We start from the raw sequence: 110,984 nt of genomic DNA on the forward strand, positions 1-110,984 counted from the left end.
AACTCGACAGCTGCCACACCGCGCCGCTCCTTGATGAAACGCGCCAGCTTTAAGCGCAGCGTCCGGAGCGTTGACGTCTTCAGTGACGGAGACAGCATCTTTTCCCCTTTGCCGAGCGCGGCTTCCGGTCAACTGCCATAGGGTTCGTTGGCCCATGTGTTGGTTGCGAAATGCAGCGTTGCATTGGCCTTGCCGTCGAAATTCACGGTAGCCATCCACTGAGCCATAAAGTCGGTGATGACCGGCCATCTGTAGAAAACGCGCAGCATGTTGATCGAGTCAGACCCACCGGGTTCTGCGACGAACTGCTTTGGATCCACCGTCGCGCCTTTCATCAGCACGACTTCATTTTTGTCGATTTTGTAGCTGTGGCTCGCTGCTTCGAGATATGTCGAATAGTTGCGCAGATCGACTTGCAGGCGCTCGATGCAACGGTTCGCCATCAGGATTTCGAGCCGGTCGCAGATCTTTTGCTTTAAAGAATCCACGGTGACCGCGCCGGCTCTAATCTGGCCGGTCCGCAATTGACGGGCAATGTCGTCGGTGGCGTTTGTCAAAACCTCTCGGCCGGCGAACGAAAGGCAACTCTCAAGGATCGCGAAAACAAGCATCGAAAAGGGTATCGCCAGAGCTGCGAACTCGATCGCGGTGCTGCCGCGGCGGTCACGTCTGAAACGGGCAACGATACCGCGACGCGCCGCCACGCGGGCAGTGCTCTCGCATTTGCCTCCTTGCCCCATTCCCTAGGATCCCCAAGCCGAACTCGCCGGAAACTTAGACCAAACCCGTTGAAGGCTCGTTCCGTTGAGCCCTTAAATTATGGATGAAGTCTTTACCTGAGCTTAACCGCGAGGCCTGTCTCGTAGAACTGGCTCAGGGCTGCCCTGCGTTCATTTCGGTTTCGGAGAGCTTCTCAGCCTCCGTCTTTGTCGCGCTTTCGCAATAAGGGGTACAGGACATCGTCTGCACCTGCGAGCGCCGGTAGATCCGCACCGATGTGACGGCTTGCCGGACCACCGTGATCTGTTCGTCGAGAACCGGGCTGCCCTGATGGTCGAGCACGACCAGATTGGTGACACCAAATCCCTTGCCGGTGAGCACGATCGTTGAGGCATCCTGTACGGCTGCATCGGCAATTGCCGAGTTACCGACGACCACCGTATCGGCCGCTCGCGGCAATTTCACGATCTTGGCCTGGTTCATGATGACTTCGATGCCCACGCCTGCCTTGCTGGGCAACGCAAAGATCGCAGCGGCAAGAGCCGCGGCTACGATCAGCGGTTTTGACACGGACATCTCGATCTCCGGCACGGCAAAAGTCAAAACGGAAGATGAACGAGATTGGTGAACCAAGAGTTAAGTACGTTCAGCTGTGGACCGCGAGGGTTAACTCTTGGATGGGGCGAGGAGGTTCTCGAACAAGAAATGCGGCATTTTCTGGATACGACTCATCGATCCTTAATGCAGTTAGCGTAGTTTTTGCCGCATCGAAGTTGCTTTCCGTGACAGGCCATGCTCGTAGCGCTGATCTTTGTCGTCTTCCCGTTCTGCATGTTGTTTGCAGCTATCTCGGACATGCTGTCGATGACGATCGCCAACCGTGTCTCGGCCTTGCTGGTAGCGACCTTTGTTCTGGTCGCCCCGCTGACTGGCATGGATTGGACGAGTTTCGGCCTGCATCTGGGGGCTGGTTTTCTTGTTCTGTGTGTAACGTTCACGCTTTTTGCAATTGGTGGAATGGGTGGTGGTGATGCCAAACTGCTCGCGGCCACGTCGGTGTGGATGGGGTTCAGTCTAGTCCTTCTCCAATACTTGGTGCTCGCCTCCATCATTGGTGGCGTGTTGACGGTAGCGATTGTTGTTTATCGGAAGTCGCCGCTCGCGCTGATCACCAGCCAGAATGTATTCCTGCGTCATTTCGCCGACGAAAAAGTCGGTGTGCCATACGGTATCGCGTTGGGTCTCGGCGGTTTGCTCACATTCCCGGAAACGCCACTTGCAATTTGGGCACTGGAGCGGCTGTCGTCATAGCGTAGGAAGTTATTTCGGCGATCTGGCAAGAAAGCTGCTGATTAACGCCGAACCAAGAGATTAGAACTCCATTAACCATAATTTGACGATTTCCGACGCACAGTCCGACGTGGCTAGGTGGTTTGTCAGGATGGTATGGGGCGATGCCGGCATCCCGGGTAATTATTTTGAGTGTGGCTGTCGCCGCTGCTGGCGGCGCGGGCTATGTCGCCAAGAACATGGCTGTTCCGGCGGCGCCGCAAATCATTGAAAGTGCGCCTCAGCAGCCGGCGATCGCACTGGAAGACGTGCTGGTTCTCAGTGGCGATGTTGCCATGGGCAACCCGCTGGAAGCCAATATCAAGTGGGAAGCCTGGCCAGCCGATGGTGTAAATCCCAACTTCATCACCCGCGCTGCCGATCCGGAAGCCGCTGAGAAGCTGAAAAGTTCGGTCGCTCGCGTCGCCTTGTATACTGGTGAGCCTCTCCGTCGTTCCAAGTTGATCGGGGAGGGACAGAGCTTCATGTCATCCATTCTGCCGTCGGGAACACGGGCTGTCGCGACGGCGATCGCCGCCGATACATCCGCCGGCGGTTTCATCCTCCCGAACGATTATGTCGACGTGATCATGACACGCAAGGCTGATCCGTCGAATGGCGCTGGCGGCTTTACAACCGAGACCATCCTGAAAAACATCCGCGTGCTGGCGATCGACCAGACCATCCAGGAGGATGAGGAGGGCAAGAAGACCCGTGTCGGTCAGACCGCTACGCTCGAACTCACCCCTCAACAGGCCGAAATCATCACCGTGGCACAACAAATGGCGGATCGGCTCACGCTTGCATTGCGCTCGATCAAGGACACCCAGGAAAAGACGGCAGGCGAAGCCGACTACCTGGTCTCGGGCAATGGTCGGCGTGGCACGGTGCGACTCATCAAATCCGGTGAGGTTTCCGAGGTGGGAGCAAGAAAATGAGAGCGATCGCCAAATCCCGGTTTGCTACCATCCTTGCTGTCGGCCTTCTGTTTACTGGGGCCTATGCCGCAGGTCCGATCGAGGCGCAGGCTGCAGGCGCCAAGGCACGCGTCGGCAACACAGCTGCCACCCAGCGTGTCAAGCTCGGCCTCAATAAATCGATCGTCATCGACCTGCCGAACGATGCCTATGACATCCTGGTCGCCAATCCGGCTGTTGCCGACGCCGTGACACGCACGTCGCGCCGTATCTACCTGTTCGGCAAGGCTGTTGGCGAAACCAACATCTTCGTCTTCGGCCCGAATGGTGAGCAGATCGTCAGTCTAGACCTTGCCGTGGAGCGCGACGTTGCGGGTCTGGAGGACTATCTCAAGCGCTTCATTCCGAATTCCGCAATCAAGGTGGAATTGCTCAACGACAACGTCGTTCTGACCGGCACGGTTGATACGCCACTCGATGCCAAGCGCGCCGTCGATCTCGCCACCATCTTTGTGTCGGGTGGTGAGGCGACGACGGGGCAATATTCACAAACTGCGGTCGGTGGCTCCCGTGACGGCGGAGTGGACATAAACAATCCTGATCAGACCCGCCAGAAGAGCCAGATCGTCAATCTCATCCAGATCATCGGCGATGACCAGGTGACGTTGAAGGTCACGGTTGCCGAAGTCAGCCGAACGGTCATGAAGCAGCTGGGCGTCAACATGATGGGCAGCGGCGGCAGCGGCGGCATCAGTTGGAGCGCGATCAGCGACCCGGTCTTCGGCCTTGGCAAACCCGCAGGTAGCTCCGGTCTGTCGATAGGCTCTTCGTCGATGCAAGCCTACATCAACGCGATGGAACAAGCAGGCGTTATGAAGACGCTGGCGGAGCCGACGCTGACGGCTGTTTCTGGCGAGAAAGCCACATTCAAAGTGGGCGGCGAATTCAATCTTTTGACGAAACAGGACGTCAAGGACGTCAACAACGAAGAACGGGCCAAAGGCGAAAGGCCTGAGATTACGCATACGTTCGAACGGCTCGAGTACGGCATTGGACTGGAGTTTCAACCGGTCGTTCTTTCGCCTGGACGCATCAGCCTGAAAGTCAGGACCGCGGTTTCAGAGCCTACCACTGAAGGATCAATCGGCTTTCCAACCGGCCTGAACATGCCGGGATCCAACATGCTTTCCATTCGCAAGCGCCTCGCCGACACCACTGTGGAATTGCCGTCCGGCGGTTCGATGATGATCGCCGGCTTGGTGCGCGATGACATACGCCAAGCCATCAACGGACTGCCGGGGCTTTCGAAAATCCCGGTGCTCGGCGCGCTGTTCCGCAGCCGGGATTTTGTCCGCAACGAGACGGAACTCGTCATCATCATCACGCCCTATCTGGCTCGGCCGGTGGCTCGCAACGAACTCGCCAAGCCTGATGACAATTTCAATGCCGCCAGCGACGGCGCTGGTATGTTCCTTGGCCGCGTCAACCGCGTCTACGGCACCATGAAGACCGACAAACCCGCCGGCAGATACCACGGCGTCGTTGGTTTCATCTACAAGTAAGCGGGGGAACGGCTATGTCTCACTCGGCAATCATCGACGTTCTGCAGGCAGCGCCTAGAAGCAAGGCAGCCAGGCTGGCAATGCCGGCCGTGCTGCTTGCAGCCGTGCTGCTCGGCGGCTGCGCCAATCGCGACAGCGTTACCGTGGGCGCGATCCCGGACGACTATCGCACCAATCACCCGATCATGATCTCGCAGCAGGACAAGACGCTGGACATTCCGGTCGGCGCCAGTGACCGCGGCATCACCCGGGCGCAGAGCCAGTCACTGCTCGGCTTCCTTGACGGTTATGATCGCAGCGCCGCGTCGGTGCTGACCATTTCGGTGCCGTCGGGATCGGCCAACGAGATCGCAGCACAATCGGCAGCGCAAAGCTTTGCCAAGGTCGCAGCGACCAGCGGCGTTCGTCGCGATCGTATCGCCTTCATCTCTTATGATGCCAGCGCAGCCGATGTCGCCGCACCGGTGCGGCTGACCTATTCCGCCATGCGCGCGCATACCGATAAATGCGGTCGCTGGTCGGCAGATATCGCAGATACGTCCGACAACAAGCACGCCACCAATTTCGGCTGTTCCTATCAAAATAACCTGGCTGCCCAGATCGCCAATCCAACCGATCTCTTGGGACCCCGCCAGCAAACGCCGGTCGACGCGACGCGGCGCGGAGTGGTTATCGACGGTTACCGCAAGGTCCCGTTCTATTCGCCGACGCCGCGCACGGAAGTAAACTACTGACGATCGAAGATCGCAGAGGGCAATAGCATGAACAACCTGGCCTACGATCCTTCGGTGGAAGACGGCGATGCCTCGCACCAGGACATCGCTGCCATGCAAACGCTGCGGCCTGTTCCGCGCATCTCGATTCAGGCTTTCTGCGAGACTGAAGGTGTCGCCAATCCGATCGAACGCGCCGGTCAGGACCGGCGCATGGCCAAAACCCACCTGAAGGTTCACATGGGGGGTATTACAACGGCGGTCGACTTCTACCATTCCGCACCGACTCCCAACTTGATCGTGCTGGAAACCCGGGCCGAGCCGAAGGAGATGCTTGAGCAGCTCGGTCAACTGGCGGAATATTGCGATCCCTCGTCCAAGGTGGTGGTGATCGGACACTACAATGACGTCGGCCTATATCGAGAGCTGATCCGATCCGGCATTTCCGAGTACATTGTCGCTCCGATTTCGATGGCCGATATCATTGCCGTTATCGCTTCGATTTTCGTCGATCCAGAAGCCGAGCCGATCGGTCGTTCTATTGCCTTTGTCGGTGCCAAGGGTGGCGTTGGCTCGTCGACCATTGCCCACAACGTTGCCTGGGCCGTGTCATCGCTGTTCAAATCGGAGGTCGTCGTCGCCGATTTGGACCTCGCCTTCGGCACGGCGAACATCAACTTCGACCAGGACCCCGCCCAGGGCATTGCCGAGGCGGTGTTTTCGCCGGAGCGGATCGACGAGGTCTATCTGGATCGCCTTCTTGCCCAGTGTGCGGAGCATCTGTCCCTGTTGGCTGCGCCTTCGACGCTGGATCGTGTCTATGATTTCGATCCTGAAGCGTTCACCCAGATCATCGACACCGCCCAGCGCACCGCGCCGCTGTTGGTTCTCGACGTGCCTCACATCTGGAGCGGCTGGAGCAAGAACACGCTCATCAAGGCTGACGAGATCGTCATCACCGCGACACCGGAGTTGGCCAATCTGCGCAACGCCAAGAACTTGGTGGATATGCTGAAACGGCTAAGGCCGAACGATCCGGCGCCAAAGCTGATCCTCAACCAGGCAGGGGTTCCCAAGCGCCCCGAAATCTCGGCCAATGATTTCGCCGAGCCGCTTGGCATTACTCCGATGGCCGTGATCCCGTTCGAGCCTTTGCTGTTTGGCAATGCCGCCAACAACGGCCGTATGCTGGGCGAAATGGACGCCAAGAATCCGGTTGTCGCGACCATCAAAGAAATCGCTCATGTGCTGACGGGGCGCAGCGAGCTCAAAGCGAAGAAAAAGGCCAGCCTTGGCGGCATCCTCGGCAAACTCAGGCGCAACAAGAAGTAGCCGCCATCGGCGGAATGGGTAATGAATCATGTTTGGTAAGAGAGGCAGTGACGACGGTAGCCGGGCAATGCCGGAATTCCGGCAGCTCGCGCCAGCGCCGTCAGAGGTAGCGGTGGCACCGCGACCCTCTGCGCCCATCGCGCCGCAGCAGACGCCGTCGCCTGCAGCCGCGCCCGCGCGCCGCATGGTTGAAGCTCCTGCCATGACCGCTGAAGCCAAACGGGCACCGCGCGAGCGTAGTGAGAACTACTACGACACCAAGAGCCAGGTTTTCTCGGCCCTTATCGATACGATCGATCTGTCACAGCTTGCCAAGCTCGATCCCGAAACAGCGCGCGAAGAAATCCGTGACATTGTCAACGACATCATTGCGATCAAGAATTTCGCGATGTCGATTGCCGAGCAGGAAGACCTGCTCGAAGACATATGCAACGACGTTCTGGGCTACGGTCCGCTCGAGCCGCTGCTGGCGCGCGATGATATCGCCGACATCATGGTGAATGGTTCTCGCAACGTTTACATCGAAGTCAACGGACGTGTAGAGACGACCGGTATTCGTTTTCGTGACAACCAGCAGCTGCTCAACATCTGCCAGCGGATCGTCTCCCAGGTCGGTCGACGCGTCGATGAATCTTCGCCGATCTGCGACGCTCGCCTGCCCGACGGTTCGCGCGTCAACGTCATAGCGCCACCGCTGGCGATCGACGGGGCCGCGCTGACAATTCGCAAATTCAAGAAAGACAAGCTTACTCTGGATCAGCTCGTGCGCTTTGGCGCAATCTCCCCAGAGGGAGCGGAGGTGCTCAAGATCATCGGGCGTGTTCGCTGCAACGTCGTCATCTCTGGCTCGACAGGTTCAGGCAAGACGACGCTGCTGAACTGCATGACCAACTATGTCGACCGCGATGAGCGTGTGATCACCTGCGAGGATTCCGCGGAACTGCAACTCCAACAGCCGCATGTGGTGCGGTTGGAAACCCGACCGCCCAACCTGGAAGGCGAGGGCGAAGTGACCATGCGCGATCTGGTCAAGAACTGCCTGCGCATGCGGCCAGACCGGATCATCGTCGGCGAAGTGCGCGGGCCTGAGGTTTTTGACCTTTTGCAGGCCATGAACACCGGCCATGACGGTTCGATGGGCACGATCCACTCCAACAGTCCACGCGAATGCCTGAACCGAATAGAATCCATGGTTGCCATGGGCGGCTACACGCTGCCGCAGAAGACGGTGCGTGAGATCATCGTTGGTTCGGTCGATATCATCATCCAGGCTGCCCGCCTGCGCGACGGCTCGCGCCGTATCACCCACATCACCGAGGTGATCGGTATGGAGGGTGACGTGATCATCACCCAGGATGTCGTCCTCTACAATATCAAGGGAGAGGACATGAACGGCAGGCTCATTGGCGAGCATGTATCCACTGGTATCGGCCGTCCGCATTTTTGGGAACGGGCCCGCTACTATGGTGAGGAGCAGCGCCTGGCCGCTGCGCTCGAGGCGATGGAGAAACGAGCGGAGTAGCGTTTCAAGCGCGAGGAACCTTGCCGATGTTCGGTATCGAAAACACCGCCCTGATCTTCATCCTCCTGGCTGGCACCAGCGCCGGTGCGATCGCTTATGCATTGATGTACAATCGCATGAGCGCCGAAAAGCAGGTCGGCAAACGCCTGGAAATCATCAAAGCAGCCGAGAGCGATCGCGCGGTCGTAAAGGCCGCGCGTGAGAAAATGAATGAGGCAGCCAAACGTCGTAAGTCCTTGCAGGATACGCTGAAAGACCTCGACAGCAAGCAGAAGACAAACGCCCGCAACATCAAGAGCCCGCCGCTGAAGGTCCAGATCCGCCAGGCAGGCCTTTCGATGACGATCGAACGCTTCTACATATACTCAGCGGTTTGTGGTGTGGTGCTTGGCCTGTTGACCTTCATCGCTGGGGCACCACTCTTTGCTGTGCCGGCCGCGTTGTTGGTCGGCGCTCTTGGTCTGCCTCGCTGGTTCGTTTCTCACTGGCGCAAGCGTCGCGTCAAAGCCTTTCTCAACGAATTCCCGAATGCGCTGGATGTTATCGTGCGCGCCGTCAAATCCGGCTTGCCGCTCAACGATGGTATTCGCCTGATCGCCAACGAAGCCGCCGAACCTGTGAAAAGCGAATTCCGGCGCATTGTCGATGCCCAGCAGATGGGACTGTCGATCCCGGACGCCGCCTTGCGCATGCCGGAAACCATGCCATGCGCCGAAGCCGGCTTCTTCGGCATCGTCATCCAGATTCAATCGCAAGCTGGCGGCAACCTTTCGGAAGCACTGGGCAATCTGTCGCGGGTCTTGCGCGATCGCAAGAAGATGAAAGCCAAGATCCAGGCGCTGTCGATGGAAGCCAAGGCTTCCGCCGCGATTATCGGCGCGTTGCCTTTTATCGTCGCGGTTCTGGTCTATCTCACCAGTCCAAACTACCTGATGCCCCTGTTCACCACCAGCACCGGCCATATGATCCTGGGCATTTCTGCCATCTGGATGTCGCTTGGCATTTTTGTCATGCGGCGCATGATGAACATCGAGGTCTAAAAGCATGACCGGTGAAACAATCAGAACCCTGACTGATCCGGCTTTTCTGATCGCCATTCTGGTTGCGATCGCCGTTTTTGCCACCGTGTTCACGCTTCTGCCTGCCTTCGCGCGCGATCCTCTCAAGGTGCGGATGAAATCGGTAGCTCTGGAGCGCGACGAATTGCGCGCCAAGCAGCGCGCGCGGCTCGCGGCTGAAGCGGACAGGCGCCGCAAGGGACTTCGCGAAGAGAAGTCCGTCGGCATGCACAACATTGTCGAACGACTCGACCTGAGGCGTGCTCTGGCGGACGAAAGCACGCTGCAGAAACTCAAGATGGCTGGCTTTCGCGGGCAAAACCCGCTGACGAAATTCCTGTTTTTTCGCCTTGTACTGCCATTCGCCGGTCTGACACTGGCTGTCTTTTACGTTTTCGTTCTTGGCTATCTTGGAGAGCAGCCATTCTTCGTGAGGCTGTTTGCTTGCGTCGCCGGTGCTTATGTAGGGTTCTATCTTCCTATTCTCTACGTCTCCAACCGTGCTGCCAAGCGCAAGCAATCCATCCAGAAAGCTTGGCCCGATGCGCTCGACTTGATGCTGATCTGCGTGGAATCAGGCATGTCCGTTGAATCTGCGATGCATAAGGTCGCGGACGAGATCGGTACGCAGTCGGCCGAATTGGCCGAAGAACTGGTGCTCACCAACGCCGAACTCTCTTATCTTCAGGAACGTCGCCAGGCCTATGAGAACCTGGCCGGTCGTACCGGGTTGGACTCGGTCAAGTCGGTCTCCCAGGCCCTTATCCAGGCTGAGCGCTACGGCACTCCGGTTGCTCACGCGCTGCGCGTGCTGGCGGCTGAAAGCCGCGACATGCGTATGAACGAAGCGGAGAAGAGGGCCGCGGCACTGCCACCGAAATTGACCGTTCCGATGATCCTGTTCTTTCTGCCAGTGCTCTTTGCAATCATCCTGGGCCCAGCCGGTATCACCGTCAGCCAGCAGGGTATGTTTGGCGAAAAACGACAGTCGACAGAACAGCAGTAACGCAGTCGTTGCCGATCATCTCGCAAAATGCGTAAAGCCGCGCGGCCTGGGCTGCGCGGCTTTGCCATTCACGCATGCGAGTGATCAGTTGGCGGCAGCTGCCGCAGGTTTCTTGCCTTTGTCCTGAGCCTTCAACTGGCTCCAGGCATTTTGCTGGGACAGCATCTGACGCAGATAAGCGACATTGGCCTGTGCCTGTTCGGGCGCCAATTCCTGTGATGCGATCTTTTCCGCTTCGTCGAAACGGCCCTGCAAACCGACGGCCAGTGCCAGGTTCTGGCGCACGCGGCTATCGGCGTTGGGCTGAGATGCTGCGGAGCGCAGATAGGTTTCTGCCGTGCGAAGATCGCCTTCCAGCATATAGGACATGCCGAGGTTGGACAGGATCGTCGGTTCGTTCGGCTTGAGATCCTGCGCCTTGCGATAGAGTTGCCGCGCTTCGTCGCGTTGACCGAGTTGATCGAGGATGGCGCCTTCGGCGGAAACGAGTCTCCAGTCCGGATACTCGGGCGTCTGCGCGCGGCGCACAGCATCGAGCGCTGGCTCGAGCTGGCCGTTTGCCGCAAGCGCCTTGCCATAGGCGGCAAGGACGTCACGCTCTTTTGGATAGGCAATGGCGAGCTTGCGCATGACAGCCAGCGACTGGTCGGCATCGCCGTTCATCTGCAGGACGATGGCATATTTCAGCGCAATGTTCTTGTCATTGGGGTTGCGTGCGTAGGACTCGCCAAGCCGGCCGGTCGCATCGCGCAGTTCGCTGGATGACATCAGCTCCACCGGTTTGCCGCTGCCACGCCCGATCGAGCCTGTCGACATGCGATCCGTAGTGCCGCAGCCTGCAACACCCGCCGCGAGCACGGCCAGAAACGCCGCGGTCATCAACCGCTTGCCTGTCCTGGGGGCGGGGAGGGTGATGGGCATTGGGTGGGCTCCATTCTTCCGGGGGCCGTGCGCCGGCTGTCTTCCCTAGCCGAGAAATATTCTGTTAACCCTAACGGATGGTTAAGAGCGCCGAGTCGCAGGCGCCTTCGGAGCTTGCAAATGCCGGTCGAACTCGTCGCAAAGAAATCCCGTAAAGCGCTACCTGTGTATCTCGTTCGCAAGGATGGGCTGGATGCGGCTCGGTTGCCGCCCGAGGCATTGGCCTGGGCCAGGGCCAACGGATTTTCAGGCGAAGTCGGACGCACACTCGTGCTGCCCGGAAAGGATGGCGAAATCACTGGCGCTCTGTTCGGTGCGGGCGAGGGCGCACTGCAGGCAGGTTCACTGGCAAGAGCGCTACCCGCAGGTGACTGGCACTTTGCGGAAACACCGGCAGAGCCGGAACTATCCGCTCTGGCGCTGATGCTTGGCGGCTATGCCTTTACGCGCTACGGCAAGAAACCCAGCAAAGCGTTGCGTTTCGCCTTGCCTGCCGGTGTCGACGTGGAGCGTGTCGGCCACCTTGGTGAGGGCATTTTCCTGGTCCGCGACCTCGTCAACACGCCGACCAGCGACATGGGACCGGAAGCGCTGGAAAACGCTGTACGTGCGCTTGCCAGCCGACACAAGGCGATCGTCGCCGTCACCAAGGGCGACGATCTCATCGCGAAGAACTTTCCGATGATCCATGCGGTTGGCCGGGCCTCGGCCGAAGCGCCGCGCCTCATTGATCTGACCTGGGGGCCGAAGGGAGCGCCGAAAGTAACGCTGGTGGGAAAAGGCGTGTGTTTCGACACCGGCGGGCTCGACATCAAGCCGTCCGCTTCGATGCTCCTCATGAAGAAGGACATGGGCGGTGCGGCCAATGTGCTTGGCCTGGCTGCCATGATCATGGCAGCCAGGCTGAAGGTCAGGCTGCGCGTGCTGATCCCCGCGGTGGAGAACTCCATTTCCGCCAACGCCTTTCGACCGGGGGACGTGTTGACCAGCCGTAAGGGTATAACCGTCGAGATTGGCAATACCGATGCCGAAGGTCGCCTGGTGCTGGCCGATGCACTGGCTTTGGCGGACGATGAGCAGCCTCAGCTTTTGCTGGACATGGCGACGCTTACCGGCGCCGCGCGTGTCGCGCTGGGGCCGGATCTGCCACCATTCTACACCGATGATGACACTCTCGCCGCCGAGATCTCCGCGGCCGCAGTCGCGGTCGAGGATCCATTGTGGCGCATGCCGCTCTGGAAACCCTACGATGCCAAGCTGTCGTCCAAGATCGCCGACATGAACAACGTCACGGCAGACAGCTTTGCCGGTTCGATCACGGCTGCTCTGTTCCTCAAGCGGTTTGTCGAGAAGAGCGCAAGCTGGGCGCATTTCGACATCTTCGCGTGGAATCCTGCCGAGCGTCCCCATGGTCCGGCAGGTGGTGAGGCGCAGGGCATTCGCGCACTGGAGCGGGTGATTTCCAGCCGCTTCGGCTAGAGCATTTTGTAGCCAAAGGGAATCACTTGGCGTTACAAAAATGCGGCGAAAATAAAACTTAGAGCGTTTTCGCGTTTCCGTAGGAACGGAAACGCTCTAATATCGCAACTGAAACGGACGCGAAACGATTTTCCGTCATGCTGAACGGATGTCGATAGCTCTGCGTCCCAGCCAGGCCTTGCGACTGTGGCAGCAGGTCATGCTCTCGCAGGTGCGCGGGGATGCCCCTGATCTTACGGCGCGACAGCTGGCGATCCTGCTCACCATCTATCTCGATCCGCCGCCGCACACAGTCCGTGGCCTCGCCAACCGGCTCGACGTCACCAAGCCGGTCATCACCCGCGCGCTGGACACGATGGGCGCACTCAAGCTCGTCTCGCGTCATCGCGACGAACTCGACAAGCGCAACGTCCTGGTCAAACGCACCGTCGAGGGCGCACTCTATGTCGAGCGCCTTGGCGATGATATCATCGCCAAGGCGCATGATTTACCGATCTGATTTTCAAACAGCCGAGTTGATGTCTTGACCGCTCACGATGCCCGCCTGCACGCTTTTCGCACCGACCTCGCCGATGCCCGGCTGAAGGGGGAGGTGGCAGCCGAGCGTTTCGTCACAGGGCGGCCTGCACAGATAGCGACTTCAGTCGCCGACCTGCGCCGCGCACCACGCCTCGATTCCGGCATCGACACACAGTTCTTGTCGGGCGACGACGTCCTGGTGTTCGACGAAGCCAACGGCTGGGCCTGGGTTCAGGGTGAGCGCGACGGCTATGTTGGCTACATCCTGCTCGAGCAACTGAAGACGCGCGCCGCCGCCGCGACCCATATCGTCTCGGCAGGGCGTACGTTCCTGTATCCGGGGCCGGACCTGCGTTTTCCGCGCAGCGGCCAATTGTCGATGGGGTCGACTGTCACAGTCACCGGTGCCGCTGAGACGCGCGGCACGCACTACGCGGTGCTGTCGTCCGGCGAGACGATCATCGCTGGCCATCTGCGGCCGATCGGTGAACAGGCGACAGACTATGTCTCGATCGCCGAAACGTTCCTCGGCACACCCTATCTGTGGGGGGGGGCCTCGGCTTTCGGCATTGACTGCTCCGGGCTGGTGCAGCTTTCCATGCGCATGGCCGGTCGCGATGTGCTCCGCGACACCGATATGCAGGAGACATCGCTGGGTAGGCCTCTCGACACGACCACCGACTATTCCGGCCTGCGGCGCGGCGACTTGGTGTTCTGGAAAGGCCATGTCGCAATCATGACCGACGGCGAAATGATGATCCACGCCAATGGTCACACCATGACTGTGGCTCTGGAGGGGCTGAAGGACGCGATCGCCCGTATCGGCTATCTTTATGGTGGCCCGACGAGCTTCCGCCGGCCTTAGAGCGTTCCGTTTTTCACGGAAACGCTGAAACGCTCTAACTCTTTGTGCTTATGCAATTCCTGCGGAAAACCGCTGCGCGCTTTTCCTGGAATTGCCTTCGTCTCATATCTTCAGAATTCGCCGGACCATTTCACAGGCATCCATCGGGTGCTGCGCCGGGTGATGCGCTGGTCGCGCGTTTCCTTGTCATAGACGGTGGGGGAAGGTTCGCGGTCGAATTGTTCGCGCTCATCCAGCGCGTTGACGATAACGATTGCCCGTCGCTCGACAGCATCGATCGTCACGGCGGCGACGTAGACGCCGCAATCGCGGCAGACAAGATATTCGGCCGTTCTCAGGCCGAAAGCATAGCGCGACAGCCGCGCTTCGTTCTGTACGTCGATGGTCAAGATACCGTTGGGGTCGGCAGCCGCCAGCGAATTGTGCCTCCGGCAGAATGAGCATTGGCAGGCCCGGATCTCCAGGTCGTGCGGGGCGATAGCTGTCTGGAACGACAGTCGGATGTTGCCGCAATGGCATCCGCCTTCGTAAACGGTCATCGCTGCCTCCCTTTCGGAAAGGAAGGATAGCGCTTTTGCCACCGTCTCGAAATGTCGGTTCAGAGGCCGGATGCTGCGCGCGGCTTCGAAATCAAGGGAAAAGGCTGCAATGCTTTGTGTTACTTGCCGCCGCGCCGCAGGTGTTCGTCCAGCCTCGGCATGATCTCCACGAAATTGCAGGGCATATGCCGGTAGTCGAATTGGGCCTTGAGGATGCCGTCCCAGGCATCCTTGCACGCGCCGGGCGATCCCGGCAGCACGAAGACGAAGGTTGCGTTGATGACACCGCCGGTTGCCCGGCTCTGGATGGTCGAAGTGCCGATCTTGTCATAGGAGATGCGGTGGAAAACCTCCGAGAAGCCGTCCATGCGCTTCTCGAAGATCGGTTCCAATGCATCCGGCGTCACGTCGCGGCCGGTAAAGCCGGTGCCGCCGGTGGTGATGATGGCATCGACGCTTTCATCCTTCGACCAGGTCAATACCTTGTCACGGATCTTGTCGCGGTCGTCCGGAACAATGGCGCGAGCGGCCATGATATGCCCGGCATCCTCGATGCGGTCGGCCAATGTTTGGCCAGATTTGTCGTCGGCGAGGCTGCGCGTATCGGAAACGGTCAGCACTGCGAAGCGAACAGCGACAAAGGGACGGCCCGTATCAGGCATGTTGATCTTCCAACGCCTCGGATGGCAGGGAGCGTGTCGCGGCAACAAACCAGTCCGGATGGCGCGAGCGGATGCTTGCGGCAGCGCGTTTGGCGACGTTGCCGGTTTCAAACAGGCCGAAACAGGTGGCGCCCGAGCCCGACATGCGGGCAAAGGCAGCATCGGCTCGCAGCAGCGAAGCCTTGGCCTTGCCGATCAGGGGGGCGATCGTCTCGGCCGCGGTTTCGAGGTCGTTGCGAGTGGTCTCCAGCCAACTGAGCAGGCTGTGGAAGTCGAGGGTCTTCGGCAGCGGCGGTAGCGCTTCGTTGTCGCAGCGGGCGAGTGCTCGGAACACGTCTGGAGTGGCGACTGCAATGCCCGGATTGACCATGACCAGGCCGAGCGCAGGAAATTTCGATACCGTCGAAACCGTTTCGCCGGCGCCATAGGCAAGAAGCGGCTGCGCCTTGAGGCACATGGGCAGATCGGCGCCGAGCGAAAAACCGATCCGCGCCAACTGCGCCTCGTCGATGCCGGGGTTCCATGTCGAGACGAGCGCGCGCAACGCGGCTGCCGCATCGCTTGATCCGCCGCCGATGCCGGAAGCCACCGGAAGGTTCTTTTCGAGCGAGATCGCCACCGGTGGAGCGTTGCCCGGGCCGACATGGTGGCGCAGCGCATCGCGCGCCTTGAGGATCAGATTGGTTTCATCCGCTGGAACCAGCCCGGCGAAACGGCCCGAAACGCTGAAGCGATCCTCATCTGCCCTTTGCACTTCGACCCGATCTCCGAAGCGGGTGAACACGGCGAGGCTCTCGATGGTGTGATAACCATCGGCGCGTCGACCGGTGACATGGAGAGCAAGATTGACCTTCGCGGGCGCCAGTCGGGCATCCACGGCATGGTCTTCAGATTCAATGGCAAGTGTCGCGGTGCTCAATCCTTGGCCAGCCGGTATTCGCCGGTCTTGGGGTCCTTCACCAGCGTCCCCGTTGTACCGTTGGTCCGTTGCTGTTCGGTGCGTCGCACCTTGGCGGTCACACGTTCAGCTTCCTTGGTGAAAGAACGGTACCCGACATAGGCAACGACGCCGATGACGATGAAGAAGATGATCTGCGGCATCTCGAAACTCCTTCCTCAATGATCCTCGGACGTTCGGGTCGGGCAAGCAATCATCGTAGACCGTTCCCGTGGCTTTTCAAAGGCCGAAACGGCTCCACAGCGCGCGTTCTTCCGCCGCATCGAAAAGCGCGTCAACGCCTGCGGCGGCCAGCGCCGGAGCGCTGAAGCCGCCGGACGAGCCGAAAAGGCCGAAGCGGCTGAACAGCCCTCGCGGCTGGCTGACCAGTTTCAACTGGGTTTTCGGACCGAAGCGGTCCTTGAGCGTGCTGCGCATGTCGCCCAGCCCGTCGACCAGGCCGAGTTCCAGTCCTTTCTTCCCGGTCCAGAACAGGCCGGTGAACAGGTCCGGATCGTCCTTCAATCTGCTGCCGCGCCGCTCCTTGACCAGATCGATGAAGGTCTCGTGCAGCTCCAGCATCAGCGTTTTCAGTCGCTCGACGTCTTCCTTCTTTTCAGGCTGGAACGGGTCCATCGAGGATTTGTTTTTGCCGGCGGTGTGCACACGGCGTTCGACGCCGATCTTCTTGATCAGGTCGGTGAAGCCGAACGTCCCGGAAATGACGCCGATCGATCCGACGATGGATGACGGGTCGGCGATGATCTCGTCGGCGGCAACGGCGATCATGTAGCCGCCGGAAGCCGCCACGTCCTCGACGAAGACAAATACTTTCTTGTTTTTCTCTGCAGCCAGGTCGCGGATGCGCTTGTAGATCAGCCGCGACTGAACTGGGGAGCCGCCGGGCGAGTTGATCGAGATTGCGACTGCCGGTCCGGGAAAGGAGAACGCTTTTTCGATCAAGCCGACCGTCGAAGCCAGCGAGAGGTTCTGCCGGAATTGGCTGCCGCCCGCCATGATCGTGCCGTGCAGCCGGATGACAGGCACGACGACATCGGTGGAGCGCCACGATTTAGGCAGGATGCGGTTGAAAAGGCGACGCACGGGATGTGGTTCTCCAGTTTGGCTAGCGCATGACCCCGAAAACCAGAATCGATTTTCGGAAAGGATCATGCGCCAAATCAAAGTGTTAGAGCGACCTGTGCGCGTCCAAAAGGACGCGCGGCGCTCTAGAGGCATGTAGGCATTTGCTACCGGACAGCAATGGTGAAGGACGGTCAATCTCCGAAAAGCGTGGCCGTTCCGTTGCTGATGGCGTCGGCCAGCGGCAAAAGTCCCTTCGCCGTGGCATCGTGCAGCACGAGCGGAGGCTTGAGCGCCAGCTTGCCACGTGCACCGAGCATTCCACGGACAACGATACGGATCGCCGGTCGATCGGCACGTGGGTGCACCGGCACGATCTCGGCGTTGCCGAAACGACCGGCCAGCGCGTCGAGGATGGCGGCCAGGGATTCCGGTCGCGCGATGATCGCGACGCCGCCGCGCGGTTTGACCACGGCGGCGGCACTGCGCACCCAGGTCTCGAACAGCCCATCTGTCATGACATGCGCTTCGCGCCGCAGCGCGTCGGGCGTGGCGCGGTCCACGCCGTCGTTGAAGGGTGGATTCATGATGACGAAGTCGAACCGGTTGTCGGGGAGCCCTGCGGTGCCTCGCGCCTTCCCAGTCAGTGTGACGTCGGCGCGTAGCACCGTTACCCGGTCGCTGAGATGCTGATTGGCCGGGTGCGCCAGCGACGCTTCGGCGAAAGCCGCCATTTCAGGAGATCGTTCGACCAGTGTCGCCCGCGCACGATCGCAGCGCGAGACGACCGCGAGCCCTGCAGCGCCGGCACCAGCGCCGAAATCAACCACTTGCCCGGCAAAATCGGTTGGTACGGCGGAGGCCAGCGTCATGGCGTCCATACCGGCACGATGTCCGCCCTCAGCCGGTTGCACCAGCCAGAAACGGCCGCGATGGAAGGCATCCACCGTGTGCCTTGGCACGACGGCCGGTTCGGCCATTGTCATGGCCGGCGGATTTCGTTGGCAATGCCCGCGTCGGTGAGAATACGACGGGCTTCCTCGATGCGGTCGTCCTCGACGAGGATCCGGCGCGGCAGGATGCCGATCGAACCGTCCAGCACGCTCATGTTCTGATCGGCGGTCAGGTAGCCTATCTCGGCATCGCGCATCAGCGATTCGACAAAGGAGATGACAACGGCGTCGTTGGTGCGAATGAGCTCGATCATGCCGGCAAAATCGCAGCTTGTCCCCGCGATGTAAACGGTTCGCTCCAATACCCTCTTGCGCAATCCGCGCCAATTCGCCACTTGCCGTATGCGCTCCGGCCGCTAGAGTCCAATCAAGCAGCGTGCGGTGGCGCGGCGTACGGGAGTTTTGGCGTGGGTGTTGTTCTCAACCTCGAAGACGGAAAGCGGGAAGCTGCGTCGATCAAGGACCTGATCGACCTGACGGCGTCGGATATGGGACGGGTCAACGAACTGATCCTGTCCAAGGCCGGTTCCGACGTGCAGATGATCCCCGAGGTTGCAAACCATCTGATCTCTTCGGGCGGCAAGCGGTTGCGCCCGATGCTGACGCTCGCTGCAGCGCAGATGTTCGGATATTCCGGCGAAGGCCACGTCAAGCTCGCGACGAGCGTCGAATTCATGCACACAGCGACCCTTCTGCACGACGATGTGGTCGACGAAAGCGGCATGCGACGCGGCAAGAAAACGGCGCGCATGATCTGGGGCAACCAGGCAAGCGTGCTGGTTGGCGATTTTCTGCTCGGTCAGGCGTTCCGCATGATGGTCGACGTCGGCTCGTTGGACGCTCTCGACATCCTCTCCTCCGCCGCCTCGATCATCGCCGAGGGCGAAGTCATGCAACTTGCCGCGGCGAAAAATCTCGACACCACCGAGGATGAGCATTTTTCGGTCATCAAGGCCAAGACCGCGGCGTTGTTCGCGGCCGCCGCTGAAGTTGGCCCGGTGATCGCCGGGGCCTCGCGCACTGATCGCGCGGCACTGCGGTCCTATGGCATGAATCTCGGCCTTGCCTTCCAGCTCATCGACGATGCGCTCGACTATGGCGGCTCGTCCAAGGACCTCGGCAAGAATGTCGGTGACGACTTCCGCGAGGGCAAGGTCACGCTGCCGGTGATCCTTGCCTATCGGCGCGGTACAGCGGCCGAGCGCGCTTTCTGGAAGCAGGCCATCGAGCAAAACGTGGCGGACGATGCCGGTCTCGAGAAAGCGATCGGCCTGATGACAAAGCACGCCGCCATCTCGGACACGATCGGCCGTGCCCGTCATTTCGGCGAAATCGCGCGTGATGCGCTGGCGCCGCTCGAGGCAACCCCTCAGAAGATGGCGCTGATCGATGTCATCGATTTCTGCATCAGCCGCGTGAACTGAGACACTGGGATTGGCGGCGGCGCTGAGGCGCAGCGCCCCCTCATTTGTTCGCCCAGAGCGCGTCCAGCACCTTCGGCAATTCCTGCAGGAAAGCTTCCCGGGCGCGGGGGCCGGCAGGCTCTGCTTCGCGTTTGCTGTCCTGGATCAGGCGTGCGAACACGATTGTGCGATCATCCTTGGTTGCCCAGCCGACGAACCAGCCGTACGACCGGCTCCAATCCTCCTTGCCGTCCACCTTGCGCGGGAAGCCGGTCCCTGTCTTGCCGTGCACTTCCCAACCGTTCGACAATTTTCCGACGGTGGTGATCTTGGCCGTCATGTCGAAAGCCCTGGCGTTGACCGGCAGTTTGCGGGTGACGATTTTTTCGAGGAAGCTGAGCTGTTCCAGCGGCGATATCTTGAGAGAAGAAGACAGCCAGGATCGCGTCAGGCCGTCGTTCTTGCCTGCATTGCCTGAAATATCCCTGTTGCCGTAGTCGAACGCTTCGACGTACCGCTTGAATTTTGCCTCACCCAGCGACTGTGTGATCTGCCATGAGTACCAGACCACGGAATTCCGGATCCAGCTTGTCGGGTCGGTGTCGGTGCGCCAGCTTTTGATCCAGCCGGCATAGCCTTTTTTGAAAGGCAGTTTCGGGTCGTGAGTGTCTTTCAGAAATCCGGAATCGTAACCCATCAGGGCGAGGGCGATCTTGAAGGTGGATACGGCTGTAACCCGTTGGTCGCAAATGCCTTCCTGCTTCAATATTTTGCCGGTGTCGGCTTCGGCGAACGCGGTGCAGATCGTCTCTGCCTGTGCGCCGGTGGCGGACAGAAAGAGCCCCGCTGCCGCGAGGACCCAGTTCCTGGAATTCATTGAAGAACCTCATGTGACGTATTTCATGGGGAGCACGGCAATTGTCCGCCACGATCGTCACGGGGGCAACAGCCATTCCCCAGTGCAGGCGGCGTCACCGGGAGCCATGCTTTGTTAAGACGATGTCCGCATTGTGACCGCGAGCCGGATTGAAGCGCGACCCCAAAAAGGCCATGCTTTGCCGGAATGAAGGATTCTTGGCGATCCCTGCCCAAGCCGGGAGACGCCGCCAGAAAGGGATACGATGCGGCAAAGACGTGCTCGCTGGCTTTCGAGCCTGGCCATCCTCGCGGGCCTTGCGGCCCAGACGCAGTCCGGTTTCGCTGCGCCGGCATCGGCACCTGTCGAAATCAACTCATTCTCCGGCGCTTACCTGTCGGCGAGGATCGCTGAGAACGACAACGATCTCGACAACGCCATCAACTATTACAAGCAGGCGCTGGCCTTCGCGCCCGAGGATACGCAGCTCCAGCAGAGCCTGATGCTTTCGCTCATCGCACAGGGCCGCTTCGAGGAATCGCTGCCTTACGCCGACAAGCTCAAGGAAGTGCCGGATATCGAGCGCTTCTCGCGTCTGGCGCTGGCGGTGGACAGTTTCAAGAAGAAGGATTTCACCAAGGCGCAGTACTGGCTGAAGCTGTCGCTTGGCGCGGACCTCGACAAGCTGATCAGCGGTGTCATGACCGGCTGGGCCAAGCAGGGTGCCGGCCAGGGCACCGACGGGATGGATTATGTCGGCAAGCTGGAAGGGCCCGAATGGTTCGACCTGTTCAAGGCTTACCATCGCGCGCTGATCGCCGATGCCGCCGGAAAGACCGACAAGGCCGACGCTGCTTATGCAGAGGCCATCGGCAACACCTCCGCAGGAGGGGCCGCGCCCGAGACGTGGATGCGCGCGGCACAGGCCTATGCGATCTTCCTGGCCCGCAAGGGCGACAAGGAAAAGGCTCTTTCAGTCCTCAAGCAGGCAGAGGAGTTCGGCCCGGGCAAGATCGAGATCGTCTCCCTGCGCGAGAAGATCGGCAAGGGCGAGAAGCCGGATCCGCTGGTCGCGAACCCTTCGGAAGGTGCATCCGAAATTCTGCTCAATCTTGCCACCGCGCTCAATCGTGGCGGTGGTGAGCCTTTCGTGCGCCTCTATCTCGAATATGCTTTGGCGCTGAAGCCCGACAGCGATGTCGTTCTGGTGCAGCTTGCCGCCGTTGCCGAGCAGCTCAAGGATGGCGAGCGCGCCATCGACTTCTACCGCCGTATTCCGGCATCGTCGTCGCTGAAGGAGGTCTCGGAGCTTCAGACTGGTCTGAACCTCGCGGATCTCGGTCGCAATGACGAAGCGATCAAGCAACTGAAAGTTCTTGTGGAAGCCAGTCCACAGGACATGCGCGGTTATCTGGCTCTGGGTGGCGTTTATGCTTCCAAGCAGGATTTCCGTTCCGCCGCTGAACTGTTCGACAAGGCGGTTGCCGTGTTGAAGACGCCGACCAAGGCCGATTGGAACATCTTCTACCAGCGCGGTATCGCCTATGAGCGCGTCAAGGAATGGCCGAAAGCCGAGCCGAACTTCCGCAAGGCGCTGGAGCTCTATCCGAACCAGCCCCAGGTGCTGAACTACCTGGGCTATTCCTGGGTCGACATGGGCACCAACCTCAAGGAAGCGCTGGATATGATCAAGAAGGCCGCCGAATTGCGGCCGAGCGATGGCTACATCGTCGATTCCCTGGGTTGGGCCTACTACAAGCTTGGTCGCTACGACGACGCGGTGCGCGAGATGGAGCGTGCCGTGCAGTTGAAGCCGGAAGATCCGGTGCTGAACGATCATCTGGGCGACGTCTATTGGCGTGTCGGCCGCAAGCTGGAGGCCACTTTCCAGTGGCGCCATGCTCGCGATCTGAAGCCCGAGCCGGACGTGCTGGCCTCTGTCGAGCAGAAACTGCTCAAGGGCCTGCCGCCGCTCGAGAACAAGACGGCACAGGAAGCGCCAAAGCCGAAGCCGACCGCTCCGAAAGGGTGAGTTGAAAGGGGTTCGTAACGGCCCCTCAAAGCGGCATGCTGTTCCGTTTTCAGCATCTCGTTGACTTCCAGACCCGCAGCCAGCCATGATCGCAGTGGTAAGTTTGGGGGTATGGCGATGCTGCGCGTGTGCCTGTCTTTGGCGATCTTGCTGCCTTCTGCGGCCATGGCGGACGAAATCAGGATCTACGGCCGCTGGAATACGGCCAACGGTCCATTGACCATCAGCCGGCTCGACACGGGCGAGTACGCGATCGTTTTTGACAGATATGCGGGCAGAACCGTCGGCAAACTGGCCGACAATGTCCTCAGCGGAACCTGGCAGGATGTGGTGAAAACACAGCCATGTTCAGCCGAACAGGACGGATCGACCTACTGGGGTACGTTCAGCATCAGTTTTTATGGCCCACCGGCGATCAAGAAACCAGCATTCCAGGGAATTCTGGCCTTTTGCGAGAACCCGAACGAGGGCACCAATTTTTCGGGAGAGTTGGCAGACTGATCGGCACCTGCCTGCTGTTATCGTCTCGTCGCCTTGACGCCTTTCCCCCTCGGCACTAGGGAGTGGCGCATCCTGCAGCTCCCCCCATCGAGGCCGCCGTGACCGCCGAACTTCCCGCCAATCTGGACCCCAAGCGCTCGTTCCAGGGCCTTATCCTGACGCTGCACAATTATTGGGCTGCGCATGGTTGTGTCATCCTGCAGCCATACGACATGGAAGTGGGGGCCGGTACGTTTCATCCGGCGACGACGCTGCGCGCGCTCGGCCCTCGTCGATGGAACGCTGCCTATGTGCAGCCGTCACGCCGCCCGAAGGACGGTCGCTACGGCGAGAACCCGAACCGGCTGCAGCATTATTATCAGTATCAGGTCATCCTGAAGCCGAACCCGTCGAACCTGCAGGAGCTTTATCTCGGCTCGCTGAAGGCGATCGGCATCGATCCGCTGCTGCATGACATCCGTTTCGTCGAGGACGACTGGGAAAGCCCGACGCTCGGCGCCTGGGGGCTCGGCTGGGAATGCTGGTGCGACGGCATGGAAGTGTCGCAGTTCACCTATTTCCAGCAGGTCTGCGGTATCGAATGCGCTCCGGTGGCGGGTGAGCTGACCTACGGGCTGGAGCGGCTCGCCATGTATGTGCAGGGCGTCGACAATGTCTACGACCTGAACTTCAACGGCATGGAAGGGCCGGATCGCGTTTCTTACGGCGAGGTCTTCCTGCAGGCAGAGCAGGAGTATTCGCGGCACAATTTCGAGCATGCCAACACGGCCATGCTGCTGCGTCATTTCGAGGATGCGGAAGCCGAGTGCAAGGCGTTGCTGGAGGCTGGCGCGCCTGATGCGAACGCCAATGTCGCCATGCACAAGATGGTGTTCCCAGCTTACGATCAATGCATCAAGGCCAGCCATGTCTTCAACCTGCTCGACGCGCGCGGCGTGATCTCGGTCACCGAGCGACAGAGCTACATCCTGCGTGTGCGCAATTTGGCCAAGGCTTGTGGCGAAGCTTTCCTGCTGACCGAGGCTGGTGGAATGGCTGCCTGAGCTTAACCTTCGTCGGCCAATTCGGCGTCGATGATAGCAGCAGGAAGGGACTGGCGATCGGGTCCAGCGATCGTCTTCAAGGCTTGTCGCACGCCTGGCATCCTGAATTCGGCAGGCGCCTCGACCTGATTGACGAAGCAGGCGCTCAGCGCGATGACCTGAAGCAGTGTCGATGCTGTTTTCATGGTGTCGGCCAATGGTTTCCCGTCTGAGCGTTGACCGCTTCAGCGCTGAGTTTCAGTGATGTCGTTGTGTCCCTAGGACGGGTCACGCAGCTGCTTCCCGACACGCCGGTCTAAATTTTCATCGACCGGTTCGCTCGCACGAAGGGTGACAGGGCGCGGACGACTTGCTATTGCCGCCGCAGCTTTCCCGTTTGAGACCGACCATGCCCGATCTGCTTCTTGAACTACGTTCCGAGGAAATCCCTGCTCGCATGCAGAGGAAGGCCGCCGGTGATCTGAAGAAGATGCTGACCGACGGTCTTGTCGAGGCGGGTCTTACCTATGAGGCGGCGCGCGAATATTGGACGCCACGCCGTCTGACGCTCGATGTTCGTGGTCTCACCGCACGCTCCAAGGATGTGCGCGAGGAGATCAAGGGGCCGTCGACCAAGGCGCCTGAGCAGGCGATCGAAGGGTTCCTGCGCAAGGCGGGCCTGGCATCGATTGCAGATGCCCATGTTCATTCCGATCCGAAGAAGGGCGATTTCTACGTTGCCCATATCTCCAAGCCTGGCCGCGCCGCTGAAGACGTGATCGCCGAACTGGTTCCGACCATCATTCGCAGCTTCCCCTGGCCCAAGTCGATGCGCTGGGGGCCTGCGTCGGCCAAACCCGGCTCCTTGCGCTGGGTGCGTCCGCTGCAGTCCATCGTCTGTACCTTCGGCCCGGAAACCGAGGAGCCGGTGGTCGTCGATTTCGAGATCGACGGTATCCGCGCCGGCAACGTCACCTATGGCCACCGTTTCCATGCGCCTGGGGCCATCACGGTCAAGCGATTCGACGATTATGCCGCGAAGCTTGAGGCAGCCAAGGTCGTTATCGACGCCGAGCGGCGCAAGGAGATCATCCTGGCCGATGCCCGCAACCTGACCTTCGCTAATGGGCTGGACCTGGTCGAGGACGATGGGCTGCTCGAAGAGGTCTCCGGCCTGGTCGAATGGCCGGTGGTTCTGATGGGCGAGTTCGAGCAGGCTTTCCTGGCGATCCCGCCGGAAGTGATCCGCCTGACCATCCGCGCCAACCAGAAGTGTTTCGTCACCCGCCCGCAAGGCGAGGCGGAAGAGCTCTCCAACCGCTTCATCCTTACCGCCAACATCGAAGCCAAGGACGGCGGCGCCGAGATCGCTCATGGCAACGGCAAGGTCGTGCGTGCGCGCTTGTCGGATGCACTCTACTTCTGGAACACCGATCAGGGTGACCTGCCGGACCTCGGCGCGCTGGAAAACTCTGCTGCAAAGTTCGATCTTGATCTTGCCAAACCGCTCGACCAGCGCATGGCCAGGCTCGACCATCTCAATGTCACCTTCCATGCCAAGCTGGGCACGCAGGGCGCGCGCGTCGAGCGCATCCGCACACTCGCCCGTAAAATTGCCCTGATCGTCGGTGCGGATCCGGTTTCGGCCGAACGCGCCGCGGTTTTGGCCAAGGCCGATCTGCAGACCGAAGTGGTGGGTGAATTCCCGGAGCTGCAGGGCGCCATGGGTCGCAAATATGCACTCCTCCAGGGTGAAGACGCTTCCGTGGCGGCAGCGATCGAGGAACATTACAAACCGCAGGGACCGTCAGACCGTGTGCCGACCGATCCAGTGTCGGTTTCGGTGGCGCTGGCCGACAAACTCGACACGCTGGTCGGGTTCTGGGTGATCGACGAGAAGCCGACCGGTTCGAAGGATCCCTACGCCTTGCGCCGCGCTGCGCTGGGCGTGATCAGAATCTTGATCGAGAACGGGGCACGGTTGGGCCTGCGCAAAGTCTTTGACGAGGCCAACAAGGCCAGAACAACGGCGGTGGTGTCGGACCAGGCCGGTGATTGGGCTGCCGACCTTCTCTCTTTCTTCCACGACCGCCTGAAGGTTTATCTGCGCGATCAGGGCGCACGCCACGATCTGATCGATGCCGTCATCACGCCGGACGCCGATGACCTGTTGACTGTCGCGCGTCGGGTCGAGGCGCTCGGCAAGCTGCTTGAAGCCGAAGACGGCAAAAACCTTCTGGCCGGCACCAAGCGCGCGGCCAACATCCTCGCGGCCGAGGAGAAGAAGGGCACGGCAGTGGCTGCTGCTGTCGATCCGGCACTGTTCCGCGACGACGCGGAGAAAAGTCTGTTCGGCGCGATCGATCAGGTGGAAGCCCAGGCAGGCGAAGCCATTGGCCGGGAAGATTTTTCCGGCGCCATGGTGGCGCTGAGCACACTGCGCGAGCCGGTCGACACGTTCTTCGACAAGGTTCTCGTCAACGACGACGACACCGCTGTGCGGGCGAACCGTCTGGCGCTGTTGTCGCGAATCCGAAGCGCAACCGATCGTGTCGCCGATTTCTCGAAGATCGCCGGCTGATCGTCGAAATCGGGGCGCCGGCAGGCGCTCTGATCAGCTATTTCAGAGACTTGTGAAATAGCCGGCCGAGCCGGCTTACAGTCATATGGCGATGATGTCGGCGTGGGACAAATCGGGTGTCAACTCGAACCCACGGAGGCTTTCATGACATTCGTTGCCGAACCAGAAATGATTGAAGACACCCTGGCCTCTGACGAGGCGCTGCTCGAAGCTACCCCCGAATACGAACTCGAAGCTCGTGACGACGACGAGGTCGTGCTCTCGGACGATGAGGATGAGCAGGACGACGACGGCGAGGAATCCGAAGACGAGTCCGACGATGAAGATGAGTCCGAGGATGGCGAAGAAGCCGCCGAAGACGAGGACGAGTCTGAAGACGGCGAAGAGACCGCCGAGGACGACGGCGAGGAAGACGAAGCCAAGGCCGCTGCCTAAACCTGGTTGCGAACGGGCGGATGGCGTTACGCCGTCTCGGTCCTTTCTATGCATCCACGACCGAATTCGCTGGGCGGGCAGGGCGACGATAGGCGCTTTGCCCGCTTGGACGGTGATTTCCTAACGCGCTGCTTCGGACTTGGGCCTCCCAGCCAAGCCATCCTTCCCGGCTTTTGCGGATATCTCGGTTGCCGGTTGTTTGCTGTTTGCCGCAGCCTTGGCGACATGACGGGGCAAGGCGCTGCCCACGACACCATTGCGGATCACCATCGTTGCAGTTGCTGGCCGGCCGCGGTCGGGAATGGCCGAAACCTTCTCATGTGTCACCGCCGGCATAGCGCCTTCGCCGGCCTGCACCATCGACGTGCCCGGTTCTTCGGCCGGAAAAACCACCGAAGGTGTTGCCGCTGGCGCGGCATCGCTGAAATAGACCAGCGAGGACGCCTGTGCTGTACCCGCCATGCACAGGCCGAAAAATGCGGTTGCCATGCCACGCATGAAGCTATCCCCTTGCCCAAACTCCCGTCCTGCACCCTAACGTAACCCTATTGATATCGGCTTACGGTGGTCCGACGCATTTTAGTGATAGGCGCGTCAGGCTTGCTCATGGTCGCGCCGCGTATTACGCAGCCGCCTCAAACAAGGTTGTGATCGTGGCCGACATCATATCTGCCCTCGAGGCTCTGGAACCTGCGCTGGCTCTGCTCGAAGCCGGCGAGGTTGTCGCCATTCCGACCGAGACCGTTTACGGCCTTGCCGGTGACGCCACCAACGGCCAGGCGGTTGCCCGTATCTTCGAAGCCAAGGGCCGGCCACGGTTCAACCCGCTGATTGCCCATGTTGCGGACATGGCGATGGCCGAGCGCTTGGCGGTATTCGATCCACTGTCGTGCAAGCTGGCGCAAGCTTTCTGGCCAGGACCTTTGACACTGGTGTTGCCGTTGAGGCAGGAAGCTGGGATCCATCCGCTGGTGAGTGCGGGCCTGGACACGGTTGCGCTGCGTATGCCCAAGGGCTTCGGCGGCGAGCTCATCCGCCGCCTTGGCCGTCCGCTGGCGGCACCCTCGGCCAATTCGTCAGGCAAGATCAGCGCCACGACCGCACATGCTGTGGCCGATGATCTCGGCAGTCGCATCAAGCTCGTCGTCGATGGCGGCGCAACGCCGGTCGGACTGGAATCGACCATCGTCAAGGTAGAACACGAAGGTTTGCGCCTTCTGCGCCCGGGCGGCGTCGCTGCTGCCGAAATCGAGGCGGTGGCGGGCGTGCAGCTCCTGCGCGGCGCCAGCGGCATCCAGGCACCGGGAATGCTGGCTTCGCACTACGCGCCAGGCGCTGCGATGCGGCTGGGTGTTGAAAAGGTGGCATCCGGAGAGGCCCTGCTGGCCTTCGGTCCCAGGAGGGCTGCCGGCTGGCAGGCGGCCGTCGCTGTGAAGAACCTGTCCGAGCGTGGCGACCTTACCGAAGCGGCTGCCAATCTGTTCGCTTTCATGCAGGATCTCGACCGTGTCGGTGTAGCGGTCATCGCCGTCGAACCGGTGCCTCGCGACGGTCTTGGTGAAGCGATCAACGACCGGCTCGCCCGTGCTGCCGCGCCGCGTGACAAACCGCTTCTGGAGCCCTAGTTCTTGGGCATGACCGACACCGATCTCTCCTCCAGCCTTCTCCAGCGTTTCGCAGATATCGTCGGCGCCAAATACGCTTTGCGCGACCAGACCGACATCGCTCCCTATCTGATCGAGCGTCGGGGGCTCTGGCATGGCCGTACACCGTTGGTACTACGCCCTGGCAGTGTCGAGGAAGTGAGCCGCATCATGCGGCTGGCCACCGAGACGCGCACGCCGGTCGTGCCGCAAAGCGGCAATACCGGACTGGTGGGGGGCCAGGTGCCGGATGCGTCCGGCCATCAGATCGTGCTCTCGTTGTCGAGGTTGAACCGCATTCGTGAAATCGACCCGCAGTCGAACACTGCGACCGTTGAGGCTGGCGTCATCCTGCAGTCATTGCAGGAGGCCGCAGACGTTGCCGACCGACTGTTTCCATTGTCGCTGGCTGCGCAGGGTTCGTGCCAGATCGGCGGCAATCTTTCTTCCAATGCTGGTGGCACGGGTGTCCTTGCTTATGGCAATGCACGCGAACTTTGCCTCGGTGTTGAAGTGGTCTTGCCGACAGGAGAGGTTTTCGACGATCTGCGCAAATTGAAGAAGGACAACACCGGCTACGATCTGAAGAACCTGTTCGTCGGTGCTGAGGGAACGCTGGGCATCATCACGGCCGCCGTCATGAAGCTCTTTCCGAAGCCGAAAGGGCGCGAGGTCGCCTTTGTCGGCCTGCCGTCGCCGCAGGCTGCCCTCGGTCTTTTCAACCTGGCCGAAGACCGTGCGGGGCCGGCGTTGACCGCTTTCGAGCTGATCGCCAAAACACCCTACGATTTCACGCTGCGCCATGGTGCCGGCGTCATCCGTCCTTTGGCCGAGGATTGGCCCTGGTATGTGCTGATGCAGGTATCGTCGGGTCGTTCGGCCGAGGACGCCAGGGCGTTGATCGAGGACATCCTGTCGGAAGGCCTGGAGAAGGGGCTGGCGCAGGATGCGGTGATTGCCGCGAGCCTTGCGCAGGCCGATGCCTTCTGGAACTTCCGCGAAACGCTGCCGGAAACGCAGAAGGCAGAGGGCGCTTCGATCAAACATGACATTTCCGTGCCGATCGCCTCGATCCCGTCATTCATAGAGCGGGGCGCCAAGGCCGTCGCTTCGGTCGATCCCGGTGCGCGCGTCGTCTGCTTCGGCCACATGGGCGACGGCAACCTTCACTACAACATTTCAAGGCCCGTCGACGGCGACGACAAGGCCTTCCTCGATCTCTATCGGCCGATGAACAAGGCCGTGCATGATGTCGTGCGTTCGCTGAACGGCTCCATCTCGGCCGAGCACGGCATTGGCCAACTGAAACGCGACGAGCTGATTGCGACTGCGCCGCCCATGGCGATCGAGCTGATGCGCCGGGTGAAGGCGTCCTTCGACCCTGCCGGCATCATGAATCCCGATAAGGTTATCTGATCGTTTCGAAAGTCTCCGTTGGTGGGATTCCAATAACCATCTGGAAGATCAGCAAAATTTAACCGACTTTTTTAAGCCGGCCGGTAAGGAGCCGCCGCTAGTCTCTCCCCATAACGAGGCGGGAAAACCCGCACGGAGATGACCGGGATACCCGGCTCTCAGGAGAGACAGGAAGGCATCCATGAACACCGGACTGAAGCCAGTCTGGGCTGGGCGCAATATGCGCCTCGACCCTTTTCGCCTGCCGCAGGTGGTGAGCTACGCCGCCCGCGACGACGCCGGCGACATCACGCTCACCATTGATCGGCGAGGGGCCATCATGCGGCGCAAGCTGCAGATGAGCGGCATGCCCGTCGTGATCGCCCTGCCGGCCAAGGCTTTTCGTGGCGTTGCCGCGCGCGCCATGGAAGATGAGGACGGCAATGTCACGGTGACGCTGGAACTGCTGCATACGGACGCGCTGCTCTCGGTGCCGCTGCTGGTTGCCGACGATCTCGATGATATCGCTGCCGACTGGCGCGCCTGGGCCGAAGCTTTCGGCCTGCCGATGCTGCTGATCGAGGCAGACGGTGTTGCACGCACGCTTGAGGAGTCGCTGGGCGCCGCAATCAAGACGCAGCCGCCACGGGCGCGCCGCAAGGGCCGCATCTCCACGACCCGCCGTCCGCGCTTCCTGGCACGCCGCCGTACCGGCAATCTGGGCCTTCGGCTGGTCATCGGCGGTGAGGAGATCATCGCGCGCGAATAGCGCATTGTTCGGAATACATTATCGAAACAAAGGTCAGCGGCACGATGGTTGCTGACCTTTTGCAGTTGCAGCGGAATACCTTTGTCGGATCCGCTCTGGCTCTTTGTTTTTACGCAATTCCGGACGGAAAACCGCTGCGCACTTTTCCTGGAATTGCTCTAGAGCATAGGCTTCACCGCCACCCATACCGCTCCGCCGATCAAGCCGATGAAGATCAGCCAGCCGACCTGGTTGTTCGAGCGGAACAGCTTGAGACACTGCTCCGGATTGTCGATGTCCAGCGTTACGATCTGCCTTGCCATATGCGCGCCGGCAGCAATCAGGCCGGCCAGCGCCACGACCGGCACTTGAGCCGAGGCGAACGCTACGGCGAAACACATCAATGCACCGGCATAGAGCCCGGCCAGCCACGACTTGGTGTTTTCACCGAACAGGCGCGCGGTCGAGCGCACGCCGACGATGGCGTCGTCTTCCTTGTCCTGGTGGGCGTAGATGGTGTCATAGCCGATCACCCATAGGATCGAGCCGATGTAGAGCAGGAAGGCCGGGGCATCGAGATCGGCGAACTCGCTTGCCCAGCCCATCAATGCCCCCCATGAAAAGGCAAGGCCGAGCCCGAACTGCGGCCAGTTGGTAAAGCGCTTCAGGAACGGATAGATCGCCACCACGGCCAGCGAGCAGATGCCGAGCAGGATGGCGAAGCCGTTGAACTGGACGAGCACCAGCAGTCCGACGAGTGCCTGCAGGATCAGGAAAGTCCAGGCCTGTTTGCGGCTGACCTTGCCGGACGGCAGCGGCCGCGAACGGGTGCGCTCCACCTGGTTGTCGATGTCCTGGTCGACGAGGTCGTTATAGGTGCAGCCGGCGCCACGCATGGCGACGGCGCCGAGCAGGAACAGGATCAGCGTCGACGGCAGCGGAAGCAGCGAAAGCATGCTGTCTTCCGGCCGCGCATAGGCGCTGGCGGCAAGTGCCGCCGACCACCAGCAGGGCCACAGCAGCAACTGCCAGCCGATCGGCCGGTCCCAGCGCGCAAGCTGCGCGTAGGGCCACAGCCAGCGCGGTAGCACGCGATAGACCCAGTGCCCGCTCGGCGCGTCGGCGACACGTCCCTGGGCCGATTTCGACTGTATGGTTTCCATCGCCGTGGAGTGGCAGGCCACGGCGCGGGCGTCAAGCAGACATGATGTCTCGAAGACCTGTATCGCTAGGGTTGGCGCTCGAACGGCAGATACCAAAACAGCGCAATCTCGCGGGTGCCGGGGTGGAGTCCGCGATAGAAAAACCGGTCGATCCCACCGAGCTGAAAGCCCTGCCTCTCGTAGAAACGGCATGCGGTCAGGTTGTTGTTCTGCGTTTCCAGCGAAAGCCCTGGCAAACGCTGCTCCCGCGCCCAGCTTTTGGCATGGTCGAACAGGCGGATACCGATGCCGCCGGCGCGATGCGGGCGGTCCACGCCGAAATGGTCGAGCAGGCCGTAACCGTTCCAGTTACGGGTGGCGGAAAGCCGGCCGATAGGCGCGCCATCCAGCAAGGCGACAAACAGTGCGCTGTTGTCGTCCCATTCCTCGTCGCCTTCATCCGACTTGTTGTAGCTCTTCACGTAGGGTTCGGTGGCGATCCGCTGCCATTCGGCGACCGGTGTGCCGAAGGCCGGTTCGAGATAGGCATCAACCTCGAAGCTGAAGTCGGCTTGGCCAGCGGCGTCGAAGAGGAGGGGATCGGCACGTTCGATGGTGACGGGCATGAACAAATCCTTCTGTGCATGGCTCCTCCGGGAATTGAAAGATCATGCAGCAAAACGAAGGGGCTTTGGGGGCAGATAGTCAGCCAGCCGCCGGCCTACAATGCCGTAGCGGTTGATATGGATGATCGCGCCTTGACCTGCCGCGTCATCGCCAATAGCCAGAGCGGGCTACACGGATGGGCGAGGTTGCCGACATGAACGTTCTTCTCCTCGGTTCCGGCGGACGCGAACACGCGCTGGCCTGGAAACTCGCCGCCTCGCCGCTGCTGACCAGGCTCTACGCCGCGCCCGGCAATCCGGGCATTGCCGAACAGGCCGAGCTGGTTGCGCTCGATGTCGGCAATCACGAAGCCGTGGCTGCCTTTTGCCGTGACATGAAGATCGATCTCGTCGTCGTCGGTCCGGAAGCGCCGCTGGTGGCCGGAATCGCCGACGATTTGCGTGCTGCGGGCATCCGTGTCTTCGGACCCTCCAAGGCGGCGGCGCGTTTGGAGGGCTCAAAAGGCTTCACCAAGGATCTGTGCGCCCGCTTCAACATCCCGACCGCCGCTTACGGGCGCTTCGACAATCTGGCGGCTGCGCGCGCCTATGTTGAAAAGGTCGGTGCGCCGATCGTCATCAAGGCCGACGGGCTTGCGGCCGGCAAGGGTGTCACGGTCGCCATGACTTTGCCCGAGGCGCTGGATGCGCTGAATGCCTGTTTCGATGGTTCGTTCGGCAGCGCCGGCGCTGAAGTCGTGGTCGAGGAATTCATGACTGGCGAGGAGGCGAGCTTCTTCTGCCTGTGTGATGGCACGACGGCGCTGCCTTTCGGCACGGCACAGGATCACAAGCGTGTCGGCGATGGGGACGTCGGTCCCAACACCGGTGGCATGGGCGCTTATTCGCCGGCGCCGGTGATGACACCCGATATGGTCGAACGTACCATGCGCGAGATCATCGAGCCGACCATGCGCGGCATGGCCGAACTCGGGTCGCCCTTCGCCGGTGTGCTGTTTGCAGGGCTGATGATCACCGACCAGGGGCCGCGGCTGATCGAGTACAACACCCGCTTCGGCGATCCGGAATGCCAGGTGCTGATGATGCGGTTGAAAGACGACCTGCTCGTCCTGCTGAATGCCGCCGCCGATGGCCAGCTTGCGCATATGTCGGTGCGTTGGCGGGATGAGGTGGCGCTTACGGTGGTTATGGCTGCCTCGGGCTATCCCGGCACGCCCGAAAAGGGTTCGGTGATCCGCGGCATCGATGCGGCGCGGGCCGAAGGTGCGGAAGTCTTCCATGCCGGCACCGCGGTCAACGCCGGCGCTTTGGTTGCCAATGGCGGCCGTGTGCTCAACGTCTCGGCCACCGGCCGTACCGTCGCCGAGGCGCAGCAGCGCGCCTATGCCGCCGTCGATCGCATTGACTGGCCGCAGGGGTTCTGCCGCCGTGACATCGGCTGGCGCGCTGTCGAGCGCGAAGTGGGACGATGAGCGTCACCATCTACCACAATCCGGCCTGCGGCACTTCGCGCAACGCACTGGCCATGATCCGTGCTTCCGGCGAGGAGCCCGAGATCATTGAATATCTGAAGACACCGCCGTCGCGCGCCAGACTGGTGGAACTGTTGCGCCTGATGGGCATGACGCCGAAACAGCTGTTGCGCCAGAAGGACACGCCCTATGCGGAACTGCGGCTCTATGATCCGCATTTCAGCGAGGAAGACATCCTCAATTTCATGATGGACTATCCGATCCTCATCAACCGGCCGATCGTGGTGACGGAAAAGGGTGCGGTGTTGGCCCGGCCTTCTGAGCGGGTTCTCGAAATCCTCGCCAATCCCGACATTGGCGATTTCGTCAAGGAAGACGGCGAGGTGGTGCACACTTCCGCTCGCCGTTGACGCTTCGAAGATCAGCGCTCCGCAGGAGTGGTCGCGGCCTTGGCCGGCTTGATCGAGCCTGTCGCGATCGGATCGACGCCGGTCGGTGGCGTATCTTGCGATACCAGCACAGCCTGGGTTCTATGCCTGACAGCGGCGACGTACGCGGCGATGCCGCGCATCTGTTTCGCCACCAGCAGCGGTGGGCGACGGAATGCATTGCGCAGCGCGACCAGGCGCGCCCGCAGCGCCGCGCCGAGCTCATCCAGTGTCGGCGGCGCTGCTACGGCCGCATAGGTGAGACGTTCCCCACGCATGCCGGCCTCTCGCGACAGCGGCACTGGCACGCTTGCCAGATAGTCGGCCGGCACGTCGATCAGGGCGCCGAATGGCCATTGGTTGCGTAATTCGGCCGCGTCCATCGGCGCGACATTGACGTCGATGTCGTTGGGTGTGCCGGCCGCGCGATAGGGGCAGGAGAGGCGCCCGCAATTGGCCTGCGCGGCGAACTGCCAAAGCGCATAGCCGTTCCAGTGACCTTTCGGGAAACTGGCGCCGACCTCCGGCTTGTAGCGCGCATACCAGAGTGGCAGCCGGGAGAGCAGGCGGTAGCGATAGCGGTTGGTGGCGATGTGGCTGGCGGTGACCTCATTGGTGTAGAGGATAGGAAAACGGCCGACGCGGCGGTGGACTTGCCGCACGAACTCTTCGGCGTCCTCCAGCGACATCCATTTGTCGGGGTCGTTGTCCTCGATGTCCAGGGCGAGTAGGTCATCGGGGCCGGGTTCGGCGAAATCGATAAAATTGTCGGCCTGTTCGACCGGGTTGCCCGGGCGGGCGAGGTGATAGGCGCCCCACTCCAGCCCCAGTGCCTTTGCCACCACCTTGCGTGTCTGGAACAGTTCGCGCGCCACGGCATGCCGGCGCCAGAGCGCTTTGCACAACCGCTGCTCGGTCTCGGTGCCGGTACAGGAGTAGGGCGGCGGCATGCCGTCCGAAGCCTTGTTGATGAAGCCGACGATGCGCTTGTCGGAGGCCAGCGCGTTCCAGTCGATGGGGTTGTATTCATAAGCGTCGATGACCAGTGCACGGTCTTCCTTTTTCCAAGGTTCGGAAAAGTCGGAAGCCATGACCGCGCCCGTCGCCATCGCCAGGCCTGCTGCCAGCGTCGCCATGCGGAAGAATTGTCGCGTGCGGCCAGTCAAGGGCGTACTCCGCTCACTGACCGTCGATCCTGAACGGCCATGGTTAATGAACGGTTTTCGCACGGTGTATTGGCTAACGAGTTGCGCTCTCAACCTGCAATGAACGCGCGGATTTCAGCGGCCAGACCGTCCGCGACCTTCGTCATCGGGCCGAGATGCGGCGAGCACACCATCAGCACGTCAAGTTTCAGTCCGCCAACTGCGACATCGACCTGTTCGACGCCTTGCGGTTTTGTCTGGTCGAGCAGGCGCTTCGGAAAAAGCCCCAGCCCAAATCCCTGCCGCACCAGTCCCATCTGCAGGCCGGCATCCTCGATCTCTGCGGTGAGGAGCAGGGGACGGTTCTGTTCGGCAAGGCGGCTGGCAAGGCGCCGACGTGCGTCGCAGGGTTCGGGGCTCAGTATCCAGCCGTTTTGCTGAATTCCTCTCGCGATCAGTTCGCGCGAGCCAATCGTGACCAGTTCTTCCTCACCGATGGGCTCCGCCTGATAGAAAAGCGATTTGTCGGACAGCAGGATTGCCGCGTCGAGCAGGCCGAGGCGATGCTGCTCGGCGAGGTCGGCGCTCCAGCCCGATTTGAGACGCAGCGACACATGCGGAAAGCGGGCAATGACGGTTGCGACGCGTTCCGCCAGGCTGTGATGGGCGAGACCGTTGACGAGGCCGAGGCGGAACACCCCATCCGGTTCCGGCGTGGCCGCGATGGCTTTCAGTCTGGTGAAGCCGTCCAGGATCTCACGGCTTCGCGCCAGCACATCCTGGCCTGTTGGCGTCAGTGTCGGCGGTTTCTGCCTGCGGTCGAGAAGCTGGACACCCAGCGCCTGCTCCAGCCGCTGGATCTGGCGGCTGACAGCGGGCTGTGTCAGCGGCAGCCGCCGCGCGACCTTCTGGATCGAGCCTTCCTCGGCAAACAGCACGAAGGTGCGCAGTTCTTCAATCATGCAGCATGAACATAATCATTCTGCTTATTATGAATTTGAAGGCGATCCGGCGCAAGGTCATTCTGGCGGTGTCAAAACTGGAGATACCGCTCATGAAAGCGATTGTGTTGCAGGACAGGCCAGGCGTGGAAAACCTTCGTATCGTCGATCGCGCGGTGCCGGTGCCACGCCGCCAGGAAATCCTGATCAGTGTGCGTGCCATGGCTCTCAACTATCGCGATGTCGAGATCGTCAACGGCAGCTATCATACCGACTTTACCTTGCCGCTTGTGCCGCTGTCGGATGGCGTCGGCGAGGTGGTCGCGATCGGCGATGAGGTAACGCGTTTCAAGATCGGGGACCGCGTCTGCTCGACCTTCTGGCAGCGCTGGGCTGGCGGCTCCTTCCGAATGGCCGAGCCGGCCTATCAGCGGGGCGGCCCGATCGACGGCTTGCTGGCGGACTATGCGGTGCTCGACGAACAGGCTGCGGTGCTGGCGCCGAAGAACCTCAGCGATGTCGAAGCCGCGACCTTGCCTTGCGCGGCGGTGACCGCATGGCATGCGCTTGTCACGCTGGGGACCGTGAAGGCCGGTGACACGGTCCTGATTCAGGGCACCGGCGGCGTTTCACTCTTTGCCTTGCTGTTCGCCAAGGCGAATGGAGCACGGGTCATTGTCACGTCCAGCAGCGACGAAAAACTGCAGCGTGCGCTGGCGATGGGTGCCTTTGCCGGCGTCAACTACCGGCAAAATCCCGAATGGGCCGACGTTGTCCTGAAACTGACGGACGGGCGCGGCATCGACCATGTCATCGAGGTTGGAGGGCCGGGTAGCTTCGAACAGTCGCTGAAAGCATCAGCGCGCTGCGGGCAGATCAACGTGATCGGCTATCTTGGCGGTACCGTTGGAACGATCAACCCGCTCGATATATTCAGGAAGCAGGTCCAGGTCCGCGGCATTCCGGTCGGATCGCGTGAATCCTTTGAGGCGATGGTTCGCGCCATCGAGGCCCTTGACCTGAAACCTGTGATCGACAGGACGTTCATGTGGACCGAGGTTGCTGCCGCGATTCGCTACCTGGAAAGCGGATCTCATTTCGGCAAGGTCGCCCTGCTGCACGAATGAGATCCGCGCATGGTGCGATTGGCTCCAGATCCAGGGCCGCCACCATCGATCTTTGCAGCTATAGGTGGCCATTGAAACCTTCACAGAATCCGCGTGACAAAATTTGACGTTTACGTAAAAGTATGTCGGTGGGCGGCATTGCACCATAGCACTGTTGCGTCGCAACGTAGGCGCGCGGCAGGATCGCGCGCCATCAGAGGAGGAGACGGCATGTATCGGGCACCGGTCGCGGATATCGCCTTTACCTTGAAACATGTCGCAGGGTTGAAACCCGCTCTCGATGCCGGGTCGTTTGGCGAACTTGGTGAGGATCTGGTCGATGCCGTGCTGGAAGAAGCGGGCCGTTTCGCCACCGACGAAGTGGCACCGCTCTACAAGATCGGCGACGAGACTGGCGCGATCCTGAAAGACGCCGCCGTGACCATGCCGGCGGGGTGGAAGGATGTTTACCGTCGCTGGATCGAAGGCGGCTGGAACGGTCTGTCCGCACCCGAGGAGTTTGGCGGCCAGGCGCTGCCAACCATGCTGGGTGTCGCGGCACTTGAGATGTGGAACTCGGCCGCCATGGCCTTCGGCATTGGCCCGACGCTCACCATGGGGGCGGTCGAAGCGTTGCACAAGCACGCCTCAGACGAGCTCAAGGCAAAATACCTGGCCAAGCTGGTATCGGGCGAATGGATGGGCACCATGAACCTGACCGAGCCGCAGGCTGGGTCTGATCTCGCGGCCCTGCGCACGCGCGCCGAACCAGCCGGGGATGGCACCTATCGCCTGTTCGGCCAGAAGATCTTCATCACCTATGGCGAGCATGATTTCACCGACAACATCGTGCATCTGGTGCTGGCGCGCCTGCCTGACGCTCCAGCCGGCACGCGCGGCATCTCGCTGTTCCTGGTGCCCAAATTCCTGGTCAATGAAGACGGGTCGCTCGGCGCCCGCAACGACGTGTTTTGTTCCGGCATCGAGCACAAGCTCGGCATTCACGCCTCCCCGACATGTACGATGATCTATGGTGACGGTTTCGGTGGCGTCGCGCCTGGTGCGATCGGCTGGCTGATCGGCGAGGAAAACAAGGGCCTCACCTGCATGTTCACGATGATGAACAACGCCCGTCTGGCCGTCGGCATGCAGGGGGTGGCGGTGGCAGAGGCGGCCTATCAGAAGGCGCTGGCCTATGCGAACGAACGCCGGCAGGGCAAGGCAGCTAGCTATGCCGGCAACGGCATGGCGCCCATCGTTCACCATGCCGATGTGCAACGCAACCTCCTCACCATGAAGGCGCTGACCGAGATCGCGCGTTCGATCAGCTATTCCTGCGCACATGCACTCGACATGGCGCATATTTCAGAGGGCGACGCCGCTGGCCACTGGCGCGACCGTGCCAATCTGCTGACCCCGCTGGCCAAGGCTTTCTCGACGGATGCCGGCGTCGATGTGGCGTCGCTTGGCGTGCAGATCCATGGTGGCATGGGTTTTATCGAAGAGACAGGCGCGGCCGCCTATTATCGCGACGCGCGCATTGCGCCGATCTACGAGGGCACCAACGGCATCCAGGCAATCGACCTGGTGACGCGAAAGCTGCCGCTGGGCGGCGGCCAGCATGTGTACGGCTATATCGATGAGCTGAAGGCGGTGGCTGCCGATGTTCGCGCTTCGAACCGTCCTGGTTTTGGCCGCACGGCGGACTTGCTTGACCGCGCGCTGGCTGACCTCGTGGAAGTCACGCAGTTCCTGCAGGCACGCTTGGCGGACGGCAGCCAGGAGACCGCCCTTGCCGGGGCAACGCCATATCTCAGGCTGATTTCGCTCGCCGCGGGCGGTGCCTATCTGGCACGTGGCGCGCTGGCCGCCGAGCAGCGTCAATCGCTGTGCCGTTTCTATGCCGAAAACATGCTGGGCGAGACCACAACGCTGAAGGAACGCGTGCTTGGCGGCGCCGAAAGCCTGGTGGAAGCCGGCAAGGCGTTGATCTCGGCCTGACCATTTCACAACAAGGAAGACAATCGTGACGCATCACATCGTAGTCGAGCGCCAGGGCGCGGTTCAGATCATCCGCATGAACCGGGCCGACAAGAAGAATGCGCTGACCCGCGCCATGTATGCGGCGATGGCTGCGGCGCTGGGCGAAGCGGATGCCGATCCGCAAGTGCGCGCGACCGTCTTCTTTGGCCTGCCGGGCGCATTCTCGTCCGGCAATGACCTGGCCGATTTCCTGGCTGTCGCTACCGGCGGAGAGGGTGGCCGCGAGGTGTGGGATTTTCTGCTGGCGCTGGCACGGTCGCAAAAGCCGCTGCTGTCGGGTGTCGACGGCATCGCCGTCGGCATCGGCACCACGCTCAATCTGCACTGTGACCTGACCTTCGCCACGCCAAGGACCATCTTCCGCACGCCGTTTGTCGATCTCGGCCTTGTGCCCGAGGCGGCATCCAGCCTGCTCGTGCCACGCATTATCGGGCGCCAGGATGCATTCGCTCTGCTTGGGCTGGGGGAAGGCTTCTCAGCGGAGCGCGCCAAGGCGGCTGGGCTGATCTATGCCATCGTCGGTGAAGATACGCTGGAAGCGGCCGTGCTTGCCAAGGCCGAAGAGATCGCGGCCAAGCCGCCGCAGGCGCTGAAGATCGCCCGGGACCTGATGCTGGGTTCGCGCGAGGAAGTCGTCGCACGCATTGAGGAAGAGGGCCGGCACTTCGGCGAGCGCCTGAAGTCGGACGAGGCTCGCGCCGCCTTTGTGGCCTTCATGAACCGCAAGAAGGCGGGTTAGCTGCAACAACGCGCCGGCCCGCAATCCAGTCGGATTTCGGGCCGACGCGTTTACATCAGGTCATATCCCTCACCGATAGGGCGAGATGCACTGCTGGCGCGGCCCGTAGTTGGGCTGGAAGGTATTGTCCGACACGCGATAGGAGCGATAGCGGTCGTAGCACCAGCGCACATGCGCGTTGCTCAACCGTGCCGGATAGGCCGGACGATAGGCGGGGCGCCCCTGGTTGGCGATCGCACCGCCGATGATGGCGCCGGCGATGAAAGCCGCCGGCGGGAACCACATGCCGTTGTGGCGTTTCCAGCCTGGCCGTGCATCACGATAGCCGCGATGGCCGTTGTAATAGTAGCGGTCGCCGTCGCGATAGAAGCCGCGCCGGTTCTGCACCTGCAGGATGTCGCTGTTCGTTTCGACGGTAGGCCTTTGCATCGGAGCCGCCTGGCCAGGCGTTGCCGAAGTGGCAAAAGCGGTGAACACGGTCGCAACCGCGCAAAGGGTGGAAATCAGCTTTTTCATCACATTCCTCGTTCGGTTAGAAACTTCGGATGCGAGAAGCTTCGCAGCCGAGGTGTGAACCGAACCTGAACGGCTGCATTAAATATTTGTAATGTCTGGATAAACGGCGTTTTGCTTGTCTGAGGGGATTAGCGCTGCTCCACGGCTATGCGGATACCCAGCCCGATCAACAACGTTCCGGTCAGGCCTTCGACCGTTCGCCGTATCTGGGGTCGGCGCAGGAAGTCGCCTGCTTTGGCAATGAACGCCGCATAGAGGGCGAGCCAGGCAAAGGTCATGACCGAGAAGACGATGCCCAGGGAGAGCAGGGCGGCGAACGTGGCGCCGGCGGTAGGTACGAATTGCGGCAACAGGCTGGCGAAGAACACCGCCATCTTCGGATTGCCGAGATCGCTGATGATGCCTTGCCGGAAAGCGGAAAGCCCGGACAGCCGCAACTGGGGCTGATGCAAGGTATCGACGAGGTTGTCGGCGGTCGGCCACAGCGCCTCGCGCAATGCCTGGATGCCGAGAAAAACCAGATATGCCGCGCCTGCATATTTCACGGCCATGAAGATAGGCTCGGAGGCCGTCAGCAGGGTGACTGCACCGGCGCTTGTCGCAAGCGCCCAGATCGCCTGTCCACAGGCGATGCCCAGCGCTGTCATGAGCCCGGCGGCACGGCCGCCGAGCAAGCTGTTGCGGATTGTGATCGCGGTATCCGGCCCGGGCGTGGCGATGACGATGAACGACACGCCCAGGAATGCCAGGAACAAGATCATTGCCGGTCTTCCTTTGAGGATGTGACCGGCAAATCCTACACGATCCGTGTTGTGCGAACAGGACCTATTCGATCCGCTCTGCCGGCATATCGGCGCCGTTCTGGTGCAAAGTCAGGCGTTTGGCCTTGCCGTCGCTGCCCGCCTCGAAGCTTATCTGGGCGTCGACAACCTTGTAGAAGAACGCACGTTCGCTTTCAGGAAAGACCTCGATCTCGGGCTGGCCGGTCGCTTGCACCATCAACCGGTCACCGTCACGCCTGATCGTCAGGATGAAATTCGGCGCCAGTTGATAGCGCCCGATGTAACGATCGTAGACGGCGGGATCGACGGTCACGGCCAGCCTGACCTTAGGCGCCTCCGCGAGCTTGGCGGTCGGGTCGAGCAGATGGCGGCCGATATCGTCGACGCCAATTTCAGTCGATGTATTGGACAATGCCACGACGCCGACTTTCGCCTTGACCAGGAAGCCGATGAAGGAGCGATGGCCACCGGTGCCGCCATTGTGCCAGATCATCTCGTCGTCGCCGACCTTGGTGATCATCCAGCCGAGGCCCATTTGGGCAGCACCTTCGCCGCCAAGGTTGCGTCGTGTCGTCTCGCTCAGCGCAAATGCGGCTTGCAGCGGCGTTTCCCGCTTGCCCATCGCCGCTTCCAGGAAGATCAGCATGTCGTTTGTGCTGGAGCGCAGGGCGCCGGCGCCGCCGAGTGTCGGCAATTGCCAGGCCGGAACGCTTTGCAGGGACTGGTCATGGCCGGGCGTGAGCCGTGCCTGCAGAGCCGACGGAAGCGTGACCGCCGTGCTGTCCATGCCGAGAGGCTTGCTGATCCGGTCTGCTATCAGCCCCGCATAGTCGGTGCCGGCGCGCAAGGCCAGCGTATGGCCAAGCAGGCCGAAGCCTAGGTTGGAATATTCGAATTCGCTGCCGATATCGCGCGGCAGCTTGTACCCCGACAGGAAAGCATAGAGCTGTTCGACCGTGTAATCCGCATAGGGGTCGTCCTGGTCTTTCGGCGCGAGATTGTCCGGCAGCCGCGGCAGGCCGGACAGGTGTGTTGCAAGGTCCTGGAAAGTGATCCTCTTGCCGCCTCGCTCCGGCATCGTCACGCCGGTAGGCAGGTACTTCGCCACCGGATCATCGAGCGAGACTTCGCCTTTCTTGACCATGTCGGCCAAAGCCAATGCCGTGAAGACCTTGGAAATGGAACCGATCTCGAAAATCGTATTGCCGTCGACCGTGCGGGCATCGCTGGCGCCGAAACGGCCATGGGCGATTGTCCGGCGGCCGTTGCCGTCAACAACGCCAATGACGATGCCCAGGCTCTGTTTTTCAACATCGATGCGTTGTTCAAGGATACGGCGGATTTCAGGGTCTGGTGGGATGGGGGACTTTTCTTGTGCCTTGGCTCCAAATTGTGTGGTGATCACGAGCAGCCCTCCGAGCAGCAAACGCAGCATTCGTTTCTCCTGACACCCCAGTCCGTGCGGATGTGGTGGCAGGCGGCTGCATGCGCAATGGGCTGCCGTCGATTAGATCACGGATAGAGGCGGCTCTTGTCCCAGCCGCCGTGGGCATTGCGGCTGAACACGATGCGGTCGTGCAGCCGGAACGGGCGATCATGCCAGAACTCGATCGTCTGCGGCAGGATGCGGAACCCGGACCAGTGCTTGGGGCGCGGAATGTCTCCTATGGCATAGCGGGCCGTGTACTCAGCGACCGCCTTCTCCAGTGCGAATCGGCTTTCCAGGGGGCGTGACTGCTTCGAAGCCCAGGCGCCAATCCGGCTGCCGCGCGGACGCGACGCATAGTAGGCATCAGCCTCCGCGTCGGAAACGATTTCGACCGGCCCGCGCACGCGCACCTGGCGGCGCAACGACTTCCAGTGGAAGCACATCGCTGCCTTCATGCTGCCCAGGATCTCACGGCCCTTGGCGCTTTCGAAGTTGGTGTAGAAAACAAATCCATGATCGTCGAACCCCTTGAGCAGCACCATGCGCACGTCCGGCATGCCGTCGGCGTCGACGGTTGCCAATGCCACGCCGTTGGGGTCGTTGGGCTCGGATTTGGAAGCATCGTCCAGCCAGGCAGCGAACAGCCGGAAAGGCTCCGCGCTCTCCGTAAAGTCACTTGTTGTTAAGACTGTCTCGTTCATAGTTTTTCCGATGTGAACTGGCCGAGGATTTGCCGATTGTCGCGCATCGCGCACATTTTTGACAGCCGGCCAGTGGGCACTTTCCTTTCGTCCTGTCTCAGGGCGGCGGCACCTTGCGCGCTGCTTCTCCTCGCCGGCTGCGGCGCCGGTGGCTTCAGCCTGGAAAAGGCCGAGGTCGATCGTTCCATCGTCACCGGTTCGATTTCACCGAGCGCAACCACTCCTGGCGATGCCGGCATGGCTTCCGACGAGGCGACGATCCGCAATGCCGCGTCTTCCGCCGATCTGCAGGGATTGGCGAACCAGGCTGTTCCCTGGGCCAACTCCGCAACCGGCTCGCGCGGCACCATCACCGCGCTGGCCGAGACCGGCGACGCCACCAGGGGACGCTGCCGCCAGTTCGACGTCTCACGCGAGAGCTATGACGGCGTCACCATGTACAAGGGGGCCATCTGCATGACGCCAGCCGGCGCTTGGCAAACCCAGGATTTCAAGGCGCTTTGATTTTCCGGGTCACTACTGGAATTTCTTCCTATCAAGGCGCATATAGGACATAACTCTGAATTCACCCCGTTCAATGAGCAGGATTGATGCGCGACCCCTATGAGGTGCTGGGAGTTGCCAGGAACGCTTCGTCCAAGGACATCAAGTCGGCGTTTCGGAAACTCGCCAAGAAGCACCACCCGGACCAGAACCCGAACGACCCCAAGGCCAAGGATCGCTTCTCTGCAGCCAACCAGGCCTATGAGATTCTTGGTGACGAGAAGGCCCGCGCGGCCTTCGATCGAGGCGAGATCGGTGCCGACGGCAAGCCGCGGTTCCAGGGCTTCGAGAATGCCGCAGGTGGCGATCCTTTCGCTGGCTTCCGCCGCCAGCAAGGACCTGGCGCATCGAATTTCGAATTCCGCTCCGGCGGCGGCAGTCCCTTTGGTGAAGGGGCTGGCGATATCTTCAGCCAGATTTTTGGCGATGCCTTCAGCCAGCAGCGTGCTGGTGCCGGTGGTGGCGACCGCCGCAGGCAGGCGCCGGCCGGGGGCGACATCAACGTGACGCTGGATGTCACGATCGAGGAAGCCGCGAGCGCCGAAAAGGTGACCGCGATGTTCCCGGACGGTCGCAAGGTGGCGGTGAAACTGCCGGCCTATGTCGAGGACGGCCAGACCATCCGTCTCAAGGGGCAGGGCGAACAGGGTTATGGCCAGCCCGGTGATGTGCTGGTCAAGATCAGGTTCCGCCGCCATGCCCGCTACCGCATCGAGGGCCGCGATCTGCACGTCGATCTGCCGGTATCGCTGCATGATGCGGTGACCGGCGCCAAGGTGGCGGTCGAGACCCCGACTGGCCGCATCGCGCTTGCGGTACCGGCCTGGTCGAGCTCCGACAAGGTGCTGCGCGTCAAGGGACGCGGGCTGCCCGAAAAGGCCGGCGGTCATGCCGACCTTTATGCCCATGTCCGTATCATGCTGCCGGAAGGTGGCGATCCGGAACTGGAAGCGCTGGTCAGGAAGCAGGGCTGAGCAGCCCGAACGCCTTCGCCTGGCCCAAAAGATTGGGTCAGGCGATCCATTGCCGCAGCCGTTTCGTCCGATAGCAATGCCGCTGTCATTCACACCAGCGGCTGCCTCCATGTCTTCTGAAATCATCGTTCGCCCGGTCATTCGTCAGGACTTCGACCGTTGGTTGCCACTTTGGCAGGGCTACAACGCCTTCTACGGCCGGTCCGGGCCCACCGCGCTTGCCGACGCTATTACCCAAATGACCTGGTCACGGTTTTTCGACGCCTACGAGCCGGTGCACGCGCTGGTCGCTGAAAGCGGTGACCGCTTGCTCGGCCTGACTCACTATCTTTTCCATCGCTCGACCACGGCCATCGAACCGAACTGCTACCTGCAGGATTTGTTCACGTCGCAGGAAGCGCGCGGCAAGGGGATCGGCAAGGCACTGATCGAAGGCGTCTACGACCGTGCCCGCGAGGCGGGCTCGCAGCGGGTATACTGGCAGACCCACGAAACCAATCTGACGGCGATGCGGCTTTACGACCATGTCGCGGAGCGTTCCGGCTTCCTGGTCTACCGCCGGCTTTTCTGAAACCCGCAGCCGTGGCTGCGGCGAGGGGCGGCCGGTTGGGCACCGCGCCGTCTGTCTATCATCGCTTGAAGGCATCAAGCGCCTGTGCGATAGGGCAGTTCAAAGCGGATCAGTATGCGGAGAGCGCTCATATGGTGGGTGGACAGGGCCTGATGGCCGGCAAGCGCGGGCTTATTCTCGGCGTCGCCAACAACCGTTCGATTGCCTATGGCATTGCCAAGGCTTGTGTGGACCATGGCGCCGAGATTGCGCTGACCTATCAGGGCGAGGCGTTCAAGAAGCGCGTCGAGCCTCTGGCAGAAGAACTTGGCGCTCATGTCGTCGGCCATTGCGACGTCACCGACCCGGAGAGCCTGGACACGGTGTTCGAAAACGTCAGCAAGCTGTGGGACCGGCTTGATTTCGTGGTTCACGCCATCGCCTTCTCCGACAAGGAAGAGTTGACCGGTCGTTATGTCGAGACCACGCGCGACAACTTCCTGCGCACCATGGACATCTCGGTGTTCTCCTTCACCACCATCGCCAAGCGTGCCGAGCCAATGATGACCAATGGTGGTTCGATGCTGACGCTGACCTACTATGGCGCCGAAAAGGTGATGCCGCACTACAATGTCATGGGTGTCGCCAAGGCAGCGCTTGAAGCCTCAGTGCGTTATCTGGCCGTCGACCTCGGTGCCAAGGGTATCCGCGTCAACGCCATTTCGGCCGGCCCGATCAAGACGCTCGCTGCTTCCGGCATCGGCGACTTCCGCTACATCCTGAAGTGGAACGAGTACAATGCGCCGCTGAAGCGCACGGTGACGCCGGAAGAAGTCGGCGATTCGGGTCTCTACTTCCTGTCGGACCTGTCGCGCGGCGTTACTGGCGAAATTCATCATGTCGATTCGGGTTACCACGTCGTCGGCATGAAGGCCGTCGACGCGCCGGATATCTCGGTTGTCAAAGACTGAGGCTCCTGCCCGGCATTCCAGCATCGTACCGGAGGTCGTTCGCGCACCATGTCTGCGCTTATCTATGTCGTGCGCCACGGCCAGACCGACTGGAATGCCGAGCATCGCTTGCAAGGGCAGGCGGATACGGATCTCAACGAGCTCGGCCGTCGCCAGGCATCGGAGAACGGGTGCAGGCTCGCCGGCTTGATCGGTGCTGCCAAGGCCGATTTCGACTACGTCTCCAGCCCGATGCTGCGTACGCGCGAGACGATGGAGTTGCTGCGCTCGGCCATGGAACTGGATCCCGCCGGCTATCGGACCGACGAGCGGCTTGTCGAGCTCAACTTCGGTGACTGGCAGGGCTTTACCTATCCCGAACTCGAAACCCGCTACCCGGGTGCGAGCCGCGCGCGTGGCGAGGACAAATGGGACTTCACTCCGCCGGGTTTGGGCGCTGAGAGCTATCAGGCGCTGCTGTCCCGTATCCAGCCGGTGTTCCAGGCGATGCAGCGTGATACCGTCTGCGTCACGCATGGCGGCGTCATACGCTGCCTGTTCCGCATGGTTGCGGGAGCATCGAAGGACGAAGCGGCCTCGTTGGAGATCCCGCAGGACCGCGTTCTGAAGATGCAGGGCCGTCGTCTGGAATGGCTTTAGGCGGGAAAGCGCCGACATCGCCTGCGGTTCGATTGCGTTGCGACGCAAAATGACGGCTTCTCCTTAATCGTCCTTCAAAGGCGGCTGGCAGAGTAAGCGGATGAGAATCACCTCCATTACGAACTGGGCGTACGGCATCACCGTTGCCCTGACGGCGTTTTCGGGCGCTGCGTTCATCATGTCTTCGCGCAGCGCGCTCGATGAGCGCGTCGCCGTCGAGGAACATCTGACGCTCGATACGCTCGCCGAGGAACTGGCGCTCGGCGCCGAAGCTGGAAGCGACGATGTGCGTCTCTACGTTATGCGCGGGGACGGGCGCTTCCTGGAGGCCTTCCGCGCCCAGGAGAAATTGGAACGCGACGAGGAGGCCGTGGCAACCAGGCTGGCTGCCAAGGGGCTTGCGTCGGGTGAGGCGGAAGCGCTGAAGGCGGTCATTCGGGATGCGGAGGCACTGGACAAGATTGAATTGGCCGCGATCGAGGCTTTTCAACGCGGAGACAAGGTCGCTGCCCAGGAAGGCTTGTTCGGTGCAGACTACGAACGGGTGCAGAAGGCGCTTCTCCAGACTGTTGCCCATTTTCGCGACCTGACGGCGGCGCGTACGGGAGCTCAGCTCGAAGCGGCTCGCGACCGGAGCGACTGGTGGAGCCTTGTCGCCAAGATCATGCTCGCGGCCACCGGCGCATTGTTTGTTGCCGTGCTCTACTTCGTCCTGAGGCGCAGGGTGGTGAAGCCACTGATGCAGATGACCGGGATCGTCAGTCGGCTCGCCAAACAGGACTATACGGTCGAGGTGCCGGTCGACCGCCGCGCCGACGAGATCGGTGAGATGAATGAGGCGATCGAGATATTCCGCACGAATCTGATCGAGCGGGAGCGGCTGGATGCCGAGCGAAGAGCCGATCAGCGCACCAAGGACATGATCCTGCAGATGATGCACCGGGTGCAGGCATGCCAGAACCAGGCAGAGCTTGCCGAGGTCGTGGTTCGCTTCACGCCTGAGATATTCCCCGATCTCGCCGGTGGCTTGTACATCCTGAACGACAGCAAGACGTCCCTCGCACGCGCCGGAGTATGGCTCGAGCCCCAACGTTCGTTGGTGGCGTTCCCTGCCTCAGCCTGCTGGGGGCTTCGCCGTGGCCGCGCCCACGAAAGCGGCGCGAATGGTTCTGACGTTCCCTGCCGGCATCTCGACGTGTCAGGCCCGACGGCACTCTGTATGCCGTTGACGGCCCAGGGGGATATGATCGGCCTTCTCTACACGGAAGAGCGTGGAGAGAAAGCGCTCGGGCTGGGCGGCGCCAGGCTTTATCTTGAACTGATCGCGGAAAATGTCGGCCTGGCGATCGCAAATCTGCAATTGCGGGAGAAGCTGATCGAGCTTGCCGTGCGCGACCCGCTCACCGGTCTGTTTAACCGTCGTTTCCTCGACGAGACGCTGCAGCAGCACCGGCAGGAGCGCAAGGGCGAGCAACTGGCTTGCCTGATGGTCGATATCGATCATTTCAAGCGCTTCAATGACGAGTTCGGGCACGATGCCGGAGACCTGGTCATGCAGCATGTCGGGCAGACCTTGCGGGAAACGGTGGGAGCGGCCGGCAACGCCTACCGTTTCGGCGGTGAGGAGTTCACCGTGCTCTTGCCCGGGCTCGACGAACAGCGGGCCGCAGAGCTTGCGGATGTGCTGCGGCACAAGATCGGCGGCGCCACGCTCTCCCATACCGGTCGGGTCCTTGGCACGGTGTCGACGTCCATCGGTGTTGCGGCAGCTCCGCAAAGTGGCTCGATCGAAACGCTTGTTACACGCGCGGATGCGGCTTTGCTTCAGGCAAAAGCCGCAGGTCGCAACAGGACGGTGGTGGCAAGCCAGATCAAGAGCACGGATCCGCTGTAATGGCCGGTGCCGCAGGTTTGCCCTACTGCGGCAGTTCCATATCGGTGATGACGTTTTCGCCATTGGTGACGTCATAGGCGATGACGACATCGGTGCCGGGCTTCAGCGCTTCGAGGTCCATTTCGGCATTCAGCTTGTAGGCCTTGCCGTCATCCAGCGTCAGCGTCAGCGTCTCCCGGTCGACCTTCTTGATTTTGCCTTCGGCTTGGCCAGCAAATGCGGCTGTCACGACAAGCACGGTGGCGGCAAGGGCGCCGAACAGGGTACGCATTGATGGTCCTCATTGTTTGTTGTTGTGCGCCGTTCCCGTGCGGCGGCCGCGTGCGGCGACGGAAGCAAACAAAAACCAGTCGAATGTGTCAAACCTAAGTCACCAGCGGTGGACAACAAGCTGTGACCTTTCTGTGAAGACAGCTCCTTGATCAGTTTGGTTCGCGCTGCAGGACGGCGACATGCATCTCCGAGCGCACTGAAAATCCAATGGATTCATAGAGCGCGATCGCGACCGTGTTCGTTGCATAGGCGTGTAGGAAAGGCTCTTCGCCGCGTTCGATGATGCGGCTGGCCACCACCATCGACAGTCGTTTGGCAAGGCCGCGGCCGCGGGCATCCGGATGTGAGCACACGCCGCTGATCTCGGTGAAGCCTTGCGGTTTCATGCGCTCGCCAGCCATGGCGAGCAACCGGCCATTCTCCTTCACACCCCAGAATGCCCCCAGTTCGAGCGCACGTGCCGTGAAGGGGCCGGGTTTGGTAAGCTCCGCCAGTGCCTGCATCGCAGGGATGTCGAACTCGCCGAGAGGTTCGATCCGGTCACCCTGTTCGATCTGCAGCGGCCGGTTGGCGGTCATCTGCACCGCGACCGCGCTGGACACGGCCACCATGCCGCGCGGTACGACGACGGCATCGGCTTGAAGAAAAAGCAGGCTCCGTCCATCAAAAGACAGATCTGCGAGTGCCCGCAGGGCGGTGGGAGAGTCATCATGTGTCGCGGCAAAGGTGGCGACGGATGGCTGATAGCATTTTGCCTGCGGGCCACCCTCCGACAGGTGGGCATGGCGCGTGGTGAGGGCGTTCCAGATCGGGCGATCAAGCGGATGGCTGGTCATGAAGTTGCCTTGCGACACGGTGGTGAAGTGGGGTTGCCTCGAGATCGCACTCGATGGCGGTCAGTTGCTCGAGCAGTGGGCCGGTCAGATCGGCACAGATTTCCGCCACGGCGGCATCGATGCGGGGCCAGAGATCGCGTTTCGAGGTTTCAACAAGCTGACGTCCCTTGTCCGTCAGGCTGATGAGCCGGCGCCGCTGGTCTTCTGAGGACTGCCGGACATCGAGCAGTCCGCTTTCGCTCAACTGTGTCACGATGCGTGTGACGCCGGGCTGGGTGATGCCGATGGCCTCAGCCAGGTCGCCGACAGTCAGAGGACCAAGCCGGTCGACGGCGGCAAGGGCAGGGAATTGGCTGCTCTGTATCGGCAGCTCCATCTCATCCAGCACCCGTTGCACTTCCGACTGGAGACGCTCGCCAATCCGCCTGAAGCGGCTGCCGAGCGTGAGGTAGCCCAATTCTCGAACGACATCGTCAACCATCGCACGGCTCCAATCTTTTTGTATAACAATTTATATAACTAGTTATTCATTTATATCCAGTCGGTGGCGCAGCTGTGGAAAGTTGCGCAAATCGAGCCTGCGCCCCGCCGTTTGACCACCGTGAAAAACGCTAATAGAAGGCAGGCCATGCCGGGGTCAGGCCCGCGCGAGGGCTGCTACCGATGTCGCACAACACCTTCGGCCATCTTTTCCGGGTCACCACCTGGGGTGAAAGCCACGGGCCCGCGCTGGGCTGCGTGGTTGATGGCTGCCCGCCAGGCATCCGCTTCACCCGCGAAGACATCCAGGCCGAACTCGACCGCCGTCGTCCGGGCCAGTCGCGCTTCGTGACCCAGCGCCGCGAACCGGATGAGGTCAAGGTGCTGTCCGGCTTTGTCCTCGAAGAGGACGGCGTCACCATGATCACCACCGGCACGCCGGTGTCGATGCTGATCGAGAATGTCGACCAGCGCTCTAAGGACTATGGCGAGATCGCCCGCCAGTATCGGCCGGGGCATGCGGACTATGCCTATGAGGTCAAATATGGCATTCGTGACCATCGTGGCGGTGGCCGATCCTCGGCACGCGAAACCGCGGCCCGCGTCGCTGCCGGTGCGCTTGCCCGCAAGGTGGTGCCAGGCCTCGCCGTGCGTGGCGCGCTGATTTCGATGGGCGAGAAGGAAATCGACCGCGCCAACTGGAACTGGAATTTCATCGGCGATGCCGAAAATCCGTTCTTCACGCCGGACCCGCAATCGGTCCCTGTGTTCGCGGCCTATCTCGACGGCATTCGCAAGGCAGGCTCATCCGCTGGTGCGGTGATCGAGATCGTCGCCGACGGTGTGCCGGCAGGGTTGGGCGCGCCCATCTATGCCAAGCTCGACCAGGACATCGCGTCGAACCTGATGTCGATCAATGCCGTCAAGGGCGTCGAGATCGGCAACGGTTTCGAAGCTGCGCGCATCACCGGCGAGCAGAATGCTGACGAAATGCGCATGGGCAATGACGGCAAGCCGGTTTTCCTCTCCAACAATGCCGGCGGCATCCTTGGCGGCATTTCGACCGGTCAGCCGATCGTCGCGCGCTTTGCCGTCAAGCCGACTTCCTCGATCCTCAATCCGCGAAAGTCCATCGACCGGGATGGCAAGCACGTTGACGTCGTCACCAAGGGGCGGCACGACCCTTGCGTCGGTATCCGCGCCGTTCCGATCGGCGAAGCGATGGTCGCCTGCGCCATTGCCGACCATTACCTGCGCCATCGAGGGCAGGTCGGTAGTAGGCAATAGGCAATCGGCAGTCGGGACACGCCATCGGAACCCGACTTGCTGTTGTTCCTGTTTCACACCATCTTCGCCTACTGCCTACTGCCTACTGCCTACTGCCTACTGCCTACTGCCTACTGCCTACCGCCGCGAACGAAGTGAGCTCCATGCCTTACGATCAGAAGAAAATTGTCGAAGCCCTGCGCGCTTTCGAGCGCGGCGAGATCGTTGTCGTCATGGACGACGACGGGCGTGAGAATGAGGGCGACCTGATCGTCGCGGCCGTGCATTGCACGCCGGAAAAAATGGCCTTCATCGTGCGTCACACGTCCGGTATCGTTTGCACGCCAATGCCGCGCGAAGAGGCCAAGCGGCTGAATCTGGCGCCGATGGTGGCCGACAACGACTCCGCCCACACCACCGCCTTCACGGTCAGTGTCGACTTCAAACACGGAACCACCACCGGCATCTCCGCCGAAGACCGGACCTTGACCGTACGCAATCTTGCCAATGGCAATGTCGCGGGCAGCGACTTCGTGCGTCCCGGCCATATCTTCCCGCTGATCGCGCGCGAAGGCGGTGTGCTGATGCGCTCCGGTCATACGGAAGCTGCCGTCGACCTGTGCAGGCTGGCGGGTCTTCCCCCTGTCGGTGTCATTTCAGAGCTGGTCAACGACGACGGCACGGTCAAGCGAGGCCCCGAAGTGGCGGCCTTTGCCGAGGAACACGGCCTGAAGCAGGTTTCGGTGGCAGACCTCATCGCCTACCGCCAGCGCAAGGAAACGCTGGTCGAACGCGTCGCTTGCTCCGACATCGACACGCCGGGCGGCAAGGCGACTGCAATCGCCTATTCGCTGCCCTGGGAAGCGATGCATCATCTTGCGATCGTCTACGGCGATATCCGCGACGGTGAGGAAGTGCCGGTGCGGCTGCATCTGGAAGACGTCACGACGGATGTGTTTGGCACCCGTACCGTTCTCGACGGCATCATGAAGACGCTCGGAGAGCGCAAGCGTGGTGTCATCGTCTATCTGCGCGAAGGGTCCACGGGCGTCGGCAGCCATGGCGGTCGCAACCGGCAGGCCGGCGGCGAGGATCACGAGGAAGCGCGCAGGCGCGAGAATGAATGGCGCGAGATCGGCCTTGGCGCCCAGATACTCAAGGATCTCGGTATTTCCTCGATCAATCTGATCGCCTCGCGCGAGCGGCATTATGTCGGCCTGGAAGGTTTCGGCATCCGCATCGCCAAAACCGAAATTCTCTAGGCTTCAACACGTGCTGCTGCAAAAGAAAGGGCGCCCATGGCGCCCTTTCTTGCCCTGCCGGAACCGTTCAGGCGATGGCCGGAGCGGTCGCCCTGCGCACGGATCGCTGCAGGTTGCCCTGGCCGGCCAGGGCGATGATGAAAGCGACAATGCCGGCGGTGATCGAAACCAGGAAGCCGCTGGTTGGTCCGTAGGTGTCGATCACCCAGCCGGCGGCAGACGAGCCGGCCGCCAGGCCGATGCCGATGCTGGTAATTGCCCAGGTCATGCCTTCGGTGAGCTTGGAGGAGGGCACCAGCTTTTCGACCAGCGCCATCGCGGTGATGATGGTCGGCGAAACAGCAACCCCGGCGACGAACAACACCAGACAAAGCATCGGAATGCTGCCGACGATCAGCAGCGGCAAGGTGGTGAGTGCGGCCAGTGCGATCATGATGAGCAATTGCCGGGCCAGCGGCAGCTTAAGTTTCAGCATGCCGAAGGCAAGGCCGGCGACGAGCGAACCCGCCGCATAGGCTGACAGCGCAAAGCTGGCCGCGGCTTTGTTGCCTTGCGCCTCTGCGAAGGCGACGGCCGCCACCTCGGCCGTGCCGAAGATCGCGCCGATGGATGCCAGTGTCAGCGCGATGATCTGCAGCGAGCCGAGGCGGATGACGGAATGACCGCCGCTGCGCTCCTGTGCGTGGACCGGCGGCTCGGTTGATTTCTGTGCGGCAAACAGCAGGCTGCCGACGATGAGAAAGACGGTGGCGGCCAGCGGACCTGCTTCCGGGAACACGGTAACGCTCAATCCGACCGCCAGGATCGGGCCAATCATGAAGACGGCTTCGTCGACGACGGATTCGAAGGCAAAGGCGGTGTGCAGCTTGGCGGTGCCGCGATAGAGCTCGGTCCAGCGTGCCCGCACGAACGAACTGAAGCTCGGCATCGCGCCGCTTAGCACGGCAAAGGCGAACAGCGTCCAGTTCGGCGCCCTCAAATGGGTTGCCAGCAACAGGCAGATCAGGGCCGACACGGCGACGACCGTTGCCGGCACAAGCACGCGGCGCTGGCCGTGGCGGTCGACGAGCCGCGATACCTGCGGTGCGATCAGGCCGCTCGCCAGCGCGAACGTGGCCGCAACGGCGCCCGCAAGCCAGTACTCGCCATGCGTCTCGGACAGCATCGTCACGATGCCGAGCGTGATCATCGAAAGCGGCATGCGGGCCAGGAAGCCGGCCGCGGAAAACGCCTTGGCGCCGGGCGCCTGGAAAATTTCACTGTATGGATTGCGCATGTAAGCCCCCCGGGGCACGGAGATAGAGCATTTTGTAGCCAAGTGGAATCATTTGGCGTTACAAAAATGCTGCGAAAACAAAAACTTAGAGCGTTTCCGCGTTTCCGTGAAAAACGGAAACGCTCTAGTTGAAATTTCGAAGACAGTCGAGCCGCCTGGGCGGGCGGCTCGTTGGTCCTGTCCGGGCTTGGGCAGGGAAGTGGCGAACGTTACTTGGCGGCTTGCGGGGCAGTCTGCGATAACTCGCCTTCGGTCTCGCCGGCGAGCGTCTTCTGGCCGAGAAGCACGATCACGAAGGCGATCGTTCCCGCCGCGACGGAAACCCAGAAACCGTTCTGCGCACCGTAGTTGTCGACCACCCAGCCTGCGATGAAGGCACCCAGGGCCATGCCGATGCCGATGCCGGTCATCACCCAGGTGATGCCTTCGGTCAGCATGGCTTCGGGCACCCGGCGTTCGATCAGGCCGAAGGCCATGATGAAGGTGGGCGAGATCGCAACGCCGCTGACGAAGACGGCGAGCGCCAGCAAGGGGACGGTGTTGGCGACGAGCAGTGGCAAGGTGGTCAAGGCAACCACGGCGATCGAAAGAGCCAGCAGGCGCTGTTTCGGAGCCTGCAGGTTCAGCGCGCCGATAATGAGGCCAATTATGAAGGAACCAGCGGCGTAGACGCCGATGACGAGGCTGGCTGCGGTAGGCTGGCCAAGTTCCTTGGTGATGGCCACGGAGCTTACCTCCGCCGTGGCAAAGATCGAGCCGACGAAGATGAGCGCCAGGGTGATGATCTGGACGGGACGCAGCATGATCGCCGAGCCGCTGCTGCCATGCGCCTGCGGTCGGACCTTGGGTTCGCTGGACCGCTGCAGGATGAATGCCGTCATGCCGAAGGCAAGAAGGAGCGTGCTGGCCAGCATGCCTGCCTCGGGGAACAGTGCTACGCTGAGACCCACCGAAAGCGAGGCGCCGGCAATGTAGACCAGTTCGTCGGCGACCGATTCGAAGGCGAAGGCTGTGTTGAGTTCCGGCTGGTCGCGGAACTTTTCGGTCCAGCGCGCACGCACCATGGCTGGCACCGAAGGCATTGCGGCTGCCAGGAATGCCGAGGCAAACAGCGTCCAGCTCGGCCAGTCGTAGTGGGTTGCCGCGAGCAGGGTGACGAAAGCGATGACGGAGACGATCGTGGTCGGCGTTGCGACGCTTGTCTGGCCGAGCCGGTCGATCCATCGCGAGATCTGCGGGGCAGCAAAAGCGTTGGTCAGGGCAAAGGTGGCCGATACCGCGCCGGCCAGCCAGTATTCGCCGCGCGCCTGCGACAGCATTGCGACAATGCCGATGGGGGCCATGGCAATGGGCAGCCGGGCAATGAAGGCGGCGGCTGCGAAGCCTTTGGCTCCGGGGACTCTGAAGATTTCACCATAAGGATTGCGCATGGGAGCACTCCTGGAATTTTGAGGGTGCGCCACTTACATACGTGGCGTATGCGAATGAGATAATTGCATACGTCGCGTATGTCAATTAATATACGGCTCGTATGTAAAAAAATATACGCAGCGTATGTAAAGACGACGCAACAAGGGAAACAAAGCAATGCGGCCGGCTCATAAACCCCGTAGCGAAATGATCGCCGAAACCCGTGCGAAGCTGATTGCATCGGCGCGCCGGGCCTTCGCGACAGTTGGTTACGCGAACGCGTCCATGGACGATTTCACCGCCCAAGCGGGGCTGACGCGCGGCGCGCTCTATCATCATTTCGGTGACAAGAAGGGGTTGTTCGAAGCCGTCATCGCACAGATCGACCGCGAAATGGCTGCACGTCTCAGTGCGGTCTCTGCGAAGGCCAAGACACGCTGGCAGGGGTTCATCGACGAGAACATCGGCTATGTCGAAATGGCGTTGGATCCGGAAGTCCAGCGCATTGTCCTGTGCGACGGTCCGGCGGTTCTGGGGGACCCGGCGCAATGGCCGAACGCCAATGCCTGTATCCAGTCGGTGACCAAGAATCTTGCGGCGCTGAAGGAAGAGGGCGTTATCCGCGATATCGATCCGGAGGCGATGGCGCGGCTGATCAGCGGCGCTTCGCTTTATGCCGCGCAGTGGATTGCCAATTCCGATGACCCTGCCGCGACATCGTTGAAAGCGGTCAAAGCCTTCCGCGCATTGATGGAAGGTTTGCTGGTGGAAGGCAAAGCCGCTGCCTGAGTTGACCCAGACTAATTCCGGCCTGTGACGGCGTCGGCCGCTTTTTTCAGGCCGTCTTCGCCGGCGCCGCCGAAGGTCTCGCTCATGACAAGCCTGGAGAGCGGCAGACGCGAGGCCCAGCCATTGCGTTCGAGGTCGGGCCTTGCAGCAAATTCCGAGACGTGGCCGACGCAAAGATAAGCGACGGGCACGACGTGGTCGGGAATGCCCAGCAATTGCTTCAGCGCCTCCGTGTCGAGGATGCTCACCCAGCCGACGCCGATCCCTTCCGCCCGCGCCGCCAACCAGAAATTCTGGACCGCGCATACCGTGCTGAAGAGATCCATCTGCGGATTGTGCCAGCGGCCGAGCGGCGAGCCTTCACTGCGTCGCCGATCGCAGGTGATGCACAGGTTGAGCGCGCTTTCGCAGATACCTTCGAGTTTGAGCTTGCTGTAGAGCGCCTGTCGCTCCTCCGCTATCCGGGGCAATTCCTGCGACCGGGCCGCCAGGAAAAGGTCGCGCACCGCCTCCCGTCGTTCACGATCACGGATTACGATGAAGTCCCAGGGTTGCATGAAGCCGACCGACGGCGCGTGATGCGCGGCTGCGAGCAGGCGGGCGAGCACGGCGTCGTCAATCGGATCCTGTCGGAAATGGCTGCGCACATCGCGGCGCGTGAAAATGGCGCGATAGATGGCCTCGCGTTCAAAGTCCCCGAAGGCCAAATCCCCGGATAAATGGCAGGCATGGTTGCGGACGGTGTCCATCGCTTTTCCCTTGCGATCGAAACAACGTCATCCGCCCGTCCATGCGCATGACCATTCCTGTCCGGCCGGTCTTCTGGCTTGGGTTCGTCCCGCTTGTCGGCGCCTTCCCGTCCGTTTCACGGACAGTGGCTTTTGCCGAGCGATCCCCCATACAGCGTTGGGCACGCCACGGATTTTCACCGTGTTCCCGATTCTCCCACCTCGCGGCAGGCACCTGACAGTGGAGCGAATCTATCCGAGTTGAGGCGCGAATACAGCCTTGATCTCGACGTCGCGTGACGCCTTTTCCCCAACAGGCTGGAGCAATTTCAGCAATAGAAAGTTGGAGCGTTTCCGCATTTCCGTGAAAAACGGAAATGCTCTACGCCTGTCGCGTGGCCATCATCTCCATTGCTGATAAGGTGCCCCCATGACGACCCGTCTCTACACACATCCGATTTTCCTGGAACACATCACTCCCACCGGTCATCCGGAGCGGCCGGACCGGCTGCGTGCGATCGAACGGATACTGGATGACGAGGCCTTTGCCGCGCTCGACCGGCAGGAAGCGCCGATGGGCGACGAGGCAACTGTCCTCTATTGTCATCCGAAGGATTTCGTCGAGCGTGTGCGCAAGGCGATCCCGTCGGACGGCATCGCCGTCATCGATTCCGATACGGTGGCGAGCCCGAAAACCTGGCAGGCGGCGCTGACGGCGATCGGCGCGGCCAATGCTGCCGTGGACGATGTCTTCGCCGGCAAGGCCGACAACGTCTTCGTGGCGGCGCGTCCGCCAGGCCACCATGCCGAGAAAACCACGGCCATGGGATTTTGCCTGTTCAACACCGCGGCGATCGCTGCCCGCTACGCTCAGGAGAAACACGGCGTCGAACGTGTCGCCATCGTCGACTGGGACGTGCATCACGGCAATGGCACCCAGGACATCTTCTGGGATGATCCGTCGGTGCTCTATTGTTCGACCCACCAGATGCCGCTTTATCCCGGAACGGGCGCGAAAAGCGAAACGGGCGCCGGCAACATCGTCAACGCGCCTTTGGCGCCGGCGACCGGCAGCGATATCTTCCGGGAGGCATTCAACACGCGTGTCCTGCCCGCGATCGATTCCTTCGCGCCGGACCTCGTCATCATCTCGGCAGGTTTCGACGCGCACCATCGCGATCCGCTGGCGGAGATCAATCTTGTCGAGGATGATTTCGACTGGGCAACCGGGCAGTTGATGGATCGCGCCCGCCGTCATAGTTCAAACAGGCTGGTCAGCGTGCTGGAAGGCGGCTACGACCTGCACGGATTGGCATTTTCGGTCGCAGCGCATGTCGGCCGCCTGATGAAAGGATGAGCCGTGGCTGAAGAAGCGAACCAGGATGTGAAGGCGATGAGCTTCGAGCAGGCACTCGATGCGCTGGAGAAGATCGTCGACGATCTCGAACGCGGCGACGTGCCGCTGGATCAGTCGATCCGCATCTATGAACGCGGCGAGGCGCTGAAGGCGCATTGCGATCGTCTTCTCAAGGCCGCCGAGGACAAGGTGGAAAAGATCAGGCTCGCGCGCGACGGCAAGCCGGTCGGTACCGAACCGCTGGATGGCGAACAATAGTTAGAGCGGAATACGGATGGCATTTCGCTCTAACGAGGGCAGGGGACAACACCGGGCATATCAAAGGGAGATATCCATGTGTCGTAACATCAAGCCGCTCTTCAATTTCGAACCGCCGGCGACGGATACCGAAATTCATGAGGCGGCGCTGCAGTTCGTGCGCAAGATCAGTGGCGCCAACAAGCCGTCCATGCGCAACAAGGAAGCCTTCGATCACGCGGTGCGGACCATCGCCAACGCCGCGCATGAGCTGCTTGTTGTGCTTGAGACGACCCAGCCGCCGCGTAACCGCGATGAGGTGGCGGCAAAAGCCCGGGCCAAGTCGGCCTTGCGGTTTGCTCCCAAGCCGGTGACAGCCTAGCAGGTTTGTTGTCGCGCGGATCGGACGGGCCCAGCAAAGTCGGTGGGCACGACAAAGTGGCCGTCGGTTAAAGTCTGCAAGCTCGGAATTCACCGGATCGGTGAACGCATCGTCGTCGCATCGCCGGTTTGCCAGGGCGGGGCAGGCGTATAAGTTCGCTGCTGCAAGTCATCAGCAGACGGAGCAGGACCGATGAGCTTCTTCCCTGGAAACGATCCCGAACCTGGCGATGCCTTCTCCTGCGATGCCATCGAACTGATGGTGGTGCCCAATGCCAAGGACATAGGCGGTTTCGAGGTGCGCCGTGCCTTGCCGACCGCAAGGCGCCGGCTCGTCGGCCCTTTCATCTTCTTCGATCGCATGGGCCCGGCCATCCTGCGTGCCGGCAAGGCGTTGGACGTGCGCCCGCATCCACATATCGGACTGTCCACTGTCACCTATCTGTTCGACGGCAAGATCAGGCACCGCGATTCGCTCGGCACCGAAATGGTGATTTCTCCCGGCGACGTGAATTTGATGACCGCCGGGCGCGGCATTGTCCACTCCGAACGCACGCCGGAAGAGCTGCGTGGTGCGCCGATGTCGATGTCGGGGCTGCAGACGTGGATAGCGCTGCCCGACAGGCACGAGGAAATGGCACCTGTGTTCGAGAACACGGCCGGCGCCGAGCTGCCTGAGTTCAGTGCCGAAGGTGTGTCGGGCCGTCTCATCATCGGTGAACTGGAAGGCCGCCGTGCCCCGGTGACCACCTATCACGACACGCTGTATGCCGACATCCGGCTGGAACCCGGCGCAAGGTACCGCATCGCGGCCGATGCCGAGGAGCGCGCGATCTACGTGCTCGACGGCTTCGTCTCCATTTCCGGCGACAGTTTCCCCGAAAACCGGCTTCTGGTGTTTCGTCCCGGCGACGAGATCATCGTTTCGTCGGAATCAGGTGCGCATTTCATGCTGTTCGGAGGCGCTTCGCTGGGATCTCCGCGCTACATCTGGTGGAACTTCGTTTCCTCATCGAAAGAACGCATCGAACAGGCCAAGCAGGAGTGGAAGAGCGGTCGCTTCGACATCGTTCCCGGCGACGAAAAGGAATTCATTCCGCTGCCCGACAAGTGAACGTGTCATTGCGGCACATTTACTTTCCCTGGTCGGAGGCCTATTCGACTTTTGAATACTGTTGAACGTGAGCTCGAACGGGCCAGCCATTGATCGCCAGACCCCAGACGCCGCTTCTCGACAAGGTTCGCATTCCCGCGGATCTGAAGAAGCTTTCCGAAAGTGACCTGCCGCAGCTCGCAGAAGAGTTGCGCGCCGAACTGGTCGATGCCGTGTCGCAGACCGGCGGGCATCTCGGCGCAGGTCTCGGGGTGGTCGAGCTTACCGTGGCGCTGCACTATGTTTTCGACACGCCCGATGACAGGATCATCTGGGACGTGGGACACCAGGCCTATCCACACAAGATCCTGACCGGCAGGCGGGACCGCATCCGCACGCTGCGTCAGGAGAACGGGCTTTCCGGCTTCACCAGGCGCGCGGAGAGCGAATACGATCCGTTCGGTGCCGCTCATTCGTCCACCTCGATCTCGGCCGGTCTCGGCATGGCCGTGGCGCGCGATCTGTCTGGCGGCAAGAACAATGTCATCGCTGTCATCGGCGATGGCGCGATGTCGGCCGGCATGGCCTTCGAGGCGCTGAACAATGCCGGCGCGCTCGATGCGCGCCTTATCGTCATCCTGAACGACAACGACATGTCGATCGCCCCGCCGACGGGAGCGATGAGTGCCTATCTGGCCCGCCTCGGTTCGGGCAGGACCTATCTTGGCCTGCGCGATTTCGGCAAGAAGCTGACGTCCTATCTCGGCAAGCGCGCCGACCGTGCCATCACCCGCGCCGTCGAGCATGCGCGCGGCTATGTTACCGGCGGCACCTTGTTCGAGGAACTCGGCTTCTTCCACATCGGCCCGATCGACGGCCACAATCTCGAGCACCTGATCCCGGTGCTGAAGAATGTGCGCGACAACGGCAAGGGCCCTGTCCTGATCCACGTCGTGACGCAGAAGGGCAAGGGCTACGCGCCTGCTGAAGCGGCTGCCGACAAGTACCATGGCGTCAACCGCTTCGATGTCATCACCGGTGCGCAGGCGAAGGCCCCGGCGAATGCGCCGACCTACACCAATGTCTTTGCCGAAAGCCTGATCCGTGAAGCCTGCGAAGACGACAAGATCGTCGCCGTCACCGCGGCCATGCCGACCGGCACCGGGCTCGACCTGTTCGGCGAGGTTTTCCCGAACCGCACATTCGATGTCGGTATCGCCGAGCAGCACGCCGTGACTTTCGCCGCTGGTCTCGCCACCGAAGGCTACAAGCCGTTCGCAGCGATCTATTCGACCTTCCTGCAGCGCGCCTACGATCAGGTCGTGCATGACGTCGCCATCCAGAAGTTGCCGGTGCGTTTTCCGATCGACAGGGCCGGCTATGTCGGCGCTGATGGCGCGACCCATTGCGGCGCGTTCGACACCACCTTCCTTGCCTCGCTGCCCGACTTCGTTGTCATGGCGGCAAGCGACGAGGTGGAGCTGCGCCATATGGTGCGCACCGCGGCTGAATATGATGAAGGTCCGATCTCGTTCCGCTATCCGCGCGGCAATGGTATCGGCATCGATATGCCTGAGCGCGGCTCTCCGCTTGAGATCGGCAAGGGCCGCGTCGTGCGTGAAGGCACCAAGGTGGCGTTGCTTTCCTTCGGTACGCGCCTGCAGGACTGTCTCGCGGCAGCCGATGAGCTGAGTGCTGCCGGCCTCTCCACGACGGTGGCGGATGCGCGTTTCGCCAAGCCGCTCGACCATGATCTTATCCGCCGCCTGGCTCGTTCACACGAGATCCTGGTAACGGTGGAGGAAGGTGCCATCGGCGGTTTCGCCGCGCAGGTGCTGCATTTCCTCGCCCATGAAGGCTTGCTGGAAAGCGGGCTGAAGGTGCGCCCGCTGGTCCTGCCGGATGCTTTCACCGACCACGCCAAGCCGGAGAAGATGTACGCCGATGCAGGGCTCGATGCGACAGGCATCGTACGCACGGTGTTCGCAGCCCTTGGTCATGCCGCGAGCGCCCAGCGCGCCTGAGCATTTTGTAGCCAAGTGGAATCACTTGGCGTTACAAAAATGCGACGAAAACAAACTTAGAGCGTTTCCGCGTTTCCGTGAAAAATGGAAACGCTCCAGAGTTCGACAATGCCGGGATCGGGATTCAAAACGCTATCCTGATCCAGGCGGAAGCATCGACAAGTTGAATCAGTGCGTGAGCGGCTTGAATCACCGTCTCAACACGCGGAATCTGTTTCTCGGCTACCCTGATTAACCTGTTGTTCAGATTGCTTTTTGGTGCTTCGCTTACCTTTTCCCTTGGCCTTTTCTCAATCGCGCCCTGCTAGGGACATGACAGGCAGGGAGAAGAAGAATGAGAGCGCTTCCAATTGGCGCGGCCAGCATGTTTTTGCTGGTTGGTTGGGCTGCGGCCGAACCGCAATATGACCGCGTTCTTGAACAGGCAGCCATCGACATCGTGGCAGCCAACATCGGTACGTTGCGCGGCGGCTTCGCCTACAATCAGGTGCCGCAGATGGTTGTCGTACAGGACGCGCCTCCGCCTCGCCGGGCACCGGCCGATGGTTTGGTGCCGGCTGTCGAGCGTCCATCGACCAGCGAACTTTACTAGATCATACCAACGGTCATTCTGAATGACCGTTGGAGCGCGCGCCAATTGCCAGTGTTCTTGGGCGCCGCGCCCGTTGGCGCGAAAGCCACGCGGGCCGCACCGGTGTTTGAGGCGTCCTGGATCTCAATATCCAGGACCTCCAGTATCCGTCCCGGCTTGCTATCGCGCGCTGCTTTCGCCAATGAAGGCGAATGTGTTCCCATCAGCCAGCCAGCCAGCGCCAGCGGCTCGACGACCTGCTCGTCACGCGCGGCCTGTTTGCCAGCCGCTCGCGCGCTCGCGACGCGGTCGAGCGCGGCACCGTTTCGGTTGACGGAACCGTGGTGACGAAGCCTGGGCAGAACGTGGCTTCCAGCGTCGACCTTGTCGTGGACGATCCGGCGCGCAACTACGTCTCCCGTGCGGCGCTGAAACTGATCGCCGGCCTAGATTACTTCCAATTCGATCCCTCCGGTGTGCAGGCACTCGACATAGGCGCCTCGACAGGCGGCTTCACACAGGTGCTGCTCGAGCGTGGCGCTGGCCATGTCACCGCGATCGACGTCGGCCACGGCCAGATGCATGGCTCGATCGCAACCGACCCACGCGTCACCTCGATCGAGGGACTCAACGCGCGTGACCTCTCGATCGCCAATCTCGAGGGCCGGATGCCGGATTTCATCGTCTCCGACGTTTCCTTCATTTCGCTCAGGCTGGCGCTGCCGCCGGCTCTCGATCTGGCAAAAGCAGGCGCGCGCGGGCTGCTGCTGGTCAAGCCGCAATTCGAGGCTGGGCGCGAAGCGATCGGCAAGGGTGGCCTGCTCAGGAACCCCGCCGAGGCGGAAGCTGTTGCTGCCGATCTTTTGCGATGGCTTGACGGGTTCGCCGGCTGGCGTGCGCTTGGCCTTCATCCGTCGCCGATCGAAGGTGGCGACGGCAACCGTGAATTCCTGCTGGCCGGAGTGAAAGATCGATGAGCACGCGTTACCAGATCGCACGGCTCGGCGCGCAGGGCGACGGCGTCGTCGACGCCGATGGCGGCCACGTCTTTGTCCCGTTCGCGCTGCCGGGCGAAGTGGTGACCGCTGCACGCGAGCGGGATCGGGCACAGCTGCTCGCTGTGCTGGAGCCTTCGCCGGAGCGTATCAAGCCGGTCTGCAGGCATTTCACCGATTGCGGTGGCTGCGCCATCCAGCATCTCGAAGAAGGCGCCTATCGAGCCTGGAAGCGCGGCCTTGTTGTGCATGCGCTGAAGGCGAGGGGCATCGAAGCCGAGGTCGCCGACCTCGTCGCCTGCGCGCCGCATAGCCGTCGCCGGGCCGCCTTCACGGCGCGCAACACCGACAACGGGTTGCATCTGGGTTACAATCAGGCTTTCTCCAACATCCTCGTGGACATCGAAGAGTGCCCTGTGCTGTTGCCTGCCATTGTCGAAGCGGCTGGGGTTCTGCGGCATCTCGCCAGCATCGTCGCCAACACGTCGAAGCCTTTCCGCTTCCTGGTCACCGCTACAGCATCCGGGCTTGATGTCGCTGCGGCCGACTGCGGCAAGCCTACCGAAGCGATCCGTCGCGCCGCCACGGATTTCGTGATCAAGTCCGGGATCGCCAGGCTATCCATCGATGGCGAGATCATAGTCGAGGCCATCAAGCCGACGCTGGTATTCGGTTCCGCAACGGTCACGCCACCGCCAGGAGCCTTCGTGCAGGCTGTGGCTGAGGCCGAGAACGCCATGGCCAATCTTGTCGCCGCGCATGTGCGTAAGGCCAAGAGGGTCGCCGATCTCTTTTCGGGATGCGGAACCTTCGCACTGAGGCTTGCCGCCAATGCGGAGGTTCTTGCGGTGGAAAATGACGGGCCGGCGCTCGCGGCACTCGACCGCGGCTTTCGTTTTGCCAGCGGGCTGAAACGCGTGACGGTCGAGCGCCGCGATCTCGATCGCCGGCCGCTGACCTATAAGGAACTGCCGGCTTTCGATGCTGTCGTGTTTGACCCGCCGCGCGCCGGCGCCGAGGATCAGTCCAAACAGATCGCCCGTTCGGACGTGCCGTACGTCGCCGCTGTTTCCTGCAATCCGGTCACATTGGCGCGCGACCTGCGCATCCTGATCGATGGCGGCTACCAGCTGAAGAGCGTGACGCCGATCGACCAGTTCTTGTGGTCGCCGCATGTCGAGGCGGTGGCGCTGCTGGAGAAGCCGCGGAAACGGCGCTGAAGCAGCCCTTCAGCGAGCTGTGAGTATTCTGTCGACAAAGGCCGGGACGATTTCGGTCGCCTTGCCGAGCACAGCCTCATCGAAGCTGCTGTGCCCATCCGATGGTTCGAGGTTGAGCTCGACCGTATGGGCGCCGTTGAGCCGTGCCTCTTCGACGAAGCCTGCGGCCGGATAGACGTTGCCGCTGGTGCCGATCGAGACGAAAAGGTCACAATCCGCCAGCGCGGCGTAGATGCGTTCCATCTGGTAAGGCATTTCACCGAACCAGACGACGTCTGGGCGCAGATACCCGACGGCGCCGCAAGCCGGGCATTGCGAAAGCGCGGACATGTCGCTCGACCAGGGGGAGCGGCACTCGCAGGCTTGGCACAGCGCCTTGCCGAGTTCGCCATGCATGTGGATCAGGCTGGCCGAACCGGCCCGTTCGTGCAGATCGTCGATGTTCTGCGTGACCAGCAGGACGGAGCCGTAGAATGCGCGCTCCAGCCGCGCCAACGCCGCGTGCGCCGAATTCGGTTTCACCTTGGCCATGCCGTGCCGGCGCTCGTTGTAGAACGCGTGCACCTTGGCGGCATCGCGAATGAAGCCTTCCGGCGTGGCGACATCGCGGTAGTCGACCTTCGACCAGATGCCGTCCTTGTCGCGGAACGTGTCGACGCCCGATTCCGCCGAGATCCCGGCGCCGGTGAGGATGACGATGGATTTGTAGGCAGGCATGATCGACCGTCGCAGCAGGCAGCTAGACCTGCGTGCCGCCAACGGTCATCTGATTCATGCGCAGGTGCGGCTGGCCGACGCCGACGGGCACGCCCTGGCCGGCCTTTCCGCACATGCCGATGCCGGTGTCGAGCTTCATGTCGTTGCCGACCATGCTGACCCGATGCATCGCGTCCGGACCGTTGCCGATCAGCATCGCGCCCTTGATCGGTTGTGTGACCTTGCCGTCCTCGATCAGATAGGCCTCGGTGCAGCCGAACACGAACTTGCCCGAGGTGATGTCGACCTGGCCACCGCCGAAGGAAACGGCGTAGATGCCTTTTTTCACCGACGCGATGATCTCCTCCGGCGTGTGGTCTCCGCTGGTCATGTAGGTGTTGGTCATGCGCGGCATCGGTTGATGCGCATAGGATTCGCGCCTGCCATTACCGGTGGCGGCCATGCCCATCAGCCGTGCGTTCTGGCGATCCTGCATGTAACCCACCAGCTTGCCGTCATCGATCAGCACGGTGCGGTTGGTCGGCGTGGCCTCGTCGTCGACAGTCAACGAGCCACGCCGCTCGGCAATCGTGCCGTCGTCGACGACGGTCACGCCCTTGGCGGCGACCTGCTGGCCCAAAAGACCGGCAAAAGCCGATGTCTTCTTACGGTTGAAGTCGCCTTCCAGGCCATGGCCGACCGCTTCATGCAGCATCACGCCTGGCCAGCCGCTGGACAGCACGATGTCGAAAGTGCCGGCCGGCGCGGGTATGGCCTCCAGATTGACCAGTGCCTGGCGCAGCGCCTCCTTGGCGGCATGTTTCCAGCTGTGTTCGACCAGGAATTCGCTGAAACCGGTGCGGCCGCCCATGCCGTAGGAACCCGTTTCCTGCCTGTCGCCATCGCCGACCATGACCGAGATGTTGAGGCGAACCAGAGGCCGGATATCACGCACCAGCTGTCCGTCGGCGCGCAGAATTTCGACCTGCTGCCAGGAAGCCGCGAGCGATGCCGTCACCTGTCGCACGCGCGGATCTTCCGCGCGTGTCCAGGCGTCGATTTCCTGCAGGAGCTTGGCCTTGGCTTCAAAGCCGGGCGAAGGGATCGGGTTTTCGTCACTGTAGAGACGGCGGTTGGTCCGTGGCGGCGCATCGGCCAGCGTACCGGAATAACCGGCCTTGACGGTGGCGACTGCACCCGCGGCGCGTTGCAGCGCGGCTTCGGACAGGTCGCCGGCATGCGCATAGCCACTGGCTTCGCCGGCGACGACCCGCAGTCCAAAACCCTGGTCGGTGTTGAAGTTGGCCGTCTTCAGTCGGCCATTGTCGAACATCAGCGCTTCGCTTTCGCTGTATTCCAGGAAGAGTTCGCCATCGTCCGCACCTTTGATGGTGTCCGCGACGATCTTCTTGATCTGCTCTTCGGAAATGTCGAATCGGCTGATGAGGCTGCTCATGGCGCGCATCCTTGAAAGAACTGTTGGACCCGATGTAGGCGCCGGGACGCCATTCGGCAATGCGCGACCGTGATCGTGGCGATCAGGGCAGGGCGTTGAAGCCGTCGGCGAAGCCCTTGAGGTCGACCGGAATGCCGATGCCTTCTTCGGGCGTCTGGAAGACAATGAAGGTTGCGGCCTTGCCGCTCTTCAGCGTGTCGAGCAGCGGCTTCTCCAGGATCACTTCGGCATAGCAGCCGTCCTGGAAGCAGCGCACGAAATAGGCGCGGCCGATATCCTTGCCGTCGACATTGAGGCCAAGGCCGTTGGGGAGCAGGACGCCGAGCGGCGCCAGCACGCGCAAAATCTCGGCCTTGTTGTCGGCGGTCCGCAGCACGACGACCGAAAGGCCCATCTCTGGGCGATCTTCGGCCACCACATTCTGCATCATCACGCATTGTTCGGACGTCGCGCCCGCCGGCGTGTCGCAGATGACAGACCAGGCGCCGTGCGTGGACTTTACATTGCCGCTCGGTTGCTGCGCGGCCGCCATCGCCTGTCCGGCGCCGGCAAGGGCGGCGAGAAAGATGACCTTCGCCAAGGTTCTCGAAACCCAAGAGTTCATGTCGGCTCCATTCCGAATCACGCCACTGTAAGCCCCGGCACCGCTAAGGAAAAGCGTGGGGGCGACGCGCAATCCCTTTCAACTGCGGCAACAATACGATTTTCCAGCGCAAATAGCGCAATTCGCTGCGATTGTCTCTCCTGTGGTCACACGACAGTCGCCGGATTGGCATGCCGCCTGTGTATGCGGCTGCCGTCAATCAAGGCGCGCGCAAAAATGCCGCATGGTTTTACCCGCTCCTTTCTTGCGGCGGGAAAGAGAGTATGGTTTGAACCAATCTGGACCGTCCGGGATTCCCTGTCCCGGCGTTATATCGTATTCCTGCCACCTGATCGCAGGACGGGGACTGGGAGATGAAGAGGGCGATGAAGAAGTTTCTTGCTGGCTTTGGTGCCGCATCGATGGTTTTCGCCGGGTCTGCCGCCCAGGCCGCGCAACCGCAGCCGTGGGAGATGACGTTCCAGCCGGCCGCGACCGCAATCATGAGTCAGATCACCTGGTTCGAGCGTTATACGCTCTGGTTCATCGTGCCGATCACGCTGTTCGTGCTCTTCCTGCTGGCCTGGTGCATTCTCAAGTTCCGTGCGAGCGTCAATCCGACGCCGTCGAAGACCAGCCACAACACGCTGATCGAGGTGGCCTGGACGCTGGGGCCGGTTCTGGTGCTGCTGGCGATCGCTGTGCCGTCGTTCCAGCTGCTGACTGCGCAGTACAGCCCGCCGGAAGAGCCAAAGCTCACCGTCAAGGCCACCGGCAATCAGTGGAACTGGGACTATGAGTATCAGTTCGAGCAGCCGTTCTCCTTCAACTCGGCCATTCTGGCGGATGCCGACCGTGCCGGTCTCGGCAAGGAAGACAAGGGTAAGTATCCGCGTCTTCTTGCTGTAGACAACGAACTGGTCGTGCCGGCCGGTGTCGTCGTGCGCGTCCTCGTGACCGGCGCCGACGTGATCCATGCCTATGCCGTGCCGGCATTCGGCATCAAGGTCGATGCCGTTCCGGGTCGTATCAACGAGACCTGGTTCAAGGCCGAGAAGGAAGGCCTCTATTACGGCCAGTGCTCGGAACTGTGCGGCAAGGACCATGCCTTTATGCCGATCGCCGTGCGCGTCGTGTCGGAAAAACAATATGATACTTGGCTGGCTGCGGCCAAGACCGACCTCCCTGGTGCCAACAAGGCGCTGATGGCTGAGGTCGATGGTACCAACAAGGTTGCGTCCGCCGGCAACTGATGCCGCGGTCGAAACAAGGATAGGGAACGGAGCGGAACATGGCGCAGGCAGCGGCTCACGACGATCACGACCACAAGCCTAAAGGCTGGGTCCGCTGGGTCTACTCGACCAACCACAAGGACATCGGCACGCTGTACCTGATCTTCGCGATCATGGCGGGCATCATCGGCGGCTTCCTGTCGATCATGATGCGTTGGGAACTTGCCGAGCCGGGCATCCAGATTTTCCCGGGTCTTGCGTCCATGGTCTACGGCGTCAACGGCGATGCCGCGCTCGATGCCGGCAAGTCGATGTTCAACGCCTTCACCACCGCGCACGCCCTGATCATGATCTTCTTCATGGTCATGCCGGCGCTGATCGGCGGTTTCGCCAACTGGATGGTGCCGATCATGATCGGCGCGCCGGACATGGCGTTCCCGCGCATGAACAACATCTCGTTCTGGTTGCTGCCGCCGGCCTTCATCCTGCTGCTCACCTCGATGTTCGTGCCGAGCGCGCCGGGCGCCTACGGTGTCGGCGGTGGCTGGACGATCTATCCGCCGATGTCGACTTCCGGCCAGCCTGGGCCGGCCATGGACCTGGCGATCCTGTCGATCCACATCGCCGGTGCTTCGTCGATCCTCGGTGCCATCAACTTCATCACCACCATCTTCAACATGCGCGCTCCTGGCATGACGCTGCACAAGATGCCGCTGTTTGCCTGGTCGGTTCTGGTCACCGCCTTCCTGCTGCTGCTTTCGCTGCCGGTCCTGGCTGGCGCCATCACCATGCTGCTCACCGACCGTAACTTCGGCACCTCCTTCTTTGTGCCCGAGAACGGTGGCGATCCGATCCTGTTCCAGCACCTGTTCTGGTTCTTCGGTCACCCTGAGGTGTACATCCTGATCCTGCCGGGCTTCGGCATCGTCAGCCATATCATCGCGACCTTCTCGCGCAAGCCGGTGTTCGGTTATCTCGGCATGGCCTATGCCATGGTCGCGATCGGTGCCGTTGGCTTCGTCGTGTGGGCGCACCACATGTACACCACCGGTATCTCGCTCAACACACAGCGCTATTTCGTGTTCGCCACGATGGTCATCGCGGTGCCGACCGGCATCAAGATCTTCTCTTGGATCGCCACCATGTGGGGCGGTTCGATCTCCTTCCGCACTCCGATGCTCTGGGCGGTCGGCTTCATCTTCCTGTTCACCGTCGGTGGTGTCACCGGCGTCCAACTGGCGAACGCCGGTCTCGACCGTTCGCTGCAGGACACCTATTACGTCGTCGCGCACTTCCACTACGTGCTGTCGCTCGGCGCTGTCTTCGCGATCTTCGCCGGCTGGTACTACTGGTTCCCAAAGATGACCGGCTACATGTATTCGCCGTTCATCGCGCGTTCCCATTTCTGGATCATGTTCATCGGCGTGAACCTGGTATTCTTCCCACAGCACTTCCTTGGTCTGTCGGGTATGCCGCGCCGCTACATCGACTATCCGGATGCGTTCGCGGGCTGGAACTATGTCTCGTCGATCGGTTCCTACATCTCCGGCTTCAGCGTCCTGATCTTCCTCTACGGCGTCTTCGAGGCCTTCCGGAAGAAGCGCGTCGCTGGTGCCAATCCTTGGGGAGAGGGTGCCACCACGCTGGAATGGCAGCTGCCTTCGCCGCCGCCTTACCACCAGTGGGAACAGCTGCCCAAGGTCAAGTAAGGCAGCCCTGCAAGTTCGAAACCGCCGGCACGGCCGGCGGTTTTGGCCAAACGGAATGAGTGGACTTCAAGTACGCAATGGCCCTGGTTGACAATTCACACATGGAGCAAGTCGGCTTCCGCATGTCGGAAGCGACAGCGGGCGACTACTTTGCGCTGCTCAAGCCGCGTGTGATGTCGCTGGTGGTCTTCACGGCCTTTGTCGGCCTGGTGGCGGCTCCCGTCACCATCAACCCGTTGATCGCGGTCATCGCCATCCTCGCGATTGCCATCGGCGCCGGCGCGTCTGGCGCGCTCAACATGTGGTACGACGCCGATATCGATGCGGTCATGACCCGCACCGCCAGCCGACCGGTTCCATCCGGCCGCGTTTTGCCTGGCGAAGCTCTGAGCTTCGGCCTGGTGCTCTCGGCACTGTCGGTGATGACGATCGGCGTACTGGTCAACTGGCTGTCTGCGGCGCTCCTTGCCTTCACCATCTTTTTCTATGCCGTCATCTACACGATGTGGCTGAAGCGCTGGACACCGCAGAACATTGTCATCGGTGGTGCCGCGGGTGCCTTCCCCCCCGTGATCGGCTGGGCGGCTGCGACCGGCACGGTCAGCCTGGAAAGCATCATCCTCTTCCTCATCATCTTCCTGTGGACGCCGCCGCACTTCTGGGCGCTGGCACTGTTCAAGTCGGGTGACTATGAGCGCGCCGGTATTCCCATGATGCCGAACGTCGCTGGCGAGGCTTCGACGCGCCGTCAGATTTTTGCCTATGCCGTCATCCTGGCGCCGATCGGCGTGCTGCCCTGGATGCTGGGCTATACATCGGCGATCTATGGTGTTCCGGCCGTGCTCCTGGGTGCTGGTTTCGTCTGGTATTCCTGGGGTGTTCTGCGCATGCCCGACAGCGATCGTGTCATGAAGCCGGCAAAGGGGCTGTTCGGTTATTCGCTGCTTTATCTGTTCGCCATCTTCGCCGCTTATCTTGCCGATAGCGTTGTTGCCCGCGTTCTGGTTCTGGGTGGGGCATGAGTTTGATGGATGAAAAGCTCGAACTGGTCACGCTGACCGAACGCCAGAAGAAGGCGCGGCGCAGCCGCTCCGTCGCGATCGCGGTGGCGCTCGGCGTGCTGGTTGTCATCTTCTACGTTGCGACGATCGTGAAGTTCGGCGCTCCCCTCATCAACCGGCCGATGTGAGGCTGATGATGGAGCTGGAAAAAACCGTCGCTGAGCAAAAGAAACGCAAGACCAACCTGGCTGTCGCCGGAGGTTGCGTAGCGTTCTTCAGCGCCATGGTCGGCATGGCCTACGCGGCGGTGCCGCTGTACGCGATGTTCTGTCAGGTCACCGGTTACGGTGGCACGACACAGCGCGCCACCCAGTATTCCAACCGTGTTCTCGACCGCGAAATCACCGTTCGTTTCGACGCGAACACAGCTGGCGTTCCTTGGGACTTCGAGCCGGTACAGCGCGAAGTCACCATCAAGCTCGGTGAAACCAAGCAGGTCGCCTACAAGGCCACGAACAAGTTCAGCACGCCGACCACCGGTCGCGCGACGTTCAATGTGACGCCGGAACTGGCCGGCGCCTACTTCAACAAGGTGGAATGTTTCTGTTTCACCAACCAGACGCTGAAGGCGGGTGAGACGGTCGACATGCCGATCGTCTTCTACGTCGATCCGGACATTCTCAAGGTGCCGGAAATGAAGAACATCAAAACCATCACGCTTTCCTACACCATGTTCCTGGCCGATAAGAACAAGCCGGTTGCGGCCGTGGGTACCCAGGAAAGCGGCAAGGCAATTTCCAATACCGAAGCAAATCTCGGGGGATGACATGGCTGACGGACACGCCAAACCAAACCACGACTACCACATCATCGACCCGAGCCCGTGGCCCTTCCTGGGTTCCGTCGGCGCCCTGGTCATGGCGTTCGGTGGCGTTTTCTACATGCAGTACCTGAAGGGTACGCCGTTCCACCTCTTCGGTGTGGACGTTGCCAAGGCACATTTCTGGGTGCTTCTGATCGGCTTGCTGATCGTGCTCTACACCATGTTCGCCTGGTGGTCGGACACCATCAAGGAAGCGCATGAGGGACACCACACCAAGGTGGTTTCGCTCCACCTGCGCTACGGCATGATCATGTTCATCGCCTCCGAGGTGATGTTCTTCGTTGCCTGGTTCTGGGCCTATTTCGACGCCAGCCTGTTCCCCAACGAGGCGATCCAGGCTGCACGCACCACCTTCACCGGCGGTGTCTGGCCGCCCAAGGGCATGGAAGTGCTGGATCCGTTCCACCTGCCGCTCTACAACACCATCATCCTGCTGCTGTCGGGCACGACGGTGACCTGGGCGCACCATTCGCTGATCCATGGCGACCGCAAGGGTCTCATCAACGGCCTGGTGCTGACGGTCGGTCTCGGCCTGCTCTTCACGATGGTGCAGGCCTACGAGTACATCCACGCTCCGTTCGGCTTCAAGGATTCCATCTACGGCGCCACCTTCTTCATGGCGACCGGTTTCCATGGTTTCCACGTCATCATCGGCACCATCTTCCTGCTGGTCTGCCTTGTCCGTGCGATGAAGGGCGACTTCACGCCGAAGCAGCATTTCGGCTTCGAGGCGGCTGCCTGGTACTGGCACTTCGTCGACGTGGTCTGGCTGTTCCTGTTCGCCTCGATCTATGTCTGGGGTTCGGCAGGCGCGGTCATCGAAGGCCACTGATCGATCCGAATTCGAGTTCAGTGAAAGGCGGCTGCGGCAACGTGGCCGCCTCTTTCTTTTTGGGGGACGTTCAACTCGCTTCCGAAAGGTTCTAGAAAGATTGGCATGAACGAAGACAAGGCGATCTGGCCGCCAATCGATCCGATCCAGGCTGGCCTCAAAGGGCGGTGCCCGCGCTGCGGAGAAGGACGCCTGTTTTCGGGTTTCCTGACGGTCGGCAAGCGCTGCTACAATTGCGGTCTCGACTATTCCTACGCCGATGCCGGCGACGGCCCGGCAGTTTTTGTCATTCTCATCATCGGCTTCATCGTCGTGGGTCTGGCGCTGTGGCTTGAGGTCACCTTCGCGCCGCCGCTATGGGTGCATTTCCTGCTATGGGTTCCCCTGGCGCTGGTCCTGTGCCTCACGGCGCTGCGGCTGATAAAAGGCGTCCTTCTTACGTTGCAGTATCGCCACAAGGCGGCCGAGGGCCGACTGGACCAGCCGCAATGACCGCAGCTTCACATCCTGTTCGCGGGGGCGCTCCGCGCAAGGCACTGGCGCTTGGTCTCGGCCTGCTCGTTTTCATCGTGCTGATTGGTCTTGGCACCTGGCAGGTCGAGCGGCTGGCATGGAAAGAAGGGCTGGTCGAGACGATCGACCGGCGCATGAATGCCACTCCTCTGCCATTGGCGGAAGTTGAGAAGCAGTACACTGCCTCCAGCGATGTCGACTATGTTGCTGTGACGCTGAACGGTACCTTCCTGCATGCGGGCGAACGTTACTTCTTCACCACCTGGGATGGCCAGACAGGCTACAGCGTCTACACGCCGTTGAAGCTGACTGACGGACGCTTCGTCTTCGTCAATCGAGGTTTCGTGCCCTACGAGATGAAGGATCCGGCCAAGCGCGCGGCGGGCGAAGTCTCGGGTGAGGTCGCGCTCACCGGGCTTGCCCGCAATCCCTTGAGCGGCAAACCATCGATGATGGTTCCAGACAACGACCTGGCCAAAAACATCTTCTACTGGAAGGATCGCGATGCCATGGCTGCCACGGCAGGCCTCCCTGCCGGCGCTGTGGTGCTGCCTTTCTTCGTCGATGCCGGCAAGGCACCCAATCCCGGCGGTTTGCCGGTTGGCGGCACCACCATGGTGGACCTCCCCAACAACCATCTGCAATATGCGCTGACCTGGTATGGTCTCGCTGCAGCACTCGTCGGTGTCGTTGCAGTCTGGTTGCGCAAGAACCGAAGGGCGGCTTGAGAGTCCGTTCGCGCCATTCCGCGCCCTTGACAGACAGGGGTGGCGGACATCATGTCCGCACTGGAGCGCCGCATGGCCATTCGGACGCGCAAAGGATGCTCCAGCACTTTGGTCCGGCGCATTGTGCTTTCTGAAAATCGATTTCGATTTTCGGGCCGATGCGCGTGTCCAGACGATAGGAAAGCATGTTGAACAAAGCCGTCAAACCGCCGCTCACGATCAGGCTCTGCCAGCCGCGAGGTTTCTGCGCCGGCGTCGACCGTGCCATCCAGATCGTCGTGCTGGCGCTGAAGAAGTATGGCGCGCCCGTCTATGTCCGCCACGAGATCGTGCACAACCGCTACGTGGTCGAGGGACTGCAGAACCTCGGTGCTGTCTTCATCGAAGAGCTCTCCGAGATCCCGGAGGAGCATAAGCAATCCCCGGTGGTTTTCTCCGCGCATGGCGTGCCGAAGTCGGTGCCCGCGGATGCCGTTGCTCGCAATCTCTTTTATCTCGACGCCACTTGTCCGCTGGTCTCCAAGGTGCACAAGCAGGCCATGCGCCACCAGCGGCTGGGCCGCCATGTGCTTCTGATCGGCCATGCCGGCCACCCCGAAGTGATCGGCACGATGGGACAGCTGCCCGACGGTGCAGTCACATTGATCGAAACGGAAGCCGATGCAGCGTCGTTTCAGCCGGCTAATCCCGAGGCGCTAGGCTTTGTCACCCAGACGACGCTCTCGGTGGAAGACACCGCCGGCATCATCCGGGCTCTGGAGGAACGTTTCCCTGCCTTGCAGGCGGCGGCGGCCGAATCGATCTGCTACGCAACGACCAATCGGCAGGATGCCGTGAAGGAGACTGCGCCGGGCTGCGACCTCTATCTGGTTGTCGGGGCACCGAATTCTTCGAACTCGCGCCGTCTTGTTGAAGTGGCGGAGCGCGCGGGTGCTGCGATGTCGCTTCTCGTGCAGCGCGCTTCCGAAATTCCGTGGAATGACATCGGCTCGATACAGACGCTCGGCCTCTCCGCTGGGGCCTCGGCGCCTGAGATAATCGTCGACGAGATCATCAATGCCTTCCGCCAGCGTTTCGACGTTTCGGTCGAACTGGCAGTGACGGCCACGGAAACGGAGGATTTCCCGGTGATGCGGGTGCTGCGCGATGTCGAACTGACCCCGGCCGACATGGCCTTCGTGAACGGGACCGTGTGATGGCGGTCTATACTGATGTGGGTGAGGGCGAGCTTGCGGCTTTCCTGAAGGAGTATTCGGTCGGCGACCTGCTCTCTTACAAGGGCATCGCCGAAGGCACCGAAAACTCCAACTTTCTGCTGCACACGACGGCAGGCTCCTTCATCCTGACACTCTATGAAAAGCGGGTGGAAAAGGCCGACCTGCCATTCTTCCTCGGGCTGATGGCTCACCTCGCCAACAAGGGCATTTCATGCCCGTTGCCCGTGCAGCGCCACGACGGATCGATGATCGGCACGCTGGCTGGCAGGTCCGCGGTCATCATCACCTTTCTGGAAGGCATGTGGCTGCGCAAACCGGGTGTCACGCACTGCCGTGAAGTTGGCAAGGCACTGGCCGCCATGCATCTGGCCAGCGCCGATTTTACCATGCATCGCGCCAACGCGCTGGCAATCGACGGCTGGCGCAAGCTCTGGGAGGCTTCGCGCGCCCGCGCCGACGAAGTTGAGCCCGGGCTTGCCGCCGAGGTCGACGCGGATTTCGCCGATTTCGAGCGCAACTGGCCGCAAGGTCTGCCGACCGGCATCATCCATGCCGATCTCTTCCCGGACAATGTCTTCTTCCTCGGCGAGAAACTGTCGGGCCTGATCGACTTCTATTTCGCCTGCGACGATTTCTACGCCTACGATCTCGCCACCTGCCTCAATGCCTGGTGCTTCGAGAAGGATTTCTCCTTCAACTTGACCAAGGGAACGGCGCTGCTGGCTGGGTACCAGAGCGTGCGGCCGCTCGATGCGGCAGAGCGGGAGGCGCTGCCGATGCTGGCGCGCGGCTCTGCACTGCGCTTCATGCTGACGCGTCTCTACGACTGGCTGACCGTTCCCGACGGCGGCCTTGTCATCAAGCGTGATCCAACCGAATACATCCGCCGCATGCGCTTCCACCGCGCCATCGGCTCAGCTTCCGAGTATGGCCTGAAATGAAGCATGTCGAGGTTTTCACCGATGGAGCCTGCTCCGGCAATCCGGGACCGGGCGGCTGGGGCGCCATATTGCGCTTCAACGGCAAGACCAAGGAGCTGTCGGGTGGTGAGGCGGATACCACCAACAACCGCATGGAGCTGCTCGCGGCAATCTCCGGACTGAATGCCCTGAAGGAAGCCTGCAAGGTCGATCTTCACACCGACAGCAAATATGTCATGGACGGCATCTCCAAGTGGATCCATGGCTGGAAGCGCAACGGCTGGAAGACCGCTGACAAGAAGCCGGTCAAGAATGGCGAGCTTTGGCAGGCCCTGGACGAAGCCAACCGGCGGCACGATGTGGCCTGGCACTGGGTCAAGGGGCACGCCGGTCATCCCGAAAACGAGCGTGCTGACGAACTGGCCCGCGAGGGCATGGCGCCTTTCAAGAAGTCGGGTTCCGCAACGGCGAGCTCCGCGCGCCCTCCCAGGGGCGATGCGCCGGCGAAGCCGAGCGCAGCGAAACCCAGCGCCGCGAAGCCCAGCGCCCCGAAGCCCCGCCGGTCGTCGCAGAGTTACTGAAACCCCAGAGGCCCCCACGGTGGAAACGGCTTCTCTTTGTTGCTCCCCGTTTCTGGGACACATCAGGCTTTCAGTGTGATCCAGTCTGCTCTGGCGAAACGATCCACAGCTGCTTCGTCCAGCGTCACGCCCCAGCCTGGGCCGTCCGGTACCGCTGCCGATCCGCCGTCATAGTCGATGCTTTCCTGGATCAGGCTGTGCTCAAGCATCAGGTGGCCCTGCAATTCGGTGGCGTGGCGGATGTTGGCCGCGCGCGCGGCGTGCAGGTGCAGCAGCATCGCACTGCCGATGCCGCCGCACTGGTTGTGCAACACGACGTCCAGTCCGCGCGCCGCGGCATAGTCGATCGCACGCAATGCCCCGGTCATGCCGCCGGGTCGCTCGGCATTCAGTCCGAAACAGCGGACGCCGCCCATCTCAGCCAAAGTTACGATATCACGCAGGCCGAACGCACCTTCATGCGCCATCAGCGGCACGCTGGTGCGAGACTGCACCCAGGCCATGCCGGCGAAATCGTCGGCGCGCACCGGCTGCTCGGCGAAATCGATGCCATAAGGCGCGATCGCTTCGATCGCCGCCAGAGCCTCGTTGGGTGCGTAGGCCTGATTGTAGTCGACGCGCAAACCGGCATCCGGTCCGATCAGGTCGCGCACGGCTGATATGATCGCCACGTCACGCGTGCGCCCGTCTCCCAGTTTGCAGCGGAAGGAACGGATGCCTGCGCCAAGCGCCATGCGTGTGATTTCCAGGATGGTCGGCACGTCGGTAAGGGGCATCACCAGGCTGAGCGGAACACGGTCGATCTGGCGTCCGCCGCAAAGGTCATGGACAGGCCGGCCGACGCTGCGCGCCACCACGTCGTGCAGCGCCATGTCCAGCAAGCCTTTGGCCATTTCGTTGCGGGCGACGTTGTTGTCGAATTTGCCCTGAATGGCGCCGATCTCGAAGGCGGAATGTCCCAGAACGAAGCGGGCAAGGTGCCGTTCGATCACATCAGCCATCAGTTGCGGCGACACGCCGCTCTCGACCAGCCAGACATAGCTTTCGCCCAGGCCGACGACGCCGTTTTCCGTCGTCATGCGGCAGACCAGGAAATCGCCGCCCAGCCAGTGATCCTCCACCTTCAGGCCCATCGCGACCTTGCCGCTGCCGCCTTGCAGATGCGCACGCACCATTTCCGTGAACGGCACGAAGACAGGGCGCAGTTCGATCTTCACGATCGGATCATGTTGCATGTGGATTTCCTTTTTCGAGATCGAGCTTTGCGCCGCTGATATTCAGCGAACGTTTTGGCCCTGCTGCGTCAGCCCTGGACACCAATCAGGTCATGAACGAAGCGGCCCCGGATCATCGTCGCCATGACCGACAGCGTCCCGATATCCTGGGCCGGGATCGACAGGGGATCGCGGTCGAGGATGACGAGATCGGCCAGCTTCCCCGCATCCAGCGAGCCCTTGTCGTTCTCCTCGAACTGCAGGCGGGCCGCATTCGCCGTGTACATGTCCAGCGCCTCGCGAACCGATACGCCCTGTTGCGGATGAAAACCGCCGCGGTTCACCGCAAAGTCGATCGCGGCGATCACGTCGGTATCTTCGATCGGCGCGTCCGAGGATCCGGCCAGCGTGATGCCTGCGTCGAGGAAATCACGGAACGGATAGACGTTTCCTGTGCGCTCTTCGCCCAGCCGTGTGGGCAGCCATGCCATTTCAGACCTGATGAACAATGGCTGGGAGCAGATATGCAGCCCGATACGGGCGATGCGGGCGACCAGCTCGGCATCGGCGATCGAGGCGTGTTCGATACGGTGGCGATGATCCTCGCGCGGATGCTCTGCCAGCAGGCGTTCGAACAGCTGAACGCAATTGGCGATGCCGCGGTCGCCGATGGCATGAACGCAGATCTGATACCCGGCAAGATGCGCGGCTTCCATCCGCCGATAGATCTCATCTTCCGGCAATGTCATGTAGCCATGGGTGCAACTGCGATCGCTGTAAGGCAGGTTCATGCAGGCGGTGCACGAGCCGAAGGTTCCATCGGCGAAGATCTTGATCGCGCGCGCTTTGGTGCCGCGCCGGGGATCGTTGAGAGCCGTGCTGGCCAGTGCCTCGACGCCTGCCAGTGTGCGGCCGATGACGATGGCGTAGATCGACTGTGCGACGAGTTCCGGCAAGGCGAGTGCGATGAAGCTCTCCAGCCGCCCGGCCTCTCCCGCCGGTCCTTCGTCGTCGCTCTGCAGCATCGCCCCGATCGAGGTAATGCCGGACCGCGCCAGCCGCGCGAATACCTCTCCCATCGCGTCCAACATGCGGTTGGGGGCAGGTATTGGCGTCTTTGCCTGAACCAGACCTACGGCTTTTTCGAAGAAACGGCCGTCCGGCTGACCGGAAGCGTCACGGCCGATTGTGCCGCCCGCGGGATCCGATGCCAGTTCGCTTGCCGACAACATTGCCAGCACGACCGAATTGACGACGACGCCATGGCCGTCGCGGCCATAGATCAGGACAGGCCGATCGGGGAACCACTGGTCCAGAAGCATCACGTCGAGCACTACGCCCGCAGGCAGGTGATTGCTCTCGAACTGGACACCGATCAACCACTCGTCCACGGCGAGCCGCGCTTGCTGCGCACGCAGCCGCTCACTGACCGTAGCCATGTCGTGTGCGCCGCTGAGATCGGCCGACATGGCGAAGAAGATCATTGGCATTGGGTGCAGGTGCCCATCGATGAAACCCGGGACAATGGCGCGCCCGGCCAGATTGATCTCCTGCGGCACCAGGCCTGCGTCCTGCGTGCGGCGTCGCGCATCGGCCAGTGATCCGACAAAGTCGATCCGGTCGCCAATGACGAGCAGACTTTCGGGAGCGCGGTCACCCTGTGCAGGCAGGATTGCCCCGCCGTGAAACAAGAACTCTTCCATTCGTTCCGACTCCAATCGATTCCGCCAGTTGAAAACAGAATGGCGCAGGAGCCAGAGTCTGTCTATAGTGATTATTATACATATCTCTGGGAGGGGAGCGTGGAGGCAGTGGCGAAACGACTGTGGTACGGCATTCCGCCTGCGGGCTGGTGGTGGGCCAGCTTGGATTGGGCGCGAGGGCCATTTTACTATCTTATTGTAATATATGTGTATTCTACCTACTTCGCGCAGTCCGTAGTCGGCGATCCGGTGCGCGGGCAGGCATTGTTCAGCACGACGCAGATGATCTCCGGCTTCGCAATGGCGATGATCGCGCCTTTCCTCGGCAGCTACATGGATCGCGGGGGCAGAAAGAAGCCGGTGCTGGCCGCGCTGATGCTGGCGATGGCGCTGTCCTGCGTCGGGTTGAGTTCCATCCACCCGGAAACGCCGTACGCAATTCCGCTGGTCATGACGCTGCTGGCGCTGGCTGGGTGCTGCTTTTCAGTGTCCGAGCTGTTCCAGAATGCGCTGCTCGGGGTTGCAGGCACGAAGAGCCAGGTTTCGATCATTTCCGGACTCGGGTTGGCGTTGAGCAGTGCGGCGTCGGTGCTGTTGCTGCTCGGGGTACTCTATTTCACGCGCTATCCACCGGCCGGGCTGGCAGAAGTCGATGTCGCACGCCTGTCGGGCATCGTCTGTGCAATCTGGATCGCGGTCTTCGTATGGCCGTTCCTCTGCTTCATGACGGACCGCCCCGGGGCGGCGGGACGCTGGCGTGGGGTCAGCCCCTTTCCCCGCGATATCCGGCTCATCGCCACCGTTCGCGCGCTGTTTGCGGAATGGCCGCAGATCATGCGCTTCCTGATCGCGCGCATGGTCTTCATGGACGGGCTGATCGCGCTGTTTGCGATTACGGCCGTCTACACGTCGGGGACGTTGGGATGGACGCGTTCGGAAAACGCCGCGATGGGCATAATCGTGACGATTGCGGCGGTGGGCGGCGGATTGGCAGCCGGCTTGCTCGATCGGCGGTTGGGCCCACGCAATGCGATCATGACCGAATTGCTGGCGATCACCGCGCTGTTTCTGTTCCAGATTTCGATCAGTCGCGATGCGATCCTGTTCGGGCTGGTGCCAATCGCCGCGCAGGCCTCGGAGAGGTTGATGTTCGCGGAGACCACCGACGTCATCTTCCTCATCAGTGCTATCCCGATGGGCGGGATGATCGTGGCTGCCTTTGCGTCCTGCCGGTCGCTGCTGGTGATGCTCACTCCGCCGGATCGGCTTGGCCAGTTCTTCGGCATCTATGCGATGACGAGTACCATCACCGTCTGGCTGGGACCGGCGCTGGTGGCGCTGGCGACCGCGCTGAGCGGCAGCCAGCGCATCGGGTTCGGCAGCCTTGTTGTCTTGTTCGTGATTGGCTGTGCCCTGATGCTGCGTGTCGGCGTGGCGACGCCGGCGATAGATCAGAACAGTTCGTAAAGCCGGACATGCGTCTCCACCGTCAGGCGCAGTACCTCTTCCTGGTTTGCGAAGTCGGTCTCGAACAGCATCTCGATCGCGGCGTAGAGATATTCCAGCGCTACCCGGGCCGGCACGATGAGATCGTCCGGCCCTTTGCTCAATCCCTGTTCATGGAGGTAGCCGGAAATCAGCCGCGCTATGTCGGCATGCGCGCGCAACCGGACGTCGCGCAGGTCGGGCAGGGCCCGCAGCGATACCAGCAAGGCATAGCCGCCGCGGAAAGCCCGCGTGCTGGCGAAGGCTTCATGTACGGTGCGTTCACAAGCCTTGCGGAAGTCCGCTGGTCCTCCGATGACCAGGCCGGTGTCGCGCCGGATGACTTCATGCTGTGCCAGCATCATCCGTTCGCCCAGTTCGCGAAGCAGCGCCTGCTTGTTCACGAAATAATGGTAGAAGGTCGGTGGCGTCACACCGGCGCGCTCGACCACCGCATTCGAGGTGAATGCCGCCAACCCTTCTTCAGCCAGAATATCCTGTGCTGCGCCGATCAGGCGTTCCCGGGCATTTGTTTTTCTGGCCATCTGCTTCCTCTGCCCCAAAGTTCTGCTTTGCGAAAGAGGGAGCCGCGAGGACGTTCAGCAAAAGCGCGTGGAGGCTTTCCGTCCGAGATTGCGTAAAAACAAGGAGTTGGAGCGTTTTCACGGGTGGCGCGAAAAACGGAACGTTCTGAAGATCTGCGCGGGATGCGTTGCCGAAATTGACCGGCCTGCCTGCGGCGATTGCCTCGGGGCAGGCCGGTCGTCGATGGGATTTTTAGAGTTGTTCGAGCAGCTTGGCGGCGCTGGAATCGACGGCCTGGCCGGGGTTGCCTTCGATGTTGAGGGCCGTCACCTTGCCGTCTTCGACGATCATCGAAAAGCGCTTGGAACGCAGGCCGAGCCCGTTGGCGCTGAGGTCGATGTCGAGGCCGACAGCTTTGGCGAAATCACCGCTGCCATCCGCAAGGAACAGGATCTTGCCTTCACCGCCGGTGAAGCGTGCCCAGGCGCCCATCACGAACGGGTCGTTGACCGCCACCACTGCGATCTGGTCGACACCGCGCGACAGGATGGCATCGCGGTTCTCGAGGTAGCCGGGAAGGTGGTTATTGTTGCAGGTCGGTGTGAATGCACCCGGAACGCCGAACAGCACCACCTTCTTGCCGGAAAACACTTCCGTGCCGGTCAGCGCCTTGGCGCCGTCATCGGTCATGGTCTTGAAGGTGATCTCAGGCAGCTTTTCACCAACGGCAATGGTCATGGCAGTCCTCTTGGTCTGGGAAAGAAAGGAAGAGCGCAAAGCGATAGCGCCTTCCGCGCCGCCTCGCAATGCGGCCAAGTCCGGCGATTGTCACGGATAGGGCAATAGACCTTCAACCGCCCCGGACGGAGTGGTCAGCGTGTAGGGCAAGCCATCGCCCTGCACTGCCTTGCCGGGTCTCGCCAGGATCGGAAACGAAAACACGGGCTTGCCGTTCTTTTCCGCGCGCGCCGGCGCACCGAACAGATAACCCTGCTCGCCGGCGACGAAGAGGTCGATACCTTTGGTGCCACCCGGTGCGGTCACCTCCACAAGAAGCTTGTCCTTTTCTCCAGGCAGAGTCTGTGCGCCAAAGGCCTCGCTCGATTTCTGCGGCAAGGCGGCCAATGCCGCTTTCACCAGTTCGGCATCCTCGGCATTGCCTGCATCTTCGGTCGGGTCGACCCGCAATTGCGCCTGCAGGGGAATGCAGATCGTCTGGCAGATACCGAGAAAGACGCCGGCATCGATGACTGCGCTTTCCCGGGGCTTTGCCAGCGTGAATCTTACCGGCAGCGCGACCGTTCGATCGTAGCCGGCCCAGCCGCCATAACCGTCATCGTGCCGCCCGGGGGCAGGGTAGGACAGCTCGACCCCGGCGATGTTGGTTGCCTTGGCGACATCGATCTGCGGCGGTACGCCGCTCGCACCGGGGTCGCGCCAATAGGTCTTCCAGCCAGGTTTCAGTTCGATATGAAGCGCACCTGTCAGCTGTCCGGCGGCGTCGGGCGTGCCGGTGGTGACCAGCCGAACGCGGCCGCCTTCACTGTCTGCCCAGGTGGATGACGAGGCCGCGGCCGGCAGGCTGCTGGCGATGAGTGCGGCGAGGCCAAGGGCGCTTCCGATTTTCGCGGAAACGCGAAAACGCTCTAATTCTTTTTCTTTGTTCTCACGCAATTCCGGACGGGAAACCGCTGCGTGCTTTTCCCGGAATTGGTCTGGCGAAAATCTCAAACGATCCATGACGCTGATTTGAGGGGGCCAATGCGGTGGCGCAACCGCTTTCGTTGGATGTCGCCCATCATTTTTGCGTGAGACCTGCGCATTAAGGGCGTTCGCGAATTGAACCAATGGCATCTTTCAAGCGTGCCGGAAACGCGTTACCCTTCGGGCATGGACCTTTTACGCCACAAAAATGCGGCCGGTAAAAGCGGCTTTCTCGACGACCAGTTCCTCGTCGCCATGCCTGGCATGAAGGACGAGCGGTTCGCGCGGTCGGTCATCTACATCTGCGCCCACTCGGACGAGGGAGCGATGGGGTTGATCATCAACCAGACCCAGCAGATGCTGTTTCCCGATCTTCTGGTGCAACTCGGCATCATGAACGAGCAGGAGGCGATCCGCCTGCCGCAGCAGACCCGTGACTTCATCGTGCGCAATGGGGGGCCGGTCGACCGCAGCCGCGGTTTCGTCCTGCACACGGGCGACTATCGTGTCGAATCCTCTCTGCCGGTGTCCGAGGATATTTGCCTCACTGCCACGGTCGATATCCTGCGCGCCATTTCCGCGGGGCGCGGACCGCGCCAGGCGCTGATGACACTTGGCTATTCCGGTTGGGGTGCTGGCCAGCTCGAAAGCGAGATCGCTGAAAATGGCTGGCTGACCTGCCCGGCGACACCCGAGTTGCTTTTCGATCCAGACATCGAAGGCAAGTACGACCGGGCACTCGCCTCGATCGGCATCGACCTTGCGCGTTTCAGCCAGGCTGCCGGCCACGCCTGAGCTTTCACATAGCAGATTCGCGCATCCCGCCGTTTGGACACTTCAGTCTATGGGGCTAGCCGGTGTACGGGGAGAAAGACGTGGAGGCTATTCCAACGGTCATTCTATATGACCGTTGGAGCACGCGACCGCGCGCCGCGCCGGCGTTTGAGGCGTCCTGGATGTGTTAACATCCAGGACCTATCTAACTAGGCCTGCGTCAGCGGATACTGTTCGCGCAGCAGCTTGATCACGGCATCGCCGTTCATCGGGGCGCCGAACATGAAGCTCTGCACATATTCGCAGCCCATCTGGCGCAGTTCCAGGGCATCGCTCTGGTCGGAAATGCCTTCCGCGACCACCGCGAGTCCCAACTCGTGGGCCATGTTGACCATGGAGCGAAGCAACACGGCGCGCTTGGGCGAGGTGTCGTCGATGAAGCTCTTGTCGATCTTGATCGTGTCGAACGGGAAACGGGTCAGGTAGGACAACGACGAATAGCCGGTGCCGAAATCGTCGAGCGACAGGCCGATGCCCAGCTGTTTCAGCTTGGCCAGCACATGCGCGGCCTGTTCGGGGTTGTCCATAACCAGCGATTCGGTGAGCTCAAGGCGCAGACATCGCGGCTTCAGTCCGGCGCGCGCGATCACCGAGCGGACATCGGTGACGAGGTCGCGGCGGATGAGCTGGCGGCTGGAGAGGTTGACCGAGACCGACAGCGGCGTGTCGCCGATATGCTTCTGCCAGCCCGCCAGGTCTTCCGCCGCCTTCTGCATCGCGAAGAGGCCGAGCTGCACGATGAGCCCGCAGCTCTCGGCCACTGGAATGAAATCGGCCGGCGGGATCATGCCGCGGCGCGGATGATCCCAGCGCAGCAGGGCTTCGAAACCGGCGACGGTGTAGTCCTCCAGCCTGACGATTGGCTGATAGGCAAGGGTGAATTCGCGCCGCTCGATGGCTCGGCGCAGGTCGGACTCGAACTGCAGCCGGTCGGTGCCGACGGTGCGGAAGGCAGGCCGGAAAGGCTCGATGCGATCGCCGCCGAAGCGCTTGGCCTGGTGCATGGCGAGCTCGGCATCCTTGACCAGGTCCTCTGCCGAGGTCTGGTCGGACGTCCAGGTGATCAGGCCGACAGAGGCGGTCAGCACGATCTCGCGTTTGGCGAAGGTGATCGGCGAGCTGATCGCATGTTTGATGGCATCCGCCATGGCGGCAATGCGGGCGGGATCTTGCTCGGAAAGCAGCATCAGCGCGAACTGGTCGCCGGCGAAACGCGACAGCGAGTCCTTTGGCTTGAGCAGCCGGTGCAGGCGCCGCGCCACGGTGAGCAGGATGGTGTCGCCGGCCGAGATGCCCAGGCCGTCATTGACCTGCTTGAAGCGGTCGATATCGATGACGAAGACGGTCGGCCGGACCTTGTCCTCGGTGCGGGCGATCGAGATGATCGCTTCCAGCCGGTTCATGAACAGCTCGCGGTTCGGCAGACCGGTAAGATTGTCGTGCACGGCATCGTGCAGAAGCCGCTCTTCCGATTTCTTCTGCTCGGTGACGTCGACCATCGTGCCGACGCAGCGGATGACCTCGCCGTCGGAACCGATCACCGGGCGGGCTCTCAGCGCGAACCAGTGATAGTGGCCGTCGGCACCGCGCAGGCGGAAATTCTGCGCTACGCGCCCACGCCGATGCTCCAGCACGACGTCGAGCGTGGTGCGGAACGTGTCGCGATCGTCCGAATGCAGAACCGGCAGCCAGTTGCGGGCCGCGCCGCCGAGACTACCCGGCGCGAGACCGAGCTGCAGGCTGACATCGGGGCGGGTGACGATGCGGTCGCGCAGCACGTCCCAGTCCCATACCGTGTCGCCGGAGCCGGCCACCGCCAGCGCCTGGCGCTCGAGGTCGGAGAACAGGCCCTGGTGCAGCGCCCCGCCGGCAAAGGCATGCTGCATGACGGTAAAGCCGATCAGCAGGATCACCAGGATCAGCCCGCCGCCAAGGGCTGGCTGCACGATGTCGTTGTCGAGCAGGCCGGTGATCGCCATCCACGACCCCGTGGCCCATAACAGCACCATCACCCAGCTGGGAATGAGCATGATGGCGCGGTCGTAGCCGCGTATGCCGAGAAAGATGATGAGGCCAAGGCCGGTCACCGCGGTGGCGGCAAACGAAATGCGGGCAATGCCGGCGGCAATCGCCGGGTCGATGATGGCGATGCCTGCGATCGCCGCAAGGCCCAGGATCCACACCACCGCGCCGTAGCTGAAATGGCCGTGCCAGCGGTTGAGGTTGAGATAGGTGAACAGGAAGACCACGAAGGTCGTGGCGAGCGCCACCTCTGCGCCGGCGCGCCAGACCTGCTCGGAACCAGGTGCCACCTGGATGATCTTGGCCAGGAAACCGAAGTCGATGCAGATATAGGCGAGCACGGCCCAGGCCAGGGCAGCGGTCGCCGGAAACAGCGAGGTTCCCTTGACCACGAACAGGATCGTCAGGAACAGCGCCAGAAGACCGGCGATGCCGATGACGATGCCGCGATAGAGCGTGTAGGAGTTGACGGTGTCCTTGTAGGCTTCCGGTTCCCAGAGATAGACCTGCGGCAGCTTCGGCGAGGCGAGTTCGGCGATGAAGGTGACGACCGAGCCGGGGTTCAGCGTCACACGGAAGACGTCGGCATCCGGGCTTGCCTGCTTGTCGAGTGCAAAACCTTCGGAAGGCGTGATCGCGGTAAAGCGCGTCGAGCCGAGATCGGGCCAGAAGATGCCTGACTTCACCAGCCGGAAATGTGGCGCGACGATCAGGCGGTCGATGACATCGTCGGTGGTGTTGGCAAGCGCAAAGACCGCCCAGTCACCGGTCGAGCGGGCATCATTGGCCTCGACCTCGATGCGGCGGACGATGCCGTCGGAGCCTGGAGCCGTCGATACCTGAAAATTCTCACCCTGGTTCCGGTAGATTTCGACCGCGCCGGAGAGGTCGAGCGCGACATCGTCGCGGGAAATCTTGATCGGTTCCACGGCATGGGCGGAAGCGGCGGCGAAAAGGGTCACGATCGCCGCAAGGACGAAAGCCAGAGCAATTCCAGGAAAAGTGTGTAGCGGTTTTTCGTCCGGAATTGCGTAAGAACAAAGAGTTAGAGCGTTTCCGCGTTTCCGTGAAAAACGGAAACGCTCTAGCACCGATCCGTTTCGCAGGAGTTTCGTCAAAATCAGCCCTTCGTAGCGTATGCCGGCAGATCGTCAGCGATCCGGGCATAAAGATAGTGGTCTTGCCACGCCCCATTGATGCGAAGATAGGAGCGCGCCAGTCCTTCACGCTGGAATCCGGCTTTTTCAAGCACACGGATCGAACGAATGTTGTCGGGAATACAGGCTGCTTCGATCCGGTGCAACTTGAGTGTGTCGAAGGCGAAACGCACCACGACCTTGACGGCGTCGGTCATCATGCCGCGCCCGGCATAACGTTCGCCGATCCAGTAGCCGATATGGCCGCTTTGTGCGACGCCATGGCGGATATTGCCCAGCGTGATCCCGCCGGCGAGCTTGCCGGAGCTTCGATCGAAAATGAAGAATGCGATCGCCGTGCCTTGCGCATAGTCCTCGCGATAGCGGCCGATACGGTGGCGCCATGCCGAGCGGTCGAGTTCATCGGGCGCCCAGCGCGGTTCCCATCGCTCCAGGAAAGCGCGGCTTTCCCCGCGCAATGCCGCCCACTCGCGATGATCGCTCGCCATAGGGACGCGCAACAACACCTTCTCGCCCTTCAGCGCCGGCAGGTCTCGGCGAAAGAAAGGGAGTGCGAACACGGCTGTCAGCCTGGATCAGACGGCGAGCTTCCGGGCCGCGACCTCCAGGCCCGGGAGTTGGTCGAGTACGGCCTCGTAAGGCGCCAGCGTGCCGACGGGGCCAACAGCGGCCAGCGTCGGCCGCGTCGAGAACAAGCGGGACGACAGGTCGGTCAGGCGTTCGGTGGTCAAAGCTCCGAGCCGCTCCATCAGTTCTTCCTTCGGGATCGGCCGGCCAAACAGCAGCAACTGGCGTGCGATCTGCGACGCCCGGCTGGCCGGGCTTTCTGCCGACATGATCAGGCCTGCGCGATACTGAGCCCTGGCGCGGTCGAGCTCTTCCTGGGAAATGTCCTCGCCGGCGCGCTGCAATTCGCGCACGATCACCGGCACCAGTTCAGCGATGTCGTTCTGGCCGGTTGCAGCATGGACACCGAACACGCCTGTGTCCGAGAAACCCCAATGGAAGGCATAGACCGAATAACAGAGGCCGCGCTTTTCGCGCACTTCCTGGAACAGGCGGGACGACATGCCACCACCGAGGATCATGGACAGGACCTGCGATGCATAGAAGTCGCGCACATGGTAGGCGCGGCCCTCGAAGCCGAGCACGATCTGCGCGTCCATCAGGTCCCGGTCTTCGCGGAAGTCGCCGCCGACATACTGGGCGTATTGCGGCGCGACGCTTTCCGCCTTCGAACGGAAGGAGCCGAGCTTTTTCTCCACCTCGCGGACGAAATCGTCATGCTTCACATCACCGGCAGCGACCATGACCATGCGCTCCGCGCCATACTGGCGCTCCATGAAATCATGCAGTTGCTTGGACGTGAAGGACTTGACCGTTTCCGGCGTGCCCAGGATCGAACGCCCGATGGTCTGGTGGCGAAAGGCGGTTTCGGTGAAGCGGTCGAAGACGACGTCATCGGGCGTGTCGTGCGCGGCGCCGATTTCCTGCAGGATGACGTTCTGTTCGCGCTCCAGTTCATTGGGGTCGAATTCCGATTCCTGCAGGATGTCGGCCAGGATATCAACCGCAAGCGGCACATCGTCAGACAGTACCCGAGCGTAGAACGACGTCGTCTCGACACTGGTGGCGGCATTGATCTCGCCACCGACATTCTCGATTTCCGAGGCGATCTCGAAGGCGGAACGTCTCTTCGTGCCCTTGAATGCCATGTGTTCGAGCAGGTGGGCCATTCCATGCTCATCCTCGCGCTCGTTTCGTGCCCCGGATTTGACCCAGGTGCCGAGAGCAACGGATTCGATGCTTGGAAGGGTTTCGGTGGCGACTGTCAGGCCGTTCGACAGACGGCTTACCTCAACACCCATATAGCTAAAACTCCCTAACGCGCCGCCCGGGAGCGGCGACGGACATAATCTTCCACCATTTTCAGGTCCGATGGAAGTACCGCATACTTTTCCTCCGAATTCATTAAGTCGGCAAGCCATGAAGGCAGGGAAGGGTAGATTCCGCTTGCCGCTTCGACTGCAGCCGGGAATTTCGCAGGATGCGCGGTACCCAGCACGATCATCGGAGTGTTGCTGGCCGATTGCAAGGCAGCGACATGAACGCCCGACGCGGTATGGGGATCGAGCAGGTAGTTCGAACGGGCTAGGGTGGAGCGGATCGTCTCGGCGACTTCGTCCTGAGTCGCGCGTCCGGCATCGAATTCTGCACGGATGCGAGCAAGCCCATCCGTCTCGATGGTGAAGGCACCGGACTGCTTCAGCGAATTCATATAGCGGCGCACCGTCTCGGCATCGCGCTGCGAGACCTCGAACAGCAAACGCTCGAAATTCGACGACACCTGGATGTCCATCGAAGGCGAGGTCGTCGCGACGACGCCCTTCATGCGGTATTCGCCGCTGGAAAGCGTCCGCGCCAGGATGTCGTTGTCGTTGGTGGCGATCACCAGGCGCTCGATCGGAAGCCCCATGCGTTTGGCTGCGTACCCGGCGAAGATGTCGCCGAAATTGCCGGTCGGCACGGTGAAGGATACCGGCCGGTCGGGCGCGCCGAGCGACAGGGCCGAGGTGAAGTAGTAGACGATCTGGGCCATGATGCGCGCCCAGTTGATCGAATTGACGCCCGACAGCGAGACCGCGTCGCGGAAGGCGTGGTCATTGAACATGTCCTTCAGCAGGCCCTGGCAGTCGTCGAAATTACCCTCGATCGCCAGCGCATGCACGTTGGCGGCGGTCGAAGTCGTCATTTGTCGCTGTTGTACCGGCGAGACGCGTCCGTTCGGAAACAGGATGACGATGTCGGTGCGCTCGCGCCCGGCAAAGGCCTCGATCGCTGCGCCGCCTGTGTCGCCCGACGTCGCACCGACAATGGTCGCTCGTTCGCCACGCTCGGAAAGCACATGGTCCATCAGCCGGCCAAGCAACTGCATGGCGACATCCTTGAAGGCCAGCGTCGGGCCATGGAAGAGTTCGAGCACGAAGGTGTTGGGCCCGGTCTGGACCAGCGGACACACCGCGTCATGACGGAATGTGGCATAGGCCTCGCGCACCAGCTTCGCGAACACCGCAGGGGCGATTTCGCCGCCGAGGAAAGGCGTCAGCACACGAATGGCGAGATCGGCGTAAGAAAGCCCGCGCATGGATTTGAGTTCGGCTGGCGAGAAATGCGGCCAGGTTTCGGGCACATAAAGTCCACCGTCCCGTGCCAGGCCGGCCAGCACTGTATCTGAAAATCCGAGCGCGGGGGCTTCTCCGCGGGTACTCACATAGCGCATTGTCGATTTTCCATTTCAACTGCCATTCCGGCCAATTGCCCTCACTTTGGGCTAAGGCGTGGATTTTGTGCGCGTCCTCAGTCGCATTTTTGCCGTCTCGTTGCTATAGGTCGCCAGCTTCGCGTGAGGGAACTGCTTTTTATGGTGTTTCGTTCGTCCAACAGCCGCCTTGTCGCGGGTTTCATGTCCATGGGCTTTATGCTGATCGTCGCAGGCTGCCAATCAAGCGACGGCGGTGGCTCCGGTGGTGGTTTCCTTGGAGTGGGCAAGAAGGACGAGGCGGCGATCAACGCCGACGTGGCCAAGGCCAAGGCTTCGGATCTCAGGGCGTATTGCCCCAAGGTCACGCTGCGCGAAGGCACGGCAGTCCACAACACCTATGGTAAGGCCGCCGCGAAACCGAAGGCGCCCAAGGGGCAGGACCCGGCGCTCGCAACCGAGACGACGCAGGACGATTCAGCCCGGCTTGCCTACCAGGCCTCGATCGGCGACGTGACGCGCGACTGCACGCGCGACAACGGCATGCTCAACATGAAGATTGCCGTGGCCGGCCGCATCGTGCCTGGCCCGACGGCGGTGCCGGGCACCGTTACCTTGCCGATCCGCATCGCCGTGGTCGAAGGCGACAAGGTCCTTTATTCGCAGATCTACCAGCATAAGGTGCAGGTTTCCGACACCTCGACGGCCACTCAGTTCGTGCTGAATGATTCCAACATCTCCATCCCTCAACCGGCTGCTGCCACCTATCAGGCCTTCGCAGGTTTCGACGAAGGGCCGAAGAAGGTGCAGAAATCGGACGAAGACCAGCCGGTGAAGCGCCGCGTGCGCAGGCCGAAGCCGAAGGCGGCTCCCGTGGCCAATGCGCCGGCTGCACCTGCACAGGGCAACCAGACCACCATCTCGGATATTCCGCGCTAGGGCGCGTTTCGCGGTGCGAAATTAAAAAGGGGCGTTAGCCCCTTTTTTGTTTGGTGGATAGCCTGCCTCAGGCGTCTTCCGACCACTCCGACAGCGCCGCCAGGACACCCTTCAGGTCGGACCAGCGGCTGATCACCGTTTCGGCGCCTGCCTCGGTCAGGATGTCGGCATGGCCAGGATAGCTGTGTGAGGCGCCGGTGAAGCCGATCACCCGCATGCCCGCGGCGCGGGCACCGTGGATGCCATGGGCGGAATCCTCGACCACGAAGGTGTTTGCAGGATTTGCTTTCAGCACCTCGGCTGCGTGCAGGAAGACGTCCGGTGCCGGCTTGGTCTTTCTCGACGGCGTTTCGAGTGCCGAGAAGATACGACCTTCGAACAGAGGCAGAAGCCGGACCTTTTCCAGCATGAAGGCGATGCGCTCCGAACTCGAATTGGAGCAGATGCAACGTGGCGCCGTCACCGAGGCGACGGCCTCGTGCACACCGTCGATGGCACGCACGTCGGAACGCAGCTTGCGGTCGACCAGTTCTTCGGCACGCGTGATCAGCGATGCCTGAAAAGGGATGTTCGCCTTGTGCTCGATCGCCATCATGATGTCTTTGAAGGTCAGGCCAGCATAGGTTTCGGCGATCTCCTCGGCGCTGATTTCGAAGCCTGCTTCGGTGATTAGTTCGGCTTCGACGCGTGCGGCGATGATTTCGGAATCGACGAGCACGCCGTCGCAATCAAAAATGACAAGGTCTGGCTGGGGCATGTCGGTCCATCTGCGTTGGAGCAATTCCAGGAAAAGTGCGTAGCGGTTTTCCGCCCGGAATTGCGTAAAAACCAAAGAGTTAGAGTGTTTCCGCGTTTCCGTGAAACACGGAAACGCTCTAGAAGCAATTCCAGGAAAAGTGCGTAGCAATTTTCCGTCCGGAACTGCGTAAAAACCAAAGAGTTAGGGCGTTTCCGCTAAAACGGAAACGCTTCAGGGAAGGCCGGCGCGGCATACACCAAGCGCCGGCGAGCGGCAAATCACGCCTTCACTTCATCAAATATTTACTGAAAACGGTAACCATAACGGCTGGTAAATGTAACGCGTGCCCTGGGTAATCAGCATGTCTGCCGTGCGTCTCCTCGACGAACTATCCCACACTCCTCAGCAGTCCGAATGGCTGGACACGATCCTGAAAGGCGATTGCGTCGCTGCGCTCGATCGGCTGCCGGAAAAATCGGTGGATGTGATCTTTGCCGATCCGCCCTACAACCTGCAGCTGGAAGGCACATTGCATCGGCCCGATCAGTCCAAGGTCGACGCGGTCGACGACCATTGGGATCAGTTCGAGAGTTTCGAGGCCTATGATGCCTTCACCCGTGCCTGGCTGCTCGCGGCACGCCGCGTTCTGAAGCCGAACGGCACCATCTGGGTGATCGGCTCCTATCACAACATCTTCCGCGTCGGCGCCAAGATGCAGGATCTCGGCTTCTGGATCCTCAACGACGTCGTCTGGCGCAAGACCAATCCGATGCCGAATTTCCGTGGCCGCCGCTTCCAGAATGCCCATGAAACGATGATCTGGGCATCGCGCGACCAGAAATCCAAGGGCTATACCTTCAACTACGAAGCTCTGAAGGCCGCCAATGACGACGTGCAGATGCGCTCCGACTGGCTCTTCCCCATCTGCACCGGTGGCGAACGGCTGAAGGATGACAACGGCGACAAGCTGCACCCGACGCAAAAACCGGAAGCACTGCTGGCGCGCATCATGCTGGCTTCGACCAAGCCGGGTGATGTCGTACTCGATCCGTTCTTTGGCTCCGGCACCACCGGTGCGGTTGCCAAGCGCCTCGGACGCCACTTCGTCGGCATCGAGCGCGAGCAATCATACATCGACGCCGCCAATGAACGCATTGCCGCGGTAAAGCCCCTCGAAGGTGTCGACCTGACGATTCTTGCCGGCAAGCGGGCGGAGCCGCGCGTCGCCTTTGTCAGCCTGATCGACAACGGGCTGGTCAAGCCCGGTACCACGCTTTACGACGCCAAGCGCCGCTGGTCGGCGAAGGTACGTGCGGACGGCACGCTTGCCGTCGGTGAGAGTGCTGGCTCCATCCACAAGGTCGGCGCCGAAGTGCAGGGGCTGGATGCCTGCAACGGCTGGACCTTCTGGCATTATGAACGGGCCGGCGGACTGACGCCGATCGACGAACTGCGCAAGATCGCGCGGCTCGGCATGGAACGGGCTGGAGCCTGATCTCGAACCGAAGTCTGCGACTGCTGCAGACTTCGGGCAAGATCGCGCGGCGAAACAAAAGCTAGAGCCTAACCCTCCACGTCCACACGGACGATCAGGCCATCACCGTCAAGAGTGATGGTCTCGGCGCCGTGCCGCTCCCGCCACACGCCGGTCTTTGTGCTGGTTCCTGTCAGCGACCATTCGGAGCGAGCACTGTTTGGCGACAGCTCTTCCAGCTTCTTGTCTTCCGCTTCCTGGTCCGGATACTCCTCGAAATAGGTGCGGAAAGCAGCCATCACGGCATCCCGGCCTTCGATGCGGCCGCCAACACCTTGTGAAACATAGACGACGTCCGGCGCGAACATCGCCTCGATGGCGGCGAAATCCTGGGCGTTGGTGACGTCGTGGAAACGGGCGAGTGTCTCGGCCGGATCATGCCTGGCGCTCATATCGCAATTCCCCGCTCGGTCAGGTCGCGCTTCAATGTTGCAGCATCGGTAAACGGCACCGCCTGCCAACCGGCTTCCTTGGCACCCTCGACATTTTTTTGACTGTCGTCGATGAACAGCGTCGCCGCTGGTTCAAGGTCGAAGGATTGGATGTGGTGGTCGTAGATGGCGCGGTCGGGCTTGATGAGTTTGATGTCGCCTGAAACGGTGACGCCGCGCGGCAGCTTCAGAAACGGAAAACGTTCCTGTGCTTCCCGGTACGTATCGGACGCGAAGTTGGTCAGCATGGTGACGTCGCGACCCTGGTCGATCAGCCTTTCCATCAGCGTGACGCTGTCGTCATAAGCGTGCGGCACCATCTCATGCCAATGCCGGCGAAAATTGCGGATGTTCTCGGCGTGGTCCGGGTGTCGAGCGAGCAACAAGCCTTCCGCTTCTTCCCAGGTGCGGCCGCGATCCTGTTCCACATTCCAGTCGCTCGTGCAGACATTGTCGAAGAACCATTGCCTCTCCGCCGCATCCGGGATCAGTCGGTTGAAGGGCAGGCTGGGATCGTAGTGCAGCAGCACCTTGCCGATGTCGAAGACGATGTGGCGGACTTCAGTCATGCTTTCCTCTTGTGCGGGCCCTTTTGGGTTGAGCCGGGCATAGCCACTTCGATTGCCTTTTTCATGACAGTGGGCAAGGCCTCGTCGTTGATCCAGCCCGGCCGTGACCAGAAGAAGCCTTGTGGTGCCGCCACGAAGTCGACGCTTGCGGCATAGACGCTGAGTTCCAGCGAAAAATGTGTGAAGACATGGCTGATCGCACCGCAAGAGCGCCAGTCTGCTGGAAACGGCGCGGCATCTGCTCCGGTGGCGCCGTCCACGCGTGCGGTCCAGCCTGTGGTCGGCACTTCGCTCATGCCGCCGAGCAGGCCTTTTTCGGGCCGCTTGTGCAGGAGAATGGCGCCATCGCTGCGGATCGCGACGAAGGCTGCTCCCCGTCGCGATGGCTTCTCAGGCTTGGCGAGCTTTACCGGATAGAGTTCCGGATCGCCGGAGAGGATCACACTGCAGTCCTGTCGCAACGGGCACGACATGCAGCGCGGCTTGCGCGGCGTACAGATGGTGGCGCCGAGATCCATCATCGCCTGGGCGAAGTCGCCCGGCCTGTCATGCGACAACATCTCTTCGACGCGTGCACGGATTTCCGGCTTGGCCAGTGGCAGCGGCGTGGCGATCGAAAACAGCCGCGCAACGACGCGTTCGACATTTCCATCGACAACAGCGGCAGGCCGGTTGAAGGCGATGGCCGCAATCGCGGCTGCGGTATAGGCGCCGATGCCGGGAAGCGCGCGCAGGCCGCTTTCGGTATCGGGGAAGCGGCTGCCCTGTGCCGCAATCTGGTCTGCGCAGGCTTTCAGGTTCCGCGCCCGCGAATAATAGCCGAGCCCGGCCCATGCCTTCATGACATCGTCGGAACTCGCCGCGCCGAGTGCCTGTATGGTGGGCCAGCGTTCCAGGAAAGCCTGGAAGTAGGCTTTTACGGCTTCCACGGTGGTCTGCTGCAGCATCACCTCGGAGAGCCAGACACGATATGGGTCCGGCTTCGCGCCTCTGGCCAGGTCGCGCGGGGCCACGCGCCAGGGCAGTTCGCGATGATGCGCGTCGTACCAGCCAAGCAGTCGGGTGGCGATATCGGTCCCGCTGTCATGTGCGGGCTTGCGGGTCTGGTCGGGCAGTGTCATTGATCGTTCGGGATGCGGTTCAGCCGGTCCTGCTGTCTGACGGAGAACGCATGACAGGGAAACCCCCTTACGGCAATCCTGTACCGGTCAGCGATCTCGCAACCGGCATTCTGGAACCGGTGCTGCGCAAGCGCGCCGGTATCTCGATCGGTCTCGTCCAGTCCTGGGAGGAGATTGTCGGGCCGCGGCTTGCAGGCACGTCGCGGCCCGAGCGAATCCAGTGGCCCCGTCGCATGCGCGAGGAGGATCCGTTCGAGCCAGCCGCCCTGGTGGTTGCCTGCCAAGGCGTTGCCGCACTTCATCTCCAGCATCAGGCCGATGAGATCATCGGTCGCGTCAACGCGTTTCTGGGCTTCCGGGCCATCGGCCGGATCCGTATTGTGCAAAAACCGTTGACGGAGACCAAGCGCCGCACGGCCCAGCCTCCAAGGCAATTGACCCCGTTGGAGAAGAGCCGGCTGGAGCGGGTCGTTGGCGTTGTGGAAGACGATGCCCTGCGTGCTTCGCTGGAGAGGCTGGGTGCCTCCATCATTGGCCGGCGCAAATAGACTTCACCGCGCTCTCGCGTTTTCGTGATCATTTCAACAGCTTTTCGCGATTGGACTCGGGGCCCGCAATGCCTTAATTCCCGCGAACTCTCGCTTTTCCTTGGCTATCCATTGCAAAATTCCAATCCTGATCAGGTGATTCGATGAACCGTCTTCTGTCTCGCAGACACATTCTGACCACGCTGGCCGTCGCACCGGCAGCGTTGGCGCTCGCGGCCTGCAACAAAGCAGGCGAGGCGGAAGCCGAAACGGCCAAGCCGGCCGAGCCAGCCAAACCAGCGGACACGATGAAGCCGGCCGCAAAGCCGACGGCGGCGGCTCCGCAGTCATCGGGTTCCGTCAACATGACTGAACTCCTCAAGCTTGGTGCGTTGCCGGAAAGGCAGCTCGGCAAGGATGACGCCAAGGTCACCATCGTCGAATACGCTTCCATGACCTGCCCGCATTGCGCGCATTTCCATGAGACAACGCTACCCGAGCTGAAGACCAAGTACATCGACACTGGCAAGGCACGTTTGATCTTCCGCGAGTTCCCGTTCGATCCCCGCGCCGAGGCGGGTTTCATGCTGGCGCGCTGCGCCGGCGACAATTATTTCCCGATGGTGGATGTGCTCTTCAAGCAGCAGCAGAACTGGGCCGTGGCTGAAAACGTCAAGGATGCCATGTTCCAATTGTCCAAGCTGGCCGGTTTTACACAGGAGAGCTTCAATGCCTGCTTGACGGACCAGAAACTTCTGGACCAAGTCAGATCAGTGCAGAAGCGCGGCGCGGACGAATTCAAGGTCGACTCAACGCCGACCTTCTTCATCAACGGTCAAACCTACAAGGGTGCGTTGTCGATTGAGGAAATGTCGGCCATCATCGACCCTCTGCTCTGACGTTCCGGCTGCGCCGGGGCGGCAGCGGCTCGGCGCGAGCGCCCGTACGGGGCTGCGCGAATGAAATTTTCGCGGCTGCGCCTGCTCGGTTTCAAATCCTTCGTCGAACCCGGTGAGTTCGTTATCGAACGCGGTCTCACCGGTATCGTCGGGCCGAATGGCTGCGGCAAGTCCAACCTGGTGGAAGCTCTCCGCTGGGTGATGGGCGAAAGCTCCTACAAGAACATGCGCGCGTCCGGCATGGACGACGTCATTTTCTCGGGCTCAAACACACGACCGGCCCGCAACACCGCCGAAGTCACGCTTTTTCTCGACAATGTCGATCGCACGGCGCCATCGGCCTTCAACGATGCCGACGAATTGCAGGTTTCGCGCCGTATCGAGCGCGAGGCAGGTTCGGTCTACCGCATCAATGGCAAGGAGGCGCGCGCCAAGGACGTGCAGCTTCTCTTCGCCGACCAGTCGACCGGCGCCCGTTCGCCTTCGATGGTCGGACAAGGGCGCATCGGCGAGTTGATTCAGGCCAAGCCGCAGGCGCGCCGAGCGCTGCTGGAAGAAGCCGCCGGCATTTCCGGATTGCACACCCGCCGCCATGAAGCAGAACTGCGGCTCAAGGGTGCCGAGCAGAACCTCGAGCGGCTGGACGACGTCGTCGGCGAGCTGGAAAGCCAGATCGAGAGCCTGAAACGCCAGGCGCGTCAGGCTTCGCGCTTCAAGAACCTTTCGGCCGACATCCGCAAGGCGGAAGCCACCTTGCTGCATCTGCGCTGGACGCTAGCTAAAGCACAGGAAGGCGAGGCGCGCTCGGCACTGGCAACGGCGACCGCGCTGGTCGGCGACCGCGCCAATTCGCAGATGAATGCCGCGAAGGAACAGGCGATCAGCGCGCACCGCCTGCCGGATCTTCGTGATGCGGAGGCCAAGGCCGCCGCTGCCTTCCAACGCCTGTCGATCGCCAAGTCGCAGATCGAGGAAGAGGCTGGCCGCATCACCGCTCGCCAGACGGAACTCGACCGTCGCCTGCAGCAGCTCGACGCCGACATCGAGCGCGAGGAACGCATGGTGCGCGACAATGCTGCCGTGCTGGAGCGGCTGGCAGCGGAAGAAACGACGCTGAATGCGGAAAATGCCGGCGCGGCCGAGCGTGAGGCCAACACCCGCGCTGCCTTCGAACAGGCGACGGCCACATTGACGGCCAGCGAGGAGAAGCTTGCCAAGCTGACCGCCGAGCGGGCGGAAGCGGCTGCTGGCCGCAATCAGATCGAGCGTACTTTGCGCGAAGCCGCCGAACGGCGCGACCGCTTTGCCCGCCAGCTTGCCGATGCCGATCGCGAGCTTGCCGAAATCGGTCAGCGTATCGCTGCCTTGGCCGATCCGGCCGAGAAAAAGGTTTTGGTCGAGGAGGCCACCGAGGCGCTTGCCGCCACCGAACATGCGGCACTGGAGAGTGAACAGCAGGTTGTCGAGGCACGCACCGCAGAAGCCGCCGCGCGCGCTCCGCTGCAGGAGGCCAAGGCGGAACTCGCCCGTGTCGAAACGGAAGCGCGCACGCTGGCGAAGATCCTGAATTCGGTTGGTGGGGGTGACCTTTTCCCGGCTGTGCTGGAACAGATCAGCGTCGAACGTGGCTTCGAGACCGCGTTGGGTGCAGCCCTTGGTGAAGACCTCGACGTGCCGCTGGATCGCAGTGCTCCCGTGCACTGGGGCGACGGTGAAGTGCAGGCGGGTGACCCTGCCTTGCCGGAGGGCGCTCGCAGTTTGGCCAGTGTTGTCAAGGCACCTGGGCAGTTGGCGCGCCGGCTCGCACAGATTGGTATCGTCGAAGCCGGTGACGGCAAGCGCCTGCAGGCATCGCTGCTGCCCGGCCAGCGGCTGGTAAGTCGCGAAGGGGCTCTCTGGCGTTGGGACGGCTTCACGGCGAGTGCCGATGCGCCGACGCCGGCCGCGCAACGTTTGGCCCAGAAGAACCGCTTGGCCGAGCTCGACGCCGAGGCCATTGCCGCCACACTTGTGGTACGCGCAGCCGAAGAAACCCTTGCCAAGGCGGAAGCTGGTCTACGTGTCTCCGTTGAAGCTGAAAAGGAAGCACGTCAGGCCTGGCGTGAAGCGCAACATGCGCTTGACGCAGCGCACAGTGCGCTGGTCCAGGCGGAAAGAGCGGCCGGTGAGTTCACGACACGGCGGGCCGCCCTGACCGAATCCCGCGCCCGTGTGGTCGAGGCCCACGAAGAAGCCTCAGCCATCTATGTCGAGGCGGAAGAGCAGCTGAAAGATGCTCCTGACCTTGCCGACCTGCAGTCTCGGCTCGAGCAGGCAGCCGCGCATGTCTCGCGCGATCGTGCGGCGCTCGCCGATGCACGCGCCGTCCATGATGGGCTGAAACGCGAAGCCGAGGCGCGCACGCGTCGTCTCGAGGCCATTCAGGTGGAGCGTAACAACTGGCTCTCACGCGCAGAAAACGCTTCCGCCCAGATTGCCTCGCTCGGTGAACGCAAGGCGGAAGCCGCGGTCGAACGCGAGCAGCTTGCCGATGCGCCCGACGAGCTCGACCGGCGCCGCCGCGCGCTGCTGTCGCAGCTTTCGGAAGCCGAGGCGTTGCGCAAGAACGCAGCCGACCGGCTGCAGGAGGCCGAAAACCGACAGGCCGAACTCGACAAGGCCGCGACGGCGGCTATCACCACGCTGGCAGAAGCCCGCGAAGCACGCGTGCGTGCCGAAGAACGGTTGACCGCCGCCGACGAGCGTCGGCAGGAAGTAGAAGGGCGTATCCAGGAGGCGCTCAACACGCCGCCGCATCTGGTTATCCGCCATACCGGGCTGGAGGCCGACAGCCCGATGCCCGACATGGGCGAGATCGAGCGCCAGCTGGAACGGCTGAAGATCGAGCGCGAACGGCTCGGTGCCGTCAATCTGCGTGCCGAGGAAGAGCAGCGCGAGCTATCGGAGCGACTGGAAACCATCGTTTCCGAACGTGAGGACGTCATCGAGGCGATCCGTAAGCTGCGCCAGGCCATCCAAAGTCTCAATCGCGAAGGTCGCGAGCGGCTGCTTGCCGCCTTCGAACTCGTCAACGGGCATTTCCAGCGGCTGTTCACGCATCTGTTTGGTGGCGGCACCGCCGAATTGCAGTTGATCGAGTCGGAGGACCCGCTGGAGGCCGGTCTTGAGATTCTTGCCCGCCCGCCCGGCAAGAAGCCGCAGACCATGACGCTGTTGTCTGGCGGCGAACAGGCACTGACTGCCATGTCGCTGATCTTCGCCGTCTTCCTCACCAATCCAGCGCCGATCTGCGTGCTGGACGAGGTCGATGCGCCGCTTGACGACCACAATGTCGAGCGCTTCTGCAATCTGATGGATGAGATGTCGGCGTCGACGGAGACCCGTTTCGTCGTCATCACCCACAATCCGATCACCATGGCGCGCATGGACCGCCTGTTCGGCGTCACCATGGCCGAACAGGGCGTCAGCCAACTGGTTTCCGTCGACCTGCAGGCTGCGGAAGCCATGCGCGAGGCAAGCTGAGCGACGCGCCTGCGCCATTCAGCTGTTGAACTTTCGACAATCCCGGTGATAGCACTCGCCCGATGATAGCACTCGACTGTCGACAGGCTTGCCTGTTGCAGCCTGCGGTCACGGAGAACGCCTTTGCCCATACTCGTCACCGGCGCGGCCGGCTTCATCGGTAGCCATGTCTGCCATCGCCTGCTCGACAGGGGCGAGGAGGTTATCGGCGTTGACAATCTGAACGACTATTATGATCCGGCCTTGAAACAGGCGCGCCTCGACCACCTCACGCCGCGCGCCGGTTTCTCATTCCACAAGCTCGACATTGCGGATGAAGGGGCCCTGGCTTCACTCTCAGGACGCGGCATCAAACGTATCGTGCATCTCGCCGCCCAGGCTGGCGTGCGCTATTCGCTCGACAATCCGCGCGCCTACATTCGTTCCAACATCGTCGGGCATCTGGAGGTGCTCGAGTTTTGTCGTACGCAGCCGGATTTCGAACATCTTGTCTATGCCTCTTCCAGCTCGGTCTACGGCGGCAACCAGAAAGTACCGTTTGCGGAGACCGACAAGGTCGACACACCGGTCTCGCTTTATGCGGCGACCAAGAAGGCCGACGAATTGATGAGCCACACCTATGCTCATCTTTATTCCATTCCGCTCACCGGCCTGCGCTTCTTCACCGTCTACGGCCCATGGGGCCGGCCGGACATGGCCTATTGGCTTTTCACCAAGGCCATCCTTTCCGGCAAGCCGATCCGCGTTTTCAACCATGGTGAGATGCAGCGTGACTTCACCTATATCGACGACATCGTCGAAGCCGTGGTGAAGGTGCTGGACAATCCGCCTGCCTGCGAGACACCACCGGCGCGGCTCTACAACATCGGCAACAACAACCCAGCGCGGCTGGGTGAATTCATCGACACGCTGGAGCGTCTGATCGGCATCGAGGCCAAGCGCCAATACGAGCCGATGCAGCCTGGCGACGTCGAACGTACGTTTGCTGATGTAACGGCGCTCGACCACGCCATCGGCTTTAAGCCTGAGACTTCGATCGAAGATGGTTTGCGAAAATTCGTCGATTGGTATCGCGGCGAGTGGCAGGGGCGGGATAGATAGCGGCGCGATTCCGTCAGGTTGCCATAACCGGTGCGCTGGCTCTACCCATGACTTGGTCACCTGCGTGTCGCAGGATGGTCACTCTCGGACCTTTTTCGTGGGCTCACATTGCCACGAGAAAGGTGTCATCGGTACTTTTGTCGTCTACGACGACGATCGCGTCACGATAATCTGAGGTGCACGCGGTCTTTGCGCAGAAGCGGCGACAGGTCCGGGTTGACCTCAGCTTCACCAGGCTCGAGGTATGCAATCTATCCTCCAACTCGATCGCTTGGTGTCGGGCGTCAACGCCCCGATTGACAGAACGGCGCGCGTGGCTCAAGTCGGCGGGGCCGCACAATTCGGTTTCGTTTGTTAAGTTCACCATGCGATGGAGCAAGCCCTGAAATCCGCGGACGATTGTTCGCGGTAATGTGTGCGGAGGGCGTTGTCTTCATCGACCGCGATAAAATAACCATTCCAGCGTGAAGCTGGCTTACAGTGTGCTCGGATCAAACCTCAACAATATGTCGCAGACTTGATATGCTCCAGTTTTTGTTTGCCATCTCGCGGCTGGTCACCCTTGATAGGCCGCGATCCGTAGATGCAGGAATGAAATTATCCCTGCTTTTCGGTGCGGCTCTGTGCTTCATGCCCATGTCGACGCCAGCAACGGCGCAGGTGTCTTCCGATTTCGAAGCAATAGCGCGTCGCGTATATGCGGCTCTTCCCAAAGACCGACCAGGTTTTGGAGTGATCGACTATCCGGGCAACACGGAAGAACACATACCCAAGGCTTATGCTGAGGTCTTGTTGGCGGAATTGGAAAGGACCCGAAACGGTATCATGCCGGATCTTCCTTCCCTTGCTGCCGTGGCGGGCCGATATCTTCTTGGCCACGCAGACGAAAATCACGACGGGGTCGTTGGGTGGGGAGTGCCGGTGGCGTGGGATGCCTTCGCAGATGGATCAGTCAACCCTGCCAACACAGAATACACGATCTCCACAGCGATCGTCGCTGACGCGCTATTATCCTGGATGGAGCAGGATCCCGACGCTCCTGCGGATTCTATTCTTAATACCCTAGACAAGGCCTTCGCGCCTTATCTGGAATCAAAAATGGCCTCGCCGTCTGGGCTCGCGCCCTATTCGCTTACGGTCGAAGACCGGCGCTACGATACTTATAACCCCGCCGCCTATCTGGCTGGCGAGATGCAACGGTACAGCGCATACGTGGCGAGTGAAGCAAAGCGCGATCTGTTACGCAAGACCGCTGACAGGACGATGCAGGTCCTTTTAGACCAGCATCGAGTGAATTCCGCCACCGGAAGTTGGTTCTGGAACTATTCGCTGACCGAAGATGTACCCAACGATCTTGGCCATGCCGCCTATATAATCCATGGCATCGCCACTTATGCGCGAAACGGTGGTGTACTTGGCTCTCGTTTCGATCTGGACAAGATGTACGGATCTCTCGATGAGTTTGACGATCCAGAAAATGACCGCGTAAGACAATGGCCTCGGTGGCGCTCTGACGTTGATGTCGCCTCCAGAACGTATGACTTGGGTTCCGCTCTCAATCTGGCCTGCAGCTATCCCCGGTACCTGCCTCTTGCCCGGAGGATTGCTGCAATCACGGGCAAATACCTCAATTCCGACGGGCGCTACCAGAAGTACCCGGTTATCAAAGACGGTCCGAATCTCGTCGTCAATGAATATGAGGCGTACCTGTATCGGGGCGCGGTCGCCTGCGTTGCTCCAGATCGGCGTAGCCAGATGTCCGGTAACGAGATCCCTCTCCGGCCAATTGCTTCGCCTCCGTCTGTCGCGCGGGACCAAGACGAGACGAAGACACCTTTCTTGAGCGTCAAGCTCAGCGATCGCGAGCGCAACGATTTTAGGCATGAAAATCTGTTGCCGGTTTTCGAAAGTCGGGTTGGTGGGCGCGTCGTCTTTCTCCGCTCGCTTGCCGACGATGGACTGCGCTTGCGTGCCTATGCGGACAATGGCGGTATCTTGGATGAAATCACGATCGGTGCCAGCAGCGATGCGAAACCAATGTTTCGCGCTGCTTTTTCTGACGGTCGCCAGGTTGCAGTAATTATCTATGATAATGCGCGTGCCGCAAATGTACTTTTACGTTTTGTGCTGAGGGACGGGCGATTGCTGGCAAGCAGTGAACCCATTTTGATTCCTTCGCTCGAGGACCCCGCTGGGGCGACCTACGAGATGATACCGAAACTCTTCGTGATCGAGTCGGGCGGACATTTGTATATCCTTGGCGGAACACTTTCCGCTCGAGTGGATGGGGGGGGCTTGGTTGTCGATAGGATTGCCGACTGCCAGAGGATAGTCGAAGCTGTAAGCACGCCTTCCGGTCCGGCTGCCTTGTGCGCAAGGAAGCCTGTAGGGAGCGCTGACGGCCGCTCCGGAAGCTATTTCATCTCGGCCCCGAAAAATGTGGAGACGCCGGTTCTGGACGCCACCGCGTTGCCTTTCGATCTTACCTATACGCAAGGACATTTGAGTATCGACCAGGCCAGAGATGCAGAAGCCCTTCGCCGGATGTTCGTTCGCGACATTTCCACGTCCCAGCAGGGCGGGTGGATGGAATATGGCGTCAGCAATGCCGAGGGCCGCATCGCGTGGTCGCAGATCTATTATCTGAATGGATTGCTCGACATTCTCATGTTGCAGTCTCGAGATTCAGACATGCAAGCGGTGTTCGGACCTCTTGCAAGCGATATCCGTAGACGCCTTTCCGACGAGCTCGGACTCGTAGGCCAGCATTTCGGTAACGGTGGGTATCTGACCAAGGCCTTTACGATCGATCGCAGCCCAGCGCTCTTTGCGGTGCAAACGAGCCGCCTCCTTCTGCTTATGTTGCGCGCCCGGGAGGAACTGGGCAACGACGCATCATCACTCGACATTCCAGCACTGGAAGAGTCAGTTCGGACATTGCAGGGACACATCGATATTCTGTTGCAAGCGGGTGAACCGGTGCGATGGATGCCACGCGAGACGGCGAATCTTGCTTGGCCGAAAGGCAGCAAGTTCAAGTATGACGGCGTAGCCGTTCCCTACAATCATCAAAATGAATGGGCCTACGCTCTCATTCGCGCAGCCGAAGACGGTGAGACCCCTGCACTCAAGGATGCCGAAAGCGTCATCAAGCACTTTACTCGACGCATCGCACCTGGTGGCTCGTTACCAGCAACTGGTCAATGGGATTACTGGTGGGGCACTGCCCGTGACGGCTGGTCAGACAAGGATGGAGTGTCGATTAACACCCCTAGCTACCCTGGCGACCACGGCAAGGCATGGATCTCATTCAGAACGATCGACAGCATGAGCCTGATGGCGACTGCAGCACGATTTGACAATGCAATCCGCGAGACCGTGCAAGCTAGTGTTCGCGCTTTGATATCGGAGGGGAAGTTGTACCCTCTCGCCAACTATGAACTACTGCGAGAGGGCTTGAACCCGGTTCTGAGTTGCGAAAGCGCGCGTGCGTATGCACGCGTCAGCTCTCCCTGGGAGATACAAAACGCAGCCTGGGCAATCTTGAGGCTTTCAAAACCTGGCTGCTGATCAAGGAGTTGGGAGGCCGTTTCAGCTGTTCATATAGAGCTTTGGAATGCGGTCTATTCCACGGATCAGTTCGCCGAAGTCGAGATTGATCAGATTGCAGTATTCCCGAATGGATTTCCATCGGGGCTGATTGTCGCGCTCGATCAAACGAAGGCCCTCTTCTCGTGTGATCTTGCCGTCGCGTATCTGATTGGATCGAAACGTGTCATGCTCGGTGAAGCCGGCGACGGTGTGGTATATATAGTTGTAGAATGGTGCGGTGCCGTCGCCGATGCGCCATGAACATACTGTGTCGTCCGCAAGCTCCCAGTTGTATTCGCCGACCAGGGTACGATCTATCTCGCTCTCGTCCCAGTCGAGATAGTCAAACAGGTAGAGATGATCCTGATTGATCCCGTAATAGGACATAAACGCCCACAGCGTATCTCCAATTGACGAATTCAGATAGCGTGGATTTCCTATGAAGCGTGAGCCATACTGGTAGATGAGTTCGAACTTCTCGGTCCAGCGTTTGGTGGACGGCGTGTTAAAGCGTCCGCCTCGTGGCGGGATGTTCAGGAAGCCCGTCTTGAAATCCGTCTTTTCATAGCGGTTGGTGCAGAAGACCATCAATGGAATGCGCGACTTCTTGATCATATCGTTCGCATACCAGAAGAACTGCTTATCGCCGGCCATGAACAGCGGGATGATGCCGAGATCCGGCTTGCTCAGCCATGCGCGGACGTTGCGCCGTATATTGTTGCGTTTCTGCCTGATGTCCGCTGAAATCCAGATATGTTCCACGCCGAGTTTTCCGCACATGCGCGCCTGGTTCCGTCTAGCCAGGTCCGTGACCATTCCCCAGTCGTAGCTGAAGGTCAGCGGGGTCATTCCGTACTCCTGCTTCAGGAGATGCAACCCGTATGAGCTGTCGCGTCCTCCGGAAAATGCCACCACGCAGTCAGGCGAGCCATCTTTTGACCTAGCAGCGGCAAGACTTTCCTGCAGTGTGGCTTCGTCTTGCCGCTCCCAGGTTTGGTGGTTGTGGCAGTAGTTGCACACACCGTCCGCGTCGTAGGCGATAAAAGGCATGGTCGATGGCAGCAGACAACGGCTGCAACGCAACAATCCCTCCCGCGCTTCTTGAATGCGGAAGGCCTTGTCTTCGACGATGCGCTGGGTCTCAAGCGTCAGGCTGATCTGAGGCGCTGGCAATTCACCGGACAAGGAGAACTCGGTTGTTGCAAGCGTGTCGAGTTGCACGACCAGACCGTGGCCAGGACGCAGTTGGGTGATTTCTGCATCGGTAAAGCCTGGCAGGGCACCTCGACCCTCGGTCAATTCTTCACAGATGCGGCGTTCGGAAGCGAAGAAAAATGCGCCGTCTGGGCTGCTGCAAAAGTGAATGGAACCGGTATTGGTGCCGAGCCACATCGCATTGCCGCCTTCGGAGAAGAAGGCGATCGACGTCTCGCCTTCGATTTTGCTGAAGACGGACGCCATCGCCGCCGTCGGATCCTTTCCCGACTGGGTCGCTTTATGGATCAGGGCTGCGATCACTTCGGTGTCGACTTCGGCATTCGGCCGTATGTCGGGATTAGTCTCCCACAGCGTCTCCCAATTCACCACAATACCGTTGTGCACGATAACGATGTCGTCACGCCAGACCGGCTGGTTGTTGGCGTCGATACCCTGTAATCCATTCGTGACAAGTCGTGCGTGGCCGAGTGCCGCCAGTGAAGCCGCACCTTGTTCGAAATAAGGGGCTGTGCCGCGCTTGAGCGCCCGCTCATAGTCAGCCGTCTTCAACATTTCGCCGGCTGAAACCGAGTCTTTATGAACTGTCAGCCGGTTGGGGCTTGCCAGTGCGATGCCGGCAGCCTCCTTGCCCCGACTTTCCGACAGGAGGAAGAGCCGTCGCAGCGCAGCGTCAAATGCCGCGCGATCCATCGAATGACTATTTCTGACTGCGAGTCCAAAGATTCCACACATACCAGCTGCTTTTGCAAAAGATGTTAAGGAGCGCGCTCGCTGCGACTGCAGGGCGATTACAAGCTATGCTTTAGACGGAAGCTGGCGCGGGTGGCAAGTACCGGATATTCGGGCACGCTGAGCGCTCTTGAAAAACCTACGCTGCACTTTGGAGACGATTCTCCAGAAATTAACGACAAGTCTTACCGTAATTTATCCAATCGGGCCTTGCTGATCACCGCCGGTTTAGCAATCAATCTCCTGATCGGACGCTGCTATGGCTCGGCTGATTTAGGCGTCTTCAACGTTATCTTCGCCCTTTTCGCTTTAGGCTCCATTCGGCCCTCGTCGTCGCTGTTGCGTCGGGTGCCCATGAAACTGGTTTCTACACGATTGCTATTCTTGTGGTGGAGGGGGCTTGGCCGGGTTGTGCCAGTGATGCGCGTGAAATCACCCGATGCTGGCGTCCATCTTGGAGCAGCGTGACCAGCCTTCTTGCTTGGACCAATTGTACCGATAAGTCAGACGAGCTGGTCGTCTGCTTGGTGGTTCAACGCAGGATATGCAACGGCGCAGGCCCTTTTCCCTTCATGTGGTTTGGAAACCGCTTGGCCTTGCGCATGTGGGGCCTAGCGCGAGTGCGATGACGGCGCCTTCGAGGCATGCATCGGCGAAGGCAATCTTGACCTGGAACATGAAGCGCGTCGATCATGGCGTCGAAGGCGCTGATGGAATGTTTTGGCTGGGGCGCCAGGATTCGAACCTGGGAATGTCGGTACCAAAAACCGATGCCTTACCGCTTGGCGACGCCCCAAAACCGATCGTTTGAATCGGATGTGACCGGCCTTATAGGCAGAGCCGGCCAAAAGCACAATCGCCAATAACACGCCAAAACCATGTACAAGCCTCACGGAAAGCTTGGCCCTTGTGCAACCACTATTCGCCCCAGACAGCCAGTTCGTTGCCGGCCGGATCGGCGAAGTGAAAACGCCTGCCGCCGGGAAACGAGAAGATCGGCTTTATGATTGTGCCGCCGGCGTTGGTCACAGCTTCGAGCGTCTCTTCCAGGTTTTCCGAATAGAGCACCGGGAGCGGTTTGGTGGTGGCCGCGGAAGCATCCGCATCGAAGCCGCCATCCAGGCCTTCGTCGAAGGCTGAATAGGTGGGACCGTAGTCGGTGAACGACCATGAGAAAGCTGCGCTGTAGAATGCCTTGACGTTGTCGAGCTTGCCGTTGGTGGCCGGCATTTCGATGTAGTCGAGTTTGCCAGTTTGACGCATCGCGGAACCTCACGTTCTCTAAATGTTCTATATCGCACGGAAACTGTCTGGGACTCAAGAGCCTGCTTGGGCGATGAGGACGCGGCTGCTTGGGCTCCACTTGCATCTCAGCCTGGGCGCCCTCGAAAACCTGCTGATTCCCCGTATCGCTCCCAAGTGTGAATGCAGACGCCAACTGCAACTCTTTCGGGTAGCTTGGAGCGCCCGATTTCCGACACATCGCTCACCCCTAAAATGGCTTAATCGATTGTAGCTGCGAGCGAGGGTTTCAAGTGCTTGCCTTTCGCAGCGCAGCATCCTAGGCAGGCCGCAAGGCTAACCCGGGGGCAGGAGCCCTGAGGCGAAACCAGGCTGAGGAGCGAGCATGACCAAGTGGGTCTACACCTTTGGCGGCGGAGCGGCCGAGGGCCGCGCCGGAGACAAGAATCTGCTGGGCGGCAAGGGGGCCAACCTGGCCGAGATGTGCAGCCTGGGCCTGCCGGTGCCGCCGGGTTTTACGATCACCACTGAAGCCTGCAATCACTATTACGCCAATGGTCGCGTCTATCCGGACACGCTGGAAGCCGATGTCGATGAGGCTTTGGGCCACATCGGTCGGATCACCGGCCGCAACTTCGGCGATCCAGGCAAACTGCTGCTTGTTTCGGTGCGCTCCGGTGCCCGTGCCTCGATGCCAGGCATGATGGATACTGTGCTCAATCTCGGACTTAACGACGAGACGGTGGAGGCACTGGCCGCCGACTCCGGCGACGCACGGTTTGCCTATGACAGCTATCGCCGTTTCATCCAGATGTACTCCGATGTCGTCATGGGCCTTGATCACGAGGTCTTCGAGGAAATCCTGGAGGATCAGAAGGCAAGCCTAGGCTACGAACTCGATACGGAGCTTTCCGCCATCGAATGGCAAGGCGTGATTGCGCTCTACAAGGCCAAGGTTGAGGAGGAGCTGGGCAAGCCGTTTCCCCAGAACCCGCG

Annotated in this window: 110 protein-coding genes, 1 tRNA gene and 1 riboswitch (2 of these 112 cut by a window edge); of the genes, 64 read left to right on the forward strand and 47 right to left on the reverse strand. The window is 61.3% G+C overall.

All coding sequences use genetic code 11. The features are described from left to right. The 3 genes from AC3WTO_RS02240 to AC3WTO_RS02250 all read right to left on the reverse strand — a co-directional run. Nucleotides 1–98, reverse strand: partial view of a TadE/TadG family type IV pilus assembly protein gene (locus AC3WTO_RS02240; RefSeq protein ID WP_492459047.1) — the beginning only. Its footprint begins 520 nt before the window's first position; only the first 98 of its 618 coding nucleotides appear in the window; the start codon lies at nt 96–98; its stop codon lies off the left edge, out of view. A 30-nt stretch (nt 99–128) separates the two neighbouring features. Then, nucleotides 129–704, reverse strand: a complete 576-nt coding sequence (locus AC3WTO_RS02245) for a TadE/TadG family type IV pilus assembly protein (protein WP_492459048.1) — start codon at nt 702–704, stop codon at nt 129–131. A 169-nt stretch (nt 705–873) separates the two neighbouring features. Continuing rightward, entirely contained in the window at nt 874–1,296 is a 423-nt protein-coding gene (locus AC3WTO_RS02250; RefSeq protein ID WP_492459049.1) for a pilus assembly protein N-terminal domain-containing protein, read from the reverse strand. Between the two features lie 216 nt (nt 1,297–1,512). On the opposite strand from AC3WTO_RS02250, the gene AC3WTO_RS02255 reads away from it, so the two are divergent. The 8 genes from AC3WTO_RS02255 to AC3WTO_RS02290 all read left to right on the forward strand — a co-directional run bounded on the left by AC3WTO_RS02255 (nt 1,513) and on the right by AC3WTO_RS02290 (nt 10,159). Then, a complete protein-coding gene (locus AC3WTO_RS02255; RefSeq protein ID WP_492459050.1) occupies nt 1,513–2,031 on the forward strand; it encodes an A24 family peptidase in 519 nt (172 codons plus the stop codon). 143 nt (nt 2,032–2,174) lie between these two features. Next, nucleotides 2,175–2,987, forward strand: a complete 813-nt coding sequence (gene cpaB, locus AC3WTO_RS02260; RefSeq protein WP_492459051.1) for a Flp pilus assembly protein CpaB — start codon at nt 2,175–2,177, stop codon at nt 2,985–2,987. After that, nucleotides 2,984–4,528, forward strand: coding sequence for a type II and III secretion system protein family protein (locus AC3WTO_RS02265; RefSeq protein WP_492459052.1), 1,545 nt, complete (start codon nt 2,984–2,986; stop codon nt 4,526–4,528). Before cpaB ends, AC3WTO_RS02265 begins: the two co-directional genes overlap by 4 nt. 14 nt (nt 4,529–4,542) lie before the next feature. Then, nucleotides 4,543–5,262, forward strand: a complete 720-nt coding sequence (locus AC3WTO_RS02270) for a CpaD family pilus assembly protein (protein WP_492459053.1) — start codon at nt 4,543–4,545, stop codon at nt 5,260–5,262. A gap of 27 nt (nt 5,263–5,289) precedes the next feature. Then, nucleotides 5,290–6,573 carry a CpaE/TadZ family protein gene (locus tag AC3WTO_RS02275; RefSeq protein ID WP_492459054.1) on the forward strand — a complete coding sequence of 428 codons (1,284 nt, stop codon included), beginning with the start codon at nt 5,290–5,292 and terminating at the stop codon, nt 6,571–6,573. Between the two features lie 28 nt (nt 6,574–6,601). Further along, nucleotides 6,602–8,095, forward strand: coding sequence for a TadA family conjugal transfer-associated ATPase (locus tag AC3WTO_RS02280; protein ID WP_492459055.1), 1,494 nt, complete (start codon nt 6,602–6,604; stop codon nt 8,093–8,095). 26 nt (nt 8,096–8,121) lie between these two features. Further along, a complete protein-coding gene (locus AC3WTO_RS02285; RefSeq protein WP_492459056.1) occupies nt 8,122–9,135 on the forward strand; it encodes a type II secretion system F family protein in 1,014 nt (337 codons plus the stop codon). A 4-nt stretch (nt 9,136–9,139) separates the two neighbouring features. Continuing rightward, nucleotides 9,140–10,159: a type II secretion system F family protein gene (locus tag AC3WTO_RS02290; RefSeq protein ID WP_492459058.1), complete on the forward strand. Its 1,020-nt coding sequence runs from the start codon at nt 9,140–9,142 to the stop codon at nt 10,157–10,159. Between the two features lie 84 nt (nt 10,160–10,243). On the opposite strand, the gene AC3WTO_RS02295 is transcribed toward AC3WTO_RS02290, so the two are convergent. Next, entirely contained in the window at nt 10,244–11,080 is an 837-nt protein-coding gene (locus AC3WTO_RS02295; protein ID WP_492459059.1) for a tetratricopeptide repeat protein, read from the reverse strand. A 120-nt stretch (nt 11,081–11,200) separates the two neighbouring features. On the opposite strand from AC3WTO_RS02295, the gene AC3WTO_RS02300 reads away from it, so the two are divergent. The 3 genes from AC3WTO_RS02300 to AC3WTO_RS02310 all read left to right on the forward strand — a co-directional run bounded on the left by AC3WTO_RS02300 (nt 11,201) and on the right by AC3WTO_RS02310 (nt 13,943). Beyond that, on the forward strand, nt 11,201–12,559 hold the full coding sequence (locus AC3WTO_RS02300; protein WP_492459061.1) for a leucyl aminopeptidase family protein: 1,359 nt from the start codon (nt 11,201–11,203) through the stop codon (nt 12,557–12,559). Between the two features lie 148 nt (nt 12,560–12,707). After that, on the forward strand, nt 12,708–13,058 hold the full coding sequence (locus AC3WTO_RS02305) for a MarR family transcriptional regulator (RefSeq protein ID WP_492459062.1): 351 nt from the start codon (nt 12,708–12,710) through the stop codon (nt 13,056–13,058). A 24-nt stretch (nt 13,059–13,082) separates the two neighbouring features. After that, complete coding sequence (locus AC3WTO_RS02310; RefSeq protein ID WP_492459063.1) at nt 13,083–13,943, forward strand: C40 family peptidase; 861 nt, start codon at nt 13,083–13,085, stop codon at nt 13,941–13,943. Nucleotides 13,944–14,053: 110 nt separating this feature from the next. Here the strand turns inward: AC3WTO_RS02310 and AC3WTO_RS02315 are convergent, their stop codons facing one another. The 7 genes from AC3WTO_RS02315 to AC3WTO_RS02345 all read right to left on the reverse strand — a co-directional run bounded on the left by AC3WTO_RS02315 (nt 14,054) and on the right by AC3WTO_RS02345 (nt 18,371). After that, nucleotides 14,054–14,482, reverse strand: a complete 429-nt coding sequence (locus AC3WTO_RS02315; protein WP_492459064.1) for a GFA family protein — start codon at nt 14,480–14,482, stop codon at nt 14,054–14,056. Between the two features lie 119 nt (nt 14,483–14,601). Further along, nucleotides 14,602–15,144 (reverse strand): molybdenum cofactor biosynthesis protein B, encoded by a 543-nt coding sequence (gene moaB, locus AC3WTO_RS02320; protein WP_492459065.1) that lies wholly within the window; start codon nt 15,142–15,144, stop codon nt 14,602–14,604. Beyond that, nucleotides 15,137–16,021, reverse strand: a complete 885-nt coding sequence (locus AC3WTO_RS02325; protein WP_492459066.1) for a 4-(cytidine 5'-diphospho)-2-C-methyl-D-erythritol kinase — start codon at nt 16,019–16,021, stop codon at nt 15,137–15,139. The genes moaB and AC3WTO_RS02325 overlap by 8 nt, the downstream gene beginning before the upstream one ends. Nucleotides 16,022–16,059: 38 nt before the next feature. Further along, on the reverse strand, nt 16,060–16,245 hold the full coding sequence (locus AC3WTO_RS02330; RefSeq protein ID WP_492459067.1) for a hypothetical protein: 186 nt from the start codon (nt 16,243–16,245) through the stop codon (nt 16,060–16,062). 76 nt (nt 16,246–16,321) lie between these two features. Continuing rightward, on the reverse strand, nt 16,322–17,185 hold the full coding sequence (locus tag AC3WTO_RS02335) for a S49 family peptidase (protein WP_492459068.1): 864 nt from the start codon (nt 17,183–17,185) through the stop codon (nt 16,322–16,324). A 173-nt stretch (nt 17,186–17,358) separates the two neighbouring features. Continuing rightward, nucleotides 17,359–18,150: a tRNA1(Val) (adenine(37)-N6)-methyltransferase gene (locus tag AC3WTO_RS02340; protein WP_492459069.1), complete on the reverse strand. Its 792-nt coding sequence runs from the start codon at nt 18,148–18,150 to the stop codon at nt 17,359–17,361. Next, nucleotides 18,147–18,371 (reverse strand): putative signal transducing protein, encoded by a 225-nt coding sequence (locus AC3WTO_RS02345; protein ID WP_492459070.1) that lies wholly within the window; start codon nt 18,369–18,371, stop codon nt 18,147–18,149. Before AC3WTO_RS02345 ends, AC3WTO_RS02340 begins: the two co-directional genes overlap by 4 nt. A gap of 153 nt (nt 18,372–18,524) precedes the next feature. Here AC3WTO_RS02345 and AC3WTO_RS02350 point away from each other — a divergent pair, with 153 nt between their 5' ends. After that, complete coding sequence (locus AC3WTO_RS02350; protein ID WP_492459071.1) at nt 18,525–19,541, forward strand: polyprenyl synthetase family protein; 1,017 nt, start codon at nt 18,525–18,527, stop codon at nt 19,539–19,541. A 40-nt stretch (nt 19,542–19,581) separates the two neighbouring features. On the opposite strand, the gene blaOXA is transcribed toward AC3WTO_RS02350, so the two are convergent. Then, nucleotides 19,582–20,397, reverse strand: coding sequence for a class D beta-lactamase (blaOXA, locus tag AC3WTO_RS02355; protein WP_492459072.1), 816 nt, complete (start codon nt 20,395–20,397; stop codon nt 19,582–19,584). Nucleotides 20,398–20,641: 244 nt separating this feature from the next. Here blaOXA and AC3WTO_RS02360 point away from each other — a divergent pair, with 244 nt between their 5' ends. The 3 genes from AC3WTO_RS02360 (at nt 20,642) to AC3WTO_RS02370 (ending at nt 23,952) form a co-directional block, all read left to right on the forward strand. Continuing rightward, complete coding sequence (locus AC3WTO_RS02360; protein ID WP_492459073.1) at nt 20,642–22,408, forward strand: tetratricopeptide repeat protein; 1,767 nt, start codon at nt 20,642–20,644, stop codon at nt 22,406–22,408. A 111-nt stretch (nt 22,409–22,519) separates the two neighbouring features. Then, nucleotides 22,520–22,909, forward strand: coding sequence for a hypothetical protein (locus AC3WTO_RS02365; protein ID WP_492459074.1), 390 nt, complete (start codon nt 22,520–22,522; stop codon nt 22,907–22,909). Nucleotides 22,910–23,007: 98 nt separating this feature from the next. Further along, complete coding sequence (locus tag AC3WTO_RS02370; RefSeq protein ID WP_492459075.1) at nt 23,008–23,952, forward strand: glycine--tRNA ligase subunit alpha; 945 nt, start codon at nt 23,008–23,010, stop codon at nt 23,950–23,952. 2 nt (nt 23,953–23,954) lie between these two features. On the opposite strand, the gene AC3WTO_RS02375 is transcribed toward AC3WTO_RS02370, so the two are convergent. Continuing rightward, a complete protein-coding gene (locus AC3WTO_RS02375; protein WP_492459076.1) occupies nt 23,955–24,149 on the reverse strand; it encodes a hypothetical protein in 195 nt (64 codons plus the stop codon). Nucleotides 24,150–24,340: 191 nt separating this feature from the next. Between AC3WTO_RS02375 and glyS the strand changes: the two genes are divergently transcribed. Together glyS and AC3WTO_RS02385 are read left to right on the forward strand one after the other, a co-directional pair. Beyond that, on the forward strand, nt 24,341–26,512 hold the full coding sequence (glyS, locus tag AC3WTO_RS02380) for a glycine--tRNA ligase subunit beta (protein ID WP_492459077.1): 2,172 nt from the start codon (nt 24,341–24,343) through the stop codon (nt 26,510–26,512). 144 nt (nt 26,513–26,656) lie between these two features. Then, entirely contained in the window at nt 26,657–26,947 is a 291-nt protein-coding gene (locus AC3WTO_RS02385; protein ID WP_492459078.1) for a hypothetical protein, read from the forward strand. Nucleotides 26,948–27,067: 120 nt separating this feature from the next. On the opposite strand, the gene AC3WTO_RS02390 is transcribed toward AC3WTO_RS02385, so the two are convergent. Continuing rightward, nucleotides 27,068–27,445: a hypothetical protein gene (locus tag AC3WTO_RS02390; protein ID WP_492459079.1), complete on the reverse strand. Its 378-nt coding sequence runs from the start codon at nt 27,443–27,445 to the stop codon at nt 27,068–27,070. Nucleotides 27,446–27,600: 155 nt separating this feature from the next. On the opposite strand from AC3WTO_RS02390, the gene AC3WTO_RS02395 reads away from it, so the two are divergent. The 3 genes from AC3WTO_RS02395 (at nt 27,601) to AC3WTO_RS02405 (ending at nt 30,754) form a co-directional block, all read left to right on the forward strand. Then, complete coding sequence (locus AC3WTO_RS02395) at nt 27,601–28,572, forward strand: L-threonylcarbamoyladenylate synthase (RefSeq protein ID WP_492459080.1); 972 nt, start codon at nt 27,601–27,603, stop codon at nt 28,570–28,572. A gap of 9 nt (nt 28,573–28,581) precedes the next feature. Continuing rightward, nucleotides 28,582–30,006 (forward strand): FAD-binding oxidoreductase, encoded by a 1,425-nt coding sequence (locus AC3WTO_RS02400; protein WP_492459081.1) that lies wholly within the window; start codon nt 28,582–28,584, stop codon nt 30,004–30,006. 181 nt (nt 30,007–30,187) lie between these two features. After that, nucleotides 30,188–30,754, forward strand: a complete 567-nt coding sequence (locus AC3WTO_RS02405) for a DUF6101 family protein (RefSeq protein WP_492459082.1) — start codon at nt 30,188–30,190, stop codon at nt 30,752–30,754. Nucleotides 30,755–30,912: 158 nt separating this feature from the next. Here AC3WTO_RS02405 and ubiA read toward each other — a convergent pair whose 3' ends face one another. Together ubiA and AC3WTO_RS02415 are read right to left on the reverse strand one after the other, a co-directional pair. Next, on the reverse strand, nt 30,913–31,896 hold the full coding sequence (ubiA, locus tag AC3WTO_RS02410; protein ID WP_492460018.1) for a 4-hydroxybenzoate octaprenyltransferase: 984 nt from the start codon (nt 31,894–31,896) through the stop codon (nt 30,913–30,915). Nucleotides 31,897–31,961: 65 nt separating this feature from the next. Then, nucleotides 31,962–32,501, reverse strand: a complete 540-nt coding sequence (locus AC3WTO_RS02415; RefSeq protein WP_492459083.1) for a GNAT family N-acetyltransferase — start codon at nt 32,499–32,501, stop codon at nt 31,962–31,964. A 194-nt stretch (nt 32,502–32,695) separates the two neighbouring features. Between AC3WTO_RS02415 and purD the strand changes: the two genes are divergently transcribed. Beyond that, entirely contained in the window at nt 32,696–33,973 is a 1,278-nt protein-coding gene (purD, locus tag AC3WTO_RS02420; RefSeq protein ID WP_492459084.1) for a phosphoribosylamine--glycine ligase, read from the forward strand. Further along, complete coding sequence (arsC, locus tag AC3WTO_RS02425; protein ID WP_492459085.1) at nt 33,970–34,383, forward strand: arsenate reductase (glutaredoxin); 414 nt, start codon at nt 33,970–33,972, stop codon at nt 34,381–34,383. Before purD ends, arsC begins: the two co-directional genes overlap by 4 nt. Before the next feature lie 11 nt (nt 34,384–34,394). Here the strand turns inward: arsC and AC3WTO_RS02430 are convergent, their stop codons facing one another. Both AC3WTO_RS02430 and AC3WTO_RS02435 read right to left on the reverse strand, forming a co-directional pair. Beyond that, on the reverse strand, nt 34,395–35,537 hold the full coding sequence (locus AC3WTO_RS02430) for a glycoside hydrolase family 25 protein (RefSeq protein WP_492460019.1): 1,143 nt from the start codon (nt 35,535–35,537) through the stop codon (nt 34,395–34,397). A gap of 119 nt (nt 35,538–35,656) precedes the next feature. Next, complete coding sequence (locus AC3WTO_RS02435) at nt 35,657–36,508, reverse strand: LysR family transcriptional regulator (RefSeq protein WP_492459086.1); 852 nt, start codon at nt 36,506–36,508, stop codon at nt 35,657–35,659. A 92-nt stretch (nt 36,509–36,600) separates the two neighbouring features. Between AC3WTO_RS02435 and AC3WTO_RS02440 the strand changes: the two genes are divergently transcribed. The 3 genes from AC3WTO_RS02440 (at nt 36,601) to AC3WTO_RS02450 (ending at nt 40,375) form a co-directional block, all read left to right on the forward strand. Continuing rightward, nucleotides 36,601–37,614: a zinc-dependent alcohol dehydrogenase family protein gene (locus AC3WTO_RS02440; RefSeq protein ID WP_492459088.1), complete on the forward strand. Its 1,014-nt coding sequence runs from the start codon at nt 36,601–36,603 to the stop codon at nt 37,612–37,614. Nucleotides 37,615–37,824: 210 nt separating this feature from the next. Then, entirely contained in the window at nt 37,825–39,594 is a 1,770-nt protein-coding gene (locus AC3WTO_RS02445; RefSeq protein ID WP_492459089.1) for an acyl-CoA dehydrogenase family protein, read from the forward strand. Between the two features lie 25 nt (nt 39,595–39,619). Further along, complete coding sequence (locus tag AC3WTO_RS02450; protein WP_492459090.1) at nt 39,620–40,375, forward strand: crotonase/enoyl-CoA hydratase family protein; 756 nt, start codon at nt 39,620–39,622, stop codon at nt 40,373–40,375. A 69-nt stretch (nt 40,376–40,444) separates the two neighbouring features. Here the strand turns inward: AC3WTO_RS02450 and AC3WTO_RS02455 are convergent, their stop codons facing one another. From AC3WTO_RS02455 to pdxH, 4 genes are all read right to left on the reverse strand, one after another. Next, the gene (locus AC3WTO_RS02455) at nt 40,445–40,891 is read right to left on the reverse strand and encodes a BA14K family protein (RefSeq protein WP_492459091.1); all 447 of its coding nucleotides are present in this window, start codon (nt 40,889–40,891) and stop codon (nt 40,445–40,447) included. Between the two features lie 128 nt (nt 40,892–41,019). Further along, nucleotides 41,020–41,652 (reverse strand): LysE family translocator, encoded by a 633-nt coding sequence (locus AC3WTO_RS02460; RefSeq protein ID WP_492459093.1) that lies wholly within the window; start codon nt 41,650–41,652, stop codon nt 41,020–41,022. 64 nt (nt 41,653–41,716) lie between these two features. Then, nucleotides 41,717–43,108, reverse strand: a complete 1,392-nt coding sequence (locus AC3WTO_RS02465; RefSeq protein WP_492459094.1) for a serine hydrolase — start codon at nt 43,106–43,108, stop codon at nt 41,717–41,719. A gap of 77 nt (nt 43,109–43,185) precedes the next feature. Beyond that, on the reverse strand, nt 43,186–43,803 hold the full coding sequence (gene pdxH / locus AC3WTO_RS02470; protein ID WP_492459095.1) for a pyridoxamine 5'-phosphate oxidase: 618 nt from the start codon (nt 43,801–43,803) through the stop codon (nt 43,186–43,188). A gap of 36 nt (nt 43,804–43,839) precedes the next feature. Here pdxH and AC3WTO_RS02475 point away from each other — a divergent pair, with 36 nt between their 5' ends. The 6 genes from AC3WTO_RS02475 to AC3WTO_RS02500 all read left to right on the forward strand — a co-directional run bounded on the left by AC3WTO_RS02475 (nt 43,840) and on the right by AC3WTO_RS02500 (nt 49,374). Continuing rightward, nucleotides 43,840–44,307, forward strand: coding sequence for an RT0821/Lpp0805 family surface protein (locus AC3WTO_RS02475; protein ID WP_492459096.1), 468 nt, complete (start codon nt 43,840–43,842; stop codon nt 44,305–44,307). Between the two features lie 86 nt (nt 44,308–44,393). Then, on the forward strand, nt 44,394–45,320 hold the full coding sequence (locus tag AC3WTO_RS02480; RefSeq protein WP_492459097.1) for a DnaJ C-terminal domain-containing protein: 927 nt from the start codon (nt 44,394–44,396) through the stop codon (nt 45,318–45,320). Nucleotides 45,321–45,429: 109 nt separating this feature from the next. After that, nucleotides 45,430–45,891 (forward strand): GNAT family N-acetyltransferase, encoded by a 462-nt coding sequence (locus tag AC3WTO_RS02485; RefSeq protein WP_492459098.1) that lies wholly within the window; start codon nt 45,430–45,432, stop codon nt 45,889–45,891. A 131-nt stretch (nt 45,892–46,022) separates the two neighbouring features. Continuing rightward, nucleotides 46,023–46,841 (forward strand): enoyl-ACP reductase FabI, encoded by an 819-nt coding sequence (gene fabI / locus AC3WTO_RS02490; protein ID WP_492459099.1) that lies wholly within the window; start codon nt 46,023–46,025, stop codon nt 46,839–46,841. Nucleotides 46,842–46,889: 48 nt separating this feature from the next. Further along, complete coding sequence (locus AC3WTO_RS02495; RefSeq protein ID WP_492459100.1) at nt 46,890–47,480, forward strand: histidine phosphatase family protein; 591 nt, start codon at nt 46,890–46,892, stop codon at nt 47,478–47,480. A gap of 100 nt (nt 47,481–47,580) precedes the next feature. Continuing rightward, the gene (locus tag AC3WTO_RS02500; RefSeq protein WP_492459101.1) at nt 47,581–49,374 is read left to right on the forward strand and encodes a diguanylate cyclase; all 1,794 of its coding nucleotides are present in this window, start codon (nt 47,581–47,583) and stop codon (nt 49,372–49,374) included. A 22-nt stretch (nt 49,375–49,396) separates the two neighbouring features. Here the strand turns inward: AC3WTO_RS02500 and AC3WTO_RS02505 are convergent, their stop codons facing one another. The 3 genes from AC3WTO_RS02505 to AC3WTO_RS02515 form a co-directional block, all read right to left on the reverse strand. Next, a complete protein-coding gene (locus tag AC3WTO_RS02505; protein WP_492459102.1) occupies nt 49,397–49,645 on the reverse strand; it encodes a DUF1344 domain-containing protein in 249 nt (82 codons plus the stop codon). Nucleotides 49,646–49,796: 151 nt separating this feature from the next. After that, nucleotides 49,797–50,483 carry a GNAT family N-acetyltransferase gene (locus AC3WTO_RS02510; RefSeq protein WP_492459103.1) on the reverse strand — a complete coding sequence of 229 codons (687 nt, stop codon included), beginning with the start codon at nt 50,481–50,483 and terminating at the stop codon, nt 49,797–49,799. Continuing rightward, nucleotides 50,464–50,964, reverse strand: coding sequence for a MarR family winged helix-turn-helix transcriptional regulator (locus AC3WTO_RS02515; protein ID WP_492459104.1), 501 nt, complete (start codon nt 50,962–50,964; stop codon nt 50,464–50,466). The genes AC3WTO_RS02510 and AC3WTO_RS02515 overlap by 20 nt, the downstream gene beginning before the upstream one ends. Before the next feature lie 182 nt (nt 50,965–51,146). Between AC3WTO_RS02515 and aroC the strand changes: the two genes are divergently transcribed. Further along, a complete protein-coding gene (aroC, locus tag AC3WTO_RS02520; protein ID WP_492459105.1) occupies nt 51,147–52,250 on the forward strand; it encodes a chorismate synthase in 1,104 nt (367 codons plus the stop codon). A 143-nt stretch (nt 52,251–52,393) separates the two neighbouring features. After that, nucleotides 52,394–53,491 carry a 3,4-dihydroxy-2-butanone-4-phosphate synthase gene (gene ribB / locus AC3WTO_RS02525; protein ID WP_492459106.1) on the forward strand — a complete coding sequence of 366 codons (1,098 nt, stop codon included), beginning with the start codon at nt 52,394–52,396 and terminating at the stop codon, nt 53,489–53,491. 67 nt (nt 53,492–53,558) lie between these two features. Here the strand turns inward: ribB and AC3WTO_RS02530 are convergent, their stop codons facing one another. Together AC3WTO_RS02530 and AC3WTO_RS02535 are read right to left on the reverse strand one after the other, a co-directional pair. Further along, nucleotides 53,559–54,767 carry an MFS transporter gene (locus tag AC3WTO_RS02530; protein ID WP_492459107.1) on the reverse strand — a complete coding sequence of 403 codons (1,209 nt, stop codon included), beginning with the start codon at nt 54,765–54,767 and terminating at the stop codon, nt 53,559–53,561. 209 nt (nt 54,768–54,976) lie between these two features. Further along, the gene (locus AC3WTO_RS02535) at nt 54,977–56,197 is read right to left on the reverse strand and encodes an MFS transporter (RefSeq protein ID WP_492459108.1); all 1,221 of its coding nucleotides are present in this window, start codon (nt 56,195–56,197) and stop codon (nt 54,977–54,979) included. A gap of 187 nt (nt 56,198–56,384) precedes the next feature. Here AC3WTO_RS02535 and AC3WTO_RS02540 point away from each other — a divergent pair, with 187 nt between their 5' ends. Beyond that, nucleotides 56,385–56,966: a TetR/AcrR family transcriptional regulator gene (locus tag AC3WTO_RS02540; RefSeq protein WP_492460020.1), complete on the forward strand. Its 582-nt coding sequence runs from the start codon at nt 56,385–56,387 to the stop codon at nt 56,964–56,966. 11 nt (nt 56,967–56,977) lie between these two features. On the opposite strand, the gene bluB is transcribed toward AC3WTO_RS02540, so the two are convergent. Next, entirely contained in the window at nt 56,978–57,715 is a 738-nt protein-coding gene (gene bluB, locus AC3WTO_RS02545) for a 5,6-dimethylbenzimidazole synthase (protein ID WP_492459109.1), read from the reverse strand. A 46-nt stretch (nt 57,716–57,761) separates the two neighbouring features. Continuing rightward, nucleotides 57,762–57,948: riboswitch (cobalamin riboswitch) on the reverse strand. A gap of 176 nt (nt 57,949–58,124) precedes the next feature. Between bluB and AC3WTO_RS02550 the strand changes: the two genes are divergently transcribed. From AC3WTO_RS02550 to AC3WTO_RS02585, 8 genes are all read left to right on the forward strand, one after another. Then, nucleotides 58,125–59,051 (forward strand): histone deacetylase family protein, encoded by a 927-nt coding sequence (locus AC3WTO_RS02550; protein ID WP_492459110.1) that lies wholly within the window; start codon nt 58,125–58,127, stop codon nt 59,049–59,051. Between the two features lie 3 nt (nt 59,052–59,054). Further along, complete coding sequence (locus AC3WTO_RS02555) at nt 59,055–59,309, forward strand: exodeoxyribonuclease VII small subunit (RefSeq protein WP_129410625.1); 255 nt, start codon at nt 59,055–59,057, stop codon at nt 59,307–59,309. 76 nt (nt 59,310–59,385) lie between these two features. Further along, nucleotides 59,386–59,670 carry a DUF2277 domain-containing protein gene (locus AC3WTO_RS02560; RefSeq protein ID WP_492459111.1) on the forward strand — a complete coding sequence of 95 codons (285 nt, stop codon included), beginning with the start codon at nt 59,386–59,388 and terminating at the stop codon, nt 59,668–59,670. Nucleotides 59,671–59,862: 192 nt separating this feature from the next. Further along, the gene (locus AC3WTO_RS02565; RefSeq protein ID WP_492459112.1) at nt 59,863–60,783 is read left to right on the forward strand and encodes a pirin family protein; all 921 of its coding nucleotides are present in this window, start codon (nt 59,863–59,865) and stop codon (nt 60,781–60,783) included. Between the two features lie 89 nt (nt 60,784–60,872). Then, on the forward strand, nt 60,873–62,786 hold the full coding sequence (gene dxs, locus AC3WTO_RS02570; RefSeq protein WP_492459113.1) for a 1-deoxy-D-xylulose-5-phosphate synthase: 1,914 nt from the start codon (nt 60,873–60,875) through the stop codon (nt 62,784–62,786). 334 nt (nt 62,787–63,120) lie between these two features. Then, a complete protein-coding gene (locus AC3WTO_RS02575) occupies nt 63,121–63,378 on the forward strand; it encodes a hypothetical protein (RefSeq protein ID WP_492459114.1) in 258 nt (85 codons plus the stop codon). A 191-nt stretch (nt 63,379–63,569) separates the two neighbouring features. Then, nucleotides 63,570–64,334 carry a TlyA family RNA methyltransferase gene (locus AC3WTO_RS02580; RefSeq protein ID WP_492459115.1) on the forward strand — a complete coding sequence of 255 codons (765 nt, stop codon included), beginning with the start codon at nt 63,570–63,572 and terminating at the stop codon, nt 64,332–64,334. Continuing rightward, entirely contained in the window at nt 64,331–65,572 is a 1,242-nt protein-coding gene (locus AC3WTO_RS02585; RefSeq protein WP_492459116.1) for a class I SAM-dependent RNA methyltransferase, read from the forward strand. Before AC3WTO_RS02580 ends, AC3WTO_RS02585 begins: the two co-directional genes overlap by 4 nt. A 9-nt stretch (nt 65,573–65,581) precedes the next feature. Here AC3WTO_RS02585 and AC3WTO_RS02590 read toward each other — a convergent pair whose 3' ends face one another. The 3 genes from AC3WTO_RS02590 to AC3WTO_RS02600 form a co-directional block, all read right to left on the reverse strand. Beyond that, a complete protein-coding gene (locus AC3WTO_RS02590) occupies nt 65,582–66,289 on the reverse strand; it encodes an NAD-dependent deacylase (RefSeq protein WP_492459117.1) in 708 nt (235 codons plus the stop codon). 22 nt (nt 66,290–66,311) lie between these two features. Further along, the gene (tldD, locus tag AC3WTO_RS02595; protein ID WP_492459118.1) at nt 66,312–67,724 is read right to left on the reverse strand and encodes a metalloprotease TldD; all 1,413 of its coding nucleotides are present in this window, start codon (nt 67,722–67,724) and stop codon (nt 66,312–66,314) included. A gap of 82 nt (nt 67,725–67,806) precedes the next feature. Beyond that, the gene (locus AC3WTO_RS02600; RefSeq protein ID WP_492459119.1) at nt 67,807–68,328 is read right to left on the reverse strand and encodes an invasion associated locus B family protein; all 522 of its coding nucleotides are present in this window, start codon (nt 68,326–68,328) and stop codon (nt 67,807–67,809) included. A 365-nt stretch (nt 68,329–68,693) separates the two neighbouring features. Between AC3WTO_RS02600 and coxB the strand changes: the two genes are divergently transcribed. The 11 genes from coxB (at nt 68,694) to rnhA (ending at nt 77,923) form a co-directional block, all read left to right on the forward strand. After that, nucleotides 68,694–69,560, forward strand: coding sequence for a cytochrome c oxidase subunit II (gene coxB / locus AC3WTO_RS02605; protein ID WP_492459120.1), 867 nt, complete (start codon nt 68,694–68,696; stop codon nt 69,558–69,560). A gap of 38 nt (nt 69,561–69,598) precedes the next feature. Next, a complete protein-coding gene (gene ctaD, locus AC3WTO_RS02610) occupies nt 69,599–71,248 on the forward strand; it encodes a cytochrome c oxidase subunit I (protein ID WP_492459121.1) in 1,650 nt (549 codons plus the stop codon). A gap of 77 nt (nt 71,249–71,325) precedes the next feature. After that, nucleotides 71,326–72,270, forward strand: coding sequence for a heme o synthase (locus tag AC3WTO_RS02615; RefSeq protein ID WP_492459122.1), 945 nt, complete (start codon nt 71,326–71,328; stop codon nt 72,268–72,270). Then, the gene (locus AC3WTO_RS02620) at nt 72,267–72,437 is read left to right on the forward strand and encodes a cytochrome c oxidase system small membrane protein (protein WP_492459123.1); all 171 of its coding nucleotides are present in this window, start codon (nt 72,267–72,269) and stop codon (nt 72,435–72,437) included. Before AC3WTO_RS02615 ends, AC3WTO_RS02620 begins: the two co-directional genes overlap by 4 nt. 8 nt (nt 72,438–72,445) lie before the next feature. Further along, on the forward strand, nt 72,446–73,075 hold the full coding sequence (locus tag AC3WTO_RS02625; protein WP_492459124.1) for a cytochrome c oxidase assembly protein: 630 nt from the start codon (nt 72,446–72,448) through the stop codon (nt 73,073–73,075). Between the two features lies 1 nt (nt 73,076). After that, on the forward strand, nt 73,077–73,964 hold the full coding sequence (locus AC3WTO_RS02630; protein WP_492459125.1) for a cytochrome c oxidase subunit 3: 888 nt from the start codon (nt 73,077–73,079) through the stop codon (nt 73,962–73,964). A gap of 105 nt (nt 73,965–74,069) precedes the next feature. Further along, the gene (locus AC3WTO_RS02635; protein ID WP_492459126.1) at nt 74,070–74,456 is read left to right on the forward strand and encodes a DUF983 domain-containing protein; all 387 of its coding nucleotides are present in this window, start codon (nt 74,070–74,072) and stop codon (nt 74,454–74,456) included. Continuing rightward, nucleotides 74,453–75,205, forward strand: a complete 753-nt coding sequence (locus AC3WTO_RS02640) for an SURF1 family protein (RefSeq protein WP_492459127.1) — start codon at nt 74,453–74,455, stop codon at nt 75,203–75,205. Before AC3WTO_RS02635 ends, AC3WTO_RS02640 begins: the two co-directional genes overlap by 4 nt. Before the next feature lie 185 nt (nt 75,206–75,390). After that, nucleotides 75,391–76,401 carry a 4-hydroxy-3-methylbut-2-enyl diphosphate reductase gene (gene ispH, locus AC3WTO_RS02645; RefSeq protein WP_492459128.1) on the forward strand — a complete coding sequence of 337 codons (1,011 nt, stop codon included), beginning with the start codon at nt 75,391–75,393 and terminating at the stop codon, nt 76,399–76,401. Beyond that, entirely contained in the window at nt 76,401–77,363 is a 963-nt protein-coding gene (locus AC3WTO_RS02650; RefSeq protein ID WP_492459129.1) for a homoserine kinase, read from the forward strand. Before ispH ends, AC3WTO_RS02650 begins: the two co-directional genes overlap by 1 nt. Continuing rightward, nucleotides 77,360–77,923, forward strand: coding sequence for a ribonuclease HI (gene rnhA, locus AC3WTO_RS02655; protein WP_492459130.1), 564 nt, complete (start codon nt 77,360–77,362; stop codon nt 77,921–77,923). Before AC3WTO_RS02650 ends, rnhA begins: the two co-directional genes overlap by 4 nt. Nucleotides 77,924–77,985: 62 nt before the next feature. Here rnhA and AC3WTO_RS02660 read toward each other — a convergent pair whose 3' ends face one another. Next, nucleotides 77,986–79,158: a mandelate racemase/muconate lactonizing enzyme family protein gene (locus tag AC3WTO_RS02660; protein ID WP_492459131.1), complete on the reverse strand. Its 1,173-nt coding sequence runs from the start codon at nt 79,156–79,158 to the stop codon at nt 77,986–77,988. A 68-nt stretch (nt 79,159–79,226) separates the two neighbouring features. Then, nucleotides 79,227–80,840: an amidohydrolase gene (locus AC3WTO_RS02665; protein WP_492459132.1), complete on the reverse strand. Its 1,614-nt coding sequence runs from the start codon at nt 80,838–80,840 to the stop codon at nt 79,227–79,229. Between the two features lie 207 nt (nt 80,841–81,047). Between AC3WTO_RS02665 and AC3WTO_RS02670 the strand changes: the two genes are divergently transcribed. After that, nucleotides 81,048–82,307: an MFS transporter gene (locus AC3WTO_RS02670; protein WP_492459133.1), complete on the forward strand. Its 1,260-nt coding sequence runs from the start codon at nt 81,048–81,050 to the stop codon at nt 82,305–82,307. On the opposite strand, the gene AC3WTO_RS02675 is transcribed toward AC3WTO_RS02670, so the two are convergent. The 3 genes from AC3WTO_RS02675 to AC3WTO_RS02685 form a co-directional block, all read right to left on the reverse strand. Next, on the reverse strand, nt 82,292–82,870 hold the full coding sequence (locus AC3WTO_RS02675) for a TetR/AcrR family transcriptional regulator (RefSeq protein ID WP_492459134.1): 579 nt from the start codon (nt 82,868–82,870) through the stop codon (nt 82,292–82,294). The genes AC3WTO_RS02670 and AC3WTO_RS02675 overlap by 16 nt on opposite strands. 232 nt (nt 82,871–83,102) lie before the next feature. Next, on the reverse strand, nt 83,103–83,588 hold the full coding sequence (locus AC3WTO_RS02680) for a peroxiredoxin (protein ID WP_492459135.1): 486 nt from the start codon (nt 83,586–83,588) through the stop codon (nt 83,103–83,105). Nucleotides 83,589–83,678: 90 nt separating this feature from the next. Further along, nucleotides 83,679–84,524 carry a protein-disulfide reductase DsbD domain-containing protein gene (locus AC3WTO_RS02685; protein ID WP_492459136.1) on the reverse strand — a complete coding sequence of 282 codons (846 nt, stop codon included), beginning with the start codon at nt 84,522–84,524 and terminating at the stop codon, nt 83,679–83,681. A gap of 216 nt (nt 84,525–84,740) precedes the next feature. Here AC3WTO_RS02685 and AC3WTO_RS02690 point away from each other — a divergent pair, with 216 nt between their 5' ends. Continuing rightward, a complete protein-coding gene (locus AC3WTO_RS02690; protein WP_492459137.1) occupies nt 84,741–85,349 on the forward strand; it encodes a YqgE/AlgH family protein in 609 nt (202 codons plus the stop codon). A gap of 188 nt (nt 85,350–85,537) precedes the next feature. Here AC3WTO_RS02690 and AC3WTO_RS02695 read toward each other — a convergent pair whose 3' ends face one another. The 4 genes from AC3WTO_RS02695 to thrC form a co-directional block, all read right to left on the reverse strand. Continuing rightward, nucleotides 85,538–88,372 (reverse strand): EAL domain-containing protein, encoded by a 2,835-nt coding sequence (locus tag AC3WTO_RS02695; protein WP_492459138.1) that lies wholly within the window; start codon nt 88,370–88,372, stop codon nt 85,538–85,540. A gap of 158 nt (nt 88,373–88,530) precedes the next feature. Continuing rightward, on the reverse strand, nt 88,531–89,127 hold the full coding sequence (locus AC3WTO_RS02700) for a GNAT family N-acetyltransferase (protein WP_492459139.1): 597 nt from the start codon (nt 89,125–89,127) through the stop codon (nt 88,531–88,533). A 15-nt stretch (nt 89,128–89,142) separates the two neighbouring features. Continuing rightward, entirely contained in the window at nt 89,143–90,435 is a 1,293-nt protein-coding gene (locus tag AC3WTO_RS02705) for a M16 family metallopeptidase (protein WP_492459140.1), read from the reverse strand. Between the two features lie 14 nt (nt 90,436–90,449). Beyond that, nucleotides 90,450–91,847, reverse strand: coding sequence for a threonine synthase (thrC, locus tag AC3WTO_RS02710; protein ID WP_492459141.1), 1,398 nt, complete (start codon nt 91,845–91,847; stop codon nt 90,450–90,452). 141 nt (nt 91,848–91,988) lie between these two features. Between thrC and AC3WTO_RS02715 the strand changes: the two genes are divergently transcribed. After that, nucleotides 91,989–92,765, forward strand: coding sequence for a hypothetical protein (locus AC3WTO_RS02715; protein ID WP_492459142.1), 777 nt, complete (start codon nt 91,989–91,991; stop codon nt 92,763–92,765). Nucleotides 92,766–92,832: 67 nt separating this feature from the next. Here AC3WTO_RS02715 and AC3WTO_RS02720 read toward each other — a convergent pair whose 3' ends face one another. After that, complete coding sequence (locus AC3WTO_RS02720; protein WP_492459143.1) at nt 92,833–93,522, reverse strand: HAD family hydrolase; 690 nt, start codon at nt 93,520–93,522, stop codon at nt 92,833–92,835. Nucleotides 93,523–93,865: 343 nt separating this feature from the next. Between AC3WTO_RS02720 and AC3WTO_RS02725 the strand changes: the two genes are divergently transcribed. Beyond that, nucleotides 93,866–94,999: a site-specific DNA-methyltransferase gene (locus AC3WTO_RS02725; RefSeq protein ID WP_492459144.1), complete on the forward strand. Its 1,134-nt coding sequence runs from the start codon at nt 93,866–93,868 to the stop codon at nt 94,997–94,999. Between the two features lie 68 nt (nt 95,000–95,067). Here the strand turns inward: AC3WTO_RS02725 and AC3WTO_RS02730 are convergent, their stop codons facing one another. From AC3WTO_RS02730 to mutY, 3 genes are read right to left on the reverse strand one after another with little or no spacing between them, the layout of a single operon-like run. Beyond that, nucleotides 95,068–95,430 carry a nuclear transport factor 2 family protein gene (locus AC3WTO_RS02730; protein WP_492459145.1) on the reverse strand — a complete coding sequence of 121 codons (363 nt, stop codon included), beginning with the start codon at nt 95,428–95,430 and terminating at the stop codon, nt 95,068–95,070. After that, a complete protein-coding gene (locus tag AC3WTO_RS02735; RefSeq protein WP_492459146.1) occupies nt 95,427–96,038 on the reverse strand; it encodes an HAD family hydrolase in 612 nt (203 codons plus the stop codon). The genes AC3WTO_RS02730 and AC3WTO_RS02735 overlap by 4 nt, the downstream gene beginning before the upstream one ends. Then, the gene (gene mutY / locus AC3WTO_RS02740) at nt 96,035–97,159 is read right to left on the reverse strand and encodes an A/G-specific adenine glycosylase (RefSeq protein WP_492459147.1); all 1,125 of its coding nucleotides are present in this window, start codon (nt 97,157–97,159) and stop codon (nt 96,035–96,037) included. The genes AC3WTO_RS02735 and mutY overlap by 4 nt, the downstream gene beginning before the upstream one ends. A 50-nt stretch (nt 97,160–97,209) precedes the next feature. Here mutY and AC3WTO_RS02745 point away from each other — a divergent pair, with 50 nt between their 5' ends. The 5 genes from AC3WTO_RS02745 to AC3WTO_RS02765 all read left to right on the forward strand — a co-directional run bounded on the left by AC3WTO_RS02745 (nt 97,210) and on the right by AC3WTO_RS02765 (nt 106,778). Next, on the forward strand, nt 97,210–97,707 hold the full coding sequence (locus AC3WTO_RS02745) for a DUF721 domain-containing protein (RefSeq protein ID WP_492459148.1): 498 nt from the start codon (nt 97,210–97,212) through the stop codon (nt 97,705–97,707). A 143-nt stretch (nt 97,708–97,850) separates the two neighbouring features. Further along, nucleotides 97,851–98,585: a DsbA family protein gene (locus tag AC3WTO_RS02750; protein ID WP_492459149.1), complete on the forward strand. Its 735-nt coding sequence runs from the start codon at nt 97,851–97,853 to the stop codon at nt 98,583–98,585. Between the two features lie 60 nt (nt 98,586–98,645). Next, nucleotides 98,646–102,107, forward strand: a complete 3,462-nt coding sequence (gene smc, locus AC3WTO_RS02755) for a chromosome segregation protein SMC (protein ID WP_492459150.1) — start codon at nt 98,646–98,648, stop codon at nt 102,105–102,107. 123 nt (nt 102,108–102,230) lie between these two features. Further along, nucleotides 102,231–103,208: an NAD-dependent epimerase/dehydratase family protein gene (locus AC3WTO_RS02760; RefSeq protein WP_492459151.1), complete on the forward strand. Its 978-nt coding sequence runs from the start codon at nt 102,231–102,233 to the stop codon at nt 103,206–103,208. A gap of 522 nt (nt 103,209–103,730) precedes the next feature. Continuing rightward, nucleotides 103,731–106,778: a hypothetical protein gene (locus AC3WTO_RS02765; protein WP_492459152.1), complete on the forward strand. Its 3,048-nt coding sequence runs from the start codon at nt 103,731–103,733 to the stop codon at nt 106,776–106,778. Nucleotides 106,779–106,799: 21 nt separating this feature from the next. Here the strand turns inward: AC3WTO_RS02765 and AC3WTO_RS02770 are convergent, their stop codons facing one another. Then, nucleotides 106,800–108,707 carry a hypothetical protein gene (locus tag AC3WTO_RS02770; RefSeq protein ID WP_492459153.1) on the reverse strand — a complete coding sequence of 636 codons (1,908 nt, stop codon included), beginning with the start codon at nt 108,705–108,707 and terminating at the stop codon, nt 106,800–106,802. A gap of 132 nt (nt 108,708–108,839) precedes the next feature. Here AC3WTO_RS02770 and AC3WTO_RS02775 point away from each other — a divergent pair, with 132 nt between their 5' ends. After that, complete coding sequence (locus tag AC3WTO_RS02775) at nt 108,840–109,214, forward strand: hypothetical protein (RefSeq protein ID WP_492459154.1); 375 nt, start codon at nt 108,840–108,842, stop codon at nt 109,212–109,214. A 253-nt stretch (nt 109,215–109,467) separates the two neighbouring features. Here the strand turns inward: AC3WTO_RS02775 and AC3WTO_RS02780 are convergent. Further along, nucleotides 109,468–109,542, reverse strand: a tRNA-Gln gene (locus AC3WTO_RS02780). Between the two features lie 122 nt (nt 109,543–109,664). After that, entirely contained in the window at nt 109,665–110,009 is a 345-nt protein-coding gene (locus AC3WTO_RS02785; RefSeq protein WP_492459155.1) for a VOC family protein, read from the reverse strand. Nucleotides 110,010–110,373: 364 nt separating this feature from the next. On the opposite strand from AC3WTO_RS02785, the gene ppdK reads away from it, so the two are divergent. Next, a protein-coding gene (gene ppdK / locus AC3WTO_RS02790; protein WP_492459156.1) for a pyruvate, phosphate dikinase crosses the window boundary here: on the forward strand, nt 110,374–110,984 show its beginning. The gene runs 2,050 nt beyond the window's last position; only the first 611 of its 2,661 coding nucleotides appear in the window; the start codon lies at nt 110,374–110,376; the stop codon falls past the right edge of the window.

This window comes from Mesorhizobium sp. EU05-FHT14A09, assembly GCF_058790995.1.

What these genes read in the sequence shown, in the direction of transcription:
- AC3WTO_RS02250 (WP_492459049.1), bottom strand. Translation starts at nt 1,296, where the DNA reads ATGTCCGTGTCAAAACCGCTGATCGTAGCCGCGGCTCTTGCCGCTGCG.
- AC3WTO_RS02255 (WP_492459050.1), top strand. Translation starts at nt 1,513, where the DNA reads ATGCTCGTAGCGCTGATCTTTGTCGTCTTCCCGTTCTGCATGTTGTTT.
- cpaB (WP_492459051.1), top strand. Translation starts at nt 2,175, where the DNA reads ATGCCGGCATCCCGGGTAATTATTTTGAGTGTGGCTGTCGCCGCTGCT.
- AC3WTO_RS02265 (WP_492459052.1), top strand. Translation starts at nt 2,984, where the DNA reads ATGAGAGCGATCGCCAAATCCCGGTTTGCTACCATCCTTGCTGTCGGC.
- AC3WTO_RS02270 (WP_492459053.1), top strand. Translation starts at nt 4,543, where the DNA reads ATGTCTCACTCGGCAATCATCGACGTTCTGCAGGCAGCGCCTAGAAGC.
- AC3WTO_RS02275 (WP_492459054.1), top strand. Translation starts at nt 5,290, where the DNA reads ATGAACAACCTGGCCTACGATCCTTCGGTGGAAGACGGCGATGCCTCG.
- AC3WTO_RS02280 (WP_492459055.1), top strand. Translation starts at nt 6,602, where the DNA reads ATGTTTGGTAAGAGAGGCAGTGACGACGGTAGCCGGGCAATGCCGGAA.
- AC3WTO_RS02285 (WP_492459056.1), top strand. Translation starts at nt 8,122, where the DNA reads ATGTTCGGTATCGAAAACACCGCCCTGATCTTCATCCTCCTGGCTGGC.
- AC3WTO_RS02290 (WP_492459058.1), top strand. Translation starts at nt 9,140, where the DNA reads ATGACCGGTGAAACAATCAGAACCCTGACTGATCCGGCTTTTCTGATC.
- AC3WTO_RS02295 (WP_492459059.1), bottom strand. Translation starts at nt 11,080, where the DNA reads ATGCCCATCACCCTCCCCGCCCCCAGGACAGGCAAGCGGTTGATGACC.
- AC3WTO_RS02300 (WP_492459061.1), top strand. Translation starts at nt 11,201, where the DNA reads ATGCCGGTCGAACTCGTCGCAAAGAAATCCCGTAAAGCGCTACCTGTG.
- AC3WTO_RS02305 (WP_492459062.1), top strand. Translation starts at nt 12,708, where the DNA reads ATGTCGATAGCTCTGCGTCCCAGCCAGGCCTTGCGACTGTGGCAGCAG.
- AC3WTO_RS02315 (WP_492459064.1), bottom strand. Translation starts at nt 14,482, where the DNA reads ATGACCGTTTACGAAGGCGGATGCCATTGCGGCAACATCCGACTGTCG.
- moaB (WP_492459065.1), bottom strand. Translation starts at nt 15,144, where the DNA reads ATGCCTGATACGGGCCGTCCCTTTGTCGCTGTTCGCTTCGCAGTGCTG.
- AC3WTO_RS02330 (WP_492459067.1), bottom strand. Translation starts at nt 16,245, where the DNA reads ATGCCGCAGATCATCTTCTTCATCGTCATCGGCGTCGTTGCCTATGTC.
- AC3WTO_RS02340 (WP_492459069.1), bottom strand. Translation starts at nt 18,150, where the DNA reads ATGACAATGGCCGAACCGGCCGTCGTGCCAAGGCACACGGTGGATGCC.
- AC3WTO_RS02345 (WP_492459070.1), bottom strand. Translation starts at nt 18,371, where the DNA reads ATGATCGAGCTCATTCGCACCAACGACGCCGTTGTCATCTCCTTTGTC.
- blaOXA (WP_492459072.1), bottom strand. Translation starts at nt 20,397, where the DNA reads ATGAATTCCAGGAACTGGGTCCTCGCGGCAGCGGGGCTCTTTCTGTCC.
- AC3WTO_RS02360 (WP_492459073.1), top strand. Translation starts at nt 20,642, where the DNA reads ATGCGGCAAAGACGTGCTCGCTGGCTTTCGAGCCTGGCCATCCTCGCG.
- AC3WTO_RS02365 (WP_492459074.1), top strand. Translation starts at nt 22,520, where the DNA reads ATGGCGATGCTGCGCGTGTGCCTGTCTTTGGCGATCTTGCTGCCTTCT.
- glyS (WP_492459077.1), top strand. Translation starts at nt 24,341, where the DNA reads ATGCCCGATCTGCTTCTTGAACTACGTTCCGAGGAAATCCCTGCTCGC.
- AC3WTO_RS02385 (WP_492459078.1), top strand. Translation starts at nt 26,657, where the DNA reads ATGACATTCGTTGCCGAACCAGAAATGATTGAAGACACCCTGGCCTCT.
- AC3WTO_RS02390 (WP_492459079.1), bottom strand. Translation starts at nt 27,445, where the DNA reads ATGCGTGGCATGGCAACCGCATTTTTCGGCCTGTGCATGGCGGGTACA.
- AC3WTO_RS02400 (WP_492459081.1), top strand. Translation starts at nt 28,582, where the DNA reads ATGACCGACACCGATCTCTCCTCCAGCCTTCTCCAGCGTTTCGCAGAT.
- AC3WTO_RS02405 (WP_492459082.1), top strand. Translation starts at nt 30,188, where the DNA reads ATGAACACCGGACTGAAGCCAGTCTGGGCTGGGCGCAATATGCGCCTC.
- ubiA (WP_492460018.1), bottom strand. Translation starts at nt 31,896, where the DNA reads ATGGAAACCATACAGTCGAAATCGGCCCAGGGACGTGTCGCCGACGCG.
- AC3WTO_RS02415 (WP_492459083.1), bottom strand. Translation starts at nt 32,501, where the DNA reads ATGCCCGTCACCATCGAACGTGCCGATCCCCTCCTCTTCGACGCCGCT.
- purD (WP_492459084.1), top strand. Translation starts at nt 32,696, where the DNA reads ATGAACGTTCTTCTCCTCGGTTCCGGCGGACGCGAACACGCGCTGGCC.
- arsC (WP_492459085.1), top strand. Translation starts at nt 33,970, where the DNA reads ATGAGCGTCACCATCTACCACAATCCGGCCTGCGGCACTTCGCGCAAC.
- AC3WTO_RS02430 (WP_492460019.1), bottom strand. Translation starts at nt 35,537, where the DNA reads ATGGCGACGCTGGCAGCAGGCCTGGCGATGGCGACGGGCGCGGTCATG.
- AC3WTO_RS02435 (WP_492459086.1), bottom strand. Translation starts at nt 36,508, where the DNA reads ATGATTGAAGAACTGCGCACCTTCGTGCTGTTTGCCGAGGAAGGCTCG.
- AC3WTO_RS02440 (WP_492459088.1), top strand. Translation starts at nt 36,601, where the DNA reads ATGAAAGCGATTGTGTTGCAGGACAGGCCAGGCGTGGAAAACCTTCGT.
- AC3WTO_RS02445 (WP_492459089.1), top strand. Translation starts at nt 37,825, where the DNA reads ATGTATCGGGCACCGGTCGCGGATATCGCCTTTACCTTGAAACATGTC.
- AC3WTO_RS02455 (WP_492459091.1), bottom strand. Translation starts at nt 40,891, where the DNA reads ATGAAAAAGCTGATTTCCACCCTTTGCGCGGTTGCGACCGTGTTCACC.
- AC3WTO_RS02460 (WP_492459093.1), bottom strand. Translation starts at nt 41,652, where the DNA reads ATGATCTTGTTCCTGGCATTCCTGGGCGTGTCGTTCATCGTCATCGCC.
- AC3WTO_RS02465 (WP_492459094.1), bottom strand. Translation starts at nt 43,108, where the DNA reads ATGCTGCGTTTGCTGCTCGGAGGGCTGCTCGTGATCACCACACAATTT.
- pdxH (WP_492459095.1), bottom strand. Translation starts at nt 43,803, where the DNA reads ATGAACGAGACAGTCTTAACAACAAGTGACTTTACGGAGAGCGCGGAG.
- AC3WTO_RS02480 (WP_492459097.1), top strand. Translation starts at nt 44,394, where the DNA reads ATGCGCGACCCCTATGAGGTGCTGGGAGTTGCCAGGAACGCTTCGTCC.
- AC3WTO_RS02485 (WP_492459098.1), top strand. Translation starts at nt 45,430, where the DNA reads ATGTCTTCTGAAATCATCGTTCGCCCGGTCATTCGTCAGGACTTCGAC.
- fabI (WP_492459099.1), top strand. Translation starts at nt 46,023, where the DNA reads ATGGTGGGTGGACAGGGCCTGATGGCCGGCAAGCGCGGGCTTATTCTC.
- AC3WTO_RS02495 (WP_492459100.1), top strand. Translation starts at nt 46,890, where the DNA reads ATGTCTGCGCTTATCTATGTCGTGCGCCACGGCCAGACCGACTGGAAT.
- AC3WTO_RS02500 (WP_492459101.1), top strand. Translation starts at nt 47,581, where the DNA reads ATGAGAATCACCTCCATTACGAACTGGGCGTACGGCATCACCGTTGCC.
- AC3WTO_RS02505 (WP_492459102.1), bottom strand. Translation starts at nt 49,645, where the DNA reads ATGCGTACCCTGTTCGGCGCCCTTGCCGCCACCGTGCTTGTCGTGACA.
- AC3WTO_RS02510 (WP_492459103.1), bottom strand. Translation starts at nt 50,483, where the DNA reads ATGACCAGCCATCCGCTTGATCGCCCGATCTGGAACGCCCTCACCACG.
- AC3WTO_RS02515 (WP_492459104.1), bottom strand. Translation starts at nt 50,964, where the DNA reads ATGGTTGACGATGTCGTTCGAGAATTGGGCTACCTCACGCTCGGCAGC.
- aroC (WP_492459105.1), top strand. Translation starts at nt 51,147, where the DNA reads ATGTCGCACAACACCTTCGGCCATCTTTTCCGGGTCACCACCTGGGGT.
- ribB (WP_492459106.1), top strand. Translation starts at nt 52,394, where the DNA reads ATGCCTTACGATCAGAAGAAAATTGTCGAAGCCCTGCGCGCTTTCGAG.
- AC3WTO_RS02530 (WP_492459107.1), bottom strand. Translation starts at nt 54,767, where the DNA reads ATGCGCAATCCATACAGTGAAATTTTCCAGGCGCCCGGCGCCAAGGCG.
- AC3WTO_RS02535 (WP_492459108.1), bottom strand. Translation starts at nt 56,197, where the DNA reads ATGCGCAATCCTTATGGTGAAATCTTCAGAGTCCCCGGAGCCAAAGGC.
- AC3WTO_RS02540 (WP_492460020.1), top strand. Translation starts at nt 56,385, where the DNA reads ATGATCGCCGAAACCCGTGCGAAGCTGATTGCATCGGCGCGCCGGGCC.
- bluB (WP_492459109.1), bottom strand. Translation starts at nt 57,715, where the DNA reads ATGGACACCGTCCGCAACCATGCCTGCCATTTATCCGGGGATTTGGCC.
- AC3WTO_RS02550 (WP_492459110.1), top strand. Translation starts at nt 58,125, where the DNA reads ATGACGACCCGTCTCTACACACATCCGATTTTCCTGGAACACATCACT.
- AC3WTO_RS02560 (WP_492459111.1), top strand. Translation starts at nt 59,386, where the DNA reads ATGTGTCGTAACATCAAGCCGCTCTTCAATTTCGAACCGCCGGCGACG.
- AC3WTO_RS02565 (WP_492459112.1), top strand. Translation starts at nt 59,863, where the DNA reads ATGAGCTTCTTCCCTGGAAACGATCCCGAACCTGGCGATGCCTTCTCC.
- AC3WTO_RS02575 (WP_492459114.1), top strand. Translation starts at nt 63,121, where the DNA reads ATGAGAGCGCTTCCAATTGGCGCGGCCAGCATGTTTTTGCTGGTTGGT.
- AC3WTO_RS02580 (WP_492459115.1), top strand. Translation starts at nt 63,570, where the DNA reads ATGTGTTCCCATCAGCCAGCCAGCCAGCGCCAGCGGCTCGACGACCTG.
- AC3WTO_RS02585 (WP_492459116.1), top strand. Translation starts at nt 64,331, where the DNA reads ATGAGCACGCGTTACCAGATCGCACGGCTCGGCGCGCAGGGCGACGGC.
- AC3WTO_RS02590 (WP_492459117.1), bottom strand. Translation starts at nt 66,289, where the DNA reads ATGCCTGCCTACAAATCCATCGTCATCCTCACCGGCGCCGGGATCTCG.
- tldD (WP_492459118.1), bottom strand. Translation starts at nt 67,724, where the DNA reads ATGAGCAGCCTCATCAGCCGATTCGACATTTCCGAAGAGCAGATCAAG.
- AC3WTO_RS02600 (WP_492459119.1), bottom strand. Translation starts at nt 68,328, where the DNA reads ATGAACTCTTGGGTTTCGAGAACCTTGGCGAAGGTCATCTTTCTCGCC.
- coxB (WP_492459120.1), top strand. Translation starts at nt 68,694, where the DNA reads ATGAAGAAGTTTCTTGCTGGCTTTGGTGCCGCATCGATGGTTTTCGCC.
- ctaD (WP_492459121.1), top strand. Translation starts at nt 69,599, where the DNA reads ATGGCGCAGGCAGCGGCTCACGACGATCACGACCACAAGCCTAAAGGC.
- AC3WTO_RS02615 (WP_492459122.1), top strand. Translation starts at nt 71,326, where the DNA reads ATGGCCCTGGTTGACAATTCACACATGGAGCAAGTCGGCTTCCGCATG.
- AC3WTO_RS02620 (WP_492459123.1), top strand. Translation starts at nt 72,267, where the DNA reads ATGAGTTTGATGGATGAAAAGCTCGAACTGGTCACGCTGACCGAACGC.
- AC3WTO_RS02625 (WP_492459124.1), top strand. Translation starts at nt 72,446, where the DNA reads ATGGAGCTGGAAAAAACCGTCGCTGAGCAAAAGAAACGCAAGACCAAC.
- AC3WTO_RS02630 (WP_492459125.1), top strand. Translation starts at nt 73,077, where the DNA reads ATGGCTGACGGACACGCCAAACCAAACCACGACTACCACATCATCGAC.
- AC3WTO_RS02635 (WP_492459126.1), top strand. Translation starts at nt 74,070, where the DNA reads ATGAACGAAGACAAGGCGATCTGGCCGCCAATCGATCCGATCCAGGCT.
- AC3WTO_RS02640 (WP_492459127.1), top strand. Translation starts at nt 74,453, where the DNA reads ATGACCGCAGCTTCACATCCTGTTCGCGGGGGCGCTCCGCGCAAGGCA.
- ispH (WP_492459128.1), top strand. Translation starts at nt 75,391, where the DNA reads ATGTTGAACAAAGCCGTCAAACCGCCGCTCACGATCAGGCTCTGCCAG.
- AC3WTO_RS02650 (WP_492459129.1), top strand. Translation starts at nt 76,401, where the DNA reads ATGGCGGTCTATACTGATGTGGGTGAGGGCGAGCTTGCGGCTTTCCTG.
- rnhA (WP_492459130.1), top strand. Translation starts at nt 77,360, where the DNA reads ATGAAGCATGTCGAGGTTTTCACCGATGGAGCCTGCTCCGGCAATCCG.
- AC3WTO_RS02660 (WP_492459131.1), bottom strand. Translation starts at nt 79,158, where the DNA reads ATGCAACATGATCCGATCGTGAAGATCGAACTGCGCCCTGTCTTCGTG.
- AC3WTO_RS02665 (WP_492459132.1), bottom strand. Translation starts at nt 80,840, where the DNA reads ATGGAAGAGTTCTTGTTTCACGGCGGGGCAATCCTGCCTGCACAGGGT.
- AC3WTO_RS02675 (WP_492459134.1), bottom strand. Translation starts at nt 82,870, where the DNA reads ATGGCCAGAAAAACAAATGCCCGGGAACGCCTGATCGGCGCAGCACAG.
- AC3WTO_RS02680 (WP_492459135.1), bottom strand. Translation starts at nt 83,588, where the DNA reads ATGACCATTGCCGTTGGTGAAAAGCTGCCTGAGATCACCTTCAAGACC.
- AC3WTO_RS02690 (WP_492459137.1), top strand. Translation starts at nt 84,741, where the DNA reads ATGGACCTTTTACGCCACAAAAATGCGGCCGGTAAAAGCGGCTTTCTC.
- AC3WTO_RS02705 (WP_492459140.1), bottom strand. Translation starts at nt 90,435, where the DNA reads ATGGGTGTTGAGGTAAGCCGTCTGTCGAACGGCCTGACAGTCGCCACC.
- thrC (WP_492459141.1), bottom strand. Translation starts at nt 91,847, where the DNA reads ATGCGCTATGTGAGTACCCGCGGAGAAGCCCCCGCGCTCGGATTTTCA.
- AC3WTO_RS02715 (WP_492459142.1), top strand. Translation starts at nt 91,989, where the DNA reads ATGGTGTTTCGTTCGTCCAACAGCCGCCTTGTCGCGGGTTTCATGTCC.
- AC3WTO_RS02720 (WP_492459143.1), bottom strand. Translation starts at nt 93,522, where the DNA reads ATGCCCCAGCCAGACCTTGTCATTTTTGATTGCGACGGCGTGCTCGTC.
- AC3WTO_RS02725 (WP_492459144.1), top strand. Translation starts at nt 93,866, where the DNA reads ATGTCTGCCGTGCGTCTCCTCGACGAACTATCCCACACTCCTCAGCAG.
- AC3WTO_RS02730 (WP_492459145.1), bottom strand. Translation starts at nt 95,430, where the DNA reads ATGAGCGCCAGGCATGATCCGGCCGAGACACTCGCCCGTTTCCACGAC.
- AC3WTO_RS02735 (WP_492459146.1), bottom strand. Translation starts at nt 96,038, where the DNA reads ATGACTGAAGTCCGCCACATCGTCTTCGACATCGGCAAGGTGCTGCTG.
- mutY (WP_492459147.1), bottom strand. Translation starts at nt 97,159, where the DNA reads ATGACACTGCCCGACCAGACCCGCAAGCCCGCACATGACAGCGGGACC.
- AC3WTO_RS02745 (WP_492459148.1), top strand. Translation starts at nt 97,210, where the DNA reads ATGACAGGGAAACCCCCTTACGGCAATCCTGTACCGGTCAGCGATCTC.
- AC3WTO_RS02750 (WP_492459149.1), top strand. Translation starts at nt 97,851, where the DNA reads ATGAACCGTCTTCTGTCTCGCAGACACATTCTGACCACGCTGGCCGTC.
- smc (WP_492459150.1), top strand. Translation starts at nt 98,646, where the DNA reads ATGAAATTTTCGCGGCTGCGCCTGCTCGGTTTCAAATCCTTCGTCGAA.
- AC3WTO_RS02765 (WP_492459152.1), top strand. Translation starts at nt 103,731, where the DNA reads ATGCTCCAGTTTTTGTTTGCCATCTCGCGGCTGGTCACCCTTGATAGG.
- AC3WTO_RS02770 (WP_492459153.1), bottom strand. Translation starts at nt 108,707, where the DNA reads ATGGATCGCGCGGCATTTGACGCTGCGCTGCGACGGCTCTTCCTCCTG.
- AC3WTO_RS02785 (WP_492459155.1), bottom strand. Translation starts at nt 110,009, where the DNA reads ATGCGTCAAACTGGCAAACTCGACTACATCGAAATGCCGGCCACCAAC.